The 114,325-nt window shown below is 67.7% G+C and carries 104 protein-coding genes, 2 tRNA genes and 1 pseudogene (2 of these 107 only partly in view); 46 read left to right on the top strand and 61 right to left on the bottom strand.

Going from position 1 to position 114,325, the window contains the following annotated elements; translation table 11 throughout:
• The 7 genes and pseudogenes from HNP73_RS10800 to HNP73_RS10770 all read left to right on the top strand — a co-directional run.
• A protein-coding gene (locus HNP73_RS10800) for an OmpA family protein (protein WP_184148774.1) crosses the window boundary here: on the top strand, positions 1–443 show its 3' portion. It extends 2,368 nt beyond the left edge of the window; the window shows 443 of its 2,811 coding nt (coding positions 2,369–2,811); its start codon lies off the left edge, out of view; the stop codon is at positions 441–443.
• A complete protein-coding gene (locus HNP73_RS10795) occupies positions 430–738 on the top strand; it encodes a hypothetical protein (RefSeq protein WP_184148771.1) in 309 nt (102 codons plus the stop codon). The genes HNP73_RS10800 and HNP73_RS10795 overlap by 14 nt, the downstream gene beginning before the upstream one ends.
• A 173-nt stretch (positions 739–911) precedes the next feature.
• Positions 912–2,468: a cytochrome c oxidase accessory protein CcoG gene (ccoG, locus tag HNP73_RS10790; RefSeq protein WP_184148768.1), complete on the top strand. Its 1,557-nt coding sequence runs from the start codon at positions 912–914 to the stop codon at positions 2,466–2,468.
• Positions 2,465–2,950 (top strand): FixH family protein, encoded by a 486-nt coding sequence (locus HNP73_RS10785; protein ID WP_184148765.1) that lies wholly within the window; start codon positions 2,465–2,467, stop codon positions 2,948–2,950. The genes ccoG and HNP73_RS10785 overlap by 4 nt, the downstream gene beginning before the upstream one ends.
• Positions 2,947–5,160, top strand: a complete 2,214-nt coding sequence (locus tag HNP73_RS10780) for a heavy metal translocating P-type ATPase (RefSeq protein ID WP_184148762.1) — start codon at positions 2,947–2,949, stop codon at positions 5,158–5,160. Before HNP73_RS10785 ends, HNP73_RS10780 begins: the two co-directional genes overlap by 4 nt.
• A pseudogene (ccoS, locus tag HNP73_RS23285) lies at positions 5,157–5,306 on the top strand (cbb3-type cytochrome oxidase assembly protein CcoS); the annotation flags it as partial. The gene HNP73_RS10780 and the pseudogene ccoS, both read left to right, overlap by 4 nt.
• A 113-nt stretch (positions 5,307–5,419) precedes the next feature.
• Positions 5,420–5,496, top strand: a tRNA-Asp gene (locus HNP73_RS10770).
• A 183-nt stretch (positions 5,497–5,679) separates the two neighbouring features.
• Here HNP73_RS10770 and HNP73_RS10765 read toward each other — a convergent pair.
• The 5 genes from HNP73_RS10765 to HNP73_RS10745 form a co-directional block, all read right to left on the bottom strand.
• Positions 5,680–6,609: a hypothetical protein gene (locus HNP73_RS10765; protein WP_184148756.1), complete on the bottom strand. Its 930-nt coding sequence runs from the start codon at positions 6,607–6,609 to the stop codon at positions 5,680–5,682.
• 298 nt (positions 6,610–6,907) lie between these two features.
• Positions 6,908–7,618 (bottom strand): ATP phosphoribosyltransferase, encoded by a 711-nt coding sequence (hisG, locus tag HNP73_RS10760; protein ID WP_184150624.1) that lies wholly within the window; start codon positions 7,616–7,618, stop codon positions 6,908–6,910.
• Complete coding sequence (locus HNP73_RS10755; protein WP_184148753.1) at positions 7,615–8,754, bottom strand: ATP phosphoribosyltransferase regulatory subunit; 1,140 nt, start codon at positions 8,752–8,754, stop codon at positions 7,615–7,617. The genes hisG and HNP73_RS10755 overlap by 4 nt, the downstream gene beginning before the upstream one ends.
• Positions 8,754–10,256 carry a histidine--tRNA ligase gene (gene hisS, locus HNP73_RS10750; protein WP_184148750.1) on the bottom strand — a complete coding sequence of 501 codons (1,503 nt, stop codon included), beginning with the start codon at positions 10,254–10,256 and terminating at the stop codon, positions 8,754–8,756. The genes HNP73_RS10755 and hisS overlap by 1 nt, the downstream gene beginning before the upstream one ends.
• A gap of 68 nt (positions 10,257–10,324) precedes the next feature.
• Positions 10,325–10,801, bottom strand: coding sequence for a flavin reductase family protein (locus tag HNP73_RS10745; protein WP_184148746.1), 477 nt, complete (start codon positions 10,799–10,801; stop codon positions 10,325–10,327).
• Positions 10,802–10,900: 99 nt separating this feature from the next.
• On the opposite strand from HNP73_RS10745, the gene HNP73_RS10740 reads away from it, so the two are divergent.
• Both HNP73_RS10740 and HNP73_RS10735 read left to right on the top strand, forming a co-directional pair.
• Entirely contained in the window at positions 10,901–11,107 is a 207-nt protein-coding gene (locus HNP73_RS10740; protein WP_221288456.1) for a SlyX family protein, read from the top strand.
• 100 nt (positions 11,108–11,207) lie between these two features.
• On the top strand, positions 11,208–11,387 hold the full coding sequence (locus HNP73_RS10735; RefSeq protein ID WP_184148740.1) for a hypothetical protein: 180 nt from the start codon (positions 11,208–11,210) through the stop codon (positions 11,385–11,387).
• A 4-nt stretch (positions 11,388–11,391) separates the two neighbouring features.
• On the opposite strand, the gene HNP73_RS10730 is transcribed toward HNP73_RS10735, so the two are convergent.
• From HNP73_RS10730 to HNP73_RS10665, 14 genes are all read right to left on the bottom strand, one after another.
• Positions 11,392–12,360 (bottom strand): magnesium transporter CorA family protein, encoded by a 969-nt coding sequence (locus HNP73_RS10730; RefSeq protein ID WP_184148737.1) that lies wholly within the window; start codon positions 12,358–12,360, stop codon positions 11,392–11,394.
• Positions 12,361–12,446: 86 nt separating this feature from the next.
• Complete coding sequence (locus HNP73_RS10725; RefSeq protein ID WP_184148734.1) at positions 12,447–14,363, bottom strand: acyl-CoA synthetase; 1,917 nt, start codon at positions 14,361–14,363, stop codon at positions 12,447–12,449.
• A gap of 60 nt (positions 14,364–14,423) precedes the next feature.
• Complete coding sequence (locus HNP73_RS10720; protein WP_184148732.1) at positions 14,424–14,672, bottom strand: hypothetical protein; 249 nt, start codon at positions 14,670–14,672, stop codon at positions 14,424–14,426.
• Between the two features lie 15 nt (positions 14,673–14,687).
• Positions 14,688–15,245: a peptidylprolyl isomerase gene (locus HNP73_RS10715; RefSeq protein ID WP_184148729.1), complete on the bottom strand. Its 558-nt coding sequence runs from the start codon at positions 15,243–15,245 to the stop codon at positions 14,688–14,690.
• A complete protein-coding gene (locus tag HNP73_RS10710; RefSeq protein WP_184148726.1) occupies positions 15,242–15,742 on the bottom strand; it encodes a peptidylprolyl isomerase in 501 nt (166 codons plus the stop codon). Before HNP73_RS10710 ends, HNP73_RS10715 begins: the two co-directional genes overlap by 4 nt.
• Positions 15,743–15,809: 67 nt before the next feature.
• The gene (gene coaD / locus HNP73_RS10705) at positions 15,810–16,328 is read right to left on the bottom strand and encodes a pantetheine-phosphate adenylyltransferase (RefSeq protein WP_184148723.1); all 519 of its coding nucleotides are present in this window, start codon (positions 16,326–16,328) and stop codon (positions 15,810–15,812) included.
• Between the two features lie 94 nt (positions 16,329–16,422).
• Positions 16,423–16,863, bottom strand: a complete 441-nt coding sequence (locus HNP73_RS10700; RefSeq protein WP_184148720.1) for a CBS domain-containing protein — start codon at positions 16,861–16,863, stop codon at positions 16,423–16,425.
• A 132-nt stretch (positions 16,864–16,995) separates the two neighbouring features.
• Positions 16,996–17,889 carry a LysR family transcriptional regulator gene (locus HNP73_RS10695; protein ID WP_246399721.1) on the bottom strand — a complete coding sequence of 298 codons (894 nt, stop codon included), beginning with the start codon at positions 17,887–17,889 and terminating at the stop codon, positions 16,996–16,998.
• Between the two features lie 60 nt (positions 17,890–17,949).
• Positions 17,950–18,834, bottom strand: coding sequence for a formyltetrahydrofolate deformylase (gene purU, locus HNP73_RS10690; protein ID WP_184148717.1), 885 nt, complete (start codon positions 18,832–18,834; stop codon positions 17,950–17,952).
• Between the two features lie 291 nt (positions 18,835–19,125).
• Positions 19,126–20,055: an electron transfer flavoprotein subunit alpha/FixB family protein gene (locus tag HNP73_RS10685; protein WP_184148714.1), complete on the bottom strand. Its 930-nt coding sequence runs from the start codon at positions 20,053–20,055 to the stop codon at positions 19,126–19,128.
• Positions 20,055–20,816 (bottom strand): electron transfer flavoprotein subunit beta/FixA family protein, encoded by a 762-nt coding sequence (locus tag HNP73_RS10680; protein ID WP_184148711.1) that lies wholly within the window; start codon positions 20,814–20,816, stop codon positions 20,055–20,057. Before HNP73_RS10680 ends, HNP73_RS10685 begins: the two co-directional genes overlap by 1 nt.
• 147 nt (positions 20,817–20,963) lie before the next feature.
• A complete protein-coding gene (gene trhA / locus HNP73_RS10675; RefSeq protein WP_184148708.1) occupies positions 20,964–21,653 on the bottom strand; it encodes a PAQR family membrane homeostasis protein TrhA in 690 nt (229 codons plus the stop codon).
• 94 nt (positions 21,654–21,747) lie between these two features.
• Positions 21,748–22,320: a cob(I)yrinic acid a,c-diamide adenosyltransferase gene (locus tag HNP73_RS10670; protein ID WP_184148705.1), complete on the bottom strand. Its 573-nt coding sequence runs from the start codon at positions 22,318–22,320 to the stop codon at positions 21,748–21,750.
• Between the two features lie 27 nt (positions 22,321–22,347).
• The gene (locus HNP73_RS10665) at positions 22,348–22,548 is read right to left on the bottom strand and encodes a twin transmembrane helix small protein (RefSeq protein ID WP_184150619.1); all 201 of its coding nucleotides are present in this window, start codon (positions 22,546–22,548) and stop codon (positions 22,348–22,350) included.
• A 532-nt stretch (positions 22,549–23,080) separates the two neighbouring features.
• On the opposite strand from HNP73_RS10665, the gene lon reads away from it, so the two are divergent.
• The 3 genes from lon (at position 23,081) to HNP73_RS10650 (ending at position 26,211) form a co-directional block, all read left to right on the top strand.
• On the top strand, positions 23,081–25,489 hold the full coding sequence (gene lon / locus HNP73_RS10660) for an endopeptidase La (protein ID WP_184148702.1): 2,409 nt from the start codon (positions 23,081–23,083) through the stop codon (positions 25,487–25,489).
• A gap of 175 nt (positions 25,490–25,664) precedes the next feature.
• A complete protein-coding gene (locus tag HNP73_RS10655) occupies positions 25,665–26,072 on the top strand; it encodes a DUF805 domain-containing protein (RefSeq protein WP_184148699.1) in 408 nt (135 codons plus the stop codon).
• Positions 26,073–26,136: 64 nt separating this feature from the next.
• Positions 26,137–26,211: transfer RNA gene (locus tag HNP73_RS10650), tRNA-Val, on the top strand.
• A gap of 55 nt (positions 26,212–26,266) precedes the next feature.
• Here HNP73_RS10650 and HNP73_RS10645 read toward each other — a convergent pair.
• The 9 genes from HNP73_RS10645 to HNP73_RS10605 all read right to left on the bottom strand — a co-directional run bounded on the left by HNP73_RS10645 (position 26,267) and on the right by HNP73_RS10605 (position 38,546).
• Positions 26,267–26,473: a hypothetical protein gene (locus HNP73_RS10645; RefSeq protein WP_184148696.1), complete on the bottom strand. Its 207-nt coding sequence runs from the start codon at positions 26,471–26,473 to the stop codon at positions 26,267–26,269.
• Positions 26,470–27,828, bottom strand: a complete 1,359-nt coding sequence (locus tag HNP73_RS10640; protein WP_184148693.1) for a TROVE domain-containing protein — start codon at positions 27,826–27,828, stop codon at positions 26,470–26,472. The genes HNP73_RS10645 and HNP73_RS10640 overlap by 4 nt, the downstream gene beginning before the upstream one ends.
• A gap of 288 nt (positions 27,829–28,116) precedes the next feature.
• The gene (locus HNP73_RS10635; protein ID WP_184148690.1) at positions 28,117–28,434 is read right to left on the bottom strand and encodes a phosphoribosyl-ATP diphosphatase; all 318 of its coding nucleotides are present in this window, start codon (positions 28,432–28,434) and stop codon (positions 28,117–28,119) included.
• Entirely contained in the window at positions 28,431–29,192 is a 762-nt protein-coding gene (gene hisF, locus HNP73_RS10630; protein ID WP_184148688.1) for an imidazole glycerol phosphate synthase subunit HisF, read from the bottom strand. The genes HNP73_RS10635 and hisF overlap by 4 nt, the downstream gene beginning before the upstream one ends.
• 10 nt (positions 29,193–29,202) lie before the next feature.
• A complete protein-coding gene (gene hisA / locus HNP73_RS10625; protein ID WP_184148686.1) occupies positions 29,203–29,925 on the bottom strand; it encodes a 1-(5-phosphoribosyl)-5-[(5-phosphoribosylamino)methylideneamino]imidazole-4-carboxamide isomerase in 723 nt (240 codons plus the stop codon).
• A gap of 88 nt (positions 29,926–30,013) precedes the next feature.
• Positions 30,014–30,769 (bottom strand): SHOCT domain-containing protein, encoded by a 756-nt coding sequence (locus HNP73_RS10620; RefSeq protein WP_184148684.1) that lies wholly within the window; start codon positions 30,767–30,769, stop codon positions 30,014–30,016.
• A 76-nt stretch (positions 30,770–30,845) separates the two neighbouring features.
• Entirely contained in the window at positions 30,846–35,558 is a 4,713-nt protein-coding gene (locus HNP73_RS10615; RefSeq protein ID WP_246399720.1) for a N,N-dimethylformamidase beta subunit family domain-containing protein, read from the bottom strand.
• 238 nt (positions 35,559–35,796) lie between these two features.
• The gene (locus tag HNP73_RS10610; RefSeq protein WP_184148680.1) at positions 35,797–36,942 is read right to left on the bottom strand and encodes a GTP-binding protein; all 1,146 of its coding nucleotides are present in this window, start codon (positions 36,940–36,942) and stop codon (positions 35,797–35,799) included.
• 95 nt (positions 36,943–37,037) lie between these two features.
• The gene (locus tag HNP73_RS10605; protein WP_184148677.1) at positions 37,038–38,546 is read right to left on the bottom strand and encodes a S10 family peptidase; all 1,509 of its coding nucleotides are present in this window, start codon (positions 38,544–38,546) and stop codon (positions 37,038–37,040) included.
• Between the two features lie 353 nt (positions 38,547–38,899).
• On the opposite strand from HNP73_RS10605, the gene HNP73_RS10600 reads away from it, so the two are divergent.
• Genes HNP73_RS10600 through HNP73_RS10590 form a run of 3 tightly spaced genes read left to right on the top strand, consistent with a single transcriptional unit; the run spans position 38,900 to position 44,577 of the window.
• Complete coding sequence (locus HNP73_RS10600) at positions 38,900–40,120, top strand: efflux RND transporter periplasmic adaptor subunit (RefSeq protein ID WP_184148674.1); 1,221 nt, start codon at positions 38,900–38,902, stop codon at positions 40,118–40,120.
• A gap of 3 nt (positions 40,121–40,123) precedes the next feature.
• A complete protein-coding gene (locus HNP73_RS10595) occupies positions 40,124–43,228 on the top strand; it encodes an efflux RND transporter permease subunit (protein ID WP_184148671.1) in 3,105 nt (1,034 codons plus the stop codon).
• The gene (locus HNP73_RS10590) at positions 43,225–44,577 is read left to right on the top strand and encodes an efflux transporter outer membrane subunit (RefSeq protein WP_184148668.1); all 1,353 of its coding nucleotides are present in this window, start codon (positions 43,225–43,227) and stop codon (positions 44,575–44,577) included. The genes HNP73_RS10595 and HNP73_RS10590 overlap by 4 nt, the downstream gene beginning before the upstream one ends.
• 43 nt (positions 44,578–44,620) lie before the next feature.
• Here the strand turns inward: HNP73_RS10590 and HNP73_RS10585 are convergent, their stop codons facing one another.
• The 3 genes from HNP73_RS10585 to HNP73_RS10575 form a co-directional block, all read right to left on the bottom strand.
• Positions 44,621–45,865: a calcium-binding protein gene (locus HNP73_RS10585; RefSeq protein WP_184148665.1), complete on the bottom strand. Its 1,245-nt coding sequence runs from the start codon at positions 45,863–45,865 to the stop codon at positions 44,621–44,623.
• 134 nt (positions 45,866–45,999) lie between these two features.
• Positions 46,000–47,457, bottom strand: a complete 1,458-nt coding sequence (locus HNP73_RS10580) for a peptidoglycan -binding protein (RefSeq protein WP_184148662.1) — start codon at positions 47,455–47,457, stop codon at positions 46,000–46,002.
• A gap of 1 nt (position 47,458) precedes the next feature.
• Entirely contained in the window at positions 47,459–48,628 is a 1,170-nt protein-coding gene (locus HNP73_RS10575; protein WP_343063259.1) for a biopolymer transporter ExbB, read from the bottom strand.
• A gap of 127 nt (positions 48,629–48,755) precedes the next feature.
• Between HNP73_RS10575 and HNP73_RS10570 the strand changes: the two genes are divergently transcribed.
• Together HNP73_RS10570 and HNP73_RS10565 are read left to right on the top strand one after the other, a co-directional pair.
• Positions 48,756–49,679 carry an SPFH domain-containing protein gene (locus tag HNP73_RS10570; protein WP_184148659.1) on the top strand — a complete coding sequence of 308 codons (924 nt, stop codon included), beginning with the start codon at positions 48,756–48,758 and terminating at the stop codon, positions 49,677–49,679.
• Positions 49,676–50,113, top strand: coding sequence for an NfeD family protein (locus HNP73_RS10565; RefSeq protein ID WP_184148656.1), 438 nt, complete (start codon positions 49,676–49,678; stop codon positions 50,111–50,113). Before HNP73_RS10570 ends, HNP73_RS10565 begins: the two co-directional genes overlap by 4 nt.
• A 612-nt stretch (positions 50,114–50,725) precedes the next feature.
• On the opposite strand, the gene HNP73_RS10560 is transcribed toward HNP73_RS10565, so the two are convergent.
• The 3 genes from HNP73_RS10560 to HNP73_RS10550 form a co-directional block, all read right to left on the bottom strand.
• Complete coding sequence (locus HNP73_RS10560; protein WP_184148653.1) at positions 50,726–51,505, bottom strand: ATP-binding cassette domain-containing protein; 780 nt, start codon at positions 51,503–51,505, stop codon at positions 50,726–50,728.
• A gap of 5 nt (positions 51,506–51,510) precedes the next feature.
• The gene (locus HNP73_RS10555; RefSeq protein ID WP_184148650.1) at positions 51,511–52,584 is read right to left on the bottom strand and encodes an ABC transporter permease; all 1,074 of its coding nucleotides are present in this window, start codon (positions 52,582–52,584) and stop codon (positions 51,511–51,513) included.
• Positions 52,585–52,706: 122 nt separating this feature from the next.
• Positions 52,707–53,735: a sugar ABC transporter substrate-binding protein gene (locus HNP73_RS10550; RefSeq protein WP_184148647.1), complete on the bottom strand. Its 1,029-nt coding sequence runs from the start codon at positions 53,733–53,735 to the stop codon at positions 52,707–52,709.
• A 176-nt stretch (positions 53,736–53,911) separates the two neighbouring features.
• On the opposite strand from HNP73_RS10550, the gene HNP73_RS10545 reads away from it, so the two are divergent.
• Positions 53,912–55,135 carry an ROK family transcriptional regulator gene (locus HNP73_RS10545; RefSeq protein ID WP_246399719.1) on the top strand — a complete coding sequence of 408 codons (1,224 nt, stop codon included), beginning with the start codon at positions 53,912–53,914 and terminating at the stop codon, positions 55,133–55,135.
• A 406-nt stretch (positions 55,136–55,541) separates the two neighbouring features.
• On the opposite strand, the gene HNP73_RS10540 is transcribed toward HNP73_RS10545, so the two are convergent.
• Both HNP73_RS10540 and HNP73_RS10535 read right to left on the bottom strand, forming a co-directional pair.
• On the bottom strand, positions 55,542–59,177 hold the full coding sequence (locus HNP73_RS10540) for a vitamin B12-dependent ribonucleotide reductase (RefSeq protein ID WP_184148644.1): 3,636 nt from the start codon (positions 59,175–59,177) through the stop codon (positions 55,542–55,544).
• 283 nt (positions 59,178–59,460) lie between these two features.
• A complete protein-coding gene (locus HNP73_RS10535) occupies positions 59,461–60,075 on the bottom strand; it encodes a TetR family transcriptional regulator (RefSeq protein WP_221288454.1) in 615 nt (204 codons plus the stop codon).
• A gap of 105 nt (positions 60,076–60,180) precedes the next feature.
• Here HNP73_RS10535 and HNP73_RS10530 point away from each other — a divergent pair, with 105 nt between their 5' ends.
• On the top strand, positions 60,181–60,690 hold the full coding sequence (locus HNP73_RS10530) for an anthrone oxygenase family protein (RefSeq protein ID WP_184148638.1): 510 nt from the start codon (positions 60,181–60,183) through the stop codon (positions 60,688–60,690).
• A 72-nt stretch (positions 60,691–60,762) separates the two neighbouring features.
• Here HNP73_RS10530 and HNP73_RS23660 read toward each other — a convergent pair whose 3' ends face one another.
• From HNP73_RS23660 to HNP73_RS10465, 13 genes are all read right to left on the bottom strand, one after another.
• Entirely contained in the window at positions 60,763–62,898 is a 2,136-nt protein-coding gene (locus HNP73_RS23660) for an FG-GAP repeat protein (protein ID WP_184148635.1), read from the bottom strand.
• A 182-nt stretch (positions 62,899–63,080) separates the two neighbouring features.
• Entirely contained in the window at positions 63,081–64,328 is a 1,248-nt protein-coding gene (gene hflX / locus HNP73_RS10520; protein ID WP_184148634.1) for a GTPase HflX, read from the bottom strand.
• Between the two features lie 13 nt (positions 64,329–64,341).
• Positions 64,342–64,578, bottom strand: coding sequence for an RNA chaperone Hfq (hfq, locus tag HNP73_RS10515; protein ID WP_184148633.1), 237 nt, complete (start codon positions 64,576–64,578; stop codon positions 64,342–64,344).
• A 164-nt stretch (positions 64,579–64,742) separates the two neighbouring features.
• Positions 64,743–66,242, bottom strand: a complete 1,500-nt coding sequence (locus tag HNP73_RS10510; protein ID WP_184148628.1) for a TrkH family potassium uptake protein — start codon at positions 66,240–66,242, stop codon at positions 64,743–64,745.
• Complete coding sequence (gene trkA, locus HNP73_RS10505; RefSeq protein ID WP_184148626.1) at positions 66,242–67,624, bottom strand: Trk system potassium transporter TrkA; 1,383 nt, start codon at positions 67,622–67,624, stop codon at positions 66,242–66,244. The genes HNP73_RS10510 and trkA overlap by 1 nt, the downstream gene beginning before the upstream one ends.
• Before the next feature lie 209 nt (positions 67,625–67,833).
• On the bottom strand, positions 67,834–68,895 hold the full coding sequence (locus HNP73_RS10500) for a patatin-like phospholipase family protein (RefSeq protein ID WP_184148624.1): 1,062 nt from the start codon (positions 68,893–68,895) through the stop codon (positions 67,834–67,836).
• Positions 68,892–69,677 carry a 3-hydroxybutyrate dehydrogenase gene (locus HNP73_RS10495; RefSeq protein ID WP_184148623.1) on the bottom strand — a complete coding sequence of 262 codons (786 nt, stop codon included), beginning with the start codon at positions 69,675–69,677 and terminating at the stop codon, positions 68,892–68,894. The genes HNP73_RS10500 and HNP73_RS10495 overlap by 4 nt, the downstream gene beginning before the upstream one ends.
• Before the next feature lie 94 nt (positions 69,678–69,771).
• Positions 69,772–70,008: a formate dehydrogenase subunit delta gene (locus tag HNP73_RS10490; RefSeq protein WP_184148621.1), complete on the bottom strand. Its 237-nt coding sequence runs from the start codon at positions 70,006–70,008 to the stop codon at positions 69,772–69,774.
• A gap of 1 nt (position 70,009) precedes the next feature.
• On the bottom strand, positions 70,010–70,819 hold the full coding sequence (gene fdhD, locus HNP73_RS10485; protein WP_184148619.1) for a formate dehydrogenase accessory sulfurtransferase FdhD: 810 nt from the start codon (positions 70,817–70,819) through the stop codon (positions 70,010–70,012).
• Positions 70,820–70,920: 101 nt separating this feature from the next.
• Positions 70,921–73,824, bottom strand: coding sequence for a formate dehydrogenase subunit alpha (gene fdhF, locus HNP73_RS10480; RefSeq protein WP_184148617.1), 2,904 nt, complete (start codon positions 73,822–73,824; stop codon positions 70,921–70,923).
• A gap of 10 nt (positions 73,825–73,834) precedes the next feature.
• Positions 73,835–75,379, bottom strand: a complete 1,545-nt coding sequence (locus HNP73_RS10475) for a formate dehydrogenase beta subunit (protein WP_184148615.1) — start codon at positions 75,377–75,379, stop codon at positions 73,835–73,837.
• Complete coding sequence (locus tag HNP73_RS10470) at positions 75,379–75,849, bottom strand: NAD(P)H-dependent oxidoreductase subunit E (protein ID WP_184148613.1); 471 nt, start codon at positions 75,847–75,849, stop codon at positions 75,379–75,381. Before HNP73_RS10470 ends, HNP73_RS10475 begins: the two co-directional genes overlap by 1 nt.
• 51 nt (positions 75,850–75,900) lie before the next feature.
• Positions 75,901–76,836: a LysR family transcriptional regulator gene (locus HNP73_RS10465; RefSeq protein ID WP_221288452.1), complete on the bottom strand. Its 936-nt coding sequence runs from the start codon at positions 76,834–76,836 to the stop codon at positions 75,901–75,903.
• 260 nt (positions 76,837–77,096) lie between these two features.
• Between HNP73_RS10465 and HNP73_RS10460 the strand changes: the two genes are divergently transcribed.
• Entirely contained in the window at positions 77,097–78,602 is a 1,506-nt protein-coding gene (locus tag HNP73_RS10460) for a GMC oxidoreductase (RefSeq protein WP_184148609.1), read from the top strand.
• Between the two features lie 46 nt (positions 78,603–78,648).
• Here HNP73_RS10460 and HNP73_RS10455 read toward each other — a convergent pair whose 3' ends face one another.
• Positions 78,649–80,130 carry a carnitine 3-dehydrogenase gene (locus HNP73_RS10455; RefSeq protein WP_184148607.1) on the bottom strand — a complete coding sequence of 494 codons (1,482 nt, stop codon included), beginning with the start codon at positions 80,128–80,130 and terminating at the stop codon, positions 78,649–78,651.
• 5 nt (positions 80,131–80,135) lie between these two features.
• Positions 80,136–81,041, bottom strand: a complete 906-nt coding sequence (locus HNP73_RS10450) for a beta-keto acid cleavage family enzyme (protein ID WP_184148605.1) — start codon at positions 81,039–81,041, stop codon at positions 80,136–80,138.
• 101 nt (positions 81,042–81,142) lie between these two features.
• On the opposite strand from HNP73_RS10450, the gene HNP73_RS10445 reads away from it, so the two are divergent.
• Positions 81,143–82,120, top strand: a complete 978-nt coding sequence (locus tag HNP73_RS10445; protein ID WP_184148603.1) for a GlxA family transcriptional regulator — start codon at positions 81,143–81,145, stop codon at positions 82,118–82,120.
• Here the strand turns inward: HNP73_RS10445 and choX (HNP73_RS10440) are convergent.
• Both choX (HNP73_RS10440) and HNP73_RS10435 read right to left on the bottom strand, forming a co-directional pair.
• Positions 82,102–83,052: a choline ABC transporter substrate-binding protein gene (choX, locus tag HNP73_RS10440; RefSeq protein ID WP_184148601.1), complete on the bottom strand. Its 951-nt coding sequence runs from the start codon at positions 83,050–83,052 to the stop codon at positions 82,102–82,104. The two genes, HNP73_RS10445 and choX (HNP73_RS10440), sit on opposite strands and share 19 nt — an antisense overlap.
• A gap of 119 nt (positions 83,053–83,171) precedes the next feature.
• Complete coding sequence (locus tag HNP73_RS10435; protein ID WP_184148599.1) at positions 83,172–83,942, bottom strand: DeoR/GlpR family DNA-binding transcription regulator; 771 nt, start codon at positions 83,940–83,942, stop codon at positions 83,172–83,174.
• 269 nt (positions 83,943–84,211) lie between these two features.
• Between HNP73_RS10435 and glpD the strand changes: the two genes are divergently transcribed.
• The 8 genes from glpD to glpK all read left to right on the top strand — a co-directional run bounded on the left by glpD (position 84,212) and on the right by glpK (position 93,478).
• Positions 84,212–85,804: a glycerol-3-phosphate dehydrogenase gene (gene glpD, locus HNP73_RS10430; RefSeq protein WP_184148597.1), complete on the top strand. Its 1,593-nt coding sequence runs from the start codon at positions 84,212–84,214 to the stop codon at positions 85,802–85,804.
• A 49-nt stretch (positions 85,805–85,853) separates the two neighbouring features.
• Entirely contained in the window at positions 85,854–86,942 is a 1,089-nt protein-coding gene (locus tag HNP73_RS10425; RefSeq protein WP_184148595.1) for an ABC transporter ATP-binding protein, read from the top strand.
• Positions 86,943–86,945: 3 nt separating this feature from the next.
• Positions 86,946–88,022, top strand: coding sequence for an ABC transporter ATP-binding protein (locus HNP73_RS10420; RefSeq protein WP_184148593.1), 1,077 nt, complete (start codon positions 86,946–86,948; stop codon positions 88,020–88,022).
• Positions 88,022–88,897 (top strand): carbohydrate ABC transporter permease, encoded by an 876-nt coding sequence (locus tag HNP73_RS10415; RefSeq protein ID WP_184148591.1) that lies wholly within the window; start codon positions 88,022–88,024, stop codon positions 88,895–88,897. The genes HNP73_RS10420 and HNP73_RS10415 overlap by 1 nt, the downstream gene beginning before the upstream one ends.
• Entirely contained in the window at positions 88,894–89,697 is an 804-nt protein-coding gene (locus HNP73_RS10410) for a carbohydrate ABC transporter permease (RefSeq protein WP_184148589.1), read from the top strand. The genes HNP73_RS10415 and HNP73_RS10410 overlap by 4 nt, the downstream gene beginning before the upstream one ends.
• Positions 89,697–90,107, top strand: coding sequence for a DUF2160 domain-containing protein (locus tag HNP73_RS10405; protein WP_184148587.1), 411 nt, complete (start codon positions 89,697–89,699; stop codon positions 90,105–90,107). Before HNP73_RS10410 ends, HNP73_RS10405 begins: the two co-directional genes overlap by 1 nt.
• A gap of 129 nt (positions 90,108–90,236) precedes the next feature.
• Positions 90,237–91,919, top strand: a complete 1,683-nt coding sequence (locus HNP73_RS10400) for an ABC transporter substrate-binding protein (RefSeq protein WP_184150612.1) — start codon at positions 90,237–90,239, stop codon at positions 91,917–91,919.
• A gap of 62 nt (positions 91,920–91,981) precedes the next feature.
• The gene (gene glpK / locus HNP73_RS10395; RefSeq protein ID WP_184148585.1) at positions 91,982–93,478 is read left to right on the top strand and encodes a glycerol kinase GlpK; all 1,497 of its coding nucleotides are present in this window, start codon (positions 91,982–91,984) and stop codon (positions 93,476–93,478) included.
• A gap of 39 nt (positions 93,479–93,517) precedes the next feature.
• Here the strand turns inward: glpK and HNP73_RS10390 are convergent, their stop codons facing one another.
• A complete protein-coding gene (locus HNP73_RS10390; RefSeq protein ID WP_246399718.1) occupies positions 93,518–94,051 on the bottom strand; it encodes a holin family protein in 534 nt (177 codons plus the stop codon).
• Entirely contained in the window at positions 94,048–94,659 is a 612-nt protein-coding gene (locus HNP73_RS10385; RefSeq protein WP_184148583.1) for a holin-associated N-acetylmuramidase, read from the bottom strand. Before HNP73_RS10385 ends, HNP73_RS10390 begins: the two co-directional genes overlap by 4 nt.
• A gap of 144 nt (positions 94,660–94,803) precedes the next feature.
• Between HNP73_RS10385 and pdeM the strand changes: the two genes are divergently transcribed.
• Positions 94,804–95,496, top strand: a complete 693-nt coding sequence (gene pdeM / locus HNP73_RS10380; RefSeq protein ID WP_184148581.1) for a ligase-associated DNA damage response endonuclease PdeM — start codon at positions 94,804–94,806, stop codon at positions 95,494–95,496.
• Here the strand turns inward: pdeM and HNP73_RS10375 are convergent.
• Entirely contained in the window at positions 95,483–96,541 is a 1,059-nt protein-coding gene (locus tag HNP73_RS10375) for a patatin-like phospholipase family protein (RefSeq protein WP_184148579.1), read from the bottom strand. The two genes, pdeM and HNP73_RS10375, sit on opposite strands and share 14 nt — an antisense overlap.
• Before the next feature lie 147 nt (positions 96,542–96,688).
• Between HNP73_RS10375 and HNP73_RS10370 the strand changes: the two genes are divergently transcribed.
• The 8 genes from HNP73_RS10370 to betC all read left to right on the top strand — a co-directional run bounded on the left by HNP73_RS10370 (position 96,689) and on the right by betC (position 106,558).
• The gene (locus HNP73_RS10370) at positions 96,689–97,186 is read left to right on the top strand and encodes a c-type cytochrome (protein ID WP_184148577.1); all 498 of its coding nucleotides are present in this window, start codon (positions 96,689–96,691) and stop codon (positions 97,184–97,186) included.
• 215 nt (positions 97,187–97,401) lie between these two features.
• On the top strand, positions 97,402–99,330 hold the full coding sequence (locus tag HNP73_RS10365) for an extracellular solute-binding protein (RefSeq protein WP_246399716.1): 1,929 nt from the start codon (positions 97,402–97,404) through the stop codon (positions 99,328–99,330).
• Between the two features lie 25 nt (positions 99,331–99,355).
• A complete protein-coding gene (locus tag HNP73_RS10360) occupies positions 99,356–100,432 on the top strand; it encodes a microcin C ABC transporter permease YejB (protein ID WP_184148575.1) in 1,077 nt (358 codons plus the stop codon).
• Positions 100,432–101,544, top strand: coding sequence for an ABC transporter permease (locus tag HNP73_RS10355; protein ID WP_184148573.1), 1,113 nt, complete (start codon positions 100,432–100,434; stop codon positions 101,542–101,544). The genes HNP73_RS10360 and HNP73_RS10355 overlap by 1 nt, the downstream gene beginning before the upstream one ends.
• The gene (locus tag HNP73_RS10350) at positions 101,541–102,083 is read left to right on the top strand and encodes a GNAT family N-acetyltransferase (RefSeq protein ID WP_184148572.1); all 543 of its coding nucleotides are present in this window, start codon (positions 101,541–101,543) and stop codon (positions 102,081–102,083) included. The genes HNP73_RS10355 and HNP73_RS10350 overlap by 4 nt, the downstream gene beginning before the upstream one ends.
• The gene (locus HNP73_RS10345; protein WP_184148571.1) at positions 102,083–103,708 is read left to right on the top strand and encodes an ABC transporter ATP-binding protein; all 1,626 of its coding nucleotides are present in this window, start codon (positions 102,083–102,085) and stop codon (positions 103,706–103,708) included. Before HNP73_RS10350 ends, HNP73_RS10345 begins: the two co-directional genes overlap by 1 nt.
• Before the next feature lie 308 nt (positions 103,709–104,016).
• Entirely contained in the window at positions 104,017–104,958 is a 942-nt protein-coding gene (gene choX / locus HNP73_RS10340) for a choline ABC transporter substrate-binding protein (protein WP_184148570.1), read from the top strand.
• Positions 104,959–105,061: 103 nt separating this feature from the next.
• Entirely contained in the window at positions 105,062–106,558 is a 1,497-nt protein-coding gene (gene betC / locus HNP73_RS10335) for a choline-sulfatase (RefSeq protein ID WP_184148569.1), read from the top strand.
• A gap of 39 nt (positions 106,559–106,597) precedes the next feature.
• Here the strand turns inward: betC and HNP73_RS10330 are convergent, their stop codons facing one another.
• Positions 106,598–106,816, bottom strand: coding sequence for a DUF1127 domain-containing protein (locus HNP73_RS10330; protein WP_184148568.1), 219 nt, complete (start codon positions 106,814–106,816; stop codon positions 106,598–106,600).
• 228 nt (positions 106,817–107,044) lie between these two features.
• Here HNP73_RS10330 and HNP73_RS10325 point away from each other — a divergent pair, with 228 nt between their 5' ends.
• The 6 genes from HNP73_RS10325 (at position 107,045) to HNP73_RS10300 (ending at position 111,380) form a co-directional block, all read left to right on the top strand.
• Positions 107,045–107,917, top strand: coding sequence for a LysR family transcriptional regulator (locus HNP73_RS10325; protein WP_184148567.1), 873 nt, complete (start codon positions 107,045–107,047; stop codon positions 107,915–107,917).
• A 123-nt stretch (positions 107,918–108,040) separates the two neighbouring features.
• Positions 108,041–108,886, top strand: a complete 846-nt coding sequence (kdsA, locus tag HNP73_RS10320; protein ID WP_184150603.1) for a 3-deoxy-8-phosphooctulonate synthase — start codon at positions 108,041–108,043, stop codon at positions 108,884–108,886.
• Between the two features lie 101 nt (positions 108,887–108,987).
• Complete coding sequence (locus tag HNP73_RS10315; RefSeq protein WP_184148566.1) at positions 108,988–109,353, top strand: SUF system Fe-S cluster assembly protein; 366 nt, start codon at positions 108,988–108,990, stop codon at positions 109,351–109,353.
• A 50-nt stretch (positions 109,354–109,403) separates the two neighbouring features.
• On the top strand, positions 109,404–110,087 hold the full coding sequence (locus HNP73_RS10310) for a hypothetical protein (RefSeq protein ID WP_184148565.1): 684 nt from the start codon (positions 109,404–109,406) through the stop codon (positions 110,085–110,087).
• Positions 110,088–110,171: 84 nt separating this feature from the next.
• Entirely contained in the window at positions 110,172–110,903 is a 732-nt protein-coding gene (locus HNP73_RS10305; protein WP_184148564.1) for a DUF3307 domain-containing protein, read from the top strand.
• Between the two features lie 123 nt (positions 110,904–111,026).
• A complete protein-coding gene (locus tag HNP73_RS10300; RefSeq protein WP_184148563.1) occupies positions 111,027–111,380 on the top strand; it encodes a HesB/IscA family protein in 354 nt (117 codons plus the stop codon).
• A gap of 5 nt (positions 111,381–111,385) precedes the next feature.
• Here the strand turns inward: HNP73_RS10300 and HNP73_RS10295 are convergent, their stop codons facing one another.
• Positions 111,386–111,733 (bottom strand): DUF4326 domain-containing protein, encoded by a 348-nt coding sequence (locus HNP73_RS10295; protein ID WP_184148562.1) that lies wholly within the window; start codon positions 111,731–111,733, stop codon positions 111,386–111,388.
• Between the two features lie 62 nt (positions 111,734–111,795).
• On the opposite strand from HNP73_RS10295, the gene HNP73_RS10290 reads away from it, so the two are divergent.
• Positions 111,796–112,452, top strand: a complete 657-nt coding sequence (locus tag HNP73_RS10290; protein ID WP_184148561.1) for a CPBP family intramembrane glutamic endopeptidase — start codon at positions 111,796–111,798, stop codon at positions 112,450–112,452.
• A 96-nt stretch (positions 112,453–112,548) separates the two neighbouring features.
• Here the strand turns inward: HNP73_RS10290 and HNP73_RS10285 are convergent, their stop codons facing one another.
• Together HNP73_RS10285 and HNP73_RS10280 are read right to left on the bottom strand one after the other, a co-directional pair.
• Positions 112,549–112,884, bottom strand: coding sequence for a chaperone modulator CbpM (locus HNP73_RS10285; RefSeq protein ID WP_184148560.1), 336 nt, complete (start codon positions 112,882–112,884; stop codon positions 112,549–112,551).
• Positions 112,881–113,807 carry a DnaJ C-terminal domain-containing protein gene (locus HNP73_RS10280; protein WP_184148559.1) on the bottom strand — a complete coding sequence of 309 codons (927 nt, stop codon included), beginning with the start codon at positions 113,805–113,807 and terminating at the stop codon, positions 112,881–112,883. The genes HNP73_RS10285 and HNP73_RS10280 overlap by 4 nt, the downstream gene beginning before the upstream one ends.
• Positions 113,808–113,916: 109 nt before the next feature.
• Between HNP73_RS10280 and HNP73_RS10275 the strand changes: the two genes are divergently transcribed.
• Positions 113,917–114,144, top strand: coding sequence for a hypothetical protein (locus HNP73_RS10275; protein WP_221288449.1), 228 nt, complete (start codon positions 113,917–113,919; stop codon positions 114,142–114,144).
• A 110-nt stretch (positions 114,145–114,254) separates the two neighbouring features.
• Here the strand turns inward: HNP73_RS10275 and HNP73_RS10270 are convergent, their stop codons facing one another.
• On the bottom strand, positions 114,255–114,325 hold the end of the coding sequence (locus HNP73_RS10270) for an aldo/keto reductase (protein WP_184148558.1). Its footprint extends 925 nt past the window's final position; the window shows 71 of its 996 coding nt (coding positions 926–996); its start codon lies off the right edge, out of view; it ends in the stop codon at positions 114,255–114,257.

Here is a 114,325-nt window from a genome sequence, read left to right as displayed (position 1 = left end):
GCACACCCGCCGCGGACGCCGCCGCGACCGCCTGCGTCGCGAAGGTCCAGTCCCGGCTCGAAACCGACGGCATCGCTTTCGAGCCGGGCGCCGCCGAGATCGCCGCCGCGAGCCAACCGGTCATCGCGGCCATTGCCGACGAGTTGCGGGCCTGTCCCGACATTGCGATCGAGATCGGAGGCCACACGGATTCGCAGGGCTCCGAGAGCGGAAACACCCGGCTCAGCCAGTCGCGCGCCGAAGCGGTGCTGGCCGCGCTCCGCACCAGCGGGCTCGGGCTGCCGAACGCCACGGCACGCGGTCATGGCGAGAGCCAGCCGATCGCCGACAACGACACGGCAGACGGACGCACCCGGAACCGCCGGATTGCGGTGACGCTCCTGCCTGCCACCCCGGCGGCAGCCACGCAGGACGACAGCGAGGACCACAATGGATCGCAATGAGCTCACCGCGGCAATCGCCGGAACCCTGGCCGCCGCCTTCCTGCTTGGGTGGATCCTGCGTTGGGTGTTCTCGTGGCTGAACCGAAGCGCGCGCGACGGGATGAGCCTGCCGGCGCAGCTCCATGAGGCCGAAGAGGCGCGGCACCGGGCCGAGTACCGCAGGGCCGAAGCCGATCGGCGCGCTGCCGAGATCGAGGCCGAGCTTGCCCGGACCCGCGCCGGCCTCGCCGCCACCGAGCGCCAGCTCGAGGAAGTCCGCACCGCCTACCGGGACGCAACCGCCAGACAGGGCTGAAGCCGGCCGGCGGACCTCGGGTTTCCTGAGCCCGGCCGGGCTCGCTGGACGCCTGGCTCCGGCCCGGACCAACGCGCCCAAATCGATGTCTGAGCATGACGTGGATCAAGGAGTTCAACTCCACGATGTCTTAGTTGTACCGTGAACGGGCGAAGCCCGCCCGGGAGCCAGCCTTGACCACGACGAACACCCCTCAGGATCCGCCGCCCCTCTACATCGCGCGCGAGCCGATCTTCCCCCGGCGCGTTTCTGGCAAGTTCCGCACACTCAAGTGGTGGATATTGGCGGTCACGCTGGGAATTTATTATATATTCCCCTGGCTCCGATGGGACCGCGGCCCGGCCCTGCCAGATCAGGCGGTCCTCATCGACCTCGCAAACCGCCGGTTCTATTTCTTCTTCATCGAGATCTGGCCACAGGAATTCTATTTCGTCGCCGGCCTCCTCATCATGGCCGGCCTTGGCCTCTTTCTCTTTACGTCGGCGCTCGGCCGGGTCTGGTGCGGCTACACCTGCCCGCAGACGGTGTGGACCGACCTCTTCATCCTCGTCGAGCGCTGGGTCGAGGGCGATCGCAACGCCCGCGTGAAGCTGTGGAATCAACCCTGGACGGCCGAAAAGATCCGCAAGCGCGGGATCAAGTGGACGCTCTGGCTGCTGATCTCGCTCGCCACCGGCGGCGCGTGGATCTTCTACTTTGCCGATGCCCCGACGCTTCTGCACCAGTTCCTGACCTTTCAGGCCCCCGCCGTCGCCTACCTGACAGTCGCGATCCTCGCTGCCACCACCTTCACCTTCGGCGGCTTCATGCGGGAGCAGGTCTGCATCTACATGTGCCCGTGGCCGCGCATCCAGGCGGCGATGATGGACGAGCAGACGATCACCGTCGGCTATCGCGACTGGCGCGGCGAGCCGCGCGGCAAGCACCGTCGCCGGCGCGAGATGGCCGAGAAGGCAGAAGTCGCGATCGCCACCACGCGCGCCGCCGGCGCGGTCGAAGGTTCACGCTCGCCCGCGAAGCCGATGCCGGGCCGTGCCTCGGGCCTCGGGACGGTCACCGAGAAGGAGACGCTCGGCGACTGCATCGACTGCAACGCCTGCGTCAACGTCTGCCCCATGGGCATTGATATCCGTGATGGCCAGCAACTCGCCTGCATCACCTGCGCGCTCTGCATCGACGCCTGCGACGAGGTGATGGAGAAGATCGGCAAGCCGCCGAACCTCATCGGCTACCTCACCCTCGCCGACGGCGAGCGGGAGCGCGAGGGGGGCGAGGACGTCTCGGTCTGGCGCCGCATCCTCCGGCCACGCGTGCTGCTCTATACCGTGCTCTGGTCGGGCTTTGGCCTCGCGCTCATCGCGGCGCTTGTGTTCCGCACCGACATGTCGATCGGTGTCGATCCGGTCCGGAACCCGGTCAACGTCACGCTTTCGGACGGCTCGATCCGCAATGCCTACGAAATCCGCCTCAGAAACATGACCGGGTACGAGCGCGACTTCACCCTGTCGGTGGAGACCCCGGATCCCCTGCATCTCGAGCTGCAGGGCATCTCCGGGCTCACGGTTGCGGTCCCGCCGAACACCACGCTGAAGCAGCGGATCTATCTCACCGGCGACCCGGCGAGTCCGGCGAGCACCCAGGCCCTGCTCCCCGTCGCCATCGTCGCGACCGATGACGGCTCGGGCCGGACGGCGCGCGAGGAAACCGTGTTCCGCGGGAGGCAGCAATGAAGGGCGACGCACGGTCGCACCGCCTCGGGGGCCGTGGCGTCCTCATGATCGCGGTGGTAGCCTTCCTCGTCATGCTGACGCCGAACATCATTCTCGCGGTTACCGCGGCGCGCACCTTCTCCGGCGTCGTGGTCAATGACAGCTACGTGGCGAGCCAGGATTTCGACAGGCTTAAGGCGGCGCAGGTCGCCCTCGGCTGGAGCGTCGCGCTCGAGCACGCCGACGATGTGCTCCAGCTTACCATCACCGATGCCGCCGGACACGCCGTCCGCCCGGCGAGCCTTGCCGTCGCCATGGGCCGGCCCACGACCACACGCGACGACCGGACCATCACCCTTCTTGAAACCCCCGGCGGCTACGCCGGCGTGGCGGTCTTTGCGCCCGGTCACTGGCGCGTCGAAATCGCCGCCAGCGCAGCGGACGGCACCGCCTTCCGCCAGAGCCACGATATCTGGGTCGATGCGAAGACCGCAAAGCCATGACCGACGCCGTCCTAGCCGCCTGCCCCGCCTGCGCAGCGGCACCTGACGCCGCCAGCGTCGCACCCGCGCCGATCCGCCCGGGGCCGCTCAGGCGCATCGAGATCGCGCTGCCCGCCATCCACTGCGCCGCCTGCATCACCGGTGTCGAGCGGACCCTCGAGGCCGAGCCGGGCGTCGCCGCCGCGCGGGTAAATCTCACCCTGAAGCGCGCCGCCGTCACCGTCGAGGACGCGCCCGGCGTCGAGGACCGTCTGATCGCCGCCCTCGACGCTCGCGGCTTCGAGGCCCACCCCCTCGACAGCGCCGCGCTGGAGGCCACCCGCAGCGACGCCGAGGGCCGCGACCTGCTCGCCCGCATCGGCGTCGCGGGTTTCGCCTCGATGAACGTGATGCTGCTCTCGGTCGCGGTCTGGGCCGGCGCCACAGGCGCGACGCGCGACCTCATGCACTGGGTTTCCGCCGCGATCGCGCTGCCCGCCGTCGCCTTCGCCGCCCAGCCGTTCTTCCGCAACGCCTACCGCGCGCTGCGCGCCCGCCGGCTCGACATGGACGTGCCGATCTCCACGGCGATCCTGATGGCGCTCGCCGTCTCGCTGCGCGAGACAGTGCTTTCTGGCCCGCGCGCCTTTTTCGAGGCGGCGGTGATGCTCACCTTCTTTCTCCTCGTCGGGCGCTATCTCTCCCATCTCACACGCGCTTCCGCCCGTTCGGCCGCCGCCGAGATCGCGGCGCTTGAGGTGCACATGGCCGAGCGCATCCGCGCTGACGGCACCCGCGAGACCGTGCCGCTCGACGCCGTGCGCGCAGGCGACGTGCTCGCCGTTGCGCCGGGTGCCCGGGTGCCGGTCGACGGCACCGTCATGGCGGGCCGCTCCGAGATCGACCCCTCGCTCCTGACCGGCGAGACCATGCCCGAGCCGGTGGCACCCGGCTCGACGCTGCGCGCCGGCCTCCTGAACCTCACCGGCCCCCTCGAAGTCCGCGCCGATGCCCTTGGCGATGACACGCTGCTCCGCGAGATCGGTCGCCTCGTGGAGACGGCGGAGCGAAGCCGTGGCCGCTATGCGAGCCTCGCCGACCGCGCATCGTCGGCCTACGCGCCCATCGTCTACCTGACCGCTACCGCGGCGCTGTTGGTCTGGGGCGTCTGGGGCGGCGACTGGCGCCACGCCACCAACATCGCCGCGGCGGTGCTCATCATCACCTGCCCCTGCGGCCTCGGTCTCGCGGTGCCGGCGGTGCTGACCGCCGCCTCCGGCAGGCTTTTCCGGCAGGGCGTGCTCCTGAAGGACGGCGAGGCGCTCGAGAAGCTCGCGCTTGTCGATGCCGTGGTCGTCGACAAGACCGGCACGCTCACCACGGGTCGGCCGGTCCTGACCAACGCCGACGCCATCGCCCCGCGCGATCTCGCCTTTGCCGCCGCCCTCGCCGCCGGCAGCAGCCATCCGCTCTCCTGCGCCATCACGCGCGCCGCAACCGGGCGGGGTGTCCCGCCGGTCAATGCCGCTGCCGTCGTCGAGCATCCCGGCCTCGGCAGCGAGGGGCGCATCGGCCAGAGCGTCGTGCGTCTCGGGCGGGCCGAGTGGGCCGGCGGCACGGCCCTCGACGTGACGGCTGCGTGGCTGCGGATCGACACCGCACCTCCGGTCGCGTTCCGCTTCGAGGACGAGCTCCGGCCGGAAGCCCCGGGGACGATCGCCCGGCTGCGGGCGGACGGACTGCCGGTGACCCTCCTCTCGGGCGACTCGGAAACGCCGGTCGCGGCCCTCGCGGACCGGCTCGGCCTCGACCGCGCCATCTCCCGCGCCACGCCGGCAGAGAAGGTCGGCGAGATCCAGGCGCTCGGCGCGCAGGGCCACCGCGTCCTGATGATCGGCGACGGCCTGAACGACGCCGCCGCCCTCGCCGCCGCACACGTCTCGATCTCGCCCGCCTCGGCGGTCGACGCGAGCCGCAGCGCCGCCGATCTCATCATCCTCGGCGACCGCCTGGATCGGGCCGCCGACGCGCTGGCACTCGCCCGCGTCGCGCGCAGGCGTATCCTCGAGAACTTCACCTTCGCCTTCGCCTACAACGTCGTCTCGGTGCCCCTCGCCTTCGCCGGGCTCGTGACACCGCTGAACGCCGCAATCATCATGTCGACGAGTTCGCTCATTGTCGCCCTGAACGCGCTCCGCCTCGGGCCCCGCCAGCCGGCAGCGCGGCCATGAACGTTCTCGTCTACCTGATCCCGATCGCGCTGGTGCTTGGCGGCCTCGGTCTCGTGGGCTTTCTCTGGACGCTGCGCACCGGTCACTATGAGGATTTGCAGGGCCAGGCGACGCGGATTCTCTCGGATCGTTACGACGATCACCCGGCCGATGATCGGCCAGAAAATACCCGCGCGGAAACTGGTGAATCCCGCTTGACGCCCCCCCACGCCCCACCTACAACGCCCGCGTGACGAGGCGCTACGCCAGATCACAAAGCGCGGTTGTAGCTCAGTCGGTTAGAGTGCCGGCCTGTCACGCCGGAGGTCGCGGGTTCGAGCCCCGTCAACCGCGCCAATATCTCAGTGACTTGGCCGGAGTCGACCCGGTTCGTTGAAACTCTCCCTCGTGGGGAGTTTTTGACGTTGGGCGCCCCGCTTCTCGGCTCTGTCCACGGCCGGCCCTCCGACGACACGACGATCGCCGCACGCTGCGGCTAACGAGCGAGCCGGGCAAGAATCCCGCGCCACCCGCCGCGGGTCATCCGGGCTCGCCCCCGACGATGACTGCGAACGCGGCGCGGTAGTCCGCAACCGTCGTCACCATCCAGTCGATGATCCCGGGCCAGGCCGCCTCGTCGAGCTGACCGTGAGGATAGCCCTTCTGGAGGAAGTAGCCGGTGCGTCCCGCCGGGCCGAGTGCCGTTCCGAGGCGGGTTTCGAGCGCGCCCCGATGCGGCTCGAGGACCGCCGCCAGCGCGTCGGGGCCCTCGCCCCGCCCGCCGCGCACGAAGACGCCGCTCTGCGTCTTGCCGAACCATGCGGAGAGCTGCGCTTCAGGCTCGGCGAGCAGGTAGGTGTAGTTGTTCGCGTACCGGTAGGGTTTGAAGCCAAGGCTCGCGAGATCCGGGTGACGCTCGAGCGCCATCAGCCAGAACTTCTGCTTCACGTCGTAGTATTCGGCCCAATCCGAGGTGGGTGCGACCTGCCTGACGATGCGCTGCCAGTTGTCCGGCTGCTCCACGATCTCGAACATCGGCGCGAACGGGCTCTCGCCGATCCGCACGACGCGGAGCCGGAGGGCGAAGAACGAAAAGCCGTCGGCCGTGTGCTGGTTCAGCCAGCGGATCGCGGAAAGGTGCGGCTCGCGGAAGGCCGGAGCGATCCAGATGACGGTCTTCGCCTCGAGGCCGGCGAGGTAGGTCATGATCTGGCCGAGGTGGGCGTGATCGGTCTGTTCGAGCTGGTTCTCGATCAGGACCACGCCGTCGTCCTGCGGATTGCGCGCGAGGATGTCGGCATAGAAGGTGCCGACGAGAACCTCCGTGCCGGTGATCTCGAGCGGCATGCCAACGGCCTCGGCGATGTGGTCGATGTTCTGCGCGAGCCAGGGCGTGAAGTCGTTCGACTCATGCCGCCACGCATCCCGCAGCGCCACGTCGCGCAGACGGTCAAAGCTGACGTCGGTCATGCGGTATCTCCGGCGAGGATCGGCGCACGGCACCGACAGGAGGCGCGTTCAGATTCGGTTGACCGAAGAAGAGCAATCACTCAGATCAATCACCTGTCGGGGGCCACACCAACAGTAACTGTCGCCGGCCTCGGATTGAAAGATGAGAATCGTATTCGACGCCAGAAACCGCCCGGTGACGCGATGGGAACTCGTTCCGTTCGTCCAGTGACCCGATCGTCCTTCTGGCCGGCGCCGTTTCGCCCGTTCTTCTGTCAACTCGGCCCGGTAGAGACGTGTGCGCGGAGACCCCCGGCCATCACTCGGCCGGAGCGTTCTCCAGCCCGAGCCGCGTGCGCAGCGCGTCGAGGGCGGCCGTCTCGGGCGCTCCCCAGGTTGCGGCCTTGGAGAGGAAGAGGGTCGCCTCGCTCTGCAGGATCAGGCCGTCGTCGAGGATGCGCAGATGGTTGTCGCGCAGCGTCGAGCCGGTGCTGGTGATGTCGGCGATTGCCTCGGCGGTCAGGTTCTTCACGGTGCCCTCGGTGGCGCCCTGACTGTCCACCAGCTGGTAGTCGGCGACGCCGTGATGCTCGAAGAAGCTGCGGACGAGATGGTGGTACTTGGTCGCCACCCTGAGCCGGTGCCCGTGCCGCGCCCGGAAGGCGCCGGCGGCGGCGTCGAGATCGCCCATGTCGCGCACGTCGACCCAGAACGCTGGTACCGCGACCACCAGATCGGCGCGCCCGAAGGCCATGGGCGCGAGTTCGTCCACCCGGTCCTGCCAGCGCGGCAGGCGCTCGCGGATCAGGTCCTGGCCCGTCACGCCGAGGTGCAGCCGCCCGGCCAGCAACTCGCCCGGGATCTCGCCGGCGGAGATCAGCACGAGCTCGACGCCGTCCACGCCCTCGACCATGCCGCGATACTCGCGCTCACCGCCGACGCGCGCGAGTTCGACGCCGCGCGCAGCGAACCAGCGGATGGTCTCTTCCTGCAGCCGGCCCTTCGACGGCACCCCGAGCTTCAGCATCAGCCCTCCATGAGCGCCATCAGCGCCTCCGGCCGCACGATGCCGCCAACCGCGGGGATGCCGGCCCCCTGCCCCAGCACCCGCGTCAGGGCGTCGTAGCGGCCGCCGGTGGCGATCGGCGGCAGGTCGTCGCGTCCGACCGGCAGGGCGCCGAAGACGAAGCCATCGTAGTATTCGAGCGTCGTGCGCCCGAAACTGCCCTCGAAGCGCAGCTCGTCCGGGGAGATGCCGCGCTCCGCCAGCGCATCGAGCCGCCGGGCATAGCGATCGACGGCGGCGTCAAGCGCGGGCAGGCCGTGTGCCAGACCGCGAAGCGCGACAAGCGCCTCCGATGCGGAGCCTTCAACCGCGAGCACCGCCTCGATCCGGTCGACGTCTTGCCTCGCAAGCGGCGCGGTTGCGGCCTCGGTCGCCAGCACCGAGACCCGGGCTGCGACTTCGGCGACTTCCCGGAGCCCGACCACAACCCCGCCGGCTGTGATCATCGCCTGCGTCCCGCCGGCTGCCTCCGCCGCCAGAAGCTCGGCGCGCGCGGCAGTTGCCGACGCGTGGCCTACACCATAGCGCTGGAGCAGCGCGTGAAACCGGTGCGGCCGCCACACGTGACGCCGGAGAGCGGCCTTGCGGGGCGCACTGGTGTCGAGTGCGTCGATCGTCGCGAGGATGAGCCCGAGATCGCCGGTGACGAGCCGGACAGGTGCATCGCCAAGGGCACCGCGGATCACGGCCAGCGCCTCGGCATCCTGCGCCGCCGGGTCACCGGCCTCGAAGATCTCGAATCCCGCCTGAAGGTACTCGCGCGGCCGCCGGCTGCCCGCATCCTGCCTGCGCCAGACCGGCCCGCAATAGACGTAGCGGGCGGGCTCCGCGCCGGCGTCCATGTGCAGCCGCACGATCGGCACGGTGAAATCGGGACGGAGCATCATCTCGCCGCCCTCGTCGCGCACGGTGAACGCGCGCGCCCGGATGTCCTCGCCGTAGAGGTCGAGCAGCACGTCCGCCGGTTGCAGAGCCTCGGGCTCCACCCGGACCGCGCCAGTCGCGCCGAGCGCGGCGACAATGCGTGCCACCTCGGCATCGAGCCGTGACAGCGGCTCACCGATCCGCGCGCCTTTGAGATACGCCCGGTCCGCGACCATCAGGGCTGTCCGCCCGATCCGCGCGCCAGCATTGCCCGAACCTCCGCGACCAGCTGGTCGCGGGCTGCCTCGACCTGTGCCGGCTGCGCCTTCCAGTCGTCGTGGCTCTCGATCTCGCTGGCGAGCTGTGCGCCGAGGGCCAGATCCTTGATCTGCACCACGCCCCGGTCCCGCTCGTCGGCGCCCTCGATGATCGCGACAGCGCTGCGGCGCTGGTCGGCATACTTGAGCTGCTTGCCCATGCCGCCACCGCCGAGGAAGACCTCGGCCCGGATCCCCGCCGCGCGCAACTCAGCCGCCATCGCCTGATAGCCGGGCATGGCGTCGCGATCCATCACGGTGATGACCACCGGTCCCGCCTCTTCCGAGGCGAGGCGGCCCTTCTCGCCAAGCGCCGCCAGCAGCCGGTCGACACCGATCGAGATGCCCGTCGCCGGCACCGCTTCGCCGGTGAAGCGCTTGACCAGATCGTCGTAACGTCCACCGCCCGCGACCGAGCCGAACTGCCGCGGCTTGCCGTCGTCGCCGACCACGTCAAACGTCAGTTCCGCCTCGTAGACCGGGCCGGTGTAGTAGCCGAGGCCACGCACCACCGAGGGGTCGATCACCCCCGACGCACCGCGCGCCTGCAGAAGCTCAGCAATCGCCTCGAGTTCCTCCACGCCCGCGAGCCCTGCCGCCGACGCGCCCACAAGCTCGCGCAGCCGCGCGCAGGTTGCCGCCCCGTCGCTGCCACGCGCGGCCATGAAGGCCAGCACCAGATCCGCCTCTTCCGCGCCGCAGCCGGCGCCCGCCGTGAAGTCGCCGCTCTCGTCCTTGCGCCCCGGCCCCATCAGGAGCCGCACGCCTTCGGGCCCGAGCCGGTCGATCTTGTCGATCGCCCGCATGACGATGCCGCGCCGGGCGCTGTCCTTCTCCGGGTCCGACGGGTCGAGGAGACCGATCGTCTCCATCACCCCGTTCAGCACCTTGCGGTTGTTGATCCGCACCACGAAGTCGCTTCGCGCGATCCCCGCAGCTTCGAGCGCATCGCCGAGCATGGCGCAGATCTCGGCATCCGCCGCAACGTTGCCAGAGCCGACCGTGTCGGCATCACATTGATAGAATTGCCGGAACCGTCCCGGTCCCGGCTTCTCGTTGCGCCAGACCGGACCAATCTGATAGCGGCGGTAAGGGCTCGGCAGGCGCATCCGGTTCTGGGCGTAGACCCGCGCCAGCGGCGCGGTCAGATCATAGCGCAGGGCCAGCCAGCTGTCGTCCTCGTCCTGCCACGCAAACACGCCCTCGTTCGGGCGGTCGACGTCGGGGAGGAACTTCCCCAGCGCCTCGACGGTCTCGACCGCGCTCGTCTCAAGCGGATCGAATCCGTAGGCGTGATAGACATCGGTGATCCGCCCGAGCATGGTCGCCCGCGCCCGCACCTCGGCACCGAAATAGTCACGGAACCCGCGCGGCGTCTCGGCACGGGGCCGGCGCGGCTTCTTGATCTTGTCCTTGGCCATGGAAAACGGCTCGCCTCCGGGTTCGCGGCGCCCTCCTACCGCGGGGACCCCGCAAGGGCAAGCCGGGCTCAGCCGAGCGTCGGCTCGTGATAGCCGCCGCGCCAGTAGACCAGCGGCGGCAGGTCGGTCTCCTCGACCCTCAGCACCTCGCCGACGACAATCAGGTGATCGCCTCCGTCGTGGCCCGCCGCGTGCCGGCACTCAAGTCGCGCGGCGCAACCGGCGAGCAACGGCACCTCGCCGATCCCGCGCTCGAACTCGAGCCCGATGAACCCCTGCTCGGATCCGGCAAAGCGCTCCGCGAGGTGCCGCTGCCCGCTGCTGAGCACATGGACGGCGAAGTGCGATGCCGCCTCGAACGCGGGGAAACGCCGCGACTTGCGCGCCGGTGACCAGAGCACCAGCGGCGGATCGAGCGACACCGACGCAAAGCTGTTCGCGGTGATGCCGAGCGGCCCGTCCGGGCCCTCGGTCGTCACCACCGTGACGCCGGTGGCAAACCGCCCGAGCGCGTCGCGCAGCTCCCTATCCGTGAATTCCGGCAAGGCCTTCCCCCGGGGTTTAAAGGCCCGCCGGGTTTAGCGGCTGCATTGTCACGAGTCGATGCTAGAATGCCGGCCCCGCCTCGCACCCCGGAGCCCGCCTTGCCCGACACCGATCGCCTGACCGAGCTCGAGATCGCCCTCGCCCACCAGGAACGGCTGACGGATGATCTGAGCGACGTTATCCGCGCCCAGTCGGATCGCATCGACCGTCTCGAACGCATTCTCCTGCGGCTCGCGCAGCGGGTCGAGGCCGCCGGGGACGACGCCGAGACGCCGGCCGCGAACGTGGCGCCGCCCCACTGGTGACTCGGCCGCCACCGGCTTCTTCATCGTTCCGCAAGAATCATCTGTCCGCGCCCGCAACACGGCAATAGAACAGTAGAAATCGCTGCTGGGATCGCATGCCATGTACCTGCCGGAAGATCATCGCCAGATGTACGATATCCTGACCGAGCTGCGGGTATACGCGGCGGCAAACGGCCTGGCGCAGCTTGCCGAAAAGCTCGACGATGCCATGGTGCTGCTGATCATCGAGGGCCGGGACGCCCTCGCGCGGGCGGCCGCACCGGCCGCGCAGGACTCCTGACGCTTCAGAGCCAGCCGCGCGACTTGAAGATTCCGTAGGACACCACGGCCGAGAGCACCATGAGACCGATCGCGAAGGGGTAGCCCGCGACCCACTCCAGTTCCGGCATCAGCACGAAATTCATCCCGTAGATCGAGGCGATGAGGGTCGGCGGCAGGAACACCACCGCGGCCACCGAAAAGATCTTGATGATGTTGTTCTGCTCGATCGAGATCATGCCAAGCGTGGCGTCGAGCAGGAAGTTCAGCTTCTGCAGGAGCGCATTCGAGTGTTCCGCAAGGAACCGCGCGTCGCGACCGGCGGACTTCAGCCGGACCCGTCCATCCTTGTCGGCGTTCGCCACGCTGCCGGCCGACAGAAAGGCGATGATGCGCTCAAGCGTCACCAGACTGTCGATCCCGCCCGCAAGCAGGTCGCCCTGCCGCCCGAGCCCGCGCAGGATGCCAGTATAGTCCGGGCCCTTGCCCGGCCGGCTCGGCTGCGAGCGGAAGATGGTGCGCGAGAGCGCCTCGACCTCGCGCCCGACCCCTTCGATGATGTCGGCCACCCGGTCGATCACCACCTCAAGGAGCCCGAGAAGCACGGTCAGCCCGTTGGTGCAGCCCACATCCACCCGCTCGGCGCGGGTGATGAAGGTGCGAAACGTCCGGGGCTGGTGATAGCGCAGCGTCAGCAGCCGCCCCGATTTCAGCACGAACGTCACCGGCGCAAGCTCCGGCTCGTCCGTCTCGAAGTGCACCGGCAGGTTCGCGGTCATGAAGGCCGCGCCGTCTTCGATGTAGAGCCGGCTCGACACCTCGATCTCGTGCATCTCCGCGGGCGTTGGTACCTCAAAGCCGAGTGCCGCCTCGATTGCCTTCTCCTCCTCGCGCGTCGGGTTGTCGAGATCGATCCAGACGAGGTCCGCCAGGCTCTGCTCGGGCGATGGTCTCTCCCGAAGTCGCCCATTCTCAACGGTGTACCCAAAGATCATCGGCATCCCTCCGCAGGCGCGCTCATGCCTCTAGTGGGCAAGTCCGGGCCGACAGGCAAGAGCAGACATCAGCCAACGGCGGCGGCTCAGGGGTCGGCGGGCCCCTCCGGCCTGACCCATTCCCATGCCACCGCGAAGCCGCCGAGAGCCCCCGCGGCCGCGGCATCGTCGGGACCACCGGCCCCCGGACGAATGCGCGCAACCAGGCCACGACGCCGATCCTCGACCACCTCGGTGACCCGCGCCTCGCTTCCCGCCGCGGCAAGCGCCGCGTCGAAGACCCGGGTGATCGCCCTGCGCCGCAGGTCGGGCTTGAAGATCTTGCCAACCGCCGTCTTCGGCAACTCTGGCAGGATCTCGAGGTGCTTCGGCAAGGCTGCCGGCTCCAGCGCCTGTGCCCGCACATGGGCGATCAGCGCCTCCGGCTCGATGCTCTCTCCGGCGACAAGCTCGACATAGGCGGCCGGTACCTCGCCCGACAGCGGGTCGGGCTGGCCGATCGCGCCGGCAAAGGCGACGTGCGGGTGGCGCATGAGCGCCTCCTCGATCACTGCGGGATCGATATTGTGGCCACCCCGGATGATGAGATCCTTCGCCCGGCCGGTGATCCAGAGATACCCCTCCGCGTCGAGCCGCCCGAGGTCTCCGGTGCGAAGAAAGCCGCCGTCCGCGAAGGTCTTCCGGTTGAGCCGGGGGTCGGTGTAGATCTCCGCGTGCACGCCGGGCGCTCGCAGGCAGATTTCGCCCACCTCCTCCGTGCCACAGGTCCGCACCACGCGGCCCTCGCTGTCACAGTGCAGGATCCTGACCTCGGTATAGGGCACCGGCAGACCGACGCTGCCGACCCGGCGCTCACCGAACGGCGGATTGACGGCGACGAGGCAGGTCGCCTCGGTCATCCCGTACCCCTCGATCACCGTGACCCCGGCCGCCTCCTCGAAGCGGCGGAAGAGCTCGACGGGCATTGCCGACGAGCCGCAGATCGCCAGCCGCAGGGTCGAGACATCGGCATCGACCTTGCGCTGCATCAGCGCCGCGACCGCTGTCGGCACGGCGATGAGGAACGTCACCCGGTGCCGCTCGATCAGCTTCCAGAAGTTGTCGAGAACCCCGTCGCCGCGGTAGCCCATGGGTGTCGGCATCACCATGCTCGCACCCGACAAGAGGCACGACGCCAGCACCGGGTAGGCGGCAAAGACGTGAAACAGCGGCAGCGGGCACAGGAGCACGTCGGCTTCGGTGAATGCGTAGGACGCGCCGCACCAGCCGTTGTAGAGGATTCCGCTCGCCCGGTGCTGTGCGAGCTTCGGCAGGCCGGTGGTGCCGCCGGTATGAAAGCGTGCGCAGATCCGGTCGCCCTTGGTCTCGACGAAATCGAGCGCGTCCCCACGCTCCCGACCGAGCGCCGACCAGAAATCGACGGTCTCCGCGTGATGGCTGACCCGCCGGCGTGGCCGGAGCAGCGGCACGAGGATCCGGAGCGCTCCGGACAGATAGCGGCGAAGATCGACCTCCACCACCGTCCGCACATCCGGTGCCAGCGCGACCGCTTCGGCGACCCGGTCCGCGAGATCAGACTTCGGAAACGGCGTGAGCGTCACCACCACCCGCGCGCCAGCGTCCCGCAGGAGATGGGCGATATGCTCCGGGGGCAGCAGCGGGTTTATCGGCATGACGATACCGGCGGTCGAACCGGCGAGGATCGTCACCGCCGTCTCGATCGTGTTCGGCAGCACGAAGGCGACCGTGTCGCCGTCGCCGACGCCAAGACGCCGGAACAGGTTGGCTGCCCGGGTGACGTCCGCCCGGAACGTCGTCCAGTCGAGCGTCACGACCTTGTCGGAAGGGCGGCTGCGAAGCTGAAAGGTGAGCGCCGGGCGTCCCGGGAACCGCTCGGTGGTCAGGACCAATTGGTCGTAGAGCGAGGAGGCGTGCAGCCGTTCAGACCATGGCATCTCTGCCTCAACGGCGCGGATGTCCTCCAACGTCGCGATCCGAAACAACACGCCTCCCCCCTGGCCGGTCGTGACATCGGCGCGGCCACGAAGGCCGCGCCGACTGCGTCAGTCTTTCGACGCGGCGCTGTCAATCCGGCCCTGCACCGCCGCAAGCCGCTTCTCGATCGCGTCGTAGCGGGCATGGGCGGCGGCCACATCGTCATGGGCGACCTTGTCGAAATCGTGGTTGATGGTCGCGAGCAGATCACCGATGTCGTCGCCCGCGAACTCATCGCGACCAACGAGCCGTGATCGCGCCGACTCGATTGCAGCCTCGAGCGCCTTCATCCGCTCGTCGAGATCCGGCTTCGCCATCGTTGCTTCTCCTTCTCAGTCGGCCTTCACCGTGACTTTCGCCATCCAGTCGGGATCACTGACCTCACCGTTGGGCCCGTCGCCCCGCCGGATCTGATCGACCACGTCCTGGCCGGAGATGACCTTGCCCACGACAGTATACTGCCCATCGAGGCTCGGCGCAGGCTCAAACATGATGAAGAACTGACTGTTCGCCGAGTCGGGATCCATCGCGCGCGCCATGCCGACGGTGCCCCGCTCGAACTTGAGGTCGGAGAACTCCGCCTTCAGGTCCGGCATGTCCGACCCGCCCATTCCCGCCTGCGCGATGTTCGGCGAGCCCTTCTTGCCGAACTGCACGTCGCCGGTCTGCGCCATGAAGCCTTCGATCACCCGGTGGAACACCACCCCGTCATAGGCGCCGGCCTTCGCCAGCGCCTCGATCTGCGCCACATGCTGCGGTGCGACCTCCGGCAGGAGTTCGATCTCGACAGTTCCCTTGACCGAGCCGTCGACGTCGATCTGGAGCGTATCGGCCGCAGCCGCAGTCGCGCCAAGGGCGACGACTGCGAGGCCAAGCGCGAGCCTCCTCATGCGTCGGCCGCCACCCGGACCTTCACCATCCGGTCGGGGCTTGCCGGCGGCTCGCCACGGGTGATGTTGTCCACGTGCTCCATACCCTTCGTGACGCGGCCCCATACGGTGTACTGGCCGTTCAGGAAGTGGCCGTCCTGGAACATGATGAAGAACTGGCTGTTGCCGCTGTTCGGGTTCTGCGAACGCGCCATGCCGACCGCGCCCCGGTCGAACGGCAGCTTCGAGAATTCCGCCGGAAGGTCCGGCTGGCTCGACCCGCCCGTGCCGGCCCGGCGGATGTTGAAGCCGTCCTCCATGTCGCCGTTCTCCACGTCGCCGGTCTGCGCCATGAAGCCCTCGATCACCCGATGGAAGGCAACGTTGTCGTATTCGCCGGCACGCGCCAACGCCTTGATCCGCTCCACGTGCTTCGGTGCCACATCGGGCAGCATCTCGATCTCGACGGCGCCGCCGTCCTTGAGTTCGATCACCAGCGTGTTCTCGGGATCGGCCATTGCTTCGTCCTCCGTATCAGCCCATTCGGCCGCGGACCCTAGGCCGGGTGGCCCGCGGCGGAAAGGTTCAAACGGCCGCAGCCGCCAACTTTTGCTCGCGCAGCCGCTGGAGCAGTTCCTCGACGACCAGCGGCGGCACGAAGCGCCGCACGTCGCCGCCCAGCCGGGCAATCTCCTTCACCAGCCGCGAGGCAATCGCCTGATGATGTGCGTCGGCCATCAGAAACACCGTCTCGATCGTGTCGTTCATCGCCCGGTTCATGCCGACCATCTGAAACTCGTACTCGAAGTCGGAGACGGCGCGCAGGCCTCGGATGATCACATGCGCGTTCACCTCTTCCGCGCAGTGGATCAGCAGGTTCTCGAACGGGTGCGCGACGATCTCGGTCTCGGTACTGCGCGCGATGGGCGCGCATTCCCGCTCCACCGTCTCCACCCGCTCCTCGAGCGTGAACATCGGCCCCTTGTCGCGATTGACGGCAATCCCGATCACCAGCCGGTCGACCAGGCTGCACGCGCGCCGGATGATGTCGATATGCCCAAGCGTCAGGGGATCAAACGTCCCCGGATAGAGCCCGATCCGCATCACAGTAATTCCCCTTTGCCCCGGCCAGTCGAACCGGCCTGAGGCAGCAACAATGCCGTGCGGTTCCGGTCAAGGTGCGTTGGCACCAGAAGAACTACCAGCTGTTCGAAATCATGTCGGTCAGAGCGGCATTCTCCGACTGGATTTCCTGGATGCGCGCCTTCACCACGTCTCCGATCGAGATGACCGCAACCATCCGGTTCTCCTCGATCACCGGCATGTGGCGGAAGCGTCCATCGGTCATCTTCTCGAGCACGTCGAGCGCCGGATCCTCCGGCTTGCAGCCGATCACCACCGAGGTCATCAGATCCTGTGCACGCTCCTGAAGCACGCTCGCGCCGCGGGTGCCAAGCGCTCGGACGATGTCGCGTTCCGACAGGATCCCGTCGACGATATCGCCATCCCGGCTGACAATCACAGCGCCGATCCGATACTTCGCAAGCAACTGCGTCACGTCCTGCACCAGATCTGTCGGCTTCACGCTCAGGATCTGGGTCGTTGATTTCATCCCGACGATATGGCGGACGTTGATCATCTTTGGAATTTCCCCGCGTTCTGGCCCTCGGAAACTCTCCCAGCGCGGCACCAGCAAGTCAAGAGAAGCCAGCGCCGCAACGGTTTCTCCGGGACGATCCCGTCGCAACACCTTCACACGCGGCCCGTGTGCTCACGGGGTGAGCGCGTCACGCACCCAGCGCACCACGACATCGGCCATTCGATTGATCCGATCGTCGCGCGCGTCCTTCTGGTGCAGCACGAGATAGAAGCTCCGGGTCAGGCGGATGTCGTCGGCGAGGAGCTCGACGAGTTCGGCGTGCCGTCGGCCGATGAACTCCGGCAGGATGCAGATGCCATAGCCGCTCAGACACCAGCGGATCTGCGTGATGAGGCTGTTCGAGCTCAGGGCCGGCTCGCCCTCCCGGCCGATCATCGAATAGTAGTCGAGCTCCCGGTCGAAGACCATGTCCGAGATGTAGCCGATGCCCCGCACGCCGCGCAGATCTTCCATGGTCCTGACCGGCCCGACGGCTGCCACCAGGTCGGCACGGGCATAGAGATGCAGGCGGTAGTCGGCGATCTTGCGCACGGTAAGACGCCCGGTCGTCGGCGGGGAGACAGTGATGGTGAGGTCCGCCTCGCCCTGCGACATGGAAAAGACCCGCGGCACCGCCACCACCTGCACCTGCAGATCCGGATTGTCCCGCACGAGCGCCTCGCAGGCGTCGACCAGCAGATAGTTCGTCACCCCGTCCGGCGCGTTGATGCGCACCGTGCCGGACAGCCCCTCCGCCTTGCCGGTCGCGGCACCGAGCAGCGCGGCGGCCTGAGCCTCCATTGCCTGCGCCGGCGCCACCAGTTCGCGCCCGGCCTCCGTCGGCACGTAGCCGTCAGCCGTGCGCTCGAAGAGCCGCTGACCAAGGGCCGTCTCGAGCGCCGCGATGCGACGCCCCGCCGTGGTCGGATCAAGCCCGAGGAGCTTCCCCGCTGACTGCAGCCGGCCTTCGCGGACCACGGCCAGGAAGACCCGCAGGTCATCCCATTTCAGTGTACCTTTTCGCATGGCCCTGCGTAACACGCCCCGCAAACATGCGAAATCGCAGATCGGCCCGGCGGCGCCGGGTCAGCCCATGCGCTCGGAGGCGTAGGACCCCGGAGAGGCAGGGAAAACCACCGTCTTGTTGCCGTTCAGGAACGAGCGGTGGTGGATATGCGCGTGGACCGCCCGGGCGAGCACCGAGGCCTCAACGTCGCGCCCGAGCGAGACGTAGTCGTCCGGGCTCTGGGCGTGGGTGATGCGCACCGTGTCCTGCTCGATGATCGGACCCTCATCGAGATCGGCAGTGACATAGTGCGCCGTCGCACCGATCAGCTTCACCCCGCGCTCGAAGGCCTGCTTGTAGGGGTTCGCCCCCTTGAAGGACGGCAGGAACGAATGGTGGATGTTGATGATCCGCCCGGACATCTTCTGGCAGAGCGCGTCCGAGAGCACCTGCATGTAGCGCGCGAGCACGATCAGCTCGGCGCCGGTCTCCTCGACGAGCGCGAGCAGTTGCGCCTCGGCCTCGGGCTTGTTCGTCTTGGTCACCCGAATCTGGTGGAAGGGAATGTCGTGATTCACCACGACCTTCTGATAGGTCATGTGGTTCGATACCACCGCGACGATGTCGACCGGCAGCGCCCCGATGCGCCAGCGGTAGAGCAGATCGTTCAGGCAGTGGCCGAAGTTCGACACCATGACGATGATCTTCATCTTCGTCCCGGTGTCGTCGATCGCCCACTCCATCCCGAACGACTCCGCGACCGGCCCGAAGCCCGCCAGAAGGTCGTCATGGGTGGCACCGGTTTCGGAGACGAACGTCACCCGGGTGAAGAACCGGCCGGTCTCGGCGTCGTCGAACTGCGCCGCGTCGGTGATGTTGCAGCCCTTGTCCGACAGGAACCCGGAGATGGCCGCGACGATGCCGCGCCGGGACTGGCAGGTGACGGTCAGAACAAAGGTCTTCATGCTTTTCCTCGACTGGCGGCGGTCCGGGAGAGTGGTCCCGCGCGTTGTTTCACGCGCGCTCGCCGCCGTATAGAACGGATGCGGCAGGTTCACGAACCGATGCGACAACGCGGCGCAGCCTTCCGCGCCGTGGGCGAGATTCAGAAACGTCAGGCCGTGAAACGTCGCGCCGTGAATTGCAGGGATGCGCCACATCGCGGCGATATGCGGCCGGATTTCGACGCACGAAGCGGAATCAAAAAGGCCGCCGCGCGGGCGCGCGACGGCCTCTTGATGTCTTCAGGCCAGGCGTCAGCCGAGCTTCTTTTCAAGCTCGGGGACGATCTGGAAGAGGTCTCCGACGAGGCCGTAGTCGGCGACCTGGAAGATCGGGGCTTCCTCGTCCTTGTTGATGGCGACGATGACCTTGGAGTCCTTCATGCCGGCGAGGTGCTGGATCGCGCCGGAGATGCCGATGGCGATGTAGAGCTCGGGCGCCACCACCTTGCCCGTCTGGCCGACCTGCAGGTCGTTCGGGGCGAAGCCTGAGTCGACCGCCGCCCGGCTCGCGCCGACCGCCGCGCCGAGCTTGTCGGCCAGCGCCTCGATGATGCGGAAGTTCTCCTCCGAACCGACGCCGCGGCCGCCCGAGACCACGATCTTCGCGCTCGTGAGCTCCGGCCGGTCGGACGCCGCCACCTTGTCCTCGACCCAGGCCGAGATCCCGCCGTCGGCACCCGCCGTCCCGGTCTCGACCGCCGCCGCCGCCTGCTCGCCCGTCGCGGCAAAGTTCGCCGGACGCACGGTCACGACCTTCTTCGCGTCGGAGGACTGCACCGTCTGGATGGCGTTGCCGGCGTAGATCGGCCGCTCGAAGGTGTCCCCCGAGACGACGCCGGTGATGTCGGAAATCACCATCACGTCGAGCAGTGCCGCCACCCGCGGCGCCACGTTCTTGCCGGAGGTGGTGGCCGGGAAGACGATGTGCTCGTAGTCGCCGGCGAGCGAGACCACGAGATCGGTCAGCGGCTCGGCGAGGCGGTGGCCGTAGGCGGCACTCTCCACGTGGAGAACCTTCGCCACCCCGTCGAGCTTCGCGGCTTCCTCGGCGACGGCGCCCGCGCCTTCACCGGCGACGAGGACGGTGATGTCGCCCCCCATCGCCTTCGCCGCGGTCACGGTCTTCGCGGTCGCGTCGTTCAGGTGGGCGTTGTCGTGCTTTGCGAGAACGAGAACCGCCATCAGATCACCCCCGCTTCGGTCTTCAGCTTCGCCACCAGCTCGTCGACCGAGCCGACCTTCACACCGGCCTTGCGCGAGCCGGGCTCGGCGACCTTCACCACCTTCAGCCGCGGGCTGACGTCCACGCCGTAGTCGGCCGGCGTCTTCTCCTCGAGCGGCTTCTTCTTCGCCTTCATGATGTTCGGCAGGCTCGCGTAACGCGGCTCGTTCAGCCGCAGGTCCACCGTCACCACCGCCGGCAGGTTGACCGCGATCGTCTGCAGGCCGCCGTCCACCTCGCGGGTCACCTCGGCCTTGCCGTCGCCGATCTCGACCTTCGAGGCGAAGGTCGCCTGCGGCCAGCCGAGCAGCGCCGCCAGCATCTGGCCCGTCGCGTTCATGTCGTTGTCGATCGCCTGCTTGCCGGCGAGAACCAGCCCCGCGCCCTCGGCCTCGGCGACACCCTTGAGGATCTTCGCCACCGCCAGCGGCTCGATGTCGGTCGCGGCATCCTCCGCCGCGATGACGAGGATCGCGCGATCCGCCCCCATCGCCAGCGCCGTGCGCAACGTCTCCTGCGCCTGCTTCACCCCGATCGAGACTGCGATCACCTCAGAGGCCGCGCCCTTCTCCTTCAGACGGATCGCCTCTTCCACGGCGATCTCGTCGAACGGGTTCATGCTCATCTTGACGTTCGCAAGATCAACGCCCGACCCGTCGGCCTTCACCCGGACCTTCACGTTGTAGTCAATCACCCGCTTAACGGGCACAAGGATCTTCATGGGCAAGCCCCCTGACGCCGACCTGATCGACCGCCCACACGCGGCCTCAACCGTCCGCCGGTCTACGGATTGAGGACGGGCCGTGCAAGGCGGTATGCGCCGTTCCAGGTGCGTCCCGCGACACGCCCTGCCGCTCGGGTGGCGGGTTCAGGCGGTCATGCGGCTCGAAACCTCGACGAGCACCGCGGCGTAGAGCACGCAGCTGCCTGCCAGCACGAAGACGTGCCAGATGGTGTTGTGAAACGGCAGCCGCTCCCAGACGAAGAAGACCACTCCGACCGTGTAGGTGAGCCCGGCCGCCAGGATCAGCAGGGCCGCGGTCGGCGACAGTGCCTCGACGATCGGACCTCCCAGGATCGCTCCGGCCCAGCCCATCGACAGATAGAGCAAGATGCTTGCCCACTTGAGCCGCGCCCCGCTCGAGAGCCTGAGGCACGCACCGAAGAATGCGGCACCCCAGAGCCCGGTGAGGAACACCCCCGCCTGGGTGCCGGCAAGGACGGCAAAGGGCGTGTAGCTTCCGGCGATCTTCACGTAGATCGCGGACTGGTCGACCCGGCTCAGAAGCGGCTTCCACGCCGACTGGCGCAGCATGTTGTTGAGCGCCGAGGAAACGAGGAGCACCAGCACCGAAATGCCGTAGACCATCAGCGCCAGAACCGTGGCGCGATCCCCGCTCCGGGTCAGCGCGAGCCAGACGAGCAGTGGAAACGCAACGAGAGCAGCGAGGATCCCGACGACGTGCACCACGGCGTCGCTCAGGAGCTCCGCCCGCGTGTAGACCAACGGCGCGCGCTCGCGCGTGAACATCTCGCGCTCCCCCCGAAGGGCTGGCATCCGGCCCCCCCTCACCTGTCACTCAATCAGAAACCGCGTCCCGACGGAACGCGGTCTGAGGACATGATTTACGTGGGAGCGAACGCCCGTCGCTTCAACGGTTCGCGCCGGGCACCCAGAGAACGTCGCCCTCGCCGCCCTGATTGGCGGCGCGCGCCGCGACGAAGAGCCAGTCCGAGAGACGGTTGAGATAGCGCACCGCCTCCGGGTTCACCGTCTCCTCCCGCGCCAGCGTCACCGCCTCGCGTTCCGCCCGACGGCAAACCGTGCGCGAGAGATGCAGATACGATGCAAGCGCACTGCCGCCCGGCAGAATGAAGCTCCGGAGCGGCTTCAGCGACGCGTTCATCGCGTCGATCTCGCGCTCGAGCCGCTCGACCTGCGCCGCGACGATGCGCAGCCGGGGATAAGGCGCCTCGGCGTCCTTGTCGGGGTCGGGAGTGGCGAGATCGGCGCCCAGATCGAAGAGATCGTTCTGCACCCGGGAGAGGGCGACCGCCATGTCATCAGCCGCATGAAGCTGGGCGAGGCCGAGCGTGGCGTTCACCTCGTCGACGGAGCCATAGGAGCCGACCCGGACCGAGTCCTTCTCGACCCGCGCCCCATTGCTCAGCGCCGTCGTGCCCTTGTCTCCGGTACGGGTGTAGATCTTGTTCAGTACGACCATGCGCTCCGGTCCATTCGGTTACTGCCCTCAGTGCTTCGAGACCCAGACGAAGAGCACGATGAGGATCACCGCAATGAACTGGGCCAGAAGCCGCAGCCGCATGATCTTGTTCGCATACTTCGCATTGAAACTGCCGCCCCGGGCAAAGCCGCCGACCCCGACCATCAGGATCACAACCACAACCGCGCAGGCAATGGCGACCAGAATGAACAGCGGATCGTGGATCATTTGAGTCACCTCGGGCATCGACCTGCGCATCATGCGCCGCCTCCGCAGGAGAGTCGAGGCGCGGGCCCCGGCCTGAACGCCGCACCGCGGGCCGGCGCTCCCACCCGCCCCAGGGCCGGTCACGTTTCGTTAACGGCTGGTCATCAAGGGCTCATCATCAGCGGGGCCGAGACTTCTCTGAAGGGCCCCGGGGCGAACGTGCCCGGGCCAGACGGAGAAATTGCAATCTTCCCTGCCCGACCTACTTCATGGGGACCATGCCACTCGCCGCCATCGTTCCGCGGTCCTGTCCGCGGCGCCGGAGGAGGAGCGCCGGAGTCCGCGCAGGCCCGACGTTTCCCGCTCCCGCGCAGCAATGGGCGATCGTGCCAGTCCAAGGATGGCGCTTCGATGACGCCTTGCACCCCCCTCGGGGGCACCGCAAACTCCGACTTGAAACGCCGCACCCGCGGCGCCATTTGTTCGCAAAGGAAACGCCCACGTCGCCGAAGCGGTCGGGGCCGGGCGCTTTGCCAGAAAGGATAATAAGTCCATGACAGACCAGAGCAGTTCGCCCACCTATCCCGTCCTTCCGCTGCGCGACATCGTGGTCTTTCCGCATATGATCGTGCCGCTCTTCGTGGGCCGCGAGAAGTCCGTGCGCGCCCTCGAAGCGGTGATGAAGGACGACAAGCAGATCCTCCTCGCGAGCCAGAAGGACGCCTCGGAGGACGAGCCCAATGCCGACGGCATCTATCGCACCGGCGTTCTCGCGAACGTCCTGCAGCTCCTGAAGCTGCCCGACGGCACCGTGAAGGTGCTGGTCGAGGGCAAGGCGCGGGTGCTGATCGAGCGGTTCGCCGACAACGAAGACTATTTCGAGGCCGAGGCCCACACGATCGAGGAGACGGAGAAGGATCCGGACGCGATCAAGGCCCTCGTGCGCGCCGTCTCCGAAGAGTTCGAGCGTTACGCCAAGCTCAACCGGAACATCCCGGAGGAGGCCGTCTCCGCCGTGGGAGAGGCGATGCCCGCCTCGAAGCTCGCCGACACCGTCGCCGGCCACATCGGCCCGAAGCTCGAGGACAAGCAGAAGCTCCTCGAGGAAGCCGACGTGGGTGAGCGGCTGGAAGCGATCTACGGCCTGATGCAGGGCGAGATGTCGGTCCTGAAGGTCGAGAAGAAGATCAAGAGCCGCGTCAAGACGCAGATGGAGCGCACCCAGCGCGAATACTATCTGAACGAGCAGATGAAGGCGATCCAGCGCGAGCTGGGCGGCGAGGAAGGTGGTCAGGACGATGCCTCGGAGTTCGAGGAGCGCATCGGCAAGACCAGGCTCTCGAAGGAGGCCAAGGACAAGGCGCTGGCGGAAGTGAAGAAGCTCCGCTCCATGTCGCCGATGTCCGCCGAGGCCACCGTCGTGCGCAACTACCTCGACTGGATGCTCTCGATCCCGTGGGGCAAGAAGTCGCGGATCCGCAAGGATCTCGGCCATGCGGAAGCCGTGCTCGACGCCGACCACTACGGCCTCGAGAAGGTCAAGGAGCGGATCATCGAGTTCCTCGCGGTGCAGTCGCGCAGCGACAAGCTCAAGGGCCCGATCCTCTGCCTCGTCGGACCTCCCGGCGTCGGCAAGACCTCGCTCGGCAAGTCGGTCGCGCGGGCGACGGGACGTGAGTTCATCCGTATCTCGCTCGGCGGTGTCCGGGACGAGGCGGAGATCCGCGGCCACCGGCGGACCTACATCGGCTCGATGCCCGGCAAGATCATCCAGTCGATGAAGAAGGCGAAGACGGTCAACCCGCTGATCCTGCTCGACGAGATCGACAAGATGGGTCAGGACTTCCGGGGCGATCCGGCGTCCGCCATGCTTGAGGTGCTCGACCCGGAGCAGAACGCGACCTTCATGGATCACTACCTGGAGGTGGAGTACGACCTGTCTCAGGTGATGTTCATCACCACGGCCAACAGCTACAACATGCCGCGGCCGCTCCTCGACCGAATGGAGATCATCTCGATCTCCGGCTACACCGAGGACGAGAAGGTCGGCATCGCGCGGCAGCATCTGATCGGCAAGCAGGAGAAGGGCCACGGCCTGAAGTCTGCGGAGTTCGAGCTGACCGACGGCGCCCTGCGCGACATCGTGCGGTACTATACCCGCGAAGCCGGCGTGCGGAACCTCGAGCGCGAGATCGCGAAGCTCTGCCGCAAGGCGGTGACCGAGATCGTCAAGGGCAAGTCGACGAAGGTCACCGTGACCCCGGAGAACCTCGAGGAGTTCCTCGGTGTGCGCCGGTTCAAGTACGGCCTCGCGGAGACGTCCGATCAGGTTGGCGCCGTGACCGGTCTGGCCTGGACGGAAGTGGGGGGCGACCTCCTCTCGATCGAGGCGCTGCGTCTGCCCGGCAAGGGGCGGATGAAGACGACCGGCAAGCTCGGCGACGTGATGAAGGAGTCGATCGACGCGGCGTCGTCCTTCGTGCGCTCCAAGGCGCCGGAGCTCGGCCTGAAGCCGACGATGTTCGAGGCGACCGACATCCACGTGCACGTCCCCGAGGGCGCGACGCCCAAGGACGGCCCGTCGGCGGGCATCGCGATGGTGACGTCCATCGTCTCGGTACTGACCGGCATCCCGGTCCGCCGCGACGTGGCAATGACCGGCGAGGTGACGCTGCGCGGCAATGTGCTGCCGATCGGCGGACTGAAGGAGAAGCTGCTGGCCGCGCTCCGCGGCGGCATCACCACGGTGATGATCCCGAGCGACAACGTGAAGGATCTGCGGGACATTCCCGACACCGTGAAGCAGGGGATGGCGATCATCCCGGTGTCGTCGGTGATGGACGTGCTGAGGAACGCGCTGGTCAGGATGCCCGAGCCGATCGAGTGGAACGAGGCGATGGAGGCAGAGGCAGCAGCCGCTGCCCGGGCCGCCGCCGCAGCCCCGAGCGCCGCGGCGCACTGACCTGAACGAGAGAAAGCCCCGGCTCCGGCCGGGGCTTTTGCTTTTGCGGGCCTCTTCAGGCACCGGGACATGGCCGCTCCGGCCTCGCGCGGTGCTTAACCATCAATGCACACCGGCATTCTGGATCACCCCGGCCTCGGGCATGGTGGTGGAGTTCCGTGTCCCGAGGTGTGCCATGTCCAAGCCGGTGTTCGACGACATCCTTCGCGCCAGAGGACGCCGCAACCGGTTGAGCTACATCCTCTTCTTCCTTGCGTGCCTGACGCTGCTATTCGCAGTCACCGTCCTCTTCGTGCTCGTCGGGACCATCGCGAGCGAGGATGTGGGAACGTTCGTTGCGATCATCTGGCTGGTCGGGATTCTCCCGCTCGCATGGGCGAGCCTCGCCGTCACTGCGCAGCGCTGCCGTGACCTCGGCTGGAGCGGCTGGCTGGCGATCCTCGGGCTCGTGCCTTACGTCGGCTTCGTCTTCCACCTCGCGCTTGCCGTCCTGCCCGGCACCGTCGGTGCGAACCGCTACGGACCCGATCCGATCTCCCGCCCGGCGACCAGTCACGCGCGCCTTCACCCCCGCCCGAGCTGACGGAAAAATCCGCTCCGGCGGCCCTTGATGTGCCCGCCGATTGCCGCTATCAGGCGCTCCGGAAGGGCGATTAGCTCAGCGGTAGAGCGCTTCGTTCACATCGAAGATGTCGCAAGTTCGATCCTTGCATCGCCCACCATCCCTTCCAGACAAAACGAGGCTGAGCACGTCCCCGCTGCGTCGGTCAGGACCGCTCACCCGTTCCCGCGCTCATCCGGCGGTCCGTGCCGGAGCCAGCAGTCGACGGCGGCGGCGACGGGTCCGGGAACGGCGATCTGGCCGCTCAGCCAGCGCGAGACCGACGAGTCCTCGGACCTGAGGGCGCGGGCGAGCCGCGCCTTCCAGCCGCGCTCCGGGCCGAACAAGCGGAGTCCGGCCTGGCGGAGTTCCTCCGCCGTCATGCGCGCTCGAACGCGCCGATCCAGCGCAGGACGGTCTCGCTGAACCCGTCGATGTGGGTCCAGCGGCCATAGCCGACGCCATGGCGCGCCGAGGCGACGTTGATGACGTAGGCGTGCCGGGCGACGGGCTCGGGCACCGGGTCCTCGCTCTGCTCGTCGGTGATGACGATCAGCCGGTCATGCGGGATGGCGTTCGCCTCCAGCACCGCCTGCCCCAGCATCGTGCCGCCGTGGAACTGCGACGTGTCGATCGCATCGACACCGGCCATGCCGAGCCGCGGCGGAACCTCCACGAGAATCGGCTTCCCGTTCCAGATGTCCTCCCGGTACCGGGCGTTTCCCGACGCGAACGAGAACACGCGGCGCTCGCCGTGGATGACAGAGGCGAGCGTCGCCGCTGCATCGAGGCGTGTCAGGTCGGAGCGCAGCGACAGGGGCACCTCCATCGACCCCGACACGTCCACCAGAACCACGGTCCGGCCCGGCAGCACCGGCGATTCGAGCACGGCCTCCGACAGCGCCTCGTCGAGCGCCGGCTCCATCTGCGGACAGGCCCGCGCCGCCGCCACATAGCGGAAGGGCAGCACGTTCTGCGCACCACGGCGGGCAATGATCGCCTCCCGCATCAGGCCCGGATCCACGCCCGCCTCCGCCATGTTGCGCAGATTGCGGAGCAACGCGAGGTAGCCAAGCTTCCGCTCCTCCAGCAGCCGGGTGAAGGTCTCGCGCTTGTCCGCACCACCCGAGAGCGCCACCTCCCAGGTGTCGGGCACCGGCAGCGACCGCTCGACCGCCGCCTTCCAGAGCGCCGATTGCGCCGCATCGGCCGGGCGGGGCCGGGCGAGGCGGATCACGTCGCGGATCTTCACGGCGGCGTCCCGGTCATACTTGGCGAGCTGGTAGGCGTCGAACTTGCCGAGCGCCCGCGCGAGACCGAGGCGGACCTGCTTGGTCAGAACGCCCTTCGCCTTCAGGCCCCCGGGCAAGACGCCCTTGCGCGCCGCATGGATCGTGAGGAACTCGCCCATCTCGTCGGCTCGCGCGATGGTTTCGGCAATCGCGTCCGCGACCATCCGGCCATGACCGGTCTCGGCAAGGACGGACAGGAGCAGGAGCGGCGCGTGGCGGAGCTTCGCCTCCACGCGCACCTCGACCGCCAGCGCGGCGAGATCGGCCGCCGGCACCGCCGCCGCGAGGCGCGCGATCCGGCCGGCGATCTCCTCGCCGTCCTCGTAGAATTCCCGCTCCCAGAGCAGGCAGGACATGACCGACCGGCGCAGCGCCTGCATCGGGGTCAGGGGCGCGGCGCGGCCGCCCTCGTGGGTGGCGAAGCCGGCAGCAGTGTTCAGTCGCATCTTCGGCTCCTTTGGAGAAGCCGTGGCCGTCCACATCGGAGCGCCGGGGGAATGAGGCGAGACCGGCACGTAGGCGCTCTGCAGTTGATGCGAAGTAACCGATCCCTACGGCCACCCGGCGCTCCGATGTGCTCGGGAAAGAGGCGGGTGCGGTTTGCGATTCGAATCGAAGGAACCGCGCCCTACGGCCACGAGCACACGCATCATGTGCCACGTCTTCCTGCAATATGCAAGAACTGTCTGAGGCGCGCGAGCACGACCGCGTCGGGCCTGCCGGGCGCCCTGCCGTCAGCGCGGGCGGCTCGCCTTCTCCGCGATCCCCGAGCGCCCCTCGCGCCGTTCGAGCTCCGTGAGCACCGCGTCCCAGGGCACGCCGGCGGCCTTCAGCATGACCTGAAGGTGATAGAGCACGTCGGCGGCTTCGTGGGTCAGCCCCGCCGCATCGCCCGAGGCCGCCGCGACGATCGCCTCGACGGCCTCCTCCCCGAACTTCTCGGCGCATTTCCCCCGGCCCTTCGCGAGCATCGCCGCGGTGTGCGAACTCGCCGGGTCGGCACCCGCCCGCGCCTCGACCGTCGCCCAGAGCCGCGCCAGAACCTCGCTCATGTCAGCCTCACCGGAATGCCCGCCGCCGCCATCGCCGCCTTGGCCTCGCCGATGGAGAATTGCCCGAAGTGAAAGATCGACGCCGCGAGCACCGCCGAGGCGTGGCCCTCGGTCACGCCCTCGACCAGATGCTCGAGCGACCCCACGCCGCCGCTGGCGATCACCGGGATCGGGACGGCGTCGGCGATCGCCCGGGTCAGGGGGAGGTTGTATCCGGCCCGCGTGCCGTCGCGATCCATCGAGGTGAGCAGGATCTCCCCTGCCCCGCGCCGCGCCATCTCGCGGGCAAAGGCGACCGCGTCAATGCCGGTCTCCCGCGTGCCGCCGTGGGTGAAGATCTCCCACCGCCCCGGCGCCACGGTCTTTGCGTCGATCGCCACGGTGATGCACTGCGCGCCGAACTTCTCGGCCGCATGGCCGATCACGTCGGGGTTCGCCACTGCGGCGGTGTTGAAGCTCACCTTGTCGGCACCGGCCAGCAACAGCGCGCGCACATCCTCGGGCGTCCGCACGCCACCGCCGACGGTCAGCGGCATGAAGCACTGCTCCGCCGTCCGGCGCGCGAGGTCGAGCAGCGTGCCGCGGTTCTCCTGGCTCGCCGCGATGTCGAGAAAGCAGAGCTCGTCCGCCCCCGCCGCGTCATAGGCCCGCGCCGCCTCGACCGGATCACCGGCATCGATCAGATCGACGAAGTTCACGCCCTTGACGACGCGGCCCTCCTTGACGTCGAGGCAGGGGATCACCCGGACCTTCAGCATCCCGTCCCCCTCACGCCGCCAGAAACCGGACGGCTTCCCGCAGGTCGAGCCGGCCCTCGTAGAGCGCGCGCCCCGAGATCGCCCCATCGAGCGGCGCACCGCTCTCCTTCAATGCCCGTAGGTCGTCGAGCGACGAGACGCCGCCACTCGCGATCACCGGGATCGAGACCGCGCGCGCCAGCGCCGCGGTCGCCGCCACATTCGGGCCCTGCATCGCGCCGTCCCGGTCGATATCGGTGTAGATGATCGCCGCGACGCCCGCGTCCTCGAAGCGGCGCGCGAGATCGGTCGCCGTCACGTCCGAGGTCTCCGCCCAGCCCTCGACGGCCACCATGCCGTCCCTCGCATCGATCCCCACCGCCACCCGGCCGGGATTGGCCCGCGCGGCCTCGCGGACGAGACCGGGGTCGCGCAGAGCCACGGTGCCGAGGATCACCCGCGCCACGCCAGCCTCCAGCCAACCCTCGATCGCCGCGCGATCGCGGATGCCGCCACCCAGCTGCACCGGGACCGCCACCGCCCCGAGGATCGCGCTCACCGCGTCGCCGTTGACCGGGCGCCCGGCGAAGGCGCCGTTCAGGTCGACGATATGCAGCCACTCGCAGCCCGCCGCGGCGAACGCCCGGGCCTGCGCCGCGGGGTCGTCGCCGAACACGGTCGCAGCCTGCATGTCGCCGCGCAGCAGCCGCACGCACTGGCCGTCCTTCAGGTCGATGGCGGGATAGAGGATCATGGGCTCGATTCCGGGATTTGTCGCGCGTCTGATAGCCCGGCCTCGGGGTGAATGCAAAACGCGTCCGCATCCGCGATCCGCACCCCCGTCAGAGCCGGGCGAGGAGTTCCGCCTTCTTTTTCGCGAACTCCCCGTCCGTCAGGATGCCTCGCGCATGAAGATCCGCGAGCCGCTCGATCAGGACGACCGGGTCGGCCAACCGCGTTGGCGCCGCCGGGGCTCCGCGCCTCCCAGCCTCCTCAGCCGTCGGCGCGCCGGCACCCGTGCTGGCCCCCCGCGGTTCGACGACTGGACGGTCATCCGGGCAGTCACCGGCACTGACCGATCCGGACCGGCCGGTGACGCTCCGCGGCGTGCCATCGGAACGCGACACACCTCCGGTCGCGGGCTCACCGACGCAATGAGCCGTCATCGCCTCCCCCCGAGCCACCGCAAGCCGGCGACGGCCCGGAAAGACCGCGTAGCGCAGGTCGTTCTGCGCACCGCTGGCCGACGCCACTCCTGGCCAGGTCGGCCAGCCGCTGCCCACACCTCCGCCGATCTTCGGATCCGAGCGCGGCGCCTCCGGTTCTGCGAGACCGGGCAGGGTCACGAGGGGAGCGAGTTCGCGGCAGAGCGCATCGACGCGCGCCTTGAGATCGGTGTCGAGCATGTCGCCCGTGATGACCGAGCCGTCGCGCGCCCACTGCCCCACGCCGCCGAGCTCCGGCACATCAAACCGCGCCCGCTCACCGGCGCCCCCGCGCAGGGCCTCGAGGACATGTCCGGCTGTCTCGGGTGTGACGCCGTGCCGTGCAGCGATCTCCGCCAGACGCGCCCGCGCTGCCTCGCTCAGCCCTGACATGGATGCCCCCCGCGATGCGTCCTGTCCGCCTGCTCACAGACGTAGCACGCAACCGCGAGGCGCACAGGGGGGCACTTCAGCTGAAGATGAAATCCTCCTGTCCGAACGACAGTGTCGAGACCCCGGCCAGCCGGATCGTACCGTGCCCGCCGATCTCGGAGAGATCAATGAGCGCCCCGAGCGCGTCGAAGCTCACGGCCTGAGCGAGATACGTGGTCTCCGAATAGCCCCGGAGATTGATCACGTCGTTGCCGCTCGCGTCGAAGTCGGTGATCAGGTCGTCTCCCGACACGTCGCCGGAATGGAAGAGGAACGTGTCATTCCCCGAACCACCGGTCAGGGTGTCGTTGCCGGTGCCGCCCGCGAGGGTGTCCCAGCCGTAGTGGCCGTTGATGCGCGCGACGTTGACGAGGTCGACCTTCGAGAAGTCGAGCAGGTTCGCGCCGCTCGTGCCCTGAATGCCGGCGCCCTGGCCATCGATCGTCTCGATCCCGGAAATCCGGCTCGAGTGCTCGATGGTGACGGCCCCGCCGGCCGGGTTGATGACGATGCGGTCCTGGCCCTCTCCGCCATCCATCAGGTCCCTTTGGGCATTATTGCCGCGGATCATGATGGTGTCGTTGCCGGCCCCGCCCCGCACGGTATCGATGCCACTCCCGCCGTCGAGCGTGTCCGCGCTGGCACTCCCGACCAGACTGTCGTTGCCGGCGAGACCATGGACACCGGTGAGGCCCGTCACCGTCTCGAAGCCGGCGAGGCTGAGGACGTCGGAGTAGGACGTGCCCTGCAGACCCCTGCCTGAGCCGTCGAGGATTTCGACGCCGCTGACGCCGCTCAGCGTGCTCACCACCAGATTGGAGGACCCGTCGATCTTCAGCGTATCGGTGCCAGTGCCGCCGGCGATCGTGTCACCCTGCATCTCGGTCGTGCGCACCAGGATGAGATCGTTGCCGGCACCACCGTCGATCCGGTCCCTGCCGGTACCGCCGTCGAGCGTGTCGTTGCCGCCGTTGCCGAGCAAGGTGTCGTCGCTTTGCAGGCCGCGGATCAGGTCATTGCCGGCGGTCCCGGTGAGGGAGTTCCGCCAGTAGTTGCCGGTCAGGACCAGCCCCGCCTCATCACGGCCCTCGATGACGATCGTCGCGGTATTGGCCACGCCCGCATGCTGGCCATCGGTGATCGCGTAGCTGATGGTCACGGTCTCCGACTGGCCGCCGGCAAGATCACCGAACTGGCCGGGATTGAGCGTGAGGACGCCCGCCGCCGAAACCGTGAAGGCCACGGTCCGGCTGCTGTTGGACGACGTGACGGCAACCGGCCCCGCCAGGCTCAACGTGTCGCCGTCGGGATCGCTCGCGCCTGCGAGCAGATTGATCGCCACGGCGGCGGCATCCTCGTTCGTCGCAGGCGCGACGATGGAAGCGATCCTCGGCGCACCGTTCAGGCTCTGCCGGAAGGTGACATCCACCCAGTAGTTCGTCGAGCCATAGGCCATGGTCGGAAACGAGCCCGGCCCCGCCGAGAATACGCCGGCGAGCCCCGAAAGCACGCCGTCGTTGCTCGGGTGCTCCGTGCCGAACCAGCCGCCGGTATAGGCGTAGTTGTCGGTGGTCCCGTAGGAGACGACGTAAGTGGTGTTCGCCGAAAGCCCGATCGCCGTCGCCAGCGTCGCCGTCTGCCAGCCGGTGGCGCCGACAGCCGAGGTGATGGTCGCCTGCCCGAGTCTCTCGCCGCTCGCGGTCCAGAGCGTGAGCGTGCGGGTATCGCTGTCGTTGGCGTCCGCGGCGCCGCGGAAATAGCGAAGTTCGGTGACGTGGCCCGAGGCGTTCGACTGGAACCGCATCCCGAGCTCATAGTCGGTCGGGTCGCCCGTCTCGACCGTCGTGGGCGCCGCGCCAGCCTGGAACGCGTGCGAGATGTACCCCCGTTCGTCGACGTCGGTGACACCGATCGTCAGAGCCTTTGTCACCGCGGCGGCAATGCCGTCGCTGGCGGTCACCCTCACCTGGTAGAGGTTGTCGCCATTGGCATCCATCGGCAGCTCGAAATTCGGCGTCTGGATGAAGGAGAGCTGGCCCGTCTGGGCGTTGATCTTGAACCGGGCCGCGTCGGCGCCGCCGCTGATCCCGTAGGTGATCGCGTTGCCGTCCGCGTCCGTCGCGGTCACGAGGCCGACGCTCGCGCGGTTTTCCGCCACGGTGAAGCTCACCGGCGACGTGATCTCCGGCGCATGATTGGTTGCCGGATCGGCCGGATCGAAGGTGAGATCCACCCAGTAGTTCGACGACGCCCAGCTCGCATTCGGCATGCCTGTGCCATAGCCATAGACGCCGTTGCCGCCACCGGTGCCGCTCATCGGTGAGCGGACGACGCCGTAGGGGCCCCAGAACGAGTCGTTGTCGAGCCCGTCGAACGCCTGCTCACGATCCGCCCCGAAGAAGCCGTTCGAAGCCACGTAGTTGTCGGCTGTGCGATAGGAGACGATGTATTCCACGCCAGCCTGCAGCGCGACAGGCGTGGCGAGCGTTGCGGTCTGCCAGCCGGCGTCGCCCGCCGACGACTTGAACTGGACCGTGCCGAGAAGCGTCCCGTCGGCGCGCCAGAGGTGCCCTTCCCGGACGTCGGTGTCGCCGGCGTCGAGGCTCGAGCGCCAGTACTTCAGTTCCGTCACCTGACCCGCCTGGTCAACGCTGAAGCGCATGCCGAGCTCGACCGCCGCACCGTCGTTGTGCAGCGTCGCGGCGTCGCTCTTCGGCGCCGTGCCGTTGAAGAAGCTGTAGTAATCGGGCGCGCCGACCGCGAGGGTCTGGCGATCCGAGACAATGCTCGAGATGTTGAGACTGTCGTCAATCGCGCGGGCAAGCACGGTGTAGTTGCCCTCGCTCGCCGGCTGCCAGGTGTAGCTCCAGGTCGCCCAACCGTCGGTGGTGCTCGCCACCCGCCACGTGGTCCCTCCGTCGACCGAGACCTCGACCACCGCGACCTTGCCGTCCCGGGTCTGGGCGTTGTGGTCGTCATCGGTCGCGGTGCCGGTGATCGTCACCGGCGACAGCGCGGCGAGGTGCCCCTGGGACTCGTCGATGGAGGCGGTCGCCGCCACGTGATCATCCGACGCGCTCGCCCGCTTCAGCCCCTGGGAGATCAGCATCGCGTCGGTGACGCCCGGCTGGATCCCCATGTCGGCGAACATGTTGATGGTGAACTGCTGCAGGTCGGTATTCTCGATCTGCGCGCCGTAGGGCGAGCTGTCGTGCATGTCGCTCAGGCCCCAGCTCCAGAAGGTGGTGCCGGCGCCGAAGACCAGGGAACCGCTCTCGGTGCGGTAGAGCGACAGGTTGTGGGTGGCCATGCCGGGGGAGATGTTGTTGCCTTGGTCGATCAGGATGCCGTCCCACGGGATCGTCGTGCCCGAAAGCTTGACGAGGCCGGCGGGCCGAAGCAGATCATCGGGCGAGGTGTCCCACTCGTAGCCAAGGATACCGGGCGCGATGTCGAGCTTGCCGCCGTTCGCGACGGTGGTATCCCGCCAGACCCGGAGACCGGCGTATTCCGCCGGGACATCGAGCGCGCCGCCGAACTGGCCGGTGCCGTCCGGCCCGAAGAGCTGGCCGGTCAGCGCGTTCTCGCCGCAGTGGCAATAGGGGCAGAGCCCGGTGATCGGATCGACGTCGGCCGGGTTGCCGCCACCGGCGAGCGGATTGCCGTGGAAACGGACATCGCGCCAGGTGCCGGTCCAGATATCGCTGGGATCGAGGTTGTAATAGTCCTCCGGCCCCGCGTTCGGGTCGGCGACCGCGAGGGTTTCCTTGTAGCAGACGAGCGTGCGGTACTCGGTGCCGTCGGCGCTGATCGAGGTCTCCCAGCGGGTCTTCCAGTAGACTTCGTTGCCGCTCCAGAAGAGCAGGTTCACGCCTGCGTCGCGCGCCGCCTCGACGTTGGCGCGCTGGCCCCCGGACCAGTACTCGTCATGGCCGACGGAGAGGAAGGCCTTGTAGTTCTCGAGATAGGACGCGCCCAGCCGATCGGTATCGACGCCGGAGATGTAGGAGACGTCGTAGCCGTTCTTTTCGAGCCAGTGGATCGCGGCATAGTCCGCGCCAAAGAGATAGTCCTGCGGCCCGGACGCGGTGCTCTCGCCGGTGTCCGTGATGAGCGGGCGATTGTAGCTGACAGCGTAGGCGCGGTCCTGCGAATGGGCTCCAGCCCCCTCGATCGGGTCCCAGTCGACCCGGCCGCTCGGATCGCCGTAGAGGTTGGCGCCCACATGGCCGTTGTTGCCGCCCCAGCCGTTGTAGGCCTGCCAGGTGGTGTCGGAGGTCTGCAGCACGATGTCGTGCTTCTCGCCGTCATTGCGGACGATGAACGGGATCTGGTTGACCGCGCCGTCGATCGCGTTGCCGTTGGCATCGAGCCGCTGCAACCTCGCGAGGTAGACGCCCGAGACCGCGTCGTCGGGCACCTGCCAGCTGTCGGTCACCGACCAGTTGCCGGCGTCCACCATCCCGCGGGTCGCGTCATAGAGCGCGTCCACCTGCACGGTGGCGTTGGTGTTGGTCCACTCGGCAACCTCGCGGGCGCCATCGCCGCCGTAGTAGCCGAGGCGAAATATCTCAACCTTGTAATCGCTGCCAGCAACGTCGTTGACGTTGATCTTGAAGTCCACCCGCGTCCCTGCATTGACGCTCATGTCGGTGGCAAAGCCCTCGATCCGGTTGCTGTGCTCGACATCCCAATAGGACTTCGGAGCACGCCCCTCGATGATGGCATTCTCGTCAACGATCTTGTTCAAAGTACCACACTCCCCCACTCGCTCGAGCAGGGCGGCGGCTCCCTCAAACCGCAATGGCGACAAACCCGGCCGCCATCAGACCCTGCTACTCTCTAACGGGAGTAGTTAAATATTATTCACGTCCAATGTCAAAATAAATCTACGCATATTCGCGTCATTTACTATAGTAATTATTAACTATACTTGTGAACGTGCAAAATGCACCGGAGGCCAGTGCATTCGCCGATTCGGCATGTTCTCAGTGAGGCCCTTGCACCAGACAGTCATCGAGCGCCGCGCTGATCGCCGCCCGGTCATAGCCTGAGCCGATGAACACGAGTTCCTGCCGCCGGTCGCCGAAGGGAGCACGCCAGTTGCTCCGGATGCGTGCCTGTGCGTCGGCCTCCGGCGGCCAGTGCGTCCGCGGCATTGCCGCCCACCAGCGCCCCATCGGGCGGATGTCCGCGAGCGCCCCGGCGAGGGAGAGCTCGAGAATGTAGTCCGGCTGGTTCGCCACCCAGAACCACCCCTTGGCCCGCATCACGCCCGGCAATTCTCCCGTCAGCACTGCGCGCACCCGCGCGAGATCGAACGGCGCCCGGGCGCGCCAGACGAAGGACGAGATGCCGTATTCCTCGGTCTCCGGCACGTGGTCCGTGAAGCCCGTCATCTCCTGCACCCAGAGCGGCCGGGTCCGCGCCGCCTCGAAGTCGAAGAGGCCGGTGTCAAAGACGCTCCCCAGCGGCACGTCGCAGAAATCGCTCTCGATCAGCCGCGCCGACGGATTGAGCCCGGCAATGATCCGCCGCGCGGCAGCGAGCCGCTCCGGCCCGGCGCTCGAGACCTTGTTGAGAACGATGACGTCGGCGAACTCGATCTGATCCACCAGCAACTCGACCAGTGTCCGGGTATCGCTCTCGTCCCGAACCTCGCCCCGCTGGGACAGGAAATCGTGGCTCGCGAAATCGGCGGTCAGGTTCGCCGCGTCGACCACGGTCACCATGGTGTCGAGCCGGGCGACGTCGGCGAGCCGGGCGCCGTCCTCGTCGCGATAGTCGAAGGTGGCAGCCACAGGCAACGGCTCGCCGATCCCGGTCGACTCGACGAGCAGATAGTCAAAGCGCCCCTCCGCCGCGAGCCGCCGCACCTCGGTCAGGAGATCGCCGCGCAGCGTGCAGCAGATGCAGCCGTTGGTCATCTCGACCAGTTGCTCGTCGCGGCGCAGTACCGCCGGGCCCTCGGCACGGACACGGTCCGCGTCGATGTTCACCTCGGACATGTCGTTGACGATGACCGCGATCCGGAGCCCCTGCCGGTTGCGCAGCGCGTGGTTCAGGAGCGTCGTCTTGCCCGAGCCAAGGAATCCGGACAGGACGGTGACGGGTAGACGCGCTGCAGATGACATGACTCTGGACACTCCGGTACACGTCTCGATTGTACCGCTCAGTGCCCGCCGCACCACTCGCCAGAATGGATATGGTTACTCGCGTATTCGGATGATCAGCCGGCCTCTCCGCTGTAAAGCGCTCGCGCGTCTTCGCGGAATGCCCGGCGCGAATCGGTCCGGGTGTAGAACATGTGCCCGCCGGGGTACGTGACCTGCCTGAGCCGCTGGTCACCATCGGCGACGTCGAGCTGGCGCAGGATCAGGGCGGTCCCGAAATAGGGCGTCACCAGATCGGTGCGGCCGTGGGTTACGAGGATGCTCAGGGTCGGATCAAGCGACACGAGGTCCACGAGATCGGTGACTGCCTCCGGCTGGCCACGGTGCCGGCCCCAGTCCCAGCTGCGCGCCACGTCGCGGTTCAGGAGCTGATATTCCCGGTTCGGCAGCCACTTGAGCGTCTCGCCATAGAAGCCGAGCATCGCGGTGGTAAGTGGCGCGGTCATGGCGTCGAGCACCGGGTCACTCCCCCGGTCGCGCCCCTGGGCGGTGACAGTGGCATCATAGACACTGGTGCGAAGGTGATCGTCGCGCCGGCTCTCCCGTGAGAACTCGCGCGCGTTGATCCGGCCGTCCTGCCGGGCGACCGCGTCGCGGTCAAGACCGGTCAGCAAGCTCACCTGGTCGGTCAGCCGGGCCACCGCGGCCTTGTCATGGACGCCCCGCATCAGATCAGCAAGAAACTGGCCAGCCGCGTATTCCTCGACCTCGCGCAACCGCGCCTCGGAAAACGTGCCCTCCGCCTCCATGTGGACCGCCGCGAGCGACGGCAACAGGGTCACCATGGGAAGCGGCGCATAGTCCGGCTGCTGCCACCAGCCGAAATCGAGCACCGGCGACACCAGCGTCAGGCCCGAGACGGCAATGCCATGATCATCGCGCAGATGCTCGGCGACAAGTGGCGCACGGAAGCCGCCGTAGCTCTCGCCGACGAAGTACTTCGGCGAGCCGATCCGGTCATTCGCCACCAGCCAGCGCCGGATCATGTCGGCGAGCACCGCGGCATCACCATTGACCGAAAGATAGCGTCGGCGGAGGCTGTCGTCGGGATTGATCAGGCGGCTGAATCCGGTGCCGACCGGGTCGATGAAGACCAGGTCGGTGAAGTCGAGCCATGTCTCGGCATTCGGCCGAAGATCAGCCGGCTGCGATGGGGCGATCCGCTCGCCGCCGAGCGGCAGAAGCCATGGGCCGATCGCGCCGATCTGGAGATACGCCGAAGCGGCACCCGGCCCGCCATTCACCAGGAAGGTCACCGGGCGCCGGGAGCTGTCGCCGCCGTCAAGCCGATAGGCGACGAAGGCGATGTCGGCTTCCTCGCGGCCGTCGGGCGCGGTGATGGTGATCGCCGAGGCCTCGGTCCGGAAGGCGAGCGTCCGGTCCGGCAGCGTGAGCTCATGGTGGGTGATGCTCGGGCCGGGCAGACGCTCGGACGCCTGAGGCGTCTCGGAAGCCGGTCGGGGTGTCGCCTGTGCCGATGCGCGCGACGCCGTCGTCAGAGAGGCAACCGTCAGCGACGCCGGCGGAAACGCCAGGCAGATCAGCAGGAGCAGAGGTCGGATCAAGGGCTGCATCGGTTGGCGCTGAGATCTTGAGAAGCCCCGGAATCGCCGAAGACGCGACGAAGGTATCCGGGCGGGGGATCAGACGGCACTTCTGCACAAAGCGGACATCCGCTTGAATATGAATGGCATTCCCGAATGTGTCAACGCCCCGCCAATCCGTGCGCCAAAGCGTGATCAGAGCCGGACAAGACCAGCGCGATCGCCGCTCTCCCTCTGGTAGCACTGATCTCGACGTCAGGCACGATTGGGTGCGTCGCATGCGTGCCCTCACAAGGCCGTGAGCGTCCGAGGCTGGACCTTACGACGGAGTTGCGATGCGGTTGCGTTAAACGCGAAACGAGGGAGCATCGCGGATGAGAGCTGGTCTTTGTGCCCGGGCCGGTCTCGGTCTGGCAATCGCGATGCTTCTCGCGGCACCTGCCCTGCCGCAGGCCGGCGCCGGACGTCCCCCGCCCGGGCCGAAGTCCGTCGGGGTCATCGAGATCGAGCAGGAGTCCGTGCCCTACACGGTCGTGCTTCCCGGCCGGGCGGTCGCTTTCGAGCAGGCCGACATCCGGCCGCGCGTCGAGGGCATGGTGGTCGAGATCCCGTACGCGCCCGGGCGCCCGCTGGCGGTCGGCGACGTGCTGTTCCGCCTTGAACGCGACAGCTACGCCGCCGAGGCGACCGCAGCGGAAGCGGCGGTCTCGCAGGCCGAGAGCGCGTTGCAGGCGGCGCAGGTGACGCTCCAGCGCTATCAGCGCCTCGAGGGCGCAGGCGTCACGCAGGAAACCGTCGACTCGGCGCGGGTCGCCGAGCTGCAGGCGGAAGCCACGCTGAAAAGCGCCCAGGCGGCGTTACAGACCGCACAGCTCAATCTCGACCGCACGGACATCCGGAGCCCGATCGACGGGATCGCCGATGTGCCCGCCGTCTCGGTCGGCGCCCTCGTGACCGCGGCGCAGACCGACGCGCTCACCACGGTCACCCGGCTCGATCCGATCTACGTCGACGTGGCGGAATCGAGCGCCCGGATGCTCCGGGTGCGCGAACGCATCGCCGAGGGCAGCCTCAAACCCGGCGAGCGGGTGCAGATGACCCTCACCCTCGAGAACGGCAAGGTCTACGACGCCACGGGCGAGGTCATCAGCCCCGGGGTTCTGGTGTCCCAGACCACCGGCACCCTGAACATCCGGGTGAAGTTCCCCAACCCCAACCGCGACATCATGCCGGGCCAGTTCCTGCGCATGGAGGCGACACTTGGCACGACCAGCGGCATTCTGGTGCCGCAGCGCGCCACCAGCCGCAGTTCGACCGGCGTCCTGACCGCGTTCGTGGCGCGCGACGGCAAGGCGGTGCAGGTGACGCTGACCGATGCCGGAAGCCACGGGGATGCGTGGATCGTGACCGACGGGCTCGACCCGGGCGACCTGCTGATCGTCGACGGCCTGAAGAACCTGCGAAACGGCGATGAAGTCGAGACGGTGCCGGTGACGGTCGGCGACGACGGACTGACGCATCCGGTCGCGGCCCCCGCGGAGGCACCGACGGACGCGCCCGCGACAGCCCCGCAGCCGCCGTCGCAGGGCAACTGACGCATGGCCCGCTTCTTCATCCACCGGCCGGTCTTCGCGATGGTGCTCGCCATCGTCACCATGCTTGCCGGCGCCTTCGCCATGACCCGGCTCGCGGTCTCGCAATACCCCGACATCGCTCCCACCACGGTGCGGGTCAGCGCAAGTTACTCCGGCGCCACGGCCGAGGCCGTGCAGAACTCGGTGACGATCGTCATCGAGGACGCGCTGACCGGGCTCGACGGGCTGCTCTACACCGAGTCGACCTCTTCCGAAGGGCGATCGTCGATCACGCTGACGTTCGATGAGGCGACCAACCCGATCGACGCGCAGAACGAGGTCCAGACCAAGGTCAGGCAGGTGGAAAACCGGCTGCCCACGAGCGTTCAGACCAGCGGCGTGCGCGTCACGCACTCCACCTCGTCTATCCTGCTGGTCGGCACGCTCGTCTCCACTGACGGCACGCGCCGGCCGGTCGAGCTCGGCGACATCCTCACGAACAGCGTCCAGGACGCGGTGCTGCGGACCGAGGGCGTCGGCGACGTCAACGTCTTCGGCTCAGGCTATGCCATGCGCGTCTGGCTCGACCCGCTCGCGCTGGCGCGCTACGCCCTGACGCCGAATGATGTGGTCGCCGCCGTCAGGGCGCAGAACACCACGGTCTCCGTGGGCTCGCTGGGCGCGCTGCCCTCGACCCGGGGCCAGCAGTTCACCGCGACGATGACCGCGCAAAGCCAGCTCAGGACCGTGCCGGATTTCGAGGGCATCCTGCTGAAGACCGACGAAGCCGGCGCCTCCGTCACCCTTGGCGACGTGGCGCGCATCGAGATCGGACAGGAAAGCTACGGCTCGGACTCCCGCTTCAACGGGTTGCCGGCGGCGGGCTTCGGCGTCAACCTCGCGACCGGCGCCAATGCCGTCGATACCGCGGCGGCGGTCCGCGCCACCCTCGACCGGCTGGCCCCGTCCCTGCCCTCGGGCGTCGAATTCCAGATCGCCCACGACACGTCCCCCTTCGTCAAGGCGTCGATCGAGAAGGTCTACAGGACGCTCATCGAGGCGATCGTCCTCGTCTTCCTCGTCATCCTCGTCTTCCTGCAGAACTGGCGGGCAACCCTCATCCCGATCATCGCCGTCCCCGTGGTGCTGCTCGGCACCTTCGCCATGCTCTGGGGCCTCGGCTTCTCGATCAACACGCTGACGATGTTCGCCATGGTGCTGGCGATCGGCCTGCTGGTCGACGACGCCATCGTCGTCGTCGAGAACGTCGAGCGGCTGATGCGCGACGAAGGGTTGCCCCCGGTCGAGGCCACCGAGAAGAGCATGGGCCAGATCACCGGCGCGCTCGTCGGCATCGCGCTGGTGCTCTCGGCGGTCTTCCTGCCCATGGCGTTCTTCGGCGGCTCGACCGGTGTCATCTACCGGCAGTTCTCGGCAACGATCATCACCGCGATGCTGCTCTCGGCCCTCGTGGCGCTCATCCTCACCCCGGCGCTCTGCGCGATGATGCTGAAGCCCCACAGCGGCCGCGAGTTCCTGCCGGCGCGGCTCTTCAACCGCGGCTTCGACGCGCTGACCCGGGCCTACGTCGGGGCGGTGCGCCGCATCGTCGCGCGGCCCTTCTGGATGCTGCTGGTGCTCGGCCTCGTCCTGCTCGGCGCGTGGCAGCTCTACAGCCGCCTGAGCTCGTCGTTCCTGCCGCAGGAGGATCAGGGCGCGGTCATGGTGCGCATCCAGCTCGTCGAGGGCGCGACCCAGGCCCAGACGATCGCCGCGGTGAAGGACGTGGAGACCTATCTCAAGACCGAGGAGAAAGGCCTCGTCACCACCACCTTCGCCGCCCTCGGCTTCGGCTTCTCCGGTACGGGCCAGAACACCGCGCTGATGTTCGTGAAGCTCGACGACTTCGCCAACCGTACGGGTGCCGGCCAGTCGGCGGGTGACGTCGCCCTCCGGGCCAACCGGCATTTCGCCGGCTACCGCAACGGCCAGTTGCTCTTCATGCTGCCGCCGGCAATCCCGGGCATCGGCAACACCGCCGGCTTCTCGATGTACCTCGTCGATCAGGCCGGCGCCGGGATCGACCCGCTGATCGAAGCGGCAACCGAACTCGAGACCCTCGCCTCCAACGACGCCCGGCTCCAGGCGATCGTGGCGAATGGCCTCGAAGCCGAGAGCGCGCTGAAACTCGTCATCGACCAGCAGAAGGCCGAGAGCTTCGGCCTGTCGCTTTCGGAGGTGAACACCATGCTGTCGGTGATCTTCGGCGGCAGCGAGGTTAATGACTTCATCCTCGGCGACTCGCTCCGGCCGGTCATGGTGGAGGCCGACGCCCCGTTCCGCATGCAGCCCGAGAACGTGGACGACTGGTACGCCCGCAACGATCGGGGTGAGATGGTGCCGTTCCACGCCTTCATGACCACCGAATGGGCGCCGGTCGCGCCACGCCTCGCCCGGTTCAACGGCCAGCCGGCGCTGCAGATCACCGGACAGCCCGGCCCCGGCATCTCCTCCGGCGAGGCAATGACGGCGATGGCGGAACTCGCGGCGGAAATCCCCGGGGGCTACGGGGTCGCATGGACCGGCATCAGCTATCAGGAACAGCAGTCCGGCAATCAGGCGCCCTACCTCTACGCCCTGAGCGTGCTCGTGGTCTTTCTCTGCCTCGCCGCGCTCTACGAGAGCTGGACCGTGCCGCTCTCGGTCATGCTCGCGGTGCCGGTGGGCGTGCTCGGCGCCCTCGCGGCCGCGTCCTTCTTCGGCCAGTCGAACGATGTCTACTTCAAGGTGGGGATCCTGACGACAATCGGCCTTGCCGCGAAGAACGCCATCCTGATCGTGGAATTCGCCGCCGACAGCGAGAAGCGCGGCACGGGCCTGATCGAGGCCACCATCGAGGCGGCATCGTTGCGCCTCCGGCCGATCCTGATGACCTCGATCGCCTTCACCCTTGGCGTGCTGCCCCTCGCCATCGCGACCGGCGCCGGGGCGGCGGCGCAGAACTCGATCGGCATCGGCGTCCTCGGTGGCGTGTTGACCGCAACCTTCATCGGCATCTTCATGGTGCCAGCCTTCTACGTCGTCGTGCGCCGGATCTTCGGCGGCACCAAAGCCCGGAGCCCCGCGTGAAGCCTGTCCTTCCCCTCCTCCTCCTCGCCGGCCTCGCCGCCTGCACCGTCGGCCCGGACTACAAGGCGCCGGACATCGGCGTGACGTCGCGTTTCGCCGAAAGCGGCGGGGCGAGCATTGGCGACGTGGCACTCGACCGCTGGTGGGAGGGCTTCGGGGACGCGAACCTGAACGCCCTCGCCAGCCGGGGCCTCGCCCAGAACCTCGATGTCGCGACCGCAGTCGAGCGGATCAACCAGTCGCAGGCGGCGCTCCGGGCGACCGGCGCTTCGGCGCTGGTCACGGGAAACGTCAGCGCTGACACCACGCGGGCCAAGGGGCAGTCGGGTGCCATCGCGACCGAGTCGTCCGGCTCGGCGTCGGCGGCGCTGGTGATCGACCTCTTCGGCGGCGAGGCCCGGTCGCGCCAAGAGGCGATGGCCGAACTCGAAGCCAGCCAGCTCGACGTCGGAACCGCGCGGCTTGCATTCCTTTCGAGCCTCGTCGGCGACTACATCGACGCGCGCTACTTCCAGGAAGCCGCCGCGATCACCCGCAACCTGATCGACGCCCGGCAGCAGACGCTCGAACTCGTCGAGCGCCAGCGTGCCGCCGGCCTCTCGACCGACCTCGACGTCCTGCAGGCGCGCGCCCTGCTCGAACAGACCCGCGCCACCCTCCCGCGCTTCGAGCAGGGGTACTACAGCTCGATCTATGCCATCGCGACACTGCTGGCGGAACCGGCCCAGCCGCTCCTCGACGGTCTCCAGCGCGGCGGCGCCCAGCCCCGTCCGCCCCGGTCGAGCGAAGCCGGCGTTCCCGCCGACATCCTGCGCAACCGGCCCGACGTGCGGGCGGCCGAACGCGGCTATGCCTCGGCGGTGGCGGCGATCGGCGTGGCGGAAGCGAGCCTCTATCCTGCGCTCGACCTCTCCGGCGTCGTCACCGTGGCGAACCCGTCCAGTTGGGGGTTCGGACCCTCGCTCGTGCTGCCGGTCCTCAATCAGCCGCTGTTGCGGGCGAACCGCGATCAGGCGGTCTCCCTGGCCCGGCAGGCGGAGCTTGCGTGGCGCTCCTCTGTCTTCGCCGCGGTCGAGTCGGTGCAGGCCCAGCAGGGTGCCACCCAGCGCGACCGCCGCGAGGTCGCCGCCCAGCAGGCCGCGACCGAGACCTACCGGCAGGCACGCGATCTCTCCCGCGAGACCTACGAGGCGGGCACGACGACCTTCCTCGACCTGCTCGATGCGGAGCGCTCCGCCGGCAACAGCGCCCTCGCGCTCGCCGCCTCGATCCAGGGCCTCGCCAACGACTGGACGGCGCTCCAGGTCGCCACCGGCCGTGGCTGGGCCGTGGGGCCGCCGACGAACTGACGGGTGAGGGCCGGGCCCGCTCGGCGCGGCGGCCCCGCGCGCCTCAGAGCAGCAGGTCGCTCAGCGTCACCTGACTGGTTCCCGGCAGCATGAGACCGAAGTCGACCAGCATGTCGCCGTCAATGTCCCCCATCAGCCGACCGCCCCAGAACCTGAGCTCACCCGCGACGCCGGAAAACGCCGCGTCGTCGATGAACTGGAAGGTCTGGTGGCCGGGCATGAACTCGTCGGCGTCGATGCCACGCAGGTCGATCCGGTCGCCCGGGAGGAAGTCGGTGATCGTGTCGGCCGTCGCGCCGTTGCCGATCTCCGCCACGGAAAGGAAACGGAAGACATCATTGCCGGTGCCGCCTGTCAGCACGTCCGCCCCGAGCCCTCCGACCAGAATGTCACGGCCCCAGTCCCCGAAGAGCTGATCGTCCCCGGCGCCCCCGCGCAGCACGTCCATGCCCGCGCCGCCACGCAGCACATCGTTGCCCGCGCCGTCCACCAGCGAGTCATTGCCGGCATTGCCAAAGAGCAGGTCATCACCCGCACCGCCGAGGAGCACGTCATCGCCATCGGCACCCGACAGCCGGTCGCCGCCGCCGAGCCCCATGAGCCGGTCGTCACCCGAGCCCCCGGAGATTGCGTTGTTGAGCGGATTGCCGATCCCGGTCAGCGGCTCGCTCCCGACCAGCGTCAGCGCCTCGACGAGGCTCGGCAGCCGGAGCGACAGCACCGAGAAGATCCGGTCGAACCCGCCACCCTCTTCCACGACCATGTCCCCGGGATGATCGACCAGATAGGAGTCGCCGCCGGCGCCGCCCTCCATCCAGTCGCCGCCCGCGCCGCCATCGAGCACGTCGCGGCCGGCGCCGCCGACCAGGTAGTCGGCCCCCCAACCGCCTTCCAGCCGATCGTCGCCATCTCCGCCCGCGATGGTGTCGCTGCCGGCATAGCCCTGCAGAACGTCATTGCCCGACGACCCGGAAAACTCGTCGTGCCCGGACAGCACGTAAGCCTTCGCACCCTCGCTGTCGTCGGCGTTGATGTAGTAGCTGAACGTGTTGGCGTCGCGGTCGATGTCCCAGGCTCTCCAGAGCGTTGCCCGCCCGAACTTCTGGTCGATCGACTGAAGTGTGCCGAAGACCTCTCCCTCATAGGTATAGAGGAACTCGCCCCCGTAAATCGTTGAATGTGCTCCATCTCCGATCACCAGCTGGCTCTCGGTGTATTTTTCGATCCTGCCGTAATAGATGTCGAGCAAACTCATGTCCGTCGCCGTGTAGGCGATGAGCTTGGCCATGGCCACCTCCCCATTTTTTTGTGTTGCGCGCGGCATATTGCCGGGGTTTTCCGACCCTGTCATCAAGGCTGAGATCGGCGACGCTGAACCCCGAAGCCCTTCGCCCCGGTCCCCCGGCCAGCCGCCCCTCCGGCCTAGCGCTCGGTCAGCTTGAGCTCGATCCGCCGGTTCCGCGCCAGCGCGTCGGGGGACGTGCCCGGGTCGATCGGCTGGAACTCCCCGAACCCGGTCGCGGCCAGCCGATCGGGGGGCAGGCCCTGCTCCTCGATGATGTAGCGCACCACCGAGAGCGCCCGTGCCTCAGACAGATCCCAGTTGTCGCGGAACTGGCTCGTCGGGCCGACCGGCGTCGTGTCGGTGTGGCCGTCCACGCGGAGGATCCACGGGATATCCGCCGGGATCTGGTCCGCAACCTCGCGGATCACCGAGGCAACCCGCGCGACCTGCGCGCGCCCCTCCGGGTTCAGCGTTGCCGAGCCCGGCGCGAACAACACCTCCGAGGGGAAGACGAAGCGATCGCCCACCACCTGCACGCCCTCACGCTCGCCGAGGATCTGCCGCATCCGCCCGAAGAACTCCGAGCGGTAGTTCGCGAGATCCTTCGCTTCCTCCTGCAACCGCAGCTTCTCGCGGGCATCGGAGATCGCGAGCTTCGCAAGTGCCGCGTTGAGGCTCGATCCGAGCGTCTTGATCTGCACCTGAGCGGCGGCATCCTTCTCCGCGGAGGCGTCCAGCACGCCCTGAAGCGAGCCGAGCTGCGCCCGAAGCTCGGCGGTCTGCTGGTTCAGGAGCGCAACCTGCCGCTGCCCCTCGGCCGACACCTGCTTCTGCTCGGCGAGAAGCGCGTTGGCCTGCGCCAGTTCGGCCAGCCGCTTCTGCGCGTCGGTGAGCGCCGTGCTCCTCTCTCCCTCGAGCCCCTTCTTCGCCGCCTCGGCCGCGGCGAGAAGCGTCAGCGTGTCCTCCGCCTTCTTCCGCTCGGCTTCGAGCGCGAGCGTCATCGCCGTCAGCTCGGCGTCGGAACCCGCGAGCTTCTTGCGCAACTCCTCCGCCGCCGCCGCTTCGGCCAACCGCGCGGCTTCCGCGTCGGAGAGCTTGCCCGCATCGAGCTTCGCGGCGTCCACATCCTTCTGCAACGACGCCGCCAGCGCCTCGAGCGCCACGCGCTTGGCCTCCGCAAGCCGCGCAGCCGCCTCGCCGGCATCGACGGTGCCCTGCAGCTCGGTGTTGCGCGCAATCAGGCTCGCCACCTGCGCCTCGAAGTCGGTGACCCTCGCCTCCGCCGCCGCCTTCTCGCCGGTGAGCCCGGCAATGCGCGCCTGCGCTTCAGTCTGCGCCGCCTGCAAGGTCGAAACCAGCGCCTCGCTGCGATCGGCCCGCGTGCGCTCGAGCCCGAGCGCGTCGGCGAGGTTCGCCACCTGCAGTGACAGCTCGTCGAGCTCGCGCGTCTGCCCGGAGATCGTGTCGCGCAGCACGAACTGCACGATCATGAAGATCGAGATCACGAAGAACAACACGAGGACGAGCGCCGTCATCGCGTCGACGAAGCCCGGCCAGATCGACGGCGGCATCCGCGAGCGTCGGGAAAGTCCCACCTCAGTGCCTCGCGCGGGAGGCGACCGCGCGCAACGCCTCGGTCAGCTGGGCGATGTCCTGGCGGATTTCGGTCACCATGTCCTGCCGCCCGGCCGAAAGGTCTTCGAGAATGCGCAGGACCTGCGTGTCGATCGAGCGCAGGCGCGCCCGCGTCTCGGCATCGAGCCCGCCCGCCTCCTCGTCGCGATTGGCGAGGATCCCGGCCACCCGCTCCTGCGAGGCGATCAGCCGCTCGAAGAGCGCCCGGTCGACCGCGTCGGGCCTTGGTGCCGCCAGCGTTTCCATCAGCTCGACCACCCGGGCCTCCGTCGCGGCACTGCGCTCCACGCTCTGCTCGACGCTGGCCCGCAACGCGTCGATCTGCGCCCCGGTCTCGCCGATGACCGTCAGCACGTTCGCCGCGGTCAGCGCCTCCTCGGGATCGACCCCGGTGATCCCGAGCTTGGTGATCGACGACAGCCACTCCTCCAGCTCGCGGTAGAACCGGTTCTGCGCATGGCTCGCGAAAAGCTCGAGCAGCCCCACCACCAGCGAGCCGGAAAGACCGATGAGCGACGAGGCAAATGCCGTGCCCATGCCGCCGAGCTGGCCCTCGAGGCCGCTCATCAGCTTGTCGAACACCTCGACGGCGGATTGCCCCTCCTGCGGCGCCAGCGTGCGGATGGTGTTCACCACCGCCGGAACCACGGTCGACAGCCCGTAGAACGTGCCGAGCAGACCGAGAAAGATCAACAGGTTGATCAGGTAGCGCGTCAGATCCCGTTGCTCCTCGATCCGCGTGCCGACGGAATCGAGGATCGAGCGGGTCGAGGACGAGGTGAGCGCCCGCCGCGCCCGACGCTCCGAGAGCATCGCGGCCAGCGGTGCAAGCAGGCGCGGTGGCCGCGCAAAGTCGGCCCCGGGGACGTCGAGCGCAAATCCCTCGATCCAGCTCACCGAACTGATGAGTGAGGCCACCTGCCAGAAACAGGCGAGGATGCCGACGAGAAAGACGAAGACGATGAAGACGTTGAGATAGATCGAGGCGAGGAAGACCGGCTTCACGTGCGGAAAGAGCAGCACGGCGACCGCCGCCACAAGGCCGAGCACGATCAGCATCGAGACGATCTGGCGGACCGGCTGGCTGAACTGGGGCTCGCTGGTGTGGCTCAACACCATCTTTCTGGCCAAGGGCAATCTCCGCTCCGGGGTCGCGGCGGACCTTACGATGCGCCGCTTCGCTTTCCAACCGGCTTCTCTTGCAGCACAATTGTCGCGTAGTGCACTCCGGAAGTGCGCATGGAAGGAGATCGATCCAATGCCGATCTACACGGTGGCAATCGCCGTCCTGATTTTCGCCGTGATCCTTGTGTTCACCACGGTGAAATCGGTGCCACAGGGCGAGAACTGGACGGTGGAACGCTTCGGCCGCTACGTCCGCACGCTCCAGCCGGGCCTTGCGATCCTCATTCCGATCATCGAACGGGTGGGCCGGCGCATCAACATGATGGAAACGGTGCTCGACGTGGAGGAGCAGGAGGTGATCTCCCGCGACAACGCCATGCTGAAGTCCGACGCCGTGGCCTTCTATCAGGTGGTCGATGCGTCAAAGGCCGCCTACGAGGTGCGCAACCTCGAACTGGCGCTGAAGAACATCAGCCAGACCAACATCCGCGCGGTTCTCGGCTCCATGGATCTCGACGAGGCGCTTTCCAATCGTGACGCCATCAACCAGCGGCTCCTCGGGGTGATTGACCACGCCTCGACGCCGTGGGGCGTGAAGGTGACCCGGGTCGAGATCCGCGACCTGGCACCCCCGCCGGACATCACCCACGCCATGGCGCAGCAGATGAAGGCCGAACGCGAGAAGCGCGCGGAAATCCTCACCGCCGAAGGTCAGAAGCAATCGGCGATCCTCAAGGCCGAGGGCCAGCGCGAGGCGCAGATTCGCGAAGCCGAAGGCCGGCGGCAGGCGGCCTTCCTCGACGCCGAGGCGCGCGAACGCGCGGCCGAGGCCGAGGCGAAGGCGACCACCATGGTCTCCGAGGCGATCTCGCGCGGTGACGTCCAGGCGGTGAACTACTTCGTCGCGCAGAAATACACCGAAGCGCTGCGCGACCTCGCCGCGAGCCCGAACTCGAAGACCGTGCTGATGCCGCTCGAAGCGTCGAGCCTCATCGGCTCGATCGCCGGCATCGCCGATCTCGCCCGCGCCGCCCGGGCCGGCGGATCGAAATCATGAGCCCCTGGTGGTGGGTGGCGATCGCCATCGCCCTCGGTGCCGGCGAGATGCTCACGACCACGACCCTGCTGCTCTGGTCGGCCCTCGCGGCCCTCGGCACGGCCATGGTGTTCTGGGTCATCGGCCCGACCGACTGGCCGGCGCAGGTCGCCGCCTTCGCCGCACTGTCGATCCTTCTGACCTTCGTCGGGCGTCTGGTGCTCGCCCGCCGGAGCCCGCGGCCTGACGCCGCCAGTCCGCTCAATCGCCGGGCCGATCAACTCGTCGGCCGCGATGGCGAAGTCCTCGCCTTTGACCAGAACGAGGGGCGAATCCTGATCGACGGCATCCCGTGGCGGGCGCGACTCGAGGGCGGCTTGCCCATCCCGCTTGCCGGGGATCGGGTCCGGATCGTGGCGGCCGACGGAATTGTCGTCTTAGTACGACCACTTTGAGTGACATTGCCGTCGATCGGGTCGCGCGAAGTTCGCTATCGGCAAGAAATTGCCGAGTGGCCATGCTGATGGAACGAATTCAATGATCTGTCTAAGCAGCTGGTATATAATGAAACTTCGACGATGTGCCCCTCGATGACGGTCAGTCATACCTGCGTGACTTTCGCAATGCGTGTAGGCCAATCGCGATGCGACAACCACGGGCCGCCATGCCTGTTGCGCGTGACTTTCGCATGTTGCAAAATGAGGACGTGATCCCCTCGAACCAGACGATCACAGGGCCAGGGACGATACACCCCATCCCTCAACCGTCTCCCCGGCCTAGCCGAAAGGCGGGTGCTCGCGAAAGCGGCACCCGCCGATCGCTTACGGGGGCGTTCGCCCCCCGTCAGACACTTTCAACCGTACCGTCTACGCATGCGCGTTCCGCGAACGGGAATTTGCAACGTGAGCCAACCCACAGGGAGGCCGACAACCAATAGACACGCGGCAGTATTTCGTGAGAGGGGCGGCTTCGCGCAATCGCAAAGCCACCCCTGTGGATAAATTGCTTGGATAGTGTAGCGCCGATGCCGCACCTCCGGCCGAGGCGGCATCGCCGCGAGCGATGTGTCAGGCCGCAAGCACATCCTGCGGCGGCTGCTTCGCACCCGTCATGAACGCCACCGCGTCGGACATGGTGTAGTCCTTCGGGTCCACCACGCAGAGCCGTCGACCGAGCCTGTGCACGTGGATCCGGTCCGCCACCTCGAAGACATGCGGCATGTTGTGGCTGATGAGCACGATCGGCATCCCGCGCGAGCGCACGTCCTGAATGAGATCGAGCACCTTGCGGCTCTCCTTCACGCCGAGCGCCGCGGTCGGCTCGTCGAGGATGATGACCTTCGAGCCAAATGCCGCGGCCCGCGCCACTGCCACGCCCTGCCGCTGGCCACCCGAGAGCGTCTCCACCGCCTGATGGATGTTCTGGATGGTCATGAGGCCGAGTTCCGAGAGCTTGGCCCGGGCGAACTTCGCCATGGCCGCCTTGTCGAGCTTGCCGAACACGTTCCCCATCACGCCCTTCATGCGCAGCTCGCGGCCCATGAACATGTTGTCGGCGATCGAGAGCGCGGGGGACAGCGCGAGGTTCTGGTAAACCGTCTCGATCCCCGCGTCCCGCGCCTGCATCGGCGAGGTGAAGTTGATCTGCGCGCCCTCGAGACGGATCTCCCCCTCGTCGGGGGTGATCGCCCCGGAGATCGCCTTGATGAGGCTCGACTTGCCGGCGCCGTTGTCGCCGATGACCGCGAGGATCTCCCCCGGCATCAGGTCGAAATCGGCATGGTCGAGCGCGGTCACGCGTCCATAGCGCTTCACGAGACCGCGTGCAGTGAGAATGGGTTCAGCCATGTCGATTACCCCGCAACCTTCCGGATCCACTGGTCGATGGCGACCGCGAAGATGATGAGCAGGCCGATGAGCAGATAGGTCCACTGCGGATCGGTCCCGAGAAGGCGCAGACCAAGGGCAAAGACCCCGACGATCAGCGCGCCGAACAGCATCCCGAGGATCGACCCCCTGCCGCCGAACAGCGATATGCCCCCGATCACCACCGCGGTGATCGACTCGATGTTCGCGAACTGCCCGGCGGTCGGCGACACCGACCCGATGCGCCCGATCAACACCCAGCCCGCCAGCGCACAGATCAGCCCCGAAACCGTGTAGACCGACATCAGCGTCTTCTGCACCTTGACGCCCGCGAGCTTCGCCGCTTCCGGATCGTCGCCGATCGCGTAGACGTGCCGCCCCCAGGCGGTCTGCGTCAGCGCGTAGTTCAGCACGAAGACCAGCACCACCATGGCAATGACACCGAGCGTGAACACCGCCCCGCCAATCTTCAGCTGCGCCCCGAACAGCTGCAGCAGCGGCGCCTGCGCCTCGATGTCCTGACTGCGGATCGTCTCGTTCCGCGAGTAGAGAAAGTTCGCCGCCAGCACGATCTGCCACATGCCGAGCGTCACGATGAACGGCGGCAGCTTCACCCGCGCCACCAGAAACCCGTTGATCCAGCCGATCCCGCCACCCACGGCGAATCCGCAGAGGATCGAGATCGGCGCGGGGATCCCGTAGCGGAAGGTGAACTGCCCCATGACCACCGAGGAGAACACCATGATCGCGCCGACCGAGAGTTCAATGCCCGCGGTTATCACCACCAGCGTCTGCGCCGCGCCGACAATACCGGTGATCGCCACCTGCTGCAGGATGAGCGTCAGCGTGAACGCCGAGAAAAACTTCGAGCCGAGCAACGCCCCGAACAGCCCGAGCGACAGCATCAGCACGATGAGCGGCACCAGCGCCGGATTGGAATGAAGCGCGTGCTGCGCCCGTTCGATGAAAGTCTTGCCCTCGCGCTCGAAGGACGCCACATCCGTCGAGCTGCCGGTCAGACCCTTCTCGAACTCCTGTGCCGGCGATTTCGCCTCGGCCATCGTTTCACCCCCTAAGGCTTCCGGCAGCCGGTGTTATCCCCGGTCCCGCCCGCTCATGTCGGAGGCGGCCCCGTGCCGCCTCCCTCGTCCGGTCGTTGCCGCAAGAAGCATATGAGGCGCCGTCAGCCCCAGCACTTCTCCAGACCTTCCTTGGTGTCGATCGACGGGATGCCCTCGACGGGCTTGTCGGTCACCAGCACGGCCCCGGTGTCGGTGAACGCCTTGCCTTCGGTCGGCTTCGGCAGGGTACCGTCCTTGGCGTACTGGGCGATCGCCTCGATCCCCATGGAGGCCATCAGCAGCGGATACTGCTGCGAGGTCGCGCCAACCGCGCCCTCGGCCACGTTCGTCACGCCCGGGCAGCCGCCGTCGATGGCGACGATCAGCACGTCGCTCTCGCGCCCCATCGACTTCAGCGCCTCATAGCCACCCGCCGCGGCCGGCTCGTTCATCGCGTAGACGAGGTTCACCATCGGGTCTTTCTGGAGCAGGTTCTCCATGGCGGTACGGCCGCCCTCCTCGGTGCCGTACGTCATGTCATGCCCGACGATCCGCGGATCATCCTCATCACCGATGACGGTCAGATCCTTCGGATCGATGCCGAAACCGGTCATGAACCCCTGATCGCGCAACACGTCCACGGTCGGCTGCGACGGCATGAGGTCGAGGAAGGCGATGCGCGCGGTCTCGGCCTCGGGGCCCATCGTCGCCTTCGCCCAGGCGCCGATCAGCCGGCCGGCCTCGAAGTTGTCGGTGGCAAGCGTCGCGTCCGCGGCGTCAAGCGGCTCGAGCGGCGTGTCGAGGGCGATCACGAGGATCCCGGCGTCGCGCGCCTTCTTCACCGCCTCGACGATGGCCTTGGAGTCCGTGGGCACCAGCAGGATGCCCTTCGCGCCGTCGGCGATGCAGGTCTCGACCGCCTGCACCTGACCCTCGTTGTCGCCTTCCTGCTTGCCGGCATAGGTCTTCAGCGAGACGCCGAGTTCCTTGGCCTTGGCAAGCGCACCCTCCTTCATCTTGACGAAGAACGGGTTGGAATCGGTCTTGGTGATCAGGCAGGCGGAAACGTCCTGCGCGAAACCCGGCGCAGCACTCACCGCCAGCACGGCCGCAGCCGCCAGCAGCGCGCCCTTGAGGGTCGAGGTCGTCATGATTGCGGTGTCCTTCCCTGTCAGCATTTTCATCCGGTCGCTTCGTTTCACCGGTAGCTTACAGCAAACTGCAATCCTCGGCGTCTGTCAATAATTAAATCACTATGATTTATTTTCCTCCCCTAAGCTCCGGCGCGGCCCCGACATCCACACCAGAGGCACAAGGAGATCGCCGCATGGAGGGATTGCGTGAGACCGCGCCGCTCCCCGCGCAGCGCGGCACCAACCAGGCCGGGATGCGCGCCCACAACGAACGGCTGGTCCTGAGCCTCGTGCGCCGCCACGGCTCGCTCGCCAAGTCGGAGATCGCCCGGATGACCGGGCTTTCGGCGCAGACCGTCTCGGTCATCATGCGCCACCTCGAAGCCGATCACCTCCTGCGCCGGGGTGAGCCGCAGCGCGGCCGCGTCGGCCAGCCGCTGGTACCGCTCTCGCTCGACCCGGAGGGCGCCTTCTTCATCGGCGCGAAGATCGGCCGGCGCAGCCTCGACGTGGTGCTGGTGGATTTCGCCGGCGGCCTGCGCCATCGCGCCTCGGTCCGCTACCCCTATCCCATGCCCGACAACGTGCTCGCCCTCATCCGCGAGCAGGTCGCGGCCTGTGCCGCAGAGCTCGGGCCGCTTGCCGCGCGGATTGCCGGGCTCGGCCTCGCGATGCCCTTCGGCCTCTGGGAATGGTCGGACGAGATCCAGGCGCCGCCGGGACACCTCGCCGCATGGCGCACGCGCGACCTGCGGGCCGAACTCGACGCGGTGCTGCCCTATCCCGTCTACATGCAGAACGACGCCACCGCCGCCTGTGGCGCTGAACTCGCCTTCAGCGACAACGCCGGATTGCAGGACTTCCTCTACTTCTACATCGGCACCTTCATCGGCGGCGGCCTCGTGCTCTCGGGCGCGCTCTTTGCCGGGCGGACCGGCAATGCCGCGGCGCTCGGCTCGATGCCGGTGCCCGACGGCCACGGTGGCTCGGTGCAACTCATCGACGTGGCTTCGCTCGTGGTCCTCGAACGCCGCCTGCGCGCCGCCGGCCTGCCCGCTTCCACGATCTACGACCCGGGCGCCGACTGGACCACCCTCGGCGCCCACCTCGACGACTGGCTCGCCGAAGCCGGACTCGGCATTGCCCAGGCAATCGCCGCGGGCTCGGCCATCATCGACTTCGAGGCCGTGGTGATCGACGGGCCGTTTCCCGAAGACGTCCGGACCCGCCTCCTCCACGCCGTCAAGGCCGGCCTCGGGCGGCTCGACCTCTCGGGTATCGAGCCGCCCGAAATCCGCGGCGGCGGCATCGGCCCGCTCGCCCGCGCCCTCGGCGGCGCCAGCCTGCCGCTCTTCGACCGCTACCTCGTCGACCCACACGTGGTGGCAAGCCCCGGCCGCAGCCTACCCACCGACTGATCCAAAAGCGACTGATCAAAAAGCCACTGACCAACGCCCGGGTCCGACCGGAACCCCGCCGTGGGGCGCATCCGTCAGGTCTTCATACTGGCGGAAACCCTATCGGGCAGGAACGCGGGGCCCCGCCAACAGGCGGGGAGAACCTCTGACTCACGGGGCGCGCGTGCGCGCGCCCCGTGCCACCGAAGGGAGGCCGCAACGGCGGCCGACCAACCAGCGCCGTCCGAGCGGGAGCCCGCGCCCCGGGCTCCCCGAGGCCGGCGCTCCGCCAGCCCCGCCTCGCCGAAGGCGCAAAATGCCGGGAGGGGACCTGAGCCCCCTCCCGCTTCCTTCTGCGGGCCTTTGTCAGTCTGGTCCTGCTCGACCGGTTCTGCCGCAGCCCCCCAAAAGTCGCCGTCCCGTCAGCTCAGCTGCAACCGCTGGTGCCGCCGCAGGTGTTGCACTTCAGGCAGGTGCCGTTCCGCACCAGGGTAAAGTTGCCGCACTCGCCGCACGGATCGCCCTCATAGCCCTGCATCCGGGCCTTGGCCCGCATGTCGAGGGGGGCGGTCTCCATGGTCTCGCGCACCGCGAACTGCGAGAGCGTCCCGAGTTCCAGCGCGCCCGCGACCGACGCACCACCCTGCAGCACCATCAGTTCCTGCGGCAGCCGCTTGCGCAGGTAGCCGGTCGAGGACAGCTGCTTGATGACCGCGATCGAGCTGTGGGCCGCATCGCTCTCCACCCGCCGGACATTGCCCTCGCCCTCGCCGCCGCCGATCGTGTCGAAGCTCTCGCCGGTCGGCTTCACATGCGCGAGGTCGGTGCGGTCGAGGTACGACACCGCCAGTTCCCGGAAGATGTAGTCGATGATCGAGGTCGCCGACTTGATCGAGTCGTTGCCCTGCACCATCCCCGCCGGCTCGAAGCGGGTGAAGGTGAAGGCCTCCACGAACTCGTCGAGCGGCACGCCGTACTGCAGGCCGACCGAGATCGCGATGGCGAAGTTGTTCATCATCGCCCGGAAGGCCGCACCTTCCTTGTGCATGTCGATGAAGATCTCGCCCAGCCGACCGTCGCCGTACTCGCCGGTCCTGAGATACACCTTGTGGCCGCCGACCATCGCCTTCTGGGTATACCCCTTGCGCCGCTCCGGCAGCCGCTCGCGGTTCGCCTTGACGATCTCGCGATAGATCACCTTCTCGACGATCTTCTCCGCGAGAACCGTCACGCGCTCGGGGACCGGCGCCTCGGTCAGCACCTCCTCCAGCGCCTCGTCGTCCTCGATCAGCGCCGCCGAAAGCGGCTGGCTGAGCTTCGAGCCGTCGCGATAGAGCGCGTTCGCCTTCACACCCAGCGACCACGAAAGCTCGTAAGCCGCCTGGCAGTCGCCGATCGTCGCGTCGTTCGGCATGTTGATCGTCTTCGAGATCGCCCCCGAGATGAAGCTTTGCGCCGCGGCCATCATGCGGATGTGGCTGTCGACCGAGAGATAGCGCGTGCCGAGCTTGCCGCAGGGGTTGGCGCAGTCGAAGACCGTGTAGTGCTCGGGCTTCAGGTGCGGCGCACCTTCGAGCGTCATGGTGCCGCAGACGTAGCCGTTCGCCGCCTCGACCTGCGCCCGGCCGAAGCCGAGATGGCGCAGCAGGTCGAACGCCGGATCGCGCAGCTTCTCGACGGGAATGCCGAGGATGCCGGTGCAGAACTCCTCGCCAAGCGTCCACTGGTTGAAGACGAAGCGGATGTCGAAGGCGGTCGGCAGCGCGGCCTCGATCTTCTCGATCTCCGCCCGGCCAAAGCCGTGGCCAACGAGCGCGGTCGCGTTGATCTCCGGCGCGCCTTCCAGCGTGCCGCGGCCGACGGCATAGCCAATGATGTCCTCGATCTCGCCCGGCTTGTAGCCGAGGTTCACGAGCGCACCCGGCACCGCGCGGTTGATGATCTTGAAGTAGCCGCCGCCCGCGAGCTTCTTGAACTTCACCAGCGCGAAGTCCGGCTCGATACCGGTGGTGTCGCAGTCCATCACCAGCCCGATCGTGCCGGTGGGCGCGATCACCGTGGTCTGCGCGTTGCGGTAGCCATGCTTCTGTCCGAGCTCCAGCGCCTCGTCCCAGACCGCGTGGGCGAGGTTCACGAGCGCGCTGTCCGGGCAGTTCGCGTGATCGAGCGCCACCGGCGGGACCGCCAGCCCCTCGTAGTCGGTCAAGAGCCCCTGCGCCGCGCGCCGGTGGTTGCGCATGACCCGCAGCATCGCCTCGGCATTCTTCGCATAGCCCGGGAACGCCCCGAGTTCGGCCGCCATCTGCGCCGACGTGGCATAGGCCGCGCCCGTCATGATCGCCGACAGCGCGCCGCAGAGCGCCCGCCCCTCGGCCGAGTCATAGCCGAACCCCATGGTCATCAGGAGGCCGCCGATGTTGGCATAGCCGAGCCCGAGGGTGCGGAAGCGATACGACAGCTCGGCAATCCGCTCGCTCGGGAACTGCGCCATCAGCACCGAGATCTCGAGCGTCACCGTCCAGAGCCGCGTGGCGTGGACATAGGCGCGCGCGTCGAACTTGCCGTTCTTCAGGAACGTCAGCAGGTTCATCGACGCGAGGTTGCAGGCCGTGTCGTCGAGGAACATGTATTCCGAGCACGGGTTCGACGCCCGGATCGGCCCGTCGGCCGGGCAGGTGTGCCAGGCGTTGATCGTGTCGTGGAACTGCACGCCCGGATCGGCGCAGGCCCAGGCCGCATGCCCGACCTTCTCCCACAGATCGCGCGCCTTCACCGTCTTCGTCACCTTGCCGTCGATGCGGCGGGTGAGCTGCCAGTCGCCGTCCTCGCGCACCGCCTGCAGGAAGGCGTCCGTCACCCGCACCGAGTTGTTGGAGTTCTGCCCCGAAACCGTCAGGTAGGCGTCCGAATCCCAGTCGGTGTCATAGGTCTTGAAGTCGATCTCCGTCGTGCCCTGCTCGGCCTGCTGCAGCACGCGCTTCACGTAGGCGTCGGGCACGAAGCTCTTCTTCGCCGCCCGGATCGCCGCCTTGAGCGCGGTGTTGGCCTTGGGGTCGAACGCCGCCTCCTCCGCGCCGTCCCACGCCCGGATTGCGTCAAGGATCGCCCCGAGCCGCTCCCGATGGATCTTCGAGCCCGCGACCAGCGCCGCGACCTTCTGCTCCTCGATCACCTTCCAGGTGATGAAGTCCTCGATGTCCGGATGATCCATGTCGCAGATCACCATCTTCGCCGCGCGCCGCGTGGTGCCGCCCGACTTGATCGCGCCCGCCGCCCGGTCACCGATCTTGAGGAAGCTCATGAGCCCCGACGACTTGCCGCCGCCCGCGAGCTTCTCGCTCTCCGCCCGGAGCGAGGAGAAGTTCGTGCCGGTGCCCGAGCCGTACTTGAAGAGCCGCGCCTCGCGGGTCCAGAGATCCATGATGCCGCCCTCGTTCACGAGGTCGTCGGCAACCGACTGGATGAAGCAGGCATGCGGCTGCGGGTGCTCGTAGGCGCTGGTCGATCGGGTCAGTTCGCCCGACTGGAAATCGACGTAGAAATGCCCCTGCCCCGGACCGTCGATGCCATAGGCCCAGTGCAGCCCGGTGTTGAACCACTGCGGGCTGTTCGGTGCGCCCATCTGGGTCGCCAGCATGAAGCGCATCTCGTCGTAGTACGCCCGCGCGTCCGCCTCGGACGAGAAATAGCCGCCCTTCCAGCCCCAATAGGCCCAGGCACCCGCCAGGCGGTCGAACACCTGCCGCGCCGTCGTCTCGCCGACGTAGCGCTCGTCCTCCGGCAGCTTCGCCAGCGCCGCCTCGTCCGCCACCGAGCGCCACAGGAATGACGGCACGCCCTTCTCGCGCACCGCCTTCAGAACCGCCGGAACCCCCGCCTTGCGGAAGTACTTCTGCGCCAGCACGTCCGACGCCACCTGACTCCAGCCCTCCGGCACCTCGAGGTTATCGAGACGGAAGACGATCGAACCGTCGGGATTGCGGATCTCGGAACTCGTATTGCGGAAGGTCAGCGCCCCGTAGGCTCCGGTCTCGTCGGTCGTGAAGCGGCGGTCGATTTTCATGGTCTTTTTCCCTGGCCGGTTTACTGCTCGCGCGCCCTGGTGTGTGGCCACCAGATTTTGTGGCGTCGTCGCTGCCGCCACCAAGGGATGCGATTGTGGCTTGAGTCGCAACAGCTTTTTTGGCGCATGGCCCAAGATATAGTGGTTGACAGCCTCTTCGACCCCCACCCCATGTTAACCGATCGGTAACCCTCGATTCCCCACTTCGGGAAAATCCCGAGTTGTCATGGAGATGCACCAAGCCCGCTCAAACGCATGAACCGCCTGCCTCGCCGGGGCCGGTTCAGACGCCACTGGAACTTGCGGTATCTTCGTCGCCGACGCCGAGGAGGCGGTTGAAGATGCCAAGCGCCCTGTGACAACGCGCAGCGATCTCTTCGGCGCCGGGCTCGGTTAGTTCACCGATGATCCGGCGGACCTGCAGGTCGCCCACCAGCAGACCAAGGAACCATCCCGAAGCCTCCCCCGGAACCACGTCCCCCCCCAGCCGCTCCATCAGCTGCTCGAGCAGCGGCATCACCACGTCGCGGCCGCCGGCGGAGATGGCTGCGCCAAGCCGCCCGCTCGGGTCCGCCGCCGCCGCCCGGTTCAGCAGGATTGCCCGGTCCCCGAGCAGCATCGACAGCAAGACCGGCGCGACCCGCGCCAGCGTCTCCGCCGGCGCCTCGTCCCGGACGAGGGCCTCCTGCAACAGAGCCCGCGCCGCCTCGGCGTTGTCGCGCACCATCGCCGCGAAGAGACCGTCCTTGTCGCCGTACCAGCGGTAAAGCGTCTCGTTCGACGCCTTCGCGGCCCGGGCAATGCGCAGCATCGACGCCCCGCCATAGCCGTGTTCCGCGAGTTGGCCATAGGCCGCCTCGGCGATTTGCCGGTGGCGCTTCACTCGCCCCTCGTCCACCTGTTCTCTCCCGAAGCCCCGTGCCAGCGCCCGCTTGACACGAGCCGTACACATCCGTACGCCTCCATACAACCGTACATATCTTTACGCTCAGGAGCGCCGCCCATGCGACCGCTGACCAACGTCATGATGCTCGCCTCCATCCTCTCGGCCGGGGCGATCTTCGGCTTCTTCTACGCGTGGGTTTGCTCGACCATGTGGGGCCTCGACACCGCCGACCCCCGGGTCGCGATCGCGGCGATGCAGGCGATGAACGCCTCGGTCCGAAATCTCGCCTTCGCGCCCGCGTTCTTCGGCACGCCGTTCATCCTCGGCCTCACCGCACTCCTGCTCTTCACGCAAGGCCAGCGTCGGAGCGCGGCCGCGCTGCTCGCGGCGGCGCTCGTCTACGTCTGCTTCGGATTGCTTCTGACGATGACCATCAACGTCCCGATGAACGAGGCGCTCGCCACCGTTACCGTGCCGGACGATGCCGCGACGGCGGGTCCGATCTGGCAGACCTACTCCTCGCGCTGGCAGGCCTTCAACCTGATCCGCACCATCGCCTCCGGCGTCGCCCTGCTTCTCGCCGCTGCCGGGCTCCTGCTGCTCGATCGTCGTGCACGCCCGGCCTGACTCCGATTCCAGCAAATACCGTGGCTTGTCGGGTGGCATTGATGCAATCCCGCATCGATGCCCCCGAAACGGTCAAACCAGGAAGTCGCTCGCACTCAGGTCAGTGAGCAGATGGTCGGCGAGGACGACGTTCATTCCCGACCCCAGCGTGAAGCTCACATCCTCGCCAGTCTGCCGGCAGAGCGCCAGCACATCGGCGCCGCTGCCGAAGTCGAATGCCGTCACGTCGATCCGGTCGGCACCGAAGCCGAAGTCGGTGACGAGATCGGTGCCGCCACCGCGCTGGAACTCGAAGACGTCCGCGCCACGACCTCCCGACAACTGGTCATTGCCGCCGTCGCCACGCAACGTGTCCTGCCCGACGCCGCCGAACAGCCGGTCGCGCGCGGCCCCGCCACTCAGGAAGTCGTTGCCGATCTCGCCGGTCAGGTCGTCGATGCCCGCGCCACCGGAGAGCCTGTCGTGATCCGCGCCCCCCGAGAGCGTGTCATTGCCGCCCTCGCCCAGCAGCCTGTCGTTGCCGACGCCGCCGGACAGGCCGTCGTTGCCGACGCCTCCCGCGAGATAGTCGTTGCCAGCCGCGCCGACGAGCGAGTCGTCCCCGGTGTTGCCAAACAGCCGATCGTCGCCGCCGCGCCCGAAGATCGTGTCATCCCCTGCAAGGCCCGAGATCCGGTCCGCTCCGGGCGTTCCGACGAGGCGCTGCGACCCGTCGTCCGGGCCATGGCCGAAGACGACGTAGCTCGCGCCCGCGTTGAGCTTGCCACCCGCATCCTCAAGATACGCTCCGATGATCAGGTCGTCGAACCCGTCGCCGTTGACGTCGCCTGCGGCTTCGGCCGACCGGCCGAGCGCGCCGCCAGCCTCGATCCCCTCGAGGCGCAGTCCGGTCGCGTCGCTGAGGGTCGAGAGATCGAGGGTCGCGCCAAAGCCGTCCTTCGTGCCGAACACGAGATACGTCTCGCCAGCATCGACCAGGCCACCGGGATCGGCATGCATCGCACCCACGAGCATGTCGTCGATACCATCGCCGTTGAAGTCCCCGGCACCCGCCACCCAGCTGCCGGAATGCCCGCCCGCATCGACACCGTCGATGCGAAAGCCGTTCGTGCCGTCGATGTCTGAAAGCTCGATCTCCGCCGCGAAGCCCGCCTTCGTCCCGAAGAGCACGTAGCTCTGGCCGGCCGCGGACCTGCCACCCGGATCGCCGCCGCGCGCACCGATCATCATGTCGGCAATGCCGTCGCCATTCACGTCGCCGATGCCCGCCACCGAACGGCCCGACTGATCGCGCGCGTTGACGCCGTTGAGGCGGAAGCCGTCGGAGCCGTCAAGGTCGCCGAGGTTGATGTCGGCCGCGAAGCCGCTCTTGCTGCCAAAGACCACGTAGGTCTCGCCAGCGTCGAACTTGCCGTTCGCGTCAGCTTCCGAGGCGCCGACGATCACATCGTCAATGCCGTCGCCGTTCACGTCGCCCGCGCCATCCACCGACCAGCCGGTCCGGTCACCGGGATCGATCCCGTGCATCCGAAACCCATCAGCCCCTGTCAGGTCCGAGATGTGCAGCTCTGTCGGAAATCCCGCTCTGGTGCCGAAGACCACATAGCTCTCGCCGGTCCATCCGTCCGGCCGGAACGCCCCCATGACCACATCGCCGATGCCGTCGCCGTTCACGTCGCCCGCGCTCGCGACCGTCCACCCGAGGTCGTCCTTCACGTCCGTCCCGTTGATGCGGAAACCATCCGCGCCGTCGAGCGCGTCGAGATCGATGTTCGCCGCGAAGCCCGCCTTCGTCCCGAAGACGATGTAGGCTTGACCCGCCCGCTCCTTGCCGTCCGGATCGGCCCAGTCCGCACCGACCATGAGGTCGGCAATCCCGTCACCGTTCACATCACCCGCCGCCGAGACCGCGACGCCGCTTGCGTCCATGAAGTCGATGCCGTCGAGCTGAAAGCCGTTCCTGCCGTTGAGCGTCGAGAGATCGAAGCGCGCCGGAAAGCCCGACGCCTTGCCGAAAACCACATAGGTCTCGCCCGATCGCGCCTCGCCGTCCGCATCTGCGCCAAACGCGCCGATGATCATGTCGTCGTAGCCGTCGCCGTTGACGTCCCCCGTCCCCGCGACCGCAAAGCCCGACTGATCCCACGCGTCGATCCCGTCGAGACGAAACCCGTTCGTCCCGTCGAGCTGATCGAGTTTCACCACCATCAGCACAATCCCCCGGGAATTACTTAAACGGTACTACATGCGGAGTCAGATCTACTTATAGCAGATCCCCGCTTCGTCACCTCGGGTATTCACCGCTCACACGGAGCCTCTGTCAACGCATTCCCGGCGCTGCTTTCACAAATCCGCATTGTCGGATCAACGTATGCGTCAGGCCAAGGCGTCTAGCCGAGTGCCAGCCACTTGTTCCGGTCGCGCTCGGTCCAGCGCACGTCGAGATCATAACCGTCGTCGGTCGAATGCTCCGCCCGGACCAGCTTGCGATCGAAGAGCCACGCCCGCCGCCGCCCGTCGTCGAAGGCGAGATGCACCGTCTCCTCGGTCGCAGGCTCGGCAAGCGCCTCGGCAACCGCAACCATCAGCGCCTCGACGCCTGCACCGCTCAGCGCCGAGATGACCGCGACCTCCGGGCTGCGCGCCGCCACCGCCCGCGCGGTCTCGGCACTCTCCGGGTCGAGCAGGTCCACCTTGTTCCAGACCTCGATCACCGGCGCCTCCGCCCCGACCCCGAGATCCTCCAGCGTCGCGCGAACGCTCTGCGCCTGCACCTCGGTCTCCGCGTGGGCGATGTCGCGCACGTGCAGGATCAGGTCGGCCTCCAGCACCTCCTCGAGCGTCGCCCGAAAGGCCGCGACCAACTGCGTCGGCAGCGCCGAGATGAATCCCACCGTGTCCGAGAGGATCGCCCGCCGGCCGTCCGGCAGCGCGATCGCCCGCATCGTCGGATCGAGCGTCGCGAAAAGCATGTCCTTCGCCAGGACGGCCGAGCCGGTCAACCGGTTGAAAAGCGTCGACTTGCCGGCGTTCGTATATCCCACCAGCGCGATGATGGGATAAGGCACCCGCTGGCGCGCCCGACGATGCTCGCCGCGCGTCCGCACCACCCGGCGCAGTTGTTCCTTGATCCGGTGGATCCGCTCGTCGAGCGCCCGGCGGTCCGCCTCGATCTGCGTCTCACCCGGGCCGCCGAGAAAGCCGAAGCCGCCCCGCTGCCGCTCGAGGTGGGTCCACGACCGCACCAGCCGCGACTTCTGATAGGAGAGATGCGCCAGCTCGACCTGCAGCACGCCTTCCCGCGTCTGCGCCCGGTCGCCGAAAATCTCGAGAATGAGCCCGGTGCGATCGAGGATCTTGATCTTCCAGAGCTTTTCGAGATTGCGCTGCTGCACCGGCGAGAGCGCGCCATCGACGATGACGAGCCCCGCCTCACGCTCGGCGATCCGCTCGCCCAGCTCCTCGACCTTGCCCTTGCCGAACAGATAGCCGGCCCGCGCCTTGGCGAGCGGCACGACCTCGGCGCCCACGACGTCGAGGTCGAGGGCGCGCGCAAGGCTCACCGCCTCGTCGAGCGCATCCTGGGGCGCGCGCGGCCCGTCTTTGGATCTGACTGGATGCAGGACAACCGCCCGCATCCGCCCACTATCGTCAGTGATCTTCGGCCTCGTAGAGCGTGATCGGCTGCGACGGCATCACAGTCGAAATGGCGTGCTTGTAGACCAGCTGCGACTGCCCGTCCCTGCGCAGCAAAACGCAGAAATTGTCAAACCAGGTGATGACGCCCTGCAGCTTCACGCCGTTCATCAGGAAGATCGTCACCGGGACCTTGGACTTCCGAACATTGTTAAGAAATGCGTCCTGTAAGTTTTGTTTTTCGGCAGCCATTTTTCTCAGCCTTAAGTTGTATTGGACGCAGCGACTCGCCGCGTCTTTGTTCTCGTTGAAGGACAGTATGGGTGGCGGACCACTGCATTTCCAGCCTGCCCCAGCACTTTTTAGCAGCAGGACCAGGGGGCGTGGCCGAAAGGACGCACCCGCCGACAATCGTGTTAATCACGCCAGCTCACCAGGCTGAACAAGGCCACGACGACCAGAGCCTCCATGCGTCCCACGATCATTGCCACGCCAAACACCAGGAGTGCTGCATCCGGGAGGGCCGCGTAGGTCACATGACTGCCAAGCACCTGTATCGCCTGCCCGGTGGTGGTGAGGGCAGCCACCGAGAGCGAGAGCGAGTGATTGAAGCTGAGTCCGGTGGCCGCAAGCGCCGCCATGGTGATCGCAAGCGCGATCATGAAGAGCATCAGGAAGATGAAGGCGATCCGCGCGCCGCGCCGCGAAATGAGCCGATCCCCGAGCCCCCGGCGCCCGACGCCCGACGGATGGATGAGCCGGTCAAGCTCGCGCAGCCCCAGCCGGTAGAGCGCGTAGACCCGCAACAGCTTCACGCCGCCCGCGGTTGTGGCGACCCCGCCGCCGATCACTGCCACGGCAAGAAGCAACGGGCCGGGGCTCGGCAGGTTCGACCAGAGTTGCAGCGTCCGCCAGTCCTGACTCTCGAAGCCGGTCGTGGTGAGGAATGACAGCACCGTAAAGAGCCCGCCCCAGATCGCGCGTCCGGCGGCGGAGAGGTCGTCCGCCCGCTCGATCTCGGCGGCGCCGAGGAAGCTCCGCAGAAACAGGATCACCGTCAGCCCGAGGACCGAGATCAGCATGAGCTGGACCTCCGGGTCGCTCAGGCCCGGCAGCGACCTTCGCGCCAGGAAGCCGAGGACACGATGCGACACGGCCGGCAGCAGGAAGATCGCGATGGCGATCTCGCCCGGGATCCCCGAGTGCCCGCCTGCAAGGCCACCGACCGGCGAGATGCCACTCGTGGAGAGCGTTCCCATCGCATGGGCGACGGCAACAAACGGCCGGTCACCGGCGAAGATCAGGAGCAGCGACAGCAGGGCGGTCAAACCGGCATAGATCGGCGCCACCACCCGCACCACCCGGACGATGCGGGCCCGCGCCTCGTCGCTCGTGCCGCTGCGCTGCCGCACCCGGCGCGCGCTCTCCTCGGCGATCTCGAAGCCGCCGAGGTTCAGCGGCTCGAGGATCCCCCAGACCAGGACCAGCACCATGGCGCCGCCGAGCCAGCCGACAATGGCCCGCCAGAGATGCAACGGCTCTGAAAGGCTGCCCGGGCGGTCGAACAGCGTCGCCCCGGTGGTCGTGAGGCAGGACAGCATCTCGAAATAGGCCCGCCCGAACCCGAGCCCGTGCACCGACGTGGCAAACGGCAGCGCGAGCAGCGCCGGCAGAATGAGGTAGGCCAGCAGGATCGTCAGCAACAGCGCCCGCGCCGGCAGGCGTGGCGGCCGGTGGTTCATCGTTGCGAGCCCGATCAGTATGGCGAGGAGTGCAACCAGAAACGAATAGTCGAAAAACGCCCGCGCCACGCCCCAGTCGCGCAGCTTCACCGCGTGCAGCGCCGGTACCAGCATCGCGCTCGCGGCAACCAGCACCAGAATGACGATCGCGGGAAACTTGCGGATGATCCGCATCAGAAGAAGTCTATGCCGACCTGGAACAGCCGCTCGACCTCGGCAACCGCCTCGCGCATGGCGAAGATCGTCAGCACGTCCCCCTCCGCCAGCCGGGTGTCGCCGCGCGGCACGATGAGCTGATCGCCCTTTTGCACGAGGCCGATGATTGCCGTCTTCGGCATCTCGCTGTCGCGCACCAGCCGGCCGGCGAGCGCCGAAGTGCCGAGCACCTGCGCTTCCATAACCTCCGCCTCGCCGTCGCCGATCGAGTAAACCGCGCGGATCCGCCCATGCCGCACATAGCGCAGGATCGAGGAGACCGTGGTCGCCCGTGGGTTGACGTAGGCATCGATCCCCATGGGCGCGATCAGGCTGATGAGCGAGGGGTCGTTGACCAGCGCCACCACCAGCTTCGCCCCCTCGGTCTTGGCTCGCACGCAGGCGAGGATGTTGGTCTTGTCGTCGTCGGTCAGCGCCAGCACCGCGTCCATCGCGGTGATGTTCGCCTCCTCCAGAAGGTCCACGTCGAGCCCGTCGCCGTTCAGCACCACCGTGCGTTTCAGCGAGTCCGCCGCCACCTCGGCCCGCGCCCGGCTGCGCTCGATGAGCTTCAGCCGGATGCGCCGGCTGTCGGCCTCGAGGGTCTGGGCCACGTGCAACCCGATGTTGCCGGCGCCGATGATCAGCACGCGCTGCACCTCGCGGTGCGGCTTGCCGAACACCTCCATCAGGCGCGCCATGTCCTCGGTGGCACAGATCAGATAGACCTGATCCTCCGCATAGAGCTGATCCGCCGCTTCCGGCACGAACAGCCTCTCGCCGCGGCGGACACCGACGACCACGGCCTTCAGCGTCGAGAACAGCTCCGAAAGCTGGCGGAGCGGCGTCCTGAGGACGGCGCAGGCAGTGTCGAGGGTGATGCCGACAAGCTGCGCCCGGTTTTCGAGAAAGCCCTCGATGTCGAACGCGGCCGGCGCGGCGAGGCGCTGCATCACCGCATCGGCGACCGCGTATTCCGGCGAGATCACCACGTCGATCGGCATGTGATCCTGGCGGTAGAGGTCGGAATAGAGCGCATTGAGGTATGCCGGCGCGCGCAGGCGCGCGATCTTTCTCGGAACCGAGAAGATCGAGTTCGCCACCTGGCAGACCACCATGTTGACCTCGTCGGACTGGGTCGCGGCGATGATCATGTCGGCATCGCGCGCGCCCGCCTTTTCCAGCACGTCCGGGTGCGAGGCAAAGCCCGCGATGCCGCTCACGTCATAGGCGTCGGTCAGCCGGCGCACGAGGCCCGCGTCCTTGTCGATCACCGTGACCTGATTCGCGATCTCTTCGCGCGCGAGGTGGCGGGCGATCTGACCGCCCACCTGCCCCGCGCCGCAGATGATGATCTTCATCCCGCCCGTCCCCCGTATGGGGCGATTCTATAGCCGCGCCACCCTGCCTGCACAATTGCCGCGAGACCGTTTGCCACGGGCCGGACGACCGGGCTGGCCGTCTCCTTTCAGCTCGTCCTGACGAGGAGTGCCATCCGGTTGGCGGATGGCATTTTATATTGTTACATCAATATATTGATCATCTGCGCAACCCGCGCAGACGCCTGTCCCTAGACGATCGACCCCGCCGAGCTCACCACCGCCTTCAGATCAACCGACGAGCGCTGCCCGAGCTTGCTGCGGTGCTTGTCGAGAAACTCCGACATCGCCTCCCGCCCGGCGTCCCGAAGCTGCAGCAGCAGCGTCCGGCTGATCGTCATCTTGGTGACGATCCCGAGCATGTTCATCAGCCGGTCATCGCTCACCGAATGCACGTGATTGAGCCGCATCGCCTCGGGCGAGATCAGCCCGCGCTGGATCAGCCGGTTCACGAACTCGATGTTGCGAAGCTCGCGCAGAAGCGAAGCATTGAAGCTTATCTCGTTCATCCGAGTGGCAATTTCCGCCGCGGTCTTCGGCAGTTCCTCTCGGTAGAGCGGATTGATGTGGACGATGACGATGTCCACCGCCTTGGTCCGGTAGAAGAGCGGATAGAGCGCCGGATTGCCGGTATAGCCACCATCCCAGTACGCTTCCCGCTTGCCGGTCTTCGGGTCGTCGAGCTCGATCGCCTGATAGAGCGACGGCAGGCACGCAGACGCGAGGATCGCATCAGCCGTCACCTCCTTGCCCGTGAAGATCCGCGCCTTGCCATCCCGGACGTTGGTCGCGTTGACGAAAAGCTTCGGCCCCTTCTGCGAGCGCACCGTATCGCAGTCGAGCATGTCCTCGACGATCGAGCGCAGCGGATGGAAGTTCGTCGGATTGAACTGATAGGGCGAGAACATCCGCGTCACGGTGTCCGCCGCCACCACCGCCGGCGAAAACTCCAGCATCCGCGCGGTGAGGGCCGGCGACGGCGAGACCATGCGCAGCCAGTCGAGGACCGCGTCGCTCATCGGCCCGTCGAGCCCGCTCACCCGAAGCCAGAACGCCTCGAGCTGCTCCCGCGCGCCTTCCCGCCCGCCGTTGACCCAGCCACGCTTCAGCGCCGCCGCGTTCATCGCGCCCGCGGACGTCGCCGTGATGCCGTCGATGTCGATCGAGGTGTCCTCGAGCAGACGCTCAAGCACGCCCCAGGTGAAGGCGCCGTGCGCGCCGCCACCCTGAAGCGCGAGATTGACGACGCTCAAAGCGCCGTCCACCCACCATCGACAGAAAGCGTGGTCCCGGTAACCTGATCGGCCGCCGCAGAGCAGAGGAACACCACGCAGCCGCCGATCTGTTCCACCGTCGCGAACTGCTTCGAGGGCTGGCGCGCCAGCAGCACGTTGCGGATCACATCCTCGCGGCTCTGGTTGTACTGCTTCATGGTGTCGGGGATCTGCGCCTCCACCAGCGGCGTCAGCACATAGCCCGGGCAGATCGCGTTGGCGGTGATCGCCTCCTCCGCCGTCTCGAGCGCCGTCACCTTGGTGAAGCCGACGACACCGTGCTTGGCCGAGACATACGCCGACTTGTAGGGCGACGCGGTCAGGCCATGCGCCGACGCGATGTTGACGATCCGGCCCCAGCCCTCCTTGCGCATGATCGGCAGCGCCGCCGCCGTGGTGTGGAACGCCGAGGTAAGGTTGATCGCGATGATCCGGTCCCACTGATCGACCGGAAACGTCTCGATTGGCGCCACATGCTGGATGCCGGCGTTGTTCACCAGGATATCGACCCGGCCGAGCTTCTCCGCCGCCGTGGTGACAAGCGCGCGGCACTCGTCGCCCACCGACATGTCCGCCTTCACATAGATTGCCTTCACGCCATGTTCGGCGCCAAGCTTCTCGGCAAGCTCATGGTCCTCCGGCCGGTCGGTGAAGGAGTTGAGCACGACGCTCGCGCCGTTCTTCGCCAGTTCGGTGGCGATCCCGAGCCCAATGCCTGAATTGGAGCCGGTGACGACTGCGATCTTTCCGGAAACTGACATTGCGCTGGATCCCCGTGAGCTGTTGCGTTGCATGGCAACATAGCTCCCGCCGGTGCGAACACAACCGACGCCGGGTTCCAATTGCGCGAGGTTTCTACGCGGCTGGCGCCGGCCGCAGCGCGGCCTCCAGCCCCTCCAGCGCGAGCGGCTGGAGCCCCTCGCCTCCCGCCTCCAGGTGCGCGATCATCGCCCGCCGCATCCGCGGATCCCAGAAGTCGAGGATATGCTGGGAGATGTCCGCCACCGCCTCGTCGTGCGGATACGGCTTGAAGAAGGCGGCGATCTCGTTCGCCATCCGCACGAGTTCGTTCTCGGCTTCGTTATCGGACATTTCAGCTCCCCAACCCGTCGAAGATCACCACACCATCGCCCGCCCGTGCCGCCACGGCGAGCCCCGCCTGCCCCGCGACCCGGAGCGCCAGTGCGCTCGGCGGCGAGACGGCGGCGACGAGCGGCGCCCGGATCGCCGCCGCCTTCTGCGCCATCTCGACGGAGACCCGGCTCGACAGCAGAAGGAATCCGTCCCGCGCGTCACGCCCGTCGCGGGCCAGCGCGCCCGCCACCTTGTCGAGCGCATTGTGGCGCCCGATGTCCTCGCGCACGACACGAATCGTGCCGTCCGCCCCGCAGTAGGCGGCGGCGTGCGTCGAATGGTTCACCGGCTTCATGACCTGCGCCTTCGGCAGCGCGGCGAGCGCCGCAAGGATCGCCTCGGGCACCGGCCGCGTGCCCGTCACCCGGCGCGGCGGGCGAAGCACCGCCTCGATCGTCTGGGCACCGCAGAGGCCACAACCGGCACGTCCCGCGAGCGTGCGCCGGCGATCCTCCACCGCCGCGACCTTGGCCGGGTCGAGCTTCAGGTTCGCCACGAACCCCTCGCCCGCCTCGGCAAGCCGCAGGCTCTCGATCTCGGCCGGACCCGTGACGATGCCTTCGGTGATCGCGAATCCCACTACGAAGTCTTCGAGGTCCTCGGGAGTCAGCATCATCACCGCAAACGCCGCGCCGTTCAGCAGCACCGCAAGCGGCGTTTCCTCGGCGACACGCCAGTCAACGGGATGCTCGGCGCCATTGCTGTAGAGGCGCCCGCGAGCAGTGGGCGAGACCGGGCGGGCGTTGATGTCGAGGCGGCGGATTTCCATGGGTCAGGCGGCCTTGCGCGGTGCGGGAGCGGACCCGGCGGGGAACTTCACCCCACCGGCCACGCTTGCAGGGCCAGGCCCCGCTTCGGCCGACAAGGGCCTCATTCCGCCGCCGTTGCCGTGTGGATCCGCCGCGATCCCGGCGCGGTCTGGGTGTATTCCTCCTGCCACGCGGACGGGCGGTTGGTCGGCATCACCTGGACCGCCGTCACCTTGAACTCGGGGCAGTTGGTCGCCCAGTCGGAGTAGTCCGTGGTGATGACGTTCGCGCCCGAGAACGGGTGGTGGAAGGTGGTGTAGACCACGCCCTGCGGCATCCGCTCGGAGACCATGGCGCGAAGCGTCGTCTGGCCCACCCGGCTCGTGATGGCGACCAGATCGCCATCGGCGACGCCGCGCTCTTCCGCGTCGAAGGGATGGATCTCGAGACTGTCCTCCGGGTGCCAGAGGCTGTTCTCCGTGCGGCGGGTCTGCGCGCCGACGTTGTACTGGCTGAGGATGCGCCCGGTCGTGAGGATCAGCGGGAAGCGCCGGTTGGCGCGCTCCTCCGTCGGCACGTACTCGGTCACCATGAAGCGGCCCTTGCCGCGGACGAAGCCGTCCACGTGCATGATCGGCGAGCCATCCGGGTGCGCCTCGTTGACCGGCCACTGCATCGAGCCCTCCGCGTCGAGACGGGCGTGGCTGACGAGCGCGAAGGTCGGGGTGAGGCGGGCGATCTCGTCCATGATCTCGGCCTCGTTCTCATAGGTCATGGGATAGCCCATGGCCTCGGAGATGCGGCAGACCGTCTCCCACTCGCTCATGCCCTGCTGCTCGCGCATCACCGGGCGGACTCGGTTGATCCGCCGCTCCGCGTTGGTGAAGGTGCCGTCCTTCTCGAGGAACGACGTGCCCGGCAGGAACACATGGGCGTAGAGCGCGGTCTCGTTCAGGAACAGATCCTGCACGATCAGCAGATCGAGCGCCTTCAGCGCGGCGGTGACGTGCCGGGTGTTCGGGTCGCTCTGCGCGATGTCCTCGCCCTGCACGTAGAGCCCGCGGAACGAGCCATCGAGGGCGGAGGCGAACATGTTCGGGATCCGAAGGCCCGGCTCGGCGTCGAGCGTGACGCCCCAGTCGGCTTCGAAGGTCGAACGGACCTCCTTGTCCGAGACGTGGCGGTAGCCGGTGAACTCGTGCGGGAACGAGCCCATGTCGCAGGAGCCCTGCACGTTGTTCTGGCCGCGCAGCGGGTTGATGCCCACGCCGTCGTGACCGATGTTGCCGGTCGCCATGGCGAGGTTGGCCATCGCCATCACCATGGTCGAGCCCTGGCTGTGCTCGGTGACGCCGAGGCCGTAGTAGATCGCGGCGTTGCCGCCGGTGGCGTAGAGCCGGGCGGCAGCCCGAAGTTCGTCCGCCGGCACGCCCAGGATCTCGGACAACGCCTCGGGGCTGTTGCGCTCCTCCGCGACGAAGCCGCGCCAGCGCTCGAACTCGGTCATGTCGCAGCGTTCGGCAACGAAGGCCTCGTTCACCAGCCCCTCGGTCACGATCACGTGGGCAAGCGCGTTCATCAGCGCGACATTGGTGCCCGGACGCAGTTGCAGGTGGTGCTCGGCACGGACATGCGGCGAGCGCACCAGGTCGATGCGGCGCGGGTCGGCGACGATGAGCTTCGCACCCTGACGCAGGCGCTTCTTCATGCGGCTGCCGAAGACCGGATGCGCGTCGGTGGGGTTGGCGCCGATGACGAGGATCACGTCGGACTTGTCGACCGACTTGAAATCCTGCGTGCCGGCAGAGGTGCCGAGCGTCGTCTTCAGGCCGTACCCGGTGGGCGAGTGGCAGACGCGGGCGCAGGTATCGACGTTGTTGTTGCCGAAGGCCGCGCGGATCATCTTCTGGACGACGTAGACTTCTTCATTGGTGCAGCGCGACGACGTGATGCCGCCGATGGCGCCGGCGCCATGCTCGTCGCGGATCTCGAGGAGCCGCCGGGCAGCGAAGCCGATCGCCTCCTCCCAGTCGACCGGGCGCCACGGATCGGTGATCTTCTCGCGGACCATGGGCGTCAGCACCCGGTCCTTGTGGGTGGCGTAGCCGAAGGCGAAGCGGCCCTTGACGCAGGAGTGCCCCTCGTTCGCGCCGCCGTTCTTCCACGGCGTCATGCGGACGATCTCCTCGCCCTGCATCTCGGCCTTGAACGCGCAGCCGACACCGCAATAGGCGCAGGTCGTGATCACCTCGCGGCGCGGAGTGCCGTGTTCGACGATGGACTTCTCCACAAGCGTCGCCGTCGGGCAGGCCTGCACGCAGGCACCGCAGGAGACGCAGTCGGACGAGAAGAAGTCGTCGGACAGGATGCCGGGCGACACCCGGCTCTCGAAGCCCCGGCCCTCGATCGTCAGCGCGAAGGTGCCCTGCACTTCCTCGCAGGCGCGGACGCAGAGGGAGCAGACGATGCACTTCGACGCATCGTACTGGAAATACGGGTTCGACACGTCGATCGGCACCTTGTGGGCCGCATCGAAGTGGTTGTCCCCGTCCATGCCGTAACGCACCTCGCGCAGGCCGACGACGCCGGCCATGTCCTGCAATTCGCAGTCGCCGTTGGTCGGGCAGGTCAGGCAGTCGAGCGGGTGATCGGAGATGTAGAGCTCCATCACCCCCTTGCGCAGCCGCTCGAGCCGGGCGTTCTGGGTGGTGACGCGCATCCCCTCGCGCACCGGCGTGGTGCAGGATGACGGCGTGCCCTTCACGCCCTCGATCTCCACGAGGCAGAGCCGGCACGACCCCCAGGCCTCGACGTTGTCGCTGGCGCAGAGCTTCGGGATCTGCCGGTCGGCGAGCGAGGCCGCGCGCATGATCGAGGTGCCCTCGGGCACGGTGATCGTGACGCCGTCGATCATCAGCGTCACCGGCGGGCCTTCGCGCTCCGGCGTGCCGCGGTCGATCTCGGCCTCGAGCGGCGTGAGCTTGAGGTTGCGGAGGCCGAGCGGGATTTCCTGGTGAATGGTCATGTCCGTCTCCTCATTCCGCCGCCAGCTTGGGCGCCCGGTCGAAGTCCTCCGGGAACAGCTTCAGGGCCGAGAGCACCGGCATCGGGGTCAGGCCGCCCATGGCGCAGAGCGAGCCGTCGCGCATCACCTCGCAGAGGTCCTCGACGAGCGCGACGTTCTTCGCCACGTCCTCGCCGCGCAGGATCTTCTCCACGGTTTCCTTGCCGCGCACCGCGCCGACCCGGCAGGGCGTACACTTGCCGCAGCTCTCGATCTCGCAGAACTCGAAGGCAAAGCGCGCCATTGCACCCATGTCCACGGTGTCGTCAAAAACGACGATCCCGCCATGGCCCACCATCGCACCGTTCTCGGCGAAAGTCTCGTAGTCCATCGGCAGGTCGAGCATCCCGGCCGAGACGTAGGCGCCAAGCGGGCCGCCCACCTGCGCCGTGCGGAACGGCCGGCCGCTCGCGGTGCCGCCACCGAAGTCCTCGACGAGCTCGCGCAGCGTGACGCCGAACGCCTTCTCCACGAGGCCCCCACGGGCGATGTTGCCCGCGAGCTGGAAGGGCAGCGTTCCGGTGGAGCGGCCCATGCCGTAGTCGCGATAGAACTGCGCGCCCTTGTCCATGATAAGCGGCACGGCGGCGAGCGTCAGGACGTTGTTGATGACCGTCGGCCGCCCGAAGAGCCCGGAGATCGCCGGGATCGGCGGCTTAGAACGAACCGTGCCGCGCTTGCCCTCGATGCTTTCGAGCATCGAGCTTTCCTCGCCGCAGATATAGGCTCCGGCGCCTCGGCGGACCTTCAGCCAGAACGTGCGGCCCGAGCCGCCGACGTTGGCGCCGAGCCAGCCGGCCGCTTCCATGATCGCGACCGCGCGCTTCATGACCTCGATCGAGCGCGGGTATTCCGAGCGGATGTAGAGATAGCCCTCGGTCGCCCCGACCGCGATGCCGGCGATCACCATGCCCTCGATCAGCAGGAACGGATCACCCTCGAAGATCATCCGGTCGGCGAAGGTGCCGCTGTCGCCCTCGTCTCCGTTGCAGCAGATGTACTTCTGCCCCTCGGGTAGGTCGTGCACGGTCTTCCACTTGATGCCGGCCGGGAAGCCGGCGCCGCCACGACCGCGCAGGCCGCTGTCGAGGACTTCCTTGCAGATCGCCGCCCCGTCCATGCCGAGCGCGGCGCGGAGCCCGGCGAGCCCACCGTGGGCCTCGTAGTCGGCGAGGCTCAACGGGTCGGTGACCCCCACCCGCTCGAACGTCAGCCGCTCCTGATTCTTCAGATACGGGATCTCCTCGGTCAGCCCGAGCGCCAGCGGATGCGCAGTCCCGTCGACGATCGCACCGATCACCGAGTCCACGTCTCCGGCCGTCACCGGTCCGAAGGCGATCCGTCCGGCGGGCGTCTCGGCCTCCACCAGCGGCTCGAGCCAGAACATGCCGCGCGAGCCGTTGCGCACGAGCGTCGCGTCGAGGCCGCGGGCGGCGATGGCCGCGTCGACGGCGGCCGCCGTCTCGTCGGCACCGACAGAAAGTGCCGCGGAATCGGCAGGAACATAAATCCGCATCAGCGTGCCTCCGCCACCAGCGCGTCGAGCCGGGCGACGTCGGCCCGTCCGACGAGGCGCCCGTTCACCATTGCCGCCGGCGACAGCGCGCAGTTGCCAAGGCAATAAACCGCCTCGACCGTCAGCATCCCGTCCCGCGAGGTCTGCCCGAGTGCGACGTCGTGCCGCGCACAGAAATCCTCGATCAGCGCCGAGGCACCGCGAGACTGGCACGACTCCGCCCGGCAGAGCTGCACCCGCACCCGGCCCGCCGGCGCCCGGCGGAAGTCGTGGTAGAAGCTCATGACGCCGTGGACCTCGGCGCGTGCGAGGTTCAGCGCCTTGGCAATCGCCGGCAACGTCTCCTCGGCGACGCAACCGGCCTCATCCTGAATGTCGTGCAGAATCTCGATAAGCTCGGACGCTGCGTTGCCGTGCGCGGCGCAGACGGCGATGGCGTGCTCAACCTGCGGGCTCGCTGGCTCGGGCATATGCTTGCTCCTCCCGACGGCTTTCAAGGCCGTTTGAGGAAATGTAGTCCTCTACTCCCGTCCCTGCAAATTGCCAGATCCTATTAGATCATCGCCCTCGTCGATGAATCCGGACGTAAGCCCCAAGGCCGCCTCGCGCAACGCGGCGAGCAGCACCGGCTCCGGGTCCGGGGCGAGCGCCACCAGCCCGACCGCATGGGTCACCTCCGGCTCCACCAGCCGCGGCGCCGCGACCCCCGGCCCGAGGATGCCGCGGAACGACCCCGGCAGCACGCAGGCGACGCGTCCGGTCAGGATCTGCGAACAGAGCGCCACGACGGAGTTGCTCTCCACCATCGGCTCGACCGCCGCACCGGCTTCGAGGAAAGCCGCGTCGATGATGCGGCGGTTCTGCATGTCGGACGTGAGCGCCGCGAGCGGGTGCGCCGCCGCCTCGGCCCAGCTCACCGTTGCGCGATCGGCGAGCACGTGGTCGGCGCGAACGAACAGGCGATAGTCCTCGCGATAGAGCGGCCATGTCCGGCCGACCGGCACCGGCTCGTTGCCGAGATAGGTGAGACCCGCGTCGATCTGGAAGTCCTCGACCGCCTGCAAGACCTGTCGCGAGGTCATGGAGCGGATCTCGAAGGCCACCCCGGGGTAGCGCGCGTTCACCCGACCGGTGAGCGCCGCGCTGAGCGGCAGCGCCGAGGGAATGACCCCGAGCGTCATGCGGCCACGCGGCTCGGCGGCGAGCATGGCGACATCAGCGGTCAGGGCATCGACGTCCTCGACGATCTTCAGCGCCCAGCGATAAACCCGCTCCCCCTCGGGCGTCAGGCCGTGGTAGCGCTGGCCGCGCTCGACGATGGCAAGGCCAAGCTCCTCCTCCAGTGCCCGGATCCGGCCCGAGAGCGTCGGCTGGGTGACGTGACAGGCTTCGGCCGCGCGCGTGAAGTGCTCCTCCCGGACGAGGGCGATCAGATAGCGCAGCTGCCGAATGTCCAAACGCACCTCCCGGGACCGGTTCCGCCCGGCCATCTGCCAACTGTCGCGTGCAGACCTCTGGTCCGGCTGACCGGGTCGGCTTGGCGCACGCACTTCCCCGATGCCAGAACTGCACGGGCGGAGACCAGCCGGAAAACGCGTCCGTGAGGTCATGCCGCGCGTTTCCTCTGGGCTCCCTTCGCGACTTGCCCTAAATCTCGCGCGCCGGCAGCTCTTGGCGGCAACGCCAGTCCAATTGCCCATGACCTTGGAATTACATCATGATTCTTGATGCCGCCACCCTCGATCGCAGCCAGCTCCCCGAGAGCTTCGACGTGTGCGTCATCGGCGCCGGCCCCGCCGGCATCACGCTCGCGCGACGGCTGGCGAATGCCGGGGCCACGGTGGCGCTCATGGAGGCCGGCGGCTTCGACATCACCGAGGAGTCCCAGGACGTCTATCGCGGCGAGAATGTCGGACGGGATTACTTCGAGCTCGAAACCGCGCGGCTGCGCTACTTTGGCGGCACCTCGAACCACTGGGGCGGCTGGTCGCGGGCTCTCGATCTCTATGACTTCGAGCCGAGACCGTTCCACCCGATGAGCGGCTGGCCGATCGCCCAGCTCGACCTCGATCCCTATCGCGCCGAGGCGGACCGCATCCTCGATCTGCCGTCGGCGACCGAGGCGCCGGACCTGCCGATGAAGGAAAACGAGTACATCTTCCGGCGCTTCCAGTTCCGCTTCAGCGCACCCACCCGCTTCGGCGAGAAGTATCGCGACGAGATCGCCGCGTCCGATCGCATCACGCTCGTCCTCAACGCGAACCTCGTCGACCTGCAACTCGACGGGGTGCTCTCGCGGGTCACGGGCGCGGTCTTCCGCAACTACGACCCGGCAGACACCGGCTTCACCGTCGCTGCCCGCGCCTATGCGCTCTGCTGCGGCGGCATCGAGAACGCGCGGCTGCTGCTGAATTTCGACAGCCAGATGCACGAGGGCCTGGGCAACCGCACGGGCATGGTCGGTCGCTGCTTCTGCGATCACCCGCACTATGTCGTCGGCGACGTGGTGCTGCAGACGCTGTTGCTCGAGCGCGAGTTCTACTCGCCGTTCGAGACTTTCATGCTGGACGCGAAATGCCTGAACTTCGGGATGCGGCTCGAACCCGGCTGGATCGAGCCGTCAGACCTGCCATCGCTGGTCGGTGAGCAGATCACCGACGAGGAGTTCGCCATCCATCTCCGCCAGCGCGTCCGCGATTCCGCGGTGGATCTGACCGCGACCGAGCGCACGCTTCTCGGCTCGCCCTCGCCGCAAACCGCATCCATGCGCATGGCGCAGGAGCAGCAGCAGAATCCGGAGAGCCGCGTGATGCTCGGCGACGAGCGCGACGCCTTCGGCCTGCGGCGGGTGCGGCTCGACTGGCGGCTGACCGACCTCGACATCCACACGATGCGGACCGCCGCGAAGTCGTTCGCGGCGCATCTCGCGGAACAGCAGATCGGCCGTGCCCGGATCCGGCCATGGCTCCTGCAGGACCCGCCGGAGTTCCCGCTGTTCCCGGACGAGGAGGTGGGCGGCAAGCATCACATGTGCACCACGCGCATGTCGGACGATCCGAAGACCGGGGTCGTCGACGCCGACTGCAAGGTCCACGACCTCGCGAACCTCTTCATCGGCGGGTCGAGCGTCTTTGCCACCACCGGACATGCCAACCCGACCTACACGATCACCCAGCTCGCGCTGCGGCTGGGCGATCACCTGACGGGCTGGCTGAAGGCCTGAGGCGACGTCCGAAGCTGCCCCTTCGAGGCCCGGGATCGAGTCGTCCCTACCGCAGATCCGAAATCCCCCGCCCGGCCTCCGGCGGGATCGGCAGCGCCCGCTGCGGCCCGGCGATAGCCGCGATCGCCTCAAGCACCTCCGGCGTGGCGCGTGACGCGCGCCCGGCACCCATGTCCACGTGCAGCAGCATCTGCTCCGCCGTGGCGCGCAGCGTCCCGTCGCCGCCGTGGAAGCGGTGCATGACACGGATGCGCTTCGCGTCGGTGCCGAGGATCTGCGTCGTGGTGTGGAACGCCTCGCCCTGCTTCGTCTCGCTGAGATGGCGGATGTGGGTCTCGACGGTGTAGAAGCTCCGCCCGCCCGCCACATAGTCCGCCCCCGCGCCGATCCGGGCAAGCAGCGCGTCGGTCGTCTCCCCGAAGACCTGCAGGTAGCGGCTTTCGGTCATGTGGCCGTTGTAGTCGATCCACGCCGCGTCGACCTCGCCCTCCATCAGGCGAAGCGGCTCCCCGGCTGGCGCTGGCTCCGCTGCCGCACGAAGCCGCGCCTCGTGCTCCCGCAGGAGCGCTCCCGCTCCCCAGCCCTTGCCGCCCTGCTCCGCCGCAAGCGCGCGGATGATCCCGACGAGGTTGTCGTCGCGGATGCGTTCGAGCGTCCGCACCCCGCGGCCCTGTGCCTGCTCGTCCGACTGGCTGGCGATCTTCTCGATGAATGCGTCGTCGAGGTCCGGCACGTCCATGAGCTTCGTCCACGGCCATTTCAGCGCCGGGCCGAACTGGGCGAGGAAGTGACGCATCCCCGGCTCGCCGCCGGCGATGCGATAGGTCTCGAAGAGGCCCATCTGCGCCCAGCGAAGGCCGAACGAATAGCGGATGATGTCGTCGATCTCCTCGGTCGTCGCGACGTCGTCGTTGACGAGCCACAGCGCCTCACGCCACAGCGCCTCAAGCAGGCGGTCGCCCACGAAGGCCTCGATCTCCCGGCGGATCACCACCGGCTTCATGCCGATGGCGCCGTAGAGCGCCACGGCGCGCTCCATGCTCTCGGGCGCGGTACGCCCGCCAGCCACCAGCTCGACGAGCGGCAGCAGGTAGACCGGGTTGAACGGATGCGCCACGAAGAGCCGCCCGGGATGGGACATCTCGGCCTGCAGGTCCGTGGGCAGCAGTCCCGAGGTCGACGAGCCGATGAGCGCATCCGCAGGCGCTGCGGCGTCGATCGCTCCGAGAATCCGGCGCTTCAGGTCGAGCCGCTCCGGCACGCTTTCCTGGATGAAATCCGCACCCTCGACTGCCGCCTCGATGCTCGACGCGAAGCTCAGCGTGCCTTGCGGCGGCAACGGCGCGGAGATGAGCCGCGCGGTCGCGTGCTCGGCGTTCGCCAGCACTTCGCGCACCACCCGTTCCGCGTCCGGAGCAGGGTCGAAGACCGATACGTCGACCCCGGCGAGAAGCAGCCGCGCGACCCAGCCTGCGCCAATCACGCCGCCGCCGATGCAGGCGGCCTTCCTGGGGAGGTTTTCCTGCATTCCGCTTACCACCTGCGCTCGAGTTTCAGATTGGCCCGGACCTCGGCGGGCGTCAGCAGCCGCGAGCCCATGCCGCGCACGATGTCCGCCGCGCGCGTCACCAGCGCACCGTTGGTGGCGAGTTCGCCCTTGCCGAGCCAGAGATTGTCTTCGAGACCCACCCGGAGGTTGCCGCCGGCAAGCACCGCGAGCGCGGCGTAGGGCAGCTGGTTGCGGCCGATCGAGAACGCCGAGAAGGTCCAGTCCCGGGGCACGTTGTCGACGATTGCCTTCAAGGTGCCGATGTCGTCGGGGGCCCCCCACGGGATGCCCATGCAGAGCTGGATCATGACCGGATCGTCGATCACCCCCTGCGCCTTCAGCCACTGCGCCAGCAGCAGGTGCCCGGTGTCGAAGACCTCGATCTCCGGCCGCACGCCGAGCGCCTGGATCTGTCGCGCCATCGCCTTCAACATGGCGGGCGTGTTCGTCATCACGTAGTCGCCCTCGCCGAAGTTCATCGTGCCGCAGTCGAGGGTGCAGATCTCGGGCAGAAGCTCGGCCACATGCGCGAGCCGCTCGGTTGCGCCGACCATGTCGGTACCGGAGGGATCCGGCGGAAACGGCGCCTCGGTCGAGCCGAGCACGAGATCGCCGCCCATGCCGGCCGTCAGGTTCAGCACCACGTCGACGCCGGAGTCGCGGATCCGCTCGACGACCTCGGCGTAGAGCTTCGGGTCACGCGCGCCCTTGCCGGTCTCGGGGTCGCGCACATGGATATGGGCAATCGCGGCGCCCGCCTCCGCGGCCTCGATCGCGGCGGCGGCGATCTCGGCCGGTGTCACCGGCACCTTGTCCGAGCGCGAGGTGGTGTCGCCCGAGCCGGTCACGGCGCAGGTAATGAAGACGTCCCGGTTTGGCGTCAACGGCATGGGAGCCGCTCCTCTTCTGGAAGTGCTGGATGGACCTTGACGCTGCCGGCCCGACACTATTTGACTTCAGGCGCAGTTGGCTTTGCAGAGAGCGAACCACCATGCTCTTCACCCCATCGCTGGATCCCCTCTCGATCACGCTTCTCGTCCTGCCCGAAGCGTCGCTCATGACGCTCGCCGCCACGGTCGATCCGTTGCGCGCGGCAAACCGGGTCGCGGCGCGCGAGATCTATCGCTGGGAGATCGTCTCCCTCGACGGCTCCCAGCCCGTCACGAGCGGCGGCATGCCGATCCCGGTGCACGGTGCGTTCGATCCCGCACGCCGGCGCGATGCGCTGGTGGTGCTGGCGGCCTTCAACGTGCTGCACCACGCGACCCGGCCCGTGCTTCGCGCCTTCCGCACCGGCGCGCGGCACGCCACGATGGTCGGAGGCTTCGAGGGCGGGGCGTGGGTGCTCGGCCTTGCGGGCCTGCTCGATGGCCGGGCGGCAACGACGCACTGGGAGGATCTGGAGGAGTTCGCCGCGCGCTTTCCGCTGGCGGACGTGCGGCCCGATCGCTGGGTGATCGACGGACCGGTCTTCACCGCTGGCGGGGCAATGCCGGCGCTCGACCTGATGCTGGCGCTGGTCCGCGCGCGCCAGGGACTTTCGACCGCGCTCGATGTGGCGAGCCTCTATGTCTACGACGAGACCCGCGCCTCATCGGAAGCGCAGCCGCTCGTTTCGCTCGGTCGCCTGCGCGAGAGCGAGCCCCGCGTTGCGGCGGCGATCCGGGTGATGGAAGCGCATCTCGACCAGCCGCTTCCGGTCAGCGCCATCGCGCGCCGGAGCGGCGTCTCGACCCGACGGCTCGAGACGCTGTTTCGCGAGGCGGTCAGCGCCTCGCCGGGCGCCTACTACCTCGCGCTGCGCCTCAAGGCGGCGCGCCGTCTGGTGCTCGACACCCGCCTTCCCATGGTGGATGTCGCCGAGCGGACGGGCTTCTCATCCATCTCGGCGCTGTCCCGCGCGTTTCGCCGGGAGTACGGGCTGCCTCCCTCGGCAGCCCGCAAGGCGGCTCAGAGACCGAGCCCCTGACGGACCGCGTCCGCGCCCGGCTTGCCGTCGCGCGTGGTGACGCCCGCGAGCCAGCCATCGATCACGCCGGGATTTTCCTTCAGCCACTTCTCGCCGGCGGCGTCGGCGGTCATGCCGTCGTCGAGGATGTAGCTCATCAGAACATCCTCCTGCTCGACCTCGAAGACGAAGTTCTTCAGGAAGGCACCGACGTTCGGGCATTCCTCGACGTATCCCGGCCGGGTGTTGGTCAGCACCTCCGCCGCGCCGTCGTTCGGGCCGAAGACGTCGTCACCGTTGGTCAGATACTCCATGTCGATGTTCACGTTCATCGGATGCGGGCGCCAGCCGAAGAACACGATCGGCTTCTCGGACCTCACGGCACGCTGCACCTGCGCGAGCATGGCCTGCTCGCTCGACTCGACGAGCTGGAAATCCTTCAGCCCGAACTTGTCGCCGGCGATCATCTTCGAGATCGTCTCGTTGGCACTGCTGCCCGCCTCGATCCCGTAGATTTTCAGGCCGAGATCGTCGCCGAATTTCGCAATGTCGGAATAGGTCTTCAGCCCGGCGTCGTAAGTCGCCTTGGGAACCGCAAGGCCGATGATCGCGCCCTCGAGGTTCGTCTGAACCACGTCGATCTTGCCGGCTTCCACCAGCGGCCGCTGGATCGGGTCCTGCAATGGCATCCAGTTGCCGAGGAAGACGTCCACATCCCCGCGCGGCAGCGCCTCGTAGGTGACGGCAACCGAGAGGATGTCGATCTTCGGCGTGTAGCCGAGGGACTTCAGGATCATCCCCGCGATCGCCGTCGTCGCAGAGATGTCGGTCCAGCCCACGTCGGAAAACCGGGGCGTGGCGCAGGTCTCGGATTCCGCTTCGGCCGCCTGTGCCGGAACCTGTCCGGCAACAAGAATGGCGATCATGCTGGCGGCCAGTGCGCGATATCTCATGCGTGCCTCCTCATTTGTTCAATCCGCCGAGCATGGGCGCGGATCGCGGCGTGTTCTTTGCCGGATGCGTCACCCTCTTGCCGATTCCCGCAGCGAGGTAGCCATATCAGACGGTCGGGTCAGACGGTCGGCTCGGTAATGCGCACCTGCATGTCCCAGTCGCTGCATCGGCGTGCGAGCGGGGCGGGCGGCGCCTGATCGGTGAACCAGATCGCCATCTGCGACAGCGAGCCGAGCAGCGCCGGCGCGGAACGCCCGAGCTTCGAACGGTCGCAGACGAGGAACGCCTGCCGGGCCTGCTTCAGGATCGCGCGTGACACGCGAACCTCGGCGAGATCGAAGTCCATCAGGTCGCCGTCGGGGTCGATCGCGGAGACACCCATGATCGCGTAGTCCACCTTGAACTCGCCGAAGAATTCGCTGGTGAGATCGCCGACCAGTCCGCCGTCCGACCGGCGGAGCGCGCCGCCCGCCACCATGATGTCGCAACTCGGGTTTGCGAGCAGGATGTTCGCGACGTTCATGTTGTTCGTCACCACCGTGATGTTGCGGTGATTCAGAAGCTCGCGCGCCACCGCCTCGGTCGTCGTGCCGAGGTTCATGATGATCGAGCAGTTGTTCGGGATCATCGCGGCGCAGGCGCGTCCGATGGCGGCCTTCGCGGTCTGGTTCATGCCGCGCCGCTCTTCGTAGCCGAAGTTCGTGACGCCGGTGCGCGGCACGGCCCCGCCGTGGACCCGGTCAAGGAGCCCGGCGTTCGACATCTCGGTCAGGTCACGCCGGATCGTCTGGAGTGCCACGTCGAAACGCTGCGCGAGATCCTCGACGAACACCCGCCCATCCCCCCGGGCGATCTCCAGAATCTCCGATTGGCGAAAGCTGAGGGCCATGACTTCGGTTCCGCGCGATTGTTGTCCTTAACGTGCGCGCTCGCGCGTGAGGGGTCAACGGCAAAGCGCCAATTGCCTCAGGTTGCTATGGAATGGTCGCATTCGGGTCCCGCGCCCGCCATTTGCTGCATCAGCGAACAAAAACAACCCCATATACATGATCGAAAACAAGCGATTTTCGATATTCCGAACATTTTCGCACATCAAGCGATTGACGTGCACGCCGCCGTGCGGTTAGCTCCCACGTGACACGTCGAAAGGAAGCGCGGATGTCCGCGGACGCCGGGACAACGGATATCTTCGTCATAGGTGGCGGCATCAACGGGTGCGGGATCGCCCGCGACGCGGCCGGACGCGGCCTTTCGGTGACCCTCGCCGAGCAGGGCGACCTGGCGCAGGCGACGTCATCGGCATCGACCAAGCTGTTTCACGGCGGCCTGCGCTATCTCGAATACTTCGAGTTCCGGCTGGTGCGCGAGGCACTTGAGGAGCGCGAGACGCTGCTTGTCGCCATGCCGCACATCAGCTGGCCCATGCGGTTCGTGCTGCCCTACAGTCCCGACATGCGCTTCGAGAGCGACACGCCGACCGCGCGCCTTCTCGGGCGGATCATGCCGTGGATGAAGGGGCGCCGTCCCGCCTGGCTCATCCGCCTCGGCCTCTTCCTCTACGACACGCTCGGTGGCCGGAAGATCCTGCCCGCGACGCGCACGCTCGATCTCGCGACCGACCCGGCCGGCAAGCCGCTCCAGCCGCGCTTCCGGCGCGCCTATGAGTATTCCGACTGCGGGGTCGACGATGCCCGGCTGGTGGTGCTGAACGCCCGTGACGCGGCGGCGCGCGGCGCGCGGATCCTGACCCGCACCCGGGTCGTCTCGGCGGAACGCTCGGGCGATGTCTGGCGCGTCGTCACCGAGGGCCCCGCCGGGCGGCGCGAGTTCCGCGCCCGGGCGCTCGTCAATGCCGGCGGCCCGTGGGTCGAGGATGTGATCCGCAACGTCGCCCATGCCCGCCCGACCGGCGGCGTCCGGCTGGTGCGCGGCAGTCATATCGTCACGCGGCGGCTCTTCGACCACGACCGCTGCTATTTCTTCCAGGGCACCGACGGGCGGATCATCTTCGCCATCCCCTACGAGGGCGACTTCACCCTGATCGGCACCACGGACATGGATCACAAGGGCGCGCCGGGCGACGCGCGGATCACCGATGCGGAACGCGACTATCTCCTCGCCTTCGCCTCGCGCTACTTCACGACGCCGGTGACGGCGGAGGACGTGGTCTGGACCTATTCCGGTGTGCGCCCGCTCTACAACGACGGCGCGAGTTCGGCGACGGCGGCGACGCGCGACTACGTGCTCGCCCTCGACACCGCCGGAGGCGCGCCGCTGCTCAACGTGTTCGGCGGCAAGATAACCACGTACCGCCGGCTGGCCGAGAGCGCGCTCGCAAAGCTCGCGCCGGCATTCCCGAGCGCTCGCGGCGACTGGACGGCGCGGGTGGCCCTGCCGGGGGGCGACTTCCCCTGGGACGGTGTCGCGGCGATCACCGCGAAGCTCCGGGCGCGCTATCCGTTCCTGACCGACTTCTGGGCCGGCCGGCTGATCCGGGCCTACGGCACCGAGGCGGAGGCGATCCTTGCCGGGGCCGGCACGGCGGCGGATCTCGGTCGCGATTTCGGTGGTACATTGAGCGAGGCCGAAGTGCGCTGGCTCGTCACGCGCGAATTCGCGCACACGGCCGACGATATCCTCTGGCGGCGGAGCAAGCTCGGCCTCAGGCTCGGACCCGAACAACGCGCGGCGCTCGACGAGTTCGTGCGCCAGATAACGACTTCAACCGGGACAATGACCCCGGCGGCATAGCGACGACCGTCCGGGGCACGGATCCCGGCGGCGCAACGAAAGGGAGGCGATGGCACTTGCGCTCGAGGCGGTGACACGTCTGGTACGTGGACAGCCGCATATCCATTCCACTGACCTCACGCTCGAAAAGGGCACGATGAACGTGCTCCTCGGGCCAACGCTGTCGGGAAAGACCTCGCTCATGCGCCTGATGGCCGGTCTCGACCGGCCGACCGAAGGGCGCATCCTCTGGGAGGGCGCGGACGTCACCGGCATGCCGGTGCAGGAGCGCCGCGTGGCGATGGTCTATCAGCAGTTCATCAACTACCCGACGCTCACCGTCTACGAGAACATCGCCTCGCCCCTGCGGCTCCTCAGCAACTCCCGCGCCGAGATCGACCGCGCCGTTCGCAGCACGGCGGAGATGCTGAAGCTGACGCCGATGCTGACGCGAAAGCCGCTCGAGCTCTCCGGTGGCCAGCAGCAGCGCTGCGCGCTCGCCCGCGCGCTGGTGAAGGGCGCGGGGCTCGTGCTGCTCGACGAGCCGCTGGCCAATCTCGACTACAAGCTCCGCGAGGAACTGCGCGTCGAAATCCCGCGCATCTTCGAGGCGTCCGGCGCCATCTTCGTCTACGCCACCACGGAACCCGAGGAGGCGCTCCTGCTCGGCGGCAACACCGCAACACTCTGGGAGGGCCGCGTGACCCAGTTCGGCCCGACCCCCACGGTCTATCGCCAGCCGAAGGACGCCACCACCGCCCGGGTCTTCAGCGATCCGCCAATGAACTTCGTCGCCTGCCGCAAGCACGGCACCGAGGTCGCGTTCGGAAATGGTCAGGCCGTCACCGCGACCGGCCCGCTCGCGACGATCCCCGACGGGACCTATCGCGCGGGTTTCCGGGCGAACCATCTCGACGTGACCCGGCATGGGGGCGATGCCGTCGCCTTCGACTGCGTGCTGACTGGCAACGAGATCACCGGGTCGGAGACCTTCCTGCATCTCGCCCACGGACCGGAGGCATTCGTCGGGCTGGTGAAGGGCGTTCACCAACTGCCCGCGGGCGAGCCCTTTACGGTCTGGGTCGACCCGGCCCACATCTATCTCTTCGACGCCGACGGCCGGCTCGCCGCGCCCGCCGCCTACGCGCTGGCGGCCTGAATCATGGCTGAAATCACCCTCTCGCACCTCGCCCACAGCTACTTTCCCCGGCCGACCGAGGACTCGCAGTTCGCGCTGAAGGAACTGGATCACGTCTGGCAGGACGGACAGGCCTACGCGCTGCTCGGGGCCTCGGGCTGCGGCAAGACCACGCTCCTCAACATCATCTCCGGTCTGATCCGGCCGTCGCAGGGCCAGGTGCTCTTCAACGGCAAGGACGTGACCGATCTCGCCCCCGAGGCCCGCAACATCGCGCAGGTGTTCCAGTTTCCGGTGGTCTACGACACCATGACCGTGCGCGAGAACCTCGCCTTCCCGCTGAAGAACCGCCGCATGGACCCCGACTACATCGCGGCCCGGGTTCAGGCGATCGCGGAGATGATCGGCATGGAGGCGGTCCTCGACCGCAAGGCGCGCGGCCTCACCGCCGACGCCAAGCAGAAGATCAGCCTCGGCCGCGGCATGGTGCGGCGCGACGTGAACGCGATCCTCTTCGACGAGCCGCTGACGGTCATCGACCCGCACATGAAGTGGGAGCTCCGCACCCAGCTTCGCACGCTGCACCGGGAGTTCGGGCACACGATGATCTACGTCACCCACGACCAGACCGAGGCGCTGACCTTCGCCGATCAGGTGGTCGTCATGCACGAGGGCCGGGTGGTGCAGATGGGCACGCCGCAGGAACTCTTCGAGCGGCCGGCGCATACCTTCGTCGGCTACTTCATCGGCTCGCCGGGGATGAACCTGATCGACGCCGGGATCGAGGGCACCCGCGCCCGCATCGGCGACGCCACCGTGGCCCTTGGCGCCGCTTACGGGACACTGACCGGGCGCACCCGGATCGGCATCCGGCCGGAGTACGTGACCCTCACCGACGGCCCCGGCCTGCCGGTGACGATCCGCCGCATCGAGGACGTGGGCCGCCACCGGATCGTGCGCGCCGAGCTGTTCGGCCAGCCGCTCAACGTCATCGCCGAAGAGGGCGCGCCGCTGCCCTCCGGCGCGCCGCACGTGAGCTTCGCGCCGGAAAAGATCAACGTCTACGCCGACGACTGGCGGGTTGAGGGGGAGGCCGCCTGATGGAAAAGACCGTCAACCAGAAGGCATGGTTTCTGGTCCTGCCGATGCTCGTCATCGTGGCGTTCTCGGCGGTGATCCCGCTGATGACGGTGGTGAACTACTCGGTCAACGACACGTTCGGCAACAACCAGTTCTTCTGGGCCGGGCTCGAGTGGTTCGACGAGATGCTGCATTCCGACCGCCTGTGGGCGGCCCTCGGGCGCAATGTCCTCTTCTCGGCGATCATCCTCGCCATTCAGGTGCCGCTCGGGATCTTCGTGGCGCTCAACATGCCGCACAAGGGTTTCTGGGCGTCGTTCTGCCTCGTCGTCATGGCCCTGCCGCTGCTCGTGCCGTTCAACGTCGTGGGCACCATCTGGCAGATCTTCGGACGCCCGGACATCGGGCTGCTCGGACATTTCCTCTGGTCGCTGGGCATCGACTACAACTATACCGCGAACCCGCTCCACGCCTGGCTCACCATCATCGTCATGGACGTCTGGCACTGGACGAGCCTCGTGGCGCTGCTCTGCTATGCCGCGCTCCAGTCGATCCCGCAGGCCTACTATCAGGCGGCGAAGATCGATCAGGCCAGCCGCTGGAAGATCTTCCGCTACATCGAGCTGCCGAAGATGAAGGGCGTCCTGATGATCGCGATCCTGCTGCGCTTCATGGACAGCTTCATGATCTATACCGAGCCCTTCGTCGTCACCGGCGGCGGTCCGGGCAACTCGACCACCTTCCTCTCGATCGACCTCGTGAAGATGGCGGTCGGACAATTCGACCTCGGCCCGGCGGCGGCGTTCTCGCTCATGTACTTCCTCGTGATCCTGCTGGTCTCCTGGGTCTTCTACACCGTGATGACAAACATGGACAAAGAGGAGAGCGCGCGATGAGACTGAAGTACTCGCCACTCGTCATGACGCTCTACCTGCTGTTCCTGATGATCCCGATCTACTGGCTCGTGAACATGAGCCTGAAGACCAATACCGAGATCACCCAGACCTTCACGCTGTTTCCGCAGACGCTGACGTTCGCCAACTACCACACGATCCTCACCGATCCGAGCTGGTACATGGGTTACGTGAACTCGATCATCTATGTTGCGATGAACACGGTTATTTCTGTCGCCGTCGCCCTGCCGGCCGCCTATGCCTTCAGCCGCTACAGCTTCATGGGCGACAAGCACCTGTTCTTCTGGCTGCTGACAAACCGCATGGCACCGCCGGCAGTCTTCGCCCTGCCCTTCTTCCAGCTCTATTCCTCGGTCGGGCTCTTCGACACCCACATCGCCGTGGCGCTGGCGCACTGCCTGTTCAACGTGGCGCTCGCGGTCTGGATCCTCGAAGGCTTCATGCGGGGCGTGCCGAAGGAGCTCGATGAGACCGCGTATATCGACGGCTATTCGTTCGGGCGGTTCTTCGTGAAGATCTTCATGCCGCTCATCGCCTCGGGCATCGGCGTCGCGGCATTCTTCTGCTTCATGTTCTCGTGGGTCGAACTGCTGCTTGCCCGCACGCTGACGGCGGTGAACGCCAAGCCGATCGCCGCGGTGATGACGCGCACCGTCTCGGCGTCCGGCATGGACTGGGGCGTGCTCGCGGCGGCGGGCGTCCTGACCCTCGTGCCCGGTGCGCTCGTCATCTGGTTTGTCCGCAACTACATCGCCAAGGGCTTCGCCCTGGGGAGGGTGTGATGGGCTCGGCTCGCTGGGGGACGGTCTCGGCCGTCGTGGCGGTGGTCTTCGCCGTGGTGCTCGGCCTCCTCGTCCGGGCGGTTCCCTCGGGCGACGACGGGCGCGAGTGGACGGGCCAGCTCGTCGAGCGCGGGTGGATGGCCTGGAGCTTCCCGGTGGCGGCCTTCTTCCTCGCGATCGCGGCGCTCCTCGCCCTGATGACGCTGCTCGCGCTGCGCTATCCCGAGACGCCGAGGCTCGGCATCCTGCGCATCGAGACGACGCGCGGCGACCGGCTCTTCATCTCGCTGCTCGGCTCGGCCTTCATCTGCCTCGGCTGGCTCTACGCCTTCGGCGTCGACGGCCTGCCGCTCTGGGGAGGCCTTGTCCTGTGCCTCGTCTACGCCACAGCGGTCTTCCGCTGGGTCTAGGCGATACCGAAGACCCGGGGGCGGACCCCTGCCCCCGGCAATGACAAGACCAGATTCGTCAGGCGTTTAGCCAAAGGGAGGATTCCTGTGAGAACCGGACGGACATTGACCGCCATTGCGCTCGCGCTGATGGTGACGGGCGCCCCGGCCTGGGCCGACATGGAGGCGGCGAAAGCCTTCCTCGACAAGGAAATCGGTGATCTGTCGTCGCTCACCCGCGCCGATCAGGAAGCCGAGATGCAGTGGTACGTCGATGCGGCGAAGCCGTTCGCCGGCATGGACATCAAGGTCGTCTCCGAGACGATCACCACCCATGAGTACGAATCGAAGGTGCTGGCGCCGGCCTTTACCGCGATCACCGGCATCAAGATCACCCACGACCTGATCGGCGAGGGTGACGTCGTCGAGAAGCTGCAGACCCAGATGCAGACCGGCGAAAACATCTATGACGCCTACATCAACGACAGCGACCTGATCGGCACCCACTGGCGCTATCAGCAGGCGCGCGATCTGACGAAGTGGATGGCCGAGGAAGGCAAGGACGTGACGAGCCCGACGCTCGACCTGCCCGACTTCATTGGCCTGAAGTTCACCACCGCGCCGGACAAGGAACTCTACCAGCTCCCCGACCAGCAGTTCGCGAACCTCTACTGGTTCCGCTACGACTGGTTCAACGACGCCAAGACGAAGGACGACTTCAAGGCGAAGTACGGCTACGAGCTCGGCGTTCCGGTGAACTGGACGGCCTATCAGGATATCGCCGAGTTCTTCACCGGCCGTGACATGTCCTACATCGAGGGCGGCCCGAAGAGCGCCTGGGGCAACATGGACTACGGCAAGAAGGACCCCTCGCTCGGCTGGCGCTACACCGACGCGTGGATGTCCATGGCGGGCATGGGTGACAAGGGCGAGCCGAACGGCCTGCCGGTCGACGAGTGGGGCGTGCGCGTCGACGAGAACTCGCGTCCCGTCGGCTCCTGCGTGACCCGTGGCGGCGCCACCAACGACGCGGCGGCGGTCTATGCGGTGACGAAGGCCATCGAGTGGCTGCAGAAGTACACGCCCCCCGAGGCGCAGGGCATGACCTTCTCCGAAGCCGGACCGGTCCCGGCACGCGGCGACATCGCCCAGCAGATGTTCTGGTACACGGCCTTCACCGCCGACATGGTGAAGCCCGGCCTCGCGGTGATGAACGCCGACGGCACGCCGAAGTGGCGCATGGCGCCGAGCCCGCACGGCGCCTACTGGTCGGAAGGCACCAAGATCGGCTATCAGGACGTGGGTTCCTGGACGCTGATGAAGTCGACGCCCGAGGATCGCGCCAAGGCGGCCTGGCTCTACGCCCAGTTCGTCACCTCGAAGACCGTCGACGTGAAGAAGAGCCACGTGGGTCTCACCTTCATCCGCGACTCCACCATCCACGACAAGTCGTTCACCGAGCGCGCGCCGGAGCTCGGCGGCCTCGTCGAGTTCTACCGCTCGCCCGCGCGGGTGCAGTGGTCGCCGACGGGGACGAACATTCCCGACTATCCGAAGCTGGCGCAGCTCTGGTGGCAGAACATCGGCGACGCCATGTCGGGGGCGAAGACCCCGCAGGAGGCGCTCGACTCGCTCTGCGCCGAACAGGAAAAGGTGCTGGAGCGTCTCGAGCGCGCCGGCGTCCAGGGCGACCTCGGGCCGAAGATGAACGAGGAGCAGGACGCGCAGTACTGGATCGACCAGCCCGGCGCACCCGTCGGCCCGCTCGCCGACGAGAACCCGAAGGCCGAGACCGTCTCTTATGACGAGCTGATCAAGTCCTGGCAGAAGTGACGACTCCGGGAGGCGCTGGAAAGCACCGCCTCCCTTCTTCCAATTCACATCGCGGGCCGCGCATGACCTATATCCTCGCCATCGACCAGGGCACGACCTCGACCCGCGCTATCGTCTTCACCACCGACCCCGCCGGCGGTGTTGCTGCCCGCGCCACCGCGCAGGAAGAATTCCCGCAGCACTACCCGGCGTCCGGCTGGGTGGAACACGATCCAGCCGATCTCTGGTCGACCGTGGTCCGCACTACGCGCGCGGCGATCACCAGGGCCGGCATCGAGACCTCTGAGGTAGCGGCGATCGGCATCACCAACCAGCGCGAGACGACCCTCCTCTGGGACCGCGCCACCGGCGCGCCGCTCCACAACGCCATCGTCTGGCAGGACCGCCGCACGTCGGACATCTGCGGCGGCCTCCGCGACGCCGGCCATGAGGCGATGCTGACCGAGCGCACCGGCCTGCTGATCGACCCGTACTTCTCCGGCACCAAGCTCAAGTGGCTGCTCGACACCATCCCCGGCGCGCGGGCACGGGCCGAGAAGGGCGAGCTCGCCTTCGGCACCGTCGATGCCTGGCTGATCTGGAACCTGACCGGCGGCCGCGTCCACGCGACCGACGCGACGAACGCCGCGCGCACGCTGCTCTACAACATCGGAAACGGCGGCTGGGACGCGGAGATCTGCGGCATCCTCGGCATCCCGCTCGCGCTCCTGCCGGAGGTGCGCGACTGCGCCGGCGACTTCGGCACGACCGAGCCCGGGCTTTTCGGCCGGGCGATCCCGATCCGCGGCGTCGCCGGCGACCAGCAGGCCGCGACCGTCGGTCAGGCCTGCTTCTCGCCCGGAATGCTGAAATCGACCTATGGTACCGGCTGCTTCGCGCTGCTCAACACCGGGCGAGAGCGCGTCACCTCGAAGCACCGGCTCCTCACCACCATCGCGTATCAGCTCGACGGCGAGCCGACCTACGCCCTCGAAGGCTCGATCTTCGTCGCCGGGGCCGTCGTCCAGTGGCTGCGCGACGGCCTCGGCGTCATCGAGACCTCCCAGTCCACCCAAGGGCTCGCCGAGGCCGCCGACCCCGGGCAGGATGTCGTCCTCGTCCCGGCCTTCACCGGCCTCGGCGCGCCCTACTGGCGCCCCGACTGCCGCGGCGCGGTCTTCGGGCTCACCCGCAACTCCGGCCCGAAGGAGCTTGCCCGCGCGGCGCTCGAGAGCGTCGGCTACCAGACGCGGGACCTGCTCGAGGCGATGCGCGAGGACTGGGGCGCCAGCGGCACCGAGGTGCTGCGCGTCGACGGGGGCATGGCGGCGAACGACTGGGCGATGCAGTTCCTCGCCGACATCCTCGGCACCGAGATCGACCGCCCGGCATCGACCGAAACGACCGCCCTCGGTGCCGCCTACCTCGCGGCCCTCGGCGCGGGTGTCGCCCCCGGCCCGGCCGAGTTCCAGCGCGGCTGGGCACTTGAGCGGCGCTTCGAGCCCACGATGGGCGCCACTGAGCGCCAGTCCCGCTATGACCGCTGGCAGCGCGCCGTCGCCGCCTGTCTCGCGGTCTGAAGGCGGGAGGTCTCCCCCCCCCCGCCTCTCCGCTCCCTCTCAGCGGCGCTGCGTCCGCCGCCAGTCCTCAACCGCCCGGTTGCGATCCGGATCGACAGCCGCAACCGCCGCGAGCGGCTGGGGCGCAACCCTGGGCGCGGCAACCGCCTTCGCCTCGGCCACGGCCTGACCGATGCCCGCCACGCGGCTGCGCTGGTGATGCAGCTCCCGCGCGCCGAAATAGAACGACACGATCGCCCCGAGCAGCCACCACAGCGGCTCGGGCACCGTGTCGAGCCCGTGCATTCGCACGGTAAAACCGGACGGCGCGGCCATGGCGTAGACAAAGAGCCCGAGCGTGCCGAGCGTGAGCAACGGCCGCGGCAGGCGGTTCAACCCATCAACGAACCCGTCGAACCGGCCCGCCGGCGTGCGCGCGAACTCCGCGCCGAACTCGGTCAGCGCCGCCGCCGGCTCGCGGCTCTCTGCCGCCTCGCGCTCCGCCCGGTTGCCGACGAAGATCTCGGCCACCCCGCCCACCACGTCGCCGATTTGCCGCGCGGTGCTGCCCGCCCCGAGAACCGCCGCCATCATGCCCATGCTGCCACCCGCGCCGCGTGCTCAGCCGCCGTGAGATGATACTTCTCCGCCATGAACTCCTCCGCCCGAACGATCCAGCCGCCCTTGCCTCCGTCGTTTCGCCGGGCGAACTTCCGGCTCGCCGGCCGGCCGTCCGCGAGCCTGTAGTAGTAATTGCGCCGGGCGATGCCGTAGGCGTCGACCAGATGGTGCGGCGCCTTTGCCATCCCCCGCGCCACCGTCCGCGCCGTCACCGGCCCGACCACCCCGTCGTCGGCGAGCGGCAGCCCGAACGCCGCCATCAGTCGCTGCAGGATCTTCACCGCGTTCTGGCCGGCGTTCACCTGCATGTCGAAGACGCTCGGCTGCAGCGGCTCGGGAAGCCGGTCGATCCCCGGCTCGCGAAAGTAGTGCCTCACGTAGATCTGCGCTGCCCGCGCCGGTGTCAGGGCCTTCACGTCGTCCACGTCGACGTCACCGTCGCGGTCCAGGTCGATGCCGAGCCGCCGCAGCGTGCCGAGCGTGACACCATGCTTGGTCGCCCCTCCCGGATCGTCGGGGTCGTTCACGAATCCTCCTTCGCGGCGCACGATCTCCGCCGCGATGCTCTCGACCGAGTGCATCGGATCTGTCTCCAGCAATGTTGGGTAAAACCGCGCGGAGACTGGCACCGAGCCGCTAAGATTCCATTGAGATCCCGTGAGCTGGCCCCGGGCGGGAACGATCCGCGCTTGTCCCGCCCCGTCTCATGCCGCAATCCGGGCGCCATGAACTCCGCGCCTCTCGTCCTTGCCGGCACGCCGCTGCTCGCGCTCGCCTCGGGCGGGCTGTTCTGGCCCGGGGAGCGGCTGCTCTGCGTCGCCGACCTGCACCTCGGCAAGGCGGAACGGATCGCCCGGCGCGGCGGGACGCTCCTGCCGCCCTACGAGACCCGTGACACCCTGGCGCGCCTCGCGGCCGAAATCGCCCGCCTCGACCCGCTCCGCGTGGTCTGTCTCGGCGACAGTTTCGACGACAACGTGGCGAGCGAGACCCTGTCAGAGCGCGACCGGCTCGCGACCATCGCGGACGGTCGCGACTGGCTCTGGATCGCCGGGAACCACGATCCCGCACCCCTCGGCCTCGGCGGACGGCACCTGGACGAGGTGATTCTCGGCCCTCTGGTCCTCCGCCACATCGCCCGGCCAGACGCAGCCCCGGGTGAAGTCTCCGGCCACTATCATCCGAAACTTCGCCTCGCGATCGGCGGCAGGACGGTCTCGCGGCCGTGTTTCCTGCACGACTCACGCCGGCTGATCCTGCCGGCGTTCGGGGCCTACACCGGGGGACTTTGCGCCGGGGATCCGGCGCTGGCGGGACTGCTCGGGTCGGACGCGCGGGCGATCCTGACCGGCGAGCCCTGCGTGGCACTTCCTCTCGCGCCTGCCCTCGCCCGGGCCGACCGCCTCAGCCGTCGGTGAGGCGTGGCGGCAGACCGGCGGGACGCGGGCCCTCCTCGAAGAGCCGGTCGAGATCCAGCGTCGAGGCAACGCCCACCCGGTCGAAGTTGTCCCGGAGCCAGACGTCGGCCCAGCGGTGCCCGCGCTCGAAGAGCGTGCTGAGGTAGCGCCATTCGGCGTTGAGCTTGCTGGAAGCGGCGAGGTCCTGCACCTCTTCGTCGACGTGGATGAGATGCAGGAACGCGCCCCCCGACGCCTCCGAGCCCGGCGGCGGCATCCCGGCCTTCTTCACCATCGCCAGCGCGCGAAGCTCCTTCACGAGACTCGTGTTGAAACTGATCTCGTTCATCCGGTTGATGATCTCGCGCGCCGTCCGCGGCAGGCGACGCCGGATCAGCGGATTGATCTGCACGATCACCACGTCCGGGCTCTCGGCATTCGCCACCAGCGGGTAGAGTGCGGGGTTCGCGGAGAAGCCGCCGTTCCAATAGGCCTCGCCGCCGATCTCGACCGCCTTGTAGAGCTGGGGCAGACAGGCCGAGGCGAGCACGGCGTCGACAGTGAGCTCGCCAGTGGCAAAGACCCGCGGCAGGCCGGTGCGGACGTTGGTCGCGGTGACACTCACCTGAACGGGCGAGGCATTCACCCGGTCGAAATCCACCTGCGCGGCGAGGAGGTCGCGTAGCGGGTTCAGGTCGAACGGGTTGAGTTCGTAGGGAGAAAAAATCCGTCCCAGGGCTTCCATCCAGAGATATCCCGGCGAGCGGTCGAGGCTGTAGCGGCCGGCCAGACGGTCGGCCCATGTCCGCTGCGCCGGTGAGAGGCGGGCCGCATCGCTTACCGCCTTCCAGAAATTGGCAAGCGCGGCGCGCGCCCCGGCGGCGCCGTCTCGGGCGAATCCGTCGGCCAGCGCGACGGCGTTCATCGCCCCGGCGCTGGTGCCGCTCACCGCGCGGATATCGATCCGGTCGTCCTCGAGGAGCCGGTCGAGCACGCCCCAGGTCAGCGCGCCATGCGAGCCGCCGCCCTGCAGGGCGAGGTTGATGGGCCTGGCTGCTCGCGCCATGTGGCGGCTCCTTCGTGGACGCGCCTTTCGTCGCTCGGCAGCGGAAGCGGCGCAAGCGTCTTGCACACCATCGCGTGAAGCGGCTAAAACGACGCCAACGAGGCCAGACGGGTCGGCACGACCCGCGAGCGAGGTGAGCGAGACCCCATGAACACGATGGAAATCACGAAGTTCGTCGGGGCGATCTGTGGGAGTCTGCTGGTCTTCCTGCTGATTCACATGGCTGCGGGCGCGATCTTCCACGTGGGGACCGACGCGACGTCCTTCGTGGTGCCCGTCGAGGCGGCCGAGGGCGATGGCGGCGGGGCCGAGCAGGTCGACGTGGCGGCGCTGGTCGCGGCGGCGGATGTCGCGAAGGGCGAGGCGGTCTTCAAGAAGTGCGCTGCCTGCCACAAGATCGACAACACGAACGCGGTCGGCCCGCACCTGAACGGTGTCGTCGGGCGTCCGATCGGTTCGCTCGGTGACTTCACCTACTCCGACGCGATGAAGTCGCACGGTGATGACTGGACCCCGGACAACCTCTTCCACTTCCTCGCGAACCCGAAGAAGTTCACGCCCGGCACCAAGATGTCCTTCGCGGGCCTGCCGAAGGACGAGGATCGGGCGAACGTGATCGCCTACCTTGAGGCACACGCCCAGTAAGGGGCTGGTGCCTGCGCGGGTTGCGCGGGCCCGCCAAGCGACTGAATTCACATGGTAAGAGGCTCGCGCGTCAACCTGATCTCAATTCAGGTTGACGCGCGCAGCGTTTCGGCTGGACGCGGCATTCACGAAGCGGTCAAACTCGCCGCGACCGCTTTACCCAAGGCCATTCGGCGATAGAGTGGCGGCAACCCGCAACCCGATCAGAGCTGCCGATGTCCGACTGGCCCCGCACCACGGCCCCTACCGCGATGACCGCCACCCGCTGGCACGGTCTCGTCTTCACGGCGCTCGTCCTCGCGGCGTCCGCCGTCCTGCCCGCCGCGGCATCGGCGGAGGAAGCCGCCGCTGCAGCTAGCGTGGATGCCCCCGTCATCACGAGTCATGGCATCTCGGCCTTCGGCGATCTGAAGTACCCGGCCGACTTCAGACATTTCGACTACGTGAACCCGGATGCGCCCAAGGGCGGCACCATGAGCTTCCGCGGCACCGGCGCGAGTCAGACCTTTGACAGCCTGAACAACTTCATCCTGAAGGGTGAACCGGCGCAGGGGCTGGGTCTGATCTACGACACGCTCCTCGCAGGCTCGGACGACGAGCCGGATTCGAGCTATGGGCTCGTTGCGGCGAGCATCGAATACCCCGAGGACCGCTCCTGGGTGATCTTCAACCTTCGGCCGGAGGCGAAATTCTCCGACGGCGTGCCGGTCACCGCCGAGGACGTGGTCTTCAGCTATAACGTGCTGATCGAGAAAGGCGCGCCGGTCTACCAGATCACGCTGCAGGACATCACAGGGGCCGAGGCGCTCGACCCGCACCGGGTGAAATTCACCTTCCGGCCCGAGGCGCCGAAGCGCGACCTGCCCCAGCTCGCCGGCGGCCTGCCGGTGCTGCCGAAGCACTACTACGATACGGTCGACTTCGCCGCCTCGACGCTCACGCCACCGATCGGCTCGGGGCCATACGTCATCGAAGCCGTGCAGGCCGGCAAGTCGGTCCGCTACTGCCGCAATACCGACTACTGGGGCAGGGATCTCCCCGTCAACGTCGGAGCCAACAACTTCGGCTGCGTCATCTACCAGTACTTCGCCGACAACAATGCCGCGTTCGAGGCACTGAAGGTCGGTGAATACTTCTTCCACGAGGAGATGTCGTCGGCGCTCTGGGCGACCAGCTATAACTTCCCCGCGCTCGAAAAAGGCTGGGTGACCAAAGCGGAGGTCCCCGACGGTCGTCCCGGGGGCACGCAAGGGTTCTGGATGAACCTGCGCCGGGACAAGTTCAAGGACCAGCGGGTCCGCGAGGCCATCGGCCTCATGTTCAACTTCGAGTGGACGAACCAGGCGCTCTTTCATGGGCTCAACCAGCGGACCACGAGCTTCTGGATGAACTCGCCGATGGCGGCTTCGGGCCTGCCGGAGGGCGAGGAACTGGCAGCGCTGGAGCCGTTCCGCGCCCAGTTGCCGCCCGAGATCTTCACCGAGCCCGCATGGACGCCGCCGGTGCAGAAGCCCGACAGGCTCGACCGGGCGTCGCTTCGCAAGGCGTCGAAACTGCTCGGTGATGCCGGGTGGAGGGTCGGCCCCGGCGGGATGCGGGTGAACGACAAGGGCCAGACGCTGCAGGTCGCGTTCGTCGACGACAATGCGTCATTCGAGCCGATCATCAACACCTTCGTCACCAACCTGCGGCAGGTCGGGATCGACGCGAGCTATCGCCAGATCGACGCGGCGCAGATGCAGGAGCGCCAGAAGAACTTCGACTATGATATTGCGGTCGCGCGATTTGTCATGTCGCTCAGCCCCTCGCTGGAGCTCCGGCAGTTCTTCAGCTCCCAGAGCGCCAACACGCCGGGAACGGTGAACATGAGCGGGCTCGCCGATCCGGTGGTGGACGCGCTGGTGGAGAAGATCATCGCCTCGACCAGCCGCGACGAGATGGTGTCGCGGGTGCGCGCCCTCGACCGGGTGCTGCGCCAGAAGCAGATCTGGGTCTCGAACTGGTATCGCCCCTATCACTGGCTCGCCTACTGGGACGTCTTCGGGATGCCACCTGCCCCGCCCACATACTCGCGTGGCGACGCCTACTGGTGGTTCGATCAGGCGAAGTTCGACAAGCTGAAGGCGGAAGGCGCGCTCCGGTGAGCCCGGCGCAGCGCGGGGCCGCCTGATGGGCGCCTATATCCTGCGCCGGCTGGCGCTCATCATACCGACGCTCTTCGGCATCATGCTGGTGAACTTCGTGCTGGTGCAGTTCATGCCCGGCGGCCCGATAGAGCAGATCATCGCCCAGGTGAACGACGAGGCGACGTCCGCCACCGGGCGTATCAGCGGCGGCGGTGGGGGCGATGTGGCGGCCGGCAGCGACTATCGCGGCGCGCAGGGCCTGCCACCCGAGTTCATCGCGAATCTGGAGAAGCAGTTCGGCTTCGACAAGCCGCCGCTCACCCGGTTCGTTCTGATGATCCGCAACTATCTCACCTTCAATTTCGGCGAGAGTTATTTCCGCTCGATCTCGGTCTTCGATCTGGTGCTGGAGAAGATGCCGGTGTCGATCTCGCTCGGGCTCTGGTCGACGCTGCTCGCCTACATGATCTCGATCCCGCTCGGCATCGCCAAGGCGACACGCGACGGCAGCCGGTTTGACACGGCGACATCGGCCGCGATCATCGTCGCCTATGCAATCCCGTCCTTTCTCTTTGCAATCATGCTGCTCGTGCTCTTCGCAGGCGGCAGCTACTGGCGGATCTTTCCCCTGCGCGGGCTGACGTCGGACAACTGGGCCGATCTCTCGATGATCGGCAAGGTCGTGGACTATTTCTGGCACATCACCCTGCCGGTGATCGCCTCGACGATCGGCGCCTTCGCCACTATGACGCTGCTCACGAAGAACTCGTTCCTCGACGAGATCAAGAAGCAGTATGTCATCACGGCGCGGGCCAAGGGCCTGACCGAAAGGCGCGTGCTCTACGGCCACGTCTTCCGCAACGCGATGCTCATCGTCATCGCCGGATTTCCCGCGGTCTTCATCTCGGTGTTCTTCGGCGGCAGCCTGATCATTGAGACGATCTTCTCCCTCGACGGGCTCGGGCGGCTGGCTTACGAGAGCGCCCTGCAGCGCGACTATCCGGTGGTCTTCGGCACGCTCTATGTCTTCGGCCTCATGGGCCTGCTCGTGGGGCTGCTCTCCGATCTCACCTACGTCTGGGTGGATCCGCGCATCGACTTCGAAACCCGCGAGACCTGATGGCCCTTTCCCCCCTCCAGCGCCGACGGCTGGCAAACTTCCGGGCGAATGGCCGGGCGTTCTGGTCGCTCTGGATCTTTCTCGTACTGTTCGTCATTACGCTCTGTGCGGAGTTCGTGGCGAACGACCGGCCGCTTCTGGTGCGCTACGACGGCGGCTTCTACATGCCGGTCGTGCGCTTCTATTCCGAGGCGGACTTCGGCGGCGAGTTCGAGACCGAGGCGGAGTATGCAACGCCGGAGGTGCAGTGCCTGATCCGCACCGACGGGGCGGAGGACTGTCTTGACGACCCTGCAGGTGTCATCGCCGGGTTCGAGCAGACCGGTGCGGTCAACGGCGTGAAGGTGGAGCGGCCGGGCTGGATCCTCTGGCCGCTGATCCCGTTCTCCTACGACACGATCAACTACGAGGTGACGACCGCGCCGTCGCCGCCGGACCGGGTGCACTGGCTCGGGACCGACGACCAGACGCGCGACGTGGTGGCGCGGGTGATCTACGGCTTCCGCATCTCGGTGCTGTTCGCGCTTGTCGTGGCGGTGATCTCGTCGGCGATCGGCATCGCCGCGGGCGCGATGCAGGGATATTTCGGTGGCTGGATCGACCTGACGTTCCAGCGGATCGTCGAGATCTGGACGAACATGCCGAGCCTCTACATCATCATCATCCTCTCGGCGATCTTCACGATGAACTTCTGGCTACTGACGCTTCTGATCGCGTTCTTCTCGTGGACGTCGCTGGTCGGCGTGGTGCGGGCGGAGTTTCTGCGGGCGCGGAACTTCGAGTATGTGCGGGCGGCACGCGCGCTCGGGCTCGGCGATCTGAAGATCATGGTGCGGCACGTCCTGCCGAACGCCATGGTGGCGACGCTGACGCTGATGCCGTTCATCGTTACCGGGGCGATCGGCGGGCTGGCAGCGCTCGACTTCCTCGGGCTCGGGCTACCGCCGTCCTATCCGTCGCTGGGCGAGCTGGCGTTGCAGGGGAAGAATCGGCTGAACGCACCGTGGCTCGGCTTCACGGCGTTCTTCACCTTCGCCATCATGCTTTCGCTGCTCGTCTTCATCTTCGAAGGGGTCCGTGACGCCTTCGACCCGCGAAAGACCTTCCGATGAACCTTTCCCCCGAACTCGTCGGCCCGACCCTGGAGCTTCGGCCCCTCGAGGCGGCGGACCGCGACGGTCTGCATGGCGCGGCCTCGGACCCGGAGACCTGGGCGGGGCATCCGGCGAAGGAGCGCTGGCGGCGCGAAGCGTTCGATCCCTACTTCGATTTCCTGCTCAAGGCGGGCGGTGTGCTGGCCGTCGTCGAGCGGGCGACCGGGCGGATCATCGGCGGTTCGCGGTTCTATGTGCCCCCCGAACGGCCGGAGACGATCGCCATCGGCTTCACGTTCCTCGACCGGAGCTTCTGGGGCGGGGCGACGAACTTCGAGCTGAAGCGACTGATGCTCGGCCATGCGTTCGCGAGCTATCCGGAGGTGTGGTTTCACATCGACCCGACCAACCTGCGCTCGCAGATCGCCACCGGGCGGCTCGGGGCGGTGCATGTGGAGACGCGCGAGATCGACATCTCCGGCAAGCCGGCGGAGTGGATGTGCTTCCGTCTCGACCGCGACGTCTGGGCGGAGAAGGTCGCGGAGCACGACGGGTGATGAAGGACACCGGACAGTTTCCCCTGCCCGAGCCGTTGCTTGCGGTGCGTGACCTCGGGGTCACGTTTCTGCAGGGCGGTCAGCGGACGGAGGCTGTGCGGGGCGTGAGCTTCGAGCTTTACCCCGGCGAGACGCTGGCGCTGGTGGGTGAGTCGGGATCGGGCAAGTCGGTGACGGCGCTCTCGACGGTGAAGCTTCTCGCCGACAACGCCGAGGTGACGGGCTCGGTGAAGTATCGGGGCCGCGAGATGACGACGGCGAGCCCGCGCGAGCTGCGCGGCGTGCGCGGCAATGACATCAGCTTCATCTTTCAGGAGCCGATGACGAGCCTCAACCCGCTGCACACCATCGTGCGGCAGGTGTCCGAGAGCCTTGCGCTGCATCAGGGTCTGGTGGGCCCGAAGGCGCGGGTGCGAGTGCTGGAGCTGCTGACGCAGGTTGGCATCCGCGATCCCGAGAGCAGGCTCGACGCCTACCCGCACCAGCTTTCCGGCGGGCAGCGGCAGCGCGTGATGATCGCCATGGCGCTCGCCAACAAGCCCGACGTGCTGATCGCCGACGAGCCGACAACGGCACTCGACGTGACGATCCAGGCGCAGATCCTCGAGTTGCTCGCCGGGGTGCAGCGGGCCGAGGGCATGGGGATGCTGTTCATCACCCACAACCTCGGCATCGTGCGGCGCATCGCCGACCGGGTGGCGGTGATGAAGGCCGGCGAGATCGTCGAGGCCGGGCCCACATCGACGATCTTCGCGAACCCGCAGCATCCCTATACCCGGATGCTGCTGGCCGCCGAGCCGTCCGGCACGCCCGACCCTGCCCCGGCCGACGGCGCCGAGGTGCTGCGCACCGACCATCTCAAGGTCTGGTTTCCCATCCGGCAGGGGCTGCTGCGCAAGGTCGTGGGCCATGTGAAGGCGGTGAACGACGCGACGCTGACGCTCCGGGCCGGTGAGACGCTGGGAGTGGTGGGTGAGTCGGGCTCCGGCAAGACCACGCTCGGCCTCGCGATCCTGCGGCTCATCCGCTCGGAGGGCCGCATCGTCTTTCTCGGCCGCGACATTCAGGGGCTGAAGAGCCACGAGCTGCGCCCGGTGCGCGGCAACATGCAGATGGTGTTTCAGGATCCCTATGGCTCGCTCTCGCCGCGCATGTCGGTGGAGCAGATCGTCGCCGAGGGGCTGGCCGTGCACGGAATGGGCGACGAGGCCGGCCGGGTCGCGGCGATCCTGCGCGAGGTGGGGCTCGACCCCGAGACGGCGCAGCGCTACCCGCACGAGTTCTCCGGCGGCCAGCGCCAACGCATCGCCATCGCCCGGGCGATGATCCTGCAACCGAAGCTCGTGGTGCTCGACGAGCCGACCAGCGCCCTCGACATGACGGTACAGGTGCAGATCGTCGAGTTGCTGCGCCGGCTGCAGAAGACCTACGGGCTCGCCTACATCTTCATCAGCCACGATCTGCGCGTGGTCCGCGCGCTTTCCCACAAGGTCATGGTGATGCAGAACGGCGACGTGGTGGAAGCCGGCGGCGCCAATGCGATCTTCGGCGCCCCACGCACCGAGTACACCCGCAAGCTTCTCGCCGCCGCGTTCGATACGGAACTGACGTCTCAGGGTCGCTGACCCCTTGCCACTCCTTGCCACCGGGACTCATCCCGATGTCGTCGTGAGCAGACGAGGATCATTTCGGCCGCGCTCCGCACTCAGCAGAGACTCTCGCCGCACCGGAAGGAACCTCACTCCAGCCCGAGACCGGAACCGGCGTGATAAAGTTACAAATTTCGCCATTAGGTTGGCGCAAAGTCTTCCAGTCCAAAATTGGGGGCGACGTCGCAGGCGCATCGCGAAATGCCGCTTGCGGACCCTCAGCGGCGGCGACCAGTGTCACGCTCTGCCATCAGGCTTTGCCCCGGACGTCAGGAGATCCCCTCATGAAGCCAAGCTTCACCGCCCTGCTCGCTGCCCTCGCGCTCGCGGTGCCGGCGCTCTCGACACCGGTACTGGCGGATGACGCGGCCTGCCAGACGGTTCGCATGTCCGATCCGGGCTGGAGCGACATCACCTCGACGAACGCTCTCGCGAGCACGGTGCTCGATGCCCTCGGCTACAAGGCGGACGTGAAGTCGCTGTCGGTGCCTATCGGCTACGAGGCACTGAAGGTCGGTGATCTCGACGTCTTCCTTGGCAACTGGATGCCGGCGCAGCAGCATTTCCGGGACGATCTCGACAAGGCGAAGGCTGCCGAGGTGCTGGTGCGAAACCTTGAGGGCGCGAAGTTCACCCTCGGCGTGCCGAGCTATGTCGCCGAGGCGGGCGTCAAGGATTTCAAGGATCTCGCGCCCAATGCCGACAAGTTCGACGACAAGATCTACGGCATCGAAAGCGGCGCCCCGGCGAACCAGAACCTGCAGAAGATGATCGACGCCGACGACTTCGGCCTGAAGGGCTGGTCGGTGGTGGAGTCCGGCGAACAGGCGATGCTGGCGCAGGTGAAGCGCGCCGAGAAGGCCGAGGACTGGATCGTCTTCCTCGCCTGGGCGCCACACCCGATGAACAACGCCTTCGACATCACCTATCTCACCGGCGGTGACGCCTACTTCGGGCCGAACTACGGCGGGGCCGAGGTCTACACCCTCGCCCGCACCGGCTGGCCGGCCCAGTGCCCGAACGCCGCGACGTTCTTCAGGAACCTGACGTTCACCGTGCCGATGGAGAACGACATGATGGCCCTGATCGCCGAGGAGGATCCGGAGTCTGCGGCGAAGGGCTGGCTGAAGCAGAACGCGGGCGTGCTCGACGGCTGGCTCGCCGGGGTCACCACGTTTGATGGCGAGCCGGGGCTTGCCGCCGTGCAGAAGTCACTCGGCCTCTGAGCCATCCGCAAATCGGCCGCAGGACGTCGGAACCGTCGTGCGGCAGCAAGCGTGGGGCCGTCAGTGTGGCGCCACGCTCCCCGCATTCCCAGGCAAAAGCCCCATGTCCCGCCCCAACTTCCTGATCTTCATGGTCGACCAGCTCGCGGGAACGCTGTTTCCCGACGGGCCGGCGCCGTTCCTGCACGCGCCAAACCTTGCCGCACTCGCCGCCCGCTCGATGCGCTTCGACGCGGCCTATTGCGCGAGCCCGCTCTGTGCACCGTCACGGGCCTCGTTCATGACCGGCCAGCTGCCGTCACGTACCGGCGTCTACGACAACGCCGCGGAGTTTGCCGCCGACATTCCGACCTTCGCGCATCACCTGCGCCGGGCGGGCTATCTGACCTGCCTGTCGGGCAAGATGCATTTCGTCGGGCCCGACCAGCTTCATGGCTTCGAGGAGCGGCTCACGACCGACATCTATCCGGCGGACTACGGCTGGACCCCGGACTACGGGCATCCCGGCCAGCGCATCGACTGGTGGTATCACAACATGGGATCGGTGACCGGCGCGGGCGTTGCCGAGATCACCAATCAACTTGAGTACGACGACGAAGTCGCCTTTCTCGCGGCGCAGCGGTTGCATGATCTCGCGCGCCGGGCCGATCCACGCCCCTGGGCGCTGACGGTGAGTTTCACGCATCCGCACGACCCGTATGTGGCGCGACAGCGGTTCTGGGATCTCTATGAGGGGTGTCCTGCCCTCGATCCGTCCGAGCCCGCGGTGGCGTTCGAAGAGCTCGATCCGCACTCGCAGCGGCTTCGGGTCGTGAGCGATTACACCGCCTTCGAGATCACGGACGAGGATGTGCGAGCCGCGCGGCGCGGGTATTTCGCCAACATCTCCTATGTGGATGAACAGATCGGGGCGATCCTCGGGGTGCTCGATCGCTGCGGCTTTGGCGAGGACACGGTGATCGTCTTCACCTCCGATCATGGCGACATGCTGGGCGAGCGCGGTCTGTGGTTCAAGATGAGCTTCCGCGAGGGTTCAGCGCGCGTGCCGCTGATGTTCGCCGGGCCGGGCATCGCGCCGGGGCGGCAGTCGCGGCCGGTCTCGAGCCTCGACGTCTGTCCGACCCTCGCGGCGCTCGCGGGGATTGCCGATGTGGCGCCATTCGTCGATGGCGAGAGCCTCGTCGGCGGTGGCGGCGCGCGCGCTCCGGTGCCGATGGAGTATGCCGCCGAGGGCTCGGCGAGCCCGATGGTCTGCCTGCGCGAGGGGCGCTTCAAGCTGGTGCTGAGCCTGACCGACGCGCCGCTGCTTTACGACGTGGTGGCTGATCCGGGCGAAGCGCATGATCTGGCGGACGATCCGGCACATGCGACGATGCTCGCGGCACTGGCGGCGAAGGCCGGGGCGCGCTGGGATCTGGCGGCGTTCGACGCGGACGTTCGCGCCAGTCAGGCGCGGCGCCGGGTGGTCTATGAGGCGCTGCGTCAGGGGGCGCATACGGCCTGGGACCACCAGCCGCGGTGGAGTGCGGCCGAGAGGTTCATGCGCAACCACATGAACCTCGACAGTCTCGAAGCTTCGAAACGCTATCCCCGCGGGTGATGCTGCGGGGATAGCCTCGAAACATGGTCCGCGCGGCGCTCAGCAGCGGCGCAGGCGGTCCGGCAACACGTCGGGGTTGCGCGCGAGCAGCTCGGCGTCGGCGCGGCTGAGGCCGATGTCGGCGAGGATCTGGTCGCTCAGCGTCGAGAGATGCTGCGCCGAGCGGCGGCGCTCATGGACGCATTCGGCATCGGAGAGATAGCCGCGAAGCCAGCGGATCGGGTGAACGATCCCGTTCGAACGGGCCGGGGCGCGCATCACCGTGCCCTCCGGATCAACCGCCGGAGCCAGCCCGCGCTGGTTGCGTGACGCGGCGCGCGGGGGCTGGTCGGGCGGTCGAGCAGCGTCGCGGTCATGAAAGTTTTGGCGAAGATGTCCATCGCTGCACGTCCTTTCTTCGGGTCCTGATTTCTGATACAGAATATGCGCTTCTTTGGGCGGCTCAGCCACTCAGGAAGAATTGCTCACTGTAAGGCAGGCTTACGGATGGATTGGCAGAGCCTCCCGCCGCTCAGCGCGCTTCGAGCGTTCGCGGCGCTTGCCGAGACCGGCAGTTTCACCCGCGCGGGGGCAGCGCTCAACGTCAGCCATGCGGCGGTGAGCCAGCAGGTTCGCGCCCTCGAGGAGCGACTTGGCGTGCTTCTCGTCATGCGCGGTGGCGCGCGTGGCCGGCTGACACCGGAGGGCGAGCGGCTGGCGCAGGCGCTGCGCGAGGCGTTCAGTGACATCGCACAGGCAGTGGAGGAGCTGACGGGGGCGGACGGGCGACCGTTGCAGGTGACGACCAGTTCGGCCTTCGCGTCAAACTGGCTGATGCCGCGGCTCTCGGAATTCCGTCATCTGCACCCGGATATCGAGCTGATGCTGTACCCGACCTCGCAGCTCGTGGAGCTGGTGCCGGGTGGCGTCGACGTGGCGATCCGTTTCGGCAAGGGCAACTGGCGCGGACTCGACGCTGATTTGCTGATGCCGACGACGATGGTGCTCGTCGGCTCGGTGTCGCTGCTCGCCGACCGGACGATCCGGGAGCCGCGCGACATTCTCGATCTGCCGTGGCTGCAGGAGCTCGGCACCTCAGAGATGTCGAACTGGCTGCGCGACCGGGGGGTGATCGCACCGCGCAAGGGGTCGGTCATCCACCTGCCTGGGCATCTGGTGCTGGAGGGGGTGCGCAGCGGCGCCGGCGTCTCGCTCTCCTCGCGCGTGGTGGTCGAGCCCGAGCTTGCTTCGGGCCGGGTGGTGGCGCTCTTCGAGGATGTGGATCCCGGGACCGGCTACTACATCGTCACCCGGCCGGGCGTGATGCGGCCACCGCTCAAGACCTTCGTCTCCTGGCTTCGGCGGCAGGCGCAGGCCTGAGGGCTGCTCGGCCCGGTCGCGACTTTCGCAGGGGTTCACACCCAGCTCTGCCGTCCGGGGGTTTGCAGGTTCCCGATGGCTGGGCTACGGAGTGCGGCGCAGAGCCCTGAGAGAGGCATGAAGATGACCGAAGCCCGTACCGTCCGCATTGGTGATCTCGAGGTGTCGAACCGGGCACCGTTCACCCTGATCGCCGGCCCATGCCAGATCGAGAGCCGCGACCACGCGCTGATGGTCGCCGAGCGGCTGGCGGCGATGTGCGCCGAGCTCGGGCTCGGGCTGATCTACAAGAGCTCTTACGACAAGGCAAACCGCACCTCGGTCAACGCCGAGCGCGGCATCGGCATGGACGAGGGTCTGGCGATCCTCGCCGAGGTGAAGGCACGCTTCGGCTGCCCGGTCCTGACGGACGTGCACCTGCCCGATCACTGCGCCCCGGCGGTGGAGGCGGGCATCGACGTGCTCCAGATCCCGGCCTTCCTCAGCCGCCAGACCGACCTGCTTCTCGCCGCCGGCGAGACCGGGGCGGCGATCAACGTCAAGAAGGGCCAGTTCCTCGCGCCGTGGGACATGGCGAACGTCGCGAAAAAGATCGCCTCGACCGGCAACGAGCGCATCCTGCTCTGCGAGCGCGGCGCCTCCTTTGGCTACAACACGCTGGTCGCCGACATGCGCAGCCTGCCGATCATGGGGCGCACCGGCTATCCGGTGGTGATGGACGCGACGCATTCGGTGCAGCAGCCCGGCGGACAGGGCAACTCTTCCGGCGGCCAGCGCGAGTTCGCGCCGGTGATGGCGCGCGCGGCGCTGGCGATCGGGGTCGCGGCGGTCTTCCTCGAGACGCATCAGGACCCGGACAACGCCCCCTCGGACGGGCCGAACATGATCCCGCTCGACGCGATGCCGGCCCTTCTCGCCGACCTCGTTGCTTTCGACAAACTGGCGAAGGCCCGCCCGCTCGACCTCTGACCAGCCGCGACACCCTGTAGCAGGCCACGCCTTTACCGGCGGGGCCGATTCCCTATATAAGTCCTCAGGTATCACCAGGCCCACGGGAAGGGGTCCACAGCATGAACGCCGAGGTCGATCATCCGACGGAGGGCGAGCCGCTCATCCGGCCGTCAAGCATCGAGCACCCGCTCTATGACGCGGTGGTCGAGGCGTGCCGCTCGGTATACGACCCGGAAATTCCGGTGAACATCTTTGATCTCGGGCTGATCTACACGGTCGCGATCAATGAAGCCGGCGATGTGGCAATCACCATGACCCTGACGGCGCCCGGCTGCCCGGTGGCCGCCGACATGCCCGGCTGGGTCTCGGACGCGGTTTCCGTGGTGCCGGGCGTGCGGCAGGTCGATGTGGATCTCGTCTGGGATCCGCAGTGGGGCATGGACATGATGTCCGACGAGGCGCGTCTCGAACTCGGGTTCATGTGAGCCTTGCCGCGCTCCGGCGCCCCGGCCATGGTCGGGCGTCCGAGGCAAGGATGACCATGCAGAGCCAGTCGCGTCACGACCATCCCGAGATCGTTGTCTTCACGGGCGATCTGGTCGGGTCATCGAAGCTGAGCCCTTCCGATCTCTCTGAGGCCATGCGGACGCTGGACGCGGCGGCGCATGACATGGCGCGCCGCCTTTCCGCCCGTGATCCGGGCGCGTTGGCGTGGGAGCCGCGGTTTTCGGCGTTCCGCGGCGACGGCTGGCAATGCATTGGCGCCGGGCCGGCGCTCGCCCTGCGCGGCGCGCTGTTGATGCGGGCGCATCTCGGGGCGCTCGGCCGCCCGTTCGACACCCGCATCTCGATCGGGATCGGCTCGGGCTGGACGACGGACGCGCCGAACCTGAGCGTCGCCTCGGGTCCGGCCTTCGAGTTGTCGGGCCGTGCCCTCGACGCCATGAAGGGCCCGCAGCGGTTTGCGATCGCGTGGCAGGATCCGCCCGAGGGCGCGCCGCTGATCACACCGATCTTCGCGCTCTGCGACGAGATTTCGCGCAACTGGACGCCGAAGCAGGCCGAGGTCTTCAAGCACCTGCTCGGCGACCGTGAGCGGCCGAATCAGGAGGCGCTGGCCCGTGCGTTGGGCCGGACCCAGCAGACGATCGCAGAGCACCTCTCCGGCGGCGGCGACTGGGCGCTTCAGGAGGCGTTGCGGGCGGTAGAGGGCGTATGAGGCATTACAGGTATATAACCCTGTATCTTGGAAAACAGCCGGTTCTTCCTGTGGAAGGCGAAACAGGCCCGGGATCCTGTCATCGTGCTTGAGACTGCGGTCGCCCTCGGGTTCGGGCATCTGGTGGCGGACTTCCTGCTCCAGCCGGGACGGCTGATCGCGGCGAAGCGGGATCCGGCGCGGCGTCTCTGGGCCCTGCCCCTCCACGTGCTGATCGTGGCGGTGGCGAGCTGGGCGGCGCTGGGCTTCGCCCCCGCTCCCGCCCTCATCGCGACCGTTGCGCTGCTGCATCTGGCGATCGACTGGGCGAAGCTCATGTGGGGCGGCAAGGGGTTCGCCGGGTTTGCCGCCGATCAGGCGGCGCATGGCGCGGTGATCTGGCTCGGGGCCGCGCTCTGGCCAGCCGCCTACGGTGGCGGGATCTGGGGTCTGCCGGCGGTCGCGCCCTCGCTCGGTCTGCTGCCCGAGGCGATGACGGTGGCGGGCGGCGCGATCGCCGCCGTGATCGCGGGCGGCTATGCGGTGCAGGCGATCACCGGGGACTTCGCCATCAAGGACCCGGCCAGCCTTGCCGCGGCCGGTCGCCTCATCGGCCGGCTGGAGCGGGCGCTGATCCTGCTCTTCGTGCTGGTGGGCCAGCCCGAGGGCATCGGCTTCCTGATCGCGGCGAAATCGCTGCTCCGCTTCGGCGAGATGACGCGGGAGCACGACCGGCGGGTGAGCGAATACGTCATCATCGGCACTCTCGCGAGCTTCGGCTGGGGGCTCGGCGCGGCGTTCGGCACCCAGGCGATCCTCGGGGCCCTCGCGCCGTGACCTGACCATGGGACGGCGCTCCCCGGGAATTGAGTACCATGGGACTTGAGTTCCATGGGACTTGAGACATGTGGGGCTTGGCACTACCTAAGAGAGCAACAACCAGATGACAGGACGGGCGAAATGTTCGGCATTCCCGGCAAGCCTCCAGTGACGATGACCCCGGCGGCCGAAGCGCAGATCGCCCGCCTGATCGCGCATGGCGAGACCAAGGGGCTCAGGATCGGCGTGCGCAAGGGCGGCTGCGCCGGCATGGAATACACCATGGAGTACGCCTCGGAGATCAACCCCCACGACGAGGTGGTCGAGAGCAACGGCGCGCGGGTGATGATCGCACCCATGGCGCAGATGTTCCTGTTCGGCACCGAGATCGACTACGCCTCAGGGCTGATCGAGTCGGGCTTCAAGTTCAACAACCCGAACGTGGTCGATGCCTGCGGCTGCGGCGAATCGATCAAGTTCGGCGAACAGCCGTAAGCCCTTCAGCCTTCGAGCTCGTGCCAGAGCCGGATCAGCACGTCGGCGTGGCACACCTCCTCCGGCGTGCAGAAGCAGGCGAGCCGGTGTCCGGCAAGCCCCCTGATCTCCGCGGCGCTGACCGGCCCGTCGCCCGCCGCGAGGTGGACGCGCATCACCTCCTCGTAGAGCCGCGCGGCTTCGGGATGACCAACGGCCGCGGCGCTCGCCACGTGATTAGCGAAGGGCGAGTCGGGCAGGTGCCAGCCACCGCGATGCACCGCCCGGCCGATATAGACCACGTCCTTCGGCAGAGCATCGGGGCGCCAGTCGCGATGCTCCTTGAGAGAAACCCGGGTGGGTGCCTGGGACATGCCTTCACCTCGGTGGTTTGCAGCCCTACTTCATAGATATCAGCATAGACCGGGTCGACGCATTGACAATCGGAACACCACAAATCACCGCTGAGCGAGCACGTCTCGCGGCCGAATTCGCCGTCATCTTCCTCGCGGCGCCGCTGGTGATGGCCTTCGCCTTGCCGCCCGACTGGCTGCATCCGCTGTTTCTCTGTGTCGTCGCCGTTGCGATCGGGCTGCTCGCGGTCACCCCGGACTTTCGCTGGCGCGAGCTGCTCCACGGCTGGCGGAACCTCGATTGGCGGGAGATCGGGGTCGCCGCGGCGCTGACCGCAGTGGCGTCGCTCGTCTTCGTGCTCTGGCTGGTGCCCGACGCGCTGTTCCGGCTACCGCGCCGGGCGCCGGGGTTCTGGCTGCTGCTGATGGTGCTCTATCCCATCCTGTCGGCCTTGCCGCAGGAGCTGGTGTTCAGGGCGCTGTTCTTCCGGCGGTATGCCGCGCTCTTTGCCGACGCACGGGTGGCGCTTCTGGTGAACGGCGGTGTCTTCGCGCTGGCGCATCTGCTGTTCTGGAGCCCGGTGACGCTCTCCATGACCTTCGTCGGCGGGGTGCTCTTCGCGCGCGGCTATCTCGGACGCGGCGGCTTTGCGCAGGCGGTGGTGATGCACGCAATCTGCGGGCTCATCGTCTTTACCGCGGGGCTCGGGGTCTTCTTCTACCACGGCGCGATGCGGTAGGGCGATTTCCGACCGGACGGGCTCCCCCGACCGATCGACGCCATCGCGGCAATTCACGACTCCGGAGAGGATGATCCGGCTCTGCCTCCGCTCCGGTCAGGAAGCGCCAGGGCCGCGCAGGCGGGCGCGGACGCGGGTGCGGATTTCGTCGGGCTCCTCGCCGACGGCTTCGCCGAGGCGGCGGAGCGCGAGGCGCAGGCCGTGGATCTGGTCGACGAGCGACAGGACCATGGCCGAGGCGTGGGGATCGAGCTCGAAATCCTGCGCAAGCTCGGCGGCGAGCCGCAGGCGGGCGAGGTCGGCCTCGGCATAGCCGACGTGGCCCTCGGCCTCGGACGGGCGGACGCATTCGGCGGCGACGAACGCCCGGAGCCGCGTCACGGTCATGCCCTCGACGCGGGCGACCACCTCGGTTTCGGAATAGAGTCTCATGACAACACCCCCTTGCGCGGGTCGTAGCCGTGCTTCTTGCGCCACCCTTCGAAGAACGTCGTCAGCTCGTCGTCAACCTTGGGCGGCATCACGATCCGGAGTGTGACGAGCTGATCACCGGTGCGGTCACGCTTGCGCACGCCGCGGCCGCGCAGGCGCAGCACCCGGCCGCTGGACGCGCCCTTCGGGATGGTGAGCGCCACGGGGCCGTCGATCGTCGGCACCTCGACCTTGCCGCCGAGGACCGCCTCGTCGATCGAGATCGGCAACTCGAGCGCGATGTCCTCGCCGTCGCGGGTGAAATGGCTGTGCGGCGCGATCATGACGGTGACGAGCGCATCGCCCGGCTCGCCGCCACCGATGCCTTCGCCGCCCTTGCCCTTCAGCCGCAACGTCTGGCCGTCGGCGATGCCCTCGGGGATCTGCACGTCGAGTGCGCCGCCGCCCGGCAGCGTGATGCGCCGCTTGCCGCCCTTGGCCGCCTCGAGGAAATCCACCTCCAGCGTGTAATGCCGGTCCGGGCCGCGCATGCGGATGCCCTGCCCTCGCCCGGCACCCCGCGCCTGCTGGGAGCGCTGGCCGAAGAGATCGGAGAAGATGTCCGAATAGTCGCCGAAGTCCTCATAGCCATGCGAGGTGTGATAAGTCGCCTCCGGCCCTTCGGCGTACTCGCGATAGAACCGCCGCTCCGGCCGCTCGTGGCCCTGCTCGTCGATCTCGCCACGATCAAAGCGGGCGCGTTGCTCCGGATCCTTCAGCAGGTCATGGGCGGCGGCCGCCGCCTTGAAGCGGTCAGCCGCCTTCGCGTCACCGGGATTGAGATCCGGATGACTTTCCTTGGCGATCTTCTTGTAGGCCTTGCGGATCTCATCGAGAGTCGCCGTCTTGGAAACGCCGAGCGCGGCATACGGGTCGTCGCTCATCCTCAACTCTGCTCCCGGATTTTCCCCCTTGCAACAGTCACGCGCCCGGGCGGGGTTGTCAACGCGCGGCCCATCGTTACCCTCGCGGCCAACCGGAGGCGCAACGCACGTGAAGAAATTCCTCGATACCGACCATCCCTGGTTTCGGCCGCTCTGGATGCGGATCCTCTTCACCGCGATCCCGGCGGGCTGGGGCGTGCTGGAGTTCGCCACCGGCTCGCCGTTCTGGGGGACGATCTTCCTCGGACTGGCGGCCTATGCGGCCTACGGTTTCTTCTTTGATTTCAATCCGGATCGGGCGAAGCAGCCCCCGCCCGACGAGCCGCCGCAGCCGTAGCGCCCGGGGCGCGCAAACCGATCCGGCGGAGCCTGGCAAGGCCGTCGACCGCGAGCCCCGGGGCAGGAACCAGGGTCTGCGCCGGCAGCCTGTCACCGAACCTGCTTCGCCTAGCAGTAGCGCTCGGGGCCGATCGACTGCTCCTCGGAGTAGCGATCGCCCGCGGCCCAGCCGATCGGCA

Source organism: Amaricoccus macauensis (assembly GCF_014201905.1).
Taxonomy (GTDB): domain Bacteria; phylum Pseudomonadota; class Alphaproteobacteria; order Rhodobacterales; family Rhodobacteraceae; genus Amaricoccus; species Amaricoccus macauensis.
This window is presented reverse-complemented; position numbering and strand designations above follow the sequence as displayed.

Coding starts and splice junctions, on each gene's coding strand:
- HNP73_RS10655 (WP_184148699.1), top strand. CDS start 25,665: ATGTCCAAGCCGGTGTTCGACGACATCCTTCGCGCCAGAGGACGCCGC.
- trkA (WP_184148626.1), bottom strand. CDS start 67,624: ATGAAGATCATCATCTGCGGCGCGGGGCAGGTGGGCGGTCAGATCGCC.
- HNP73_RS10600 (WP_184148674.1), top strand. CDS start 38,900: ATGAGAGCTGGTCTTTGTGCCCGGGCCGGTCTCGGTCTGGCAATCGCG.
- HNP73_RS10545 (WP_246399719.1), top strand. CDS start 53,912: ATGGAGGGATTGCGTGAGACCGCGCCGCTCCCCGCGCAGCGCGGCACC.
- HNP73_RS10595 (WP_184148671.1), top strand. CDS start 40,124: ATGGCCCGCTTCTTCATCCACCGGCCGGTCTTCGCGATGGTGCTCGCC.
- HNP73_RS10570 (WP_184148659.1), top strand. CDS start 48,756: ATGCCGATCTACACGGTGGCAATCGCCGTCCTGATTTTCGCCGTGATC.
- HNP73_RS10410 (WP_184148589.1), top strand. CDS start 88,894: ATGAGACTGAAGTACTCGCCACTCGTCATGACGCTCTACCTGCTGTTC.
- HNP73_RS10530 (WP_184148638.1), top strand. CDS start 60,181: ATGCGACCGCTGACCAACGTCATGATGCTCGCCTCCATCCTCTCGGCC.
- HNP73_RS10735 (WP_184148740.1), top strand. CDS start 11,208: ATGTACCTGCCGGAAGATCATCGCCAGATGTACGATATCCTGACCGAG.
- HNP73_RS10405 (WP_184148587.1), top strand. CDS start 89,697: ATGGGCTCGGCTCGCTGGGGGACGGTCTCGGCCGTCGTGGCGGTGGTC.
- HNP73_RS10550 (WP_184148647.1), bottom strand. CDS start 53,735: ATGACGACCTCGACCCTCAAGGGCGCGCTGCTGGCGGCTGCGGCCGTG.
- HNP73_RS10610 (WP_184148680.1), bottom strand. CDS start 36,942: ATGTCATCTGCAGCGCGTCTACCCGTCACCGTCCTGTCCGGATTCCTT.
- HNP73_RS10345 (WP_184148571.1), top strand. CDS start 102,083: ATGAAGGACACCGGACAGTTTCCCCTGCCCGAGCCGTTGCTTGCGGTG.
- betC (WP_184148569.1), top strand. CDS start 105,062: ATGTCCCGCCCCAACTTCCTGATCTTCATGGTCGACCAGCTCGCGGGA.
- HNP73_RS10350 (WP_184148572.1), top strand. CDS start 101,541: ATGAACCTTTCCCCCGAACTCGTCGGCCCGACCCTGGAGCTTCGGCCC.
- purU (WP_184148717.1), bottom strand. CDS start 18,834: ATGAAGACCTTTGTTCTGACCGTCACCTGCCAGTCCCGGCGCGGCATC.
- HNP73_RS10450 (WP_184148605.1), bottom strand. CDS start 81,041: ATGCCGTTGACGCCAAACCGGGACGTCTTCATTACCTGCGCCGTGACC.
- HNP73_RS10435 (WP_184148599.1), bottom strand. CDS start 83,942: ATGGCCCTCAGCTTTCGCCAATCGGAGATTCTGGAGATCGCCCGGGGG.
- pdeM (WP_184148581.1), top strand. CDS start 94,804: ATGAACTCCGCGCCTCTCGTCCTTGCCGGCACGCCGCTGCTCGCGCTC.
- HNP73_RS10680 (WP_184148711.1), bottom strand. CDS start 20,816: ATGAAGATCCTTGTGCCCGTTAAGCGGGTGATTGACTACAACGTGAAG.
- HNP73_RS10495 (WP_184148623.1), bottom strand. CDS start 69,677: ATGTCAGTTTCCGGAAAGATCGCAGTCGTCACCGGCTCCAATTCAGGC.
- HNP73_RS10585 (WP_184148665.1), bottom strand. CDS start 45,865: ATGGCCAAGCTCATCGCCTACACGGCGACGGACATGAGTTTGCTCGAC.
- HNP73_RS10490 (WP_184148621.1), bottom strand. CDS start 70,008: ATGTCCGATAACGAAGCCGAGAACGAACTCGTGCGGATGGCGAACGAG.
- HNP73_RS10355 (WP_184148573.1), top strand. CDS start 100,432: ATGGCCCTTTCCCCCCTCCAGCGCCGACGGCTGGCAAACTTCCGGGCG.
- choX (WP_184148570.1), top strand. CDS start 104,017: ATGAAGCCAAGCTTCACCGCCCTGCTCGCTGCCCTCGCGCTCGCGGTG.
- kdsA (WP_184150603.1), top strand. CDS start 108,041: ATGACCGAAGCCCGTACCGTCCGCATTGGTGATCTCGAGGTGTCGAAC.
- HNP73_RS10710 (WP_184148726.1), bottom strand. CDS start 15,742: ATGGCCGATCCCGAGAACACGCTGGTGATCGAACTCAAGGACGGCGGC.
- HNP73_RS10280 (WP_184148559.1), bottom strand. CDS start 113,807: ATGAGCGACGACCCGTATGCCGCGCTCGGCGTTTCCAAGACGGCGACT.
- HNP73_RS10330 (WP_184148568.1), bottom strand. CDS start 106,816: ATGCGCGCCCCGGCCCGTTCGAACGGGATCGTTCACCCGATCCGCTGG.
- HNP73_RS10730 (WP_184148737.1), bottom strand. CDS start 12,360: ATGATCTTTGGGTACACCGTTGAGAATGGGCGACTTCGGGAGAGACCA.
- HNP73_RS10385 (WP_184148583.1), bottom strand. CDS start 94,659: ATGCACTCGGTCGAGAGCATCGCGGCGGAGATCGTGCGCCGCGAAGGA.
- HNP73_RS10445 (WP_184148603.1), top strand. CDS start 81,143: ATGCTCTTCACCCCATCGCTGGATCCCCTCTCGATCACGCTTCTCGTC.
- HNP73_RS10645 (WP_184148696.1), bottom strand. CDS start 26,473: ATGACGGCGGAGGAACTCCGCCAGGCCGGACTCCGCTTGTTCGGCCCG.
- hisF (WP_184148688.1), bottom strand. CDS start 29,192: ATGCTGAAGGTCCGGGTGATCCCCTGCCTCGACGTCAAGGAGGGCCGC.
- HNP73_RS10400 (WP_184150612.1), top strand. CDS start 90,237: ATGGTGACGGGCGCCCCGGCCTGGGCCGACATGGAGGCGGCGAAAGCC.
- HNP73_RS10375 (WP_184148579.1), bottom strand. CDS start 96,541: ATGGCGCGAGCAGCCAGGCCCATCAACCTCGCCCTGCAGGGCGGCGGC.
- HNP73_RS10360 (WP_184148575.1), top strand. CDS start 99,356: ATGGGCGCCTATATCCTGCGCCGGCTGGCGCTCATCATACCGACGCTC.
- HNP73_RS10560 (WP_184148653.1), bottom strand. CDS start 51,505: ATGGCTGAACCCATTCTCACTGCACGCGGTCTCGTGAAGCGCTATGGA.
- HNP73_RS10565 (WP_184148656.1), top strand. CDS start 49,676: ATGAGCCCCTGGTGGTGGGTGGCGATCGCCATCGCCCTCGGTGCCGGC.
- trhA (WP_184148708.1), bottom strand. CDS start 21,653: ATGCCAGCCCTTCGGGGGGAGCGCGAGATGTTCACGCGCGAGCGCGCG.
- HNP73_RS10420 (WP_184148593.1), top strand. CDS start 86,946: ATGGCTGAAATCACCCTCTCGCACCTCGCCCACAGCTACTTTCCCCGG.
- HNP73_RS10475 (WP_184148615.1), bottom strand. CDS start 75,379: ATGCGGATTTATGTTCCTGCCGATTCCGCGGCACTTTCTGTCGGTGCC.
- HNP73_RS10715 (WP_184148729.1), bottom strand. CDS start 15,245: ATGAGGAGGCTCGCGCTTGGCCTCGCAGTCGTCGCCCTTGGCGCGACT.
- glpD (WP_184148597.1), top strand. CDS start 84,212: ATGTCCGCGGACGCCGGGACAACGGATATCTTCGTCATAGGTGGCGGC.
- fdhF (WP_184148617.1), bottom strand. CDS start 73,824: ATGACCATTCACCAGGAAATCCCGCTCGGCCTCCGCAACCTCAAGCTC.
- glpK (WP_184148585.1), top strand. CDS start 91,982: ATGACCTATATCCTCGCCATCGACCAGGGCACGACCTCGACCCGCGCT.
- HNP73_RS10670 (WP_184148705.1), bottom strand. CDS start 22,320: ATGGTCGTACTGAACAAGATCTACACCCGTACCGGAGACAAGGGCACG.
- HNP73_RS10390 (WP_246399718.1), bottom strand. CDS start 94,051: ATGATGGCGGCGGTTCTCGGGGCGGGCAGCACCGCGCGGCAAATCGGC.
- HNP73_RS10695 (WP_246399721.1), bottom strand. CDS start 17,889: ATGCGAAAAGGTACACTGAAATGGGATGACCTGCGGGTCTTCCTGGCC.
- HNP73_RS10665 (WP_184150619.1), bottom strand. CDS start 22,548: ATGATCCACGATCCGCTGTTCATTCTGGTCGCCATTGCCTGCGCGGTT.
- hisA (WP_184148686.1), bottom strand. CDS start 29,925: ATGATCCTCTATCCCGCCATCGACCTGAAGGACGGCCAGTGCGTGCGG.
- HNP73_RS10780 (WP_184148762.1), top strand. CDS start 2,947: ATGACCGACGCCGTCCTAGCCGCCTGCCCCGCCTGCGCAGCGGCACCT.
- HNP73_RS10540 (WP_184148644.1), bottom strand. CDS start 59,177: ATGAAAATCGACCGCCGCTTCACGACCGACGAGACCGGAGCCTACGGG.
- HNP73_RS10555 (WP_184148650.1), bottom strand. CDS start 52,584: ATGGCCGAGGCGAAATCGCCGGCACAGGAGTTCGAGAAGGGTCTGACC.
- HNP73_RS10455 (WP_184148607.1), bottom strand. CDS start 80,130: ATGCAGGAAAACCTCCCCAGGAAGGCCGCCTGCATCGGCGGCGGCGTG.
- HNP73_RS10720 (WP_184148732.1), bottom strand. CDS start 14,672: ATGGCGAAGCCGGATCTCGACGAGCGGATGAAGGCGCTCGAGGCTGCA.
- HNP73_RS10510 (WP_184148628.1), bottom strand. CDS start 66,242: ATGCGGATCATCCGCAAGTTTCCCGCGATCGTCATTCTGGTGCTGGTT.
- coaD (WP_184148723.1), bottom strand. CDS start 16,328: ATGCGGATCGGGCTCTATCCGGGGACGTTTGATCCCCTGACGCTTGGG.
- HNP73_RS10310 (WP_184148565.1), top strand. CDS start 109,404: ATGACCATGCAGAGCCAGTCGCGTCACGACCATCCCGAGATCGTTGTC.
- HNP73_RS10470 (WP_184148613.1), bottom strand. CDS start 75,849: ATGCCCGAGCCAGCGAGCCCGCAGGTTGAGCACGCCATCGCCGTCTGC.
- HNP73_RS10795 (WP_184148771.1), top strand. CDS start 430: ATGGATCGCAATGAGCTCACCGCGGCAATCGCCGGAACCCTGGCCGCC.
- HNP73_RS10700 (WP_184148720.1), bottom strand. CDS start 16,863: ATGATCAACGTCCGCCATATCGTCGGGATGAAATCAACGACCCAGATC.
- HNP73_RS10370 (WP_184148577.1), top strand. CDS start 96,689: ATGAACACGATGGAAATCACGAAGTTCGTCGGGGCGATCTGTGGGAGT.
- HNP73_RS10295 (WP_184148562.1), bottom strand. CDS start 111,733: ATGTCCCAGGCACCCACCCGGGTTTCTCTCAAGGAGCATCGCGACTGG.
- choX (WP_184148601.1), bottom strand. CDS start 83,052: ATGAGATATCGCGCACTGGCCGCCAGCATGATCGCCATTCTTGTTGCC.
- HNP73_RS10415 (WP_184148591.1), top strand. CDS start 88,022: ATGGAAAAGACCGTCAACCAGAAGGCATGGTTTCTGGTCCTGCCGATG.
- HNP73_RS10785 (WP_184148765.1), top strand. CDS start 2,465: ATGAAGGGCGACGCACGGTCGCACCGCCTCGGGGGCCGTGGCGTCCTC.
- HNP73_RS10425 (WP_184148595.1), top strand. CDS start 85,854: ATGGCACTTGCGCTCGAGGCGGTGACACGTCTGGTACGTGGACAGCCG.
- hisS (WP_184148750.1), bottom strand. CDS start 10,256: ATGGCCAAGGACAAGATCAAGAAGCCGCGCCGGCCCCGTGCCGAGACG.
- HNP73_RS10640 (WP_184148693.1), bottom strand. CDS start 27,828: ATGCGACTGAACACTGCTGCCGGCTTCGCCACCCACGAGGGCGGCCGC.
- HNP73_RS10755 (WP_184148753.1), bottom strand. CDS start 8,754: ATGGTCGCGGACCGGGCGTATCTCAAAGGCGCGCGGATCGGTGAGCCG.
- HNP73_RS10315 (WP_184148566.1), top strand. CDS start 108,988: ATGAACGCCGAGGTCGATCATCCGACGGAGGGCGAGCCGCTCATCCGG.
- HNP73_RS10460 (WP_184148609.1), top strand. CDS start 77,097: ATGATTCTTGATGCCGCCACCCTCGATCGCAGCCAGCTCCCCGAGAGC.
- HNP73_RS10635 (WP_184148690.1), bottom strand. CDS start 28,434: ATGAGCGAGGTTCTGGCGCGGCTCTGGGCGACGGTCGAGGCGCGGGCG.
- HNP73_RS10325 (WP_184148567.1), top strand. CDS start 107,045: ATGGATTGGCAGAGCCTCCCGCCGCTCAGCGCGCTTCGAGCGTTCGCG.
- HNP73_RS23660 (WP_184148635.1), bottom strand. CDS start 62,898: ATGGTGGTGAAACTCGATCAGCTCGACGGGACGAACGGGTTTCGTCTC.
- HNP73_RS10765 (WP_184148756.1), bottom strand. CDS start 6,609: ATGACCGACGTCAGCTTTGACCGTCTGCGCGACGTGGCGCTGCGGGAT.
- HNP73_RS10365 (WP_246399716.1), top strand. CDS start 97,402: ATGTCCGACTGGCCCCGCACCACGGCCCCTACCGCGATGACCGCCACC.
- HNP73_RS10285 (WP_184148560.1), bottom strand. CDS start 112,884: ATGAGACTCTATTCCGAAACCGAGGTGGTCGCCCGCGTCGAGGGCATG.
- hflX (WP_184148634.1), bottom strand. CDS start 64,328: ATGCGGGCGGTTGTCCTGCATCCAGTCAGATCCAAAGACGGGCCGCGC.
- fdhD (WP_184148619.1), bottom strand. CDS start 70,819: ATGGAAATCCGCCGCCTCGACATCAACGCCCGCCCGGTCTCGCCCACT.
- lon (WP_184148702.1), top strand. CDS start 23,081: ATGACAGACCAGAGCAGTTCGCCCACCTATCCCGTCCTTCCGCTGCGC.
- HNP73_RS10300 (WP_184148563.1), top strand. CDS start 111,027: ATGTTCGGCATTCCCGGCAAGCCTCCAGTGACGATGACCCCGGCGGCC.
- hfq (WP_184148633.1), bottom strand. CDS start 64,578: ATGGCTGCCGAAAAACAAAACTTACAGGACGCATTTCTTAACAATGTT.
- HNP73_RS10685 (WP_184148714.1), bottom strand. CDS start 20,055: ATGGCGGTTCTCGTTCTCGCAAAGCACGACAACGCCCACCTGAACGAC.
- HNP73_RS10620 (WP_184148684.1), bottom strand. CDS start 30,769: ATGTCAGGGCTGAGCGAGGCAGCGCGGGCGCGTCTGGCGGAGATCGCT.